Here is a 115,343-nt window from a genome sequence, read left to right on the forward strand (position 1 = left end):
GATGATTTAGATCCTTTACAAACGGAAAAGGTATGGAATCAATTAATTGCAAGACACGAAATGCTTCGGGCTGTAATAGATAAAGAAGGATACCAACAAGTGTTGGAAGAAGTACCTGAGTTTAAAGTAACTTATATAGACGCCAAGGGGAAAGAAGAAACAACTTGTACAGCTATATTGGAGGAAATTCGAACAGAAATGGGGCATCGTGTATATGAAACAAGTCAATGGCCACTATTTGATATTCAGGTAACTCGTACAAATAAGGTATCCGTATTTCATTTTTCAATAGAGTTTTTAATAGCAGATTGGGCTAGTATATGGATGTTACTGTCAGAATTTGAAAAGCTATACAATTATCCCAAGACAGTATTGCCAGAGATTCATTTAAGTTTTAGAGATTATTTAATAGGAGAAAGAGGACTGAGGGAAACTACTTCTTATGCAAAAGACAAGCAATATTGGATGCATAGAATTCAGGAAATTCCCGGAGCTCCTGATCTCCCAATGGCAAGAAACCATGTCCCTTCCGGGAAAGGGCATTTTACAAGGCGTTTTGTGAAACTTACTAAAGGAGAATGGAACGAGTTAAAATCATACTGTCAGCAATTAGGAGTTACCCCCACAACAGTTGTTATGACTGCATATGCAGCAGTAATCGAACGGTGGAGCAAGACAAAGGATTTTTGTCTGAACCTTACAGTGTTAAATCGCTTGCCATTGCATGAAGAAGTTAATGCTATTGTAGGAGATTTTACTTCTGTGAGTTTGTTGCAAATAAACTGGAAATCAGAAGAAACGTTTCTGGAAAGAATAAAAAAAATCAGCAACCAATTGTTTGATGATTTAGATCACAGGTTGTTTTCTGGAGTGGAGGTAATAAGAGAAATTACACGCCAGAGAGGAAGAGGAGAAGCATTAATGCCTTATGTGTTTACCAGTGCAATTGGATTAACCAATCCGGAAGAAGGAAATCAGATAAAAGGAAAATTGAGTGGTCATGGAATCAGTCAGACCCCACAGGTATTTATTGATTGTCAGGCAATGGATACGGTAGAAGGACTACATGTGAATTGGGATATTAGAGAAGGTGTTTTTCCAGAAGGAGTAATTGATGATATGTTTCATGCTTTTTCAGAGGTATTACGAAAGCTGGTGCATGACAAAAATTGCTGGGAAGCCAGAACAGTTGTTGCTTTACCCGAATGGCAAATCATAGAAAGAAATGCGATTAATGCTACAGAAAAAGATATAGCAGACAAAACACTGCATCATCAGTTGGTAGAAAGTATTAAAAACACACCAGAAGCGATTGCGGTTATTGATAATGGGCAAAAGATATCCTACGGCGAAATAGGAAAAAGAGCTACCGCATTAGCAAATAAGTTACTGGAGTTAGGGTGCAAACCTCAGGATCGTATAGCAATTTCCTTAGAAAAAGGCATGGAACAAATTATTTCAGCAATTGCGATACTTTCAGTAGGAGGGGTTTATGTGCCGATTGATGTTTTTCAACCAGTAGAAAGAAGAAACCATATGTTGCACCATGCAGAAATCCGTTTTGCAATTCTTCATGAAGAGAATTTAACAACCTGGAAAGATGTAGAAAATACAATTCCACTTATCCCTGTAGAAACAGTAGAATCTTCATCAGTAATTAATTTACAGGTTACTAATAATACCTCTTTACCAGCATATATAATTTACACATCCGGTTCTACCGGACTTCCCAAAGGAGTTGTTATAAGTCATAAAGCGGCTGTTAATACGATTACTGATATCAATAATCGTTTTGGGGTAACAAGCAGTGATACCGTATTAAGTCTGGCACAGCTTGGTTTTGATCTGTCTGTTTATGATATTTTCGGGTTGCTTTCAGTAGGAGGAACACTGGTGATCCCATCTAAAGAAAGACAAACAGACCCATCTCATTGGGCAACATTGATTCAGGAATATGAAGTTACTGTTTGGAATACAGTACCGGCAATTATGCAGATGCTGGTAACGTATTTAGAAGCAGAAAGGGATACGGTTTTATCAACTCTTCGGTTAGCGCTGTTATCTGGGGATTGGATACCACTTACATTACCAGATAGTATGAAAAATATCATTCCGGATATTGAGGTGATAAGTTTAGGAGGAGCTACCGAAGCCGCTATCTGGTCCATTCACCATGTATATCAGGGAATAGAAGAAGATTGGAGTAGTATTCCATATGGAAAACCTTTGGCGAATCAAGGATTCAGAGTGTTAGATGGTCATTTATCTGATTGTCCCGTTTGGAGTACAGGAGATCTTTACATTACAGGGGTAGGATTAGCAGATGAATATTTAAATGATAAAGAATTAACGGAAAATGCTTTTTTCTTTCATCCTGTAGATGGACAACGATTGTATAAGACAGGAGATTTAGGACGCTATACTCCAGGAGGAGAGATAGAGTTTTTAGGTAGAGAAGATCATCAAGTAAAGATAAGAGGTCATCGAATCGAACTTGGAGAAATAGAAGCTGCATTGGTGAAACATCATAATGTGAAAGAAGCAGGAGTTGTAGTTGCCGGAAGGAGGGAGAACCAATCTCTATTTGCAGTAGTTGTGATACAGAAACAAAAAGAAAATCAGGAAAAAGAACTCATTCAATATGTGAGAACCCAAATTCCTGAATATATGGTTCCAGCTCATATTCAGGTTGTAGAGGTACTTCCGGTAACAAAAAATGGAAAAATAAATAAAAAAGAGATCACTCGTTGGGCATCGGATTTTCATACTAATGCTTCTCTGATACATGATGATGATTCCATGAATGAATTAGAAAGTTCTTTGGCAATACAATGGAAAGATACATTAGGAATTTCCGCAATAGGAAAAAGACAAAGCTTTTATGATTTGGGAGCAGACTCATTGGTGATGGCACAGATGGCTGGGAAATTAAGAGACCAATTACGAGATGATGTAACGTATAATGAAATTCCTTATGATGCATTGCTAAGACAAATGCTGAACTTTCCTACAATTGAGTCTTTGGCACTTTTTATTGAAGAAAAAGGAGCAGGAAAGATAGATAAATCTTCTACGGATGAACAGGATATTACAGCAGGGAGTAATGGTGTATTAACATATTATGGAGATAGTACGAATGGACCTCTGAGAGTTATTTTTCATGCAGGTATCGGAACAATGAACTGCTTCCTGCCAATGTTAGAACAATTAAAAAAAGAAGATTACGGTCCTATAGTAGGGGTAACTGTAAAAGACACAGACTTGTATTGCGAGCACGATCCATATCAATTAATAGAATCAGTAGCAGAAGATTATGCAAATCGCCTGATAGAGACCGGACATAAAGAAATGCAGTTGATTGGATATTGTATGGGAGGACAATTCGCAATTGAGGTCGCTAGAAGATTATTAGAGCAGGAGATAGAGGTTGTCGATATGGTATTGATCGATAGTCATCCAGTATATGTGGATGTAAAAGATGACCTGGTAATAGAATCACTATTTGTCCCTAATCTGAATATTTCGATGGTACAGGCAGGATTCAGAGAGGTAAATCCGATGGATGTAGCCAGAGGATTTATACAAATTATCGAAGAAAATAAAGGCGTAATTCCAGATGGAGCTGCAAGACAATTGCATGGAGATGAAGGGCTTGTTAGCGTAAGTGAACTATTTACAGAATTGGAAAATTGTACCATGAGAGAGCGATTTACCAGCTATGTAGATACGATTGCTAGCATTACAGGAGAAAACATGGAAGTTGAGATGGCAGAAGGTTTATTCAAAGTATATAGACAGAGTTATCTTGCTTCTACGTTTACACCACTTCCATATATGGGAGATATCAGATTCCTTAATGCAGCAGGAAATTCAGGATTCTTGCCGGGAACAGATGAGAAGACAATTGCGTATTGGAGAGAAGCGTGTCTGGGAGAGATGACAGTTGAGGAAATAGGAGGCGATCACTTCTCATGTATAGAACCACCTCATTTGGATGATTTAGTGCCTAAAATCTCAGCACCGTTTCTAAACCAATAAACAAACCATACAAATGAATAATCAAAAACAAAAACAATTTATACTTACCGGAAAAATGTGGCCGGTTATGTGGAAACTCTCTTGGCCTGCAATAATTGCCATGGTTTTATATGGACTCAATGTGCTGTTAGATGCTATTTTTGTAGGAACCTTTGTCGGGGAAAAAGCCTTGGCAGGAGTTTCCATTGTATACCCTTTGTCGTCTTTTACGATGGGGATAGGATCTTTGATAGGAGTGGGAGCAGGCTCGTTATTAAGCATTGCTTTGGGAATGAATGATGAAGCAACACAGAAAAAACTATTAGGAAACCTAAACTCTTTGACATTGGTAGGTACTGCCATATATATGATTCCTGCATTTATTTTTGCAGAACCGCTAGTGAAGATGATGGGAGGGGAAGGGACTCCATTGGCATTTGGAGTTTCTTACTTCAAAATAACAGTAATAAGCTCGCTATTTTGGATATATGGGCTTGCTGCCAATATGGTTGTTCGAGCCGAAGGTAAAATGAAAACTGCAGCAGTAATGATGGCTGGAGGGTTGTTGATTAATACAGTATTTAACTATGTTTTCGTAGTAGTGATGGAATATGGAGTAGAAGGAGCAGCATGGGCATCAAATATCGGAATGTTGGTTTATGCTGTGCTGGGCTTCTTGTATTTCACAAGTAAAAAAACCTCTTTTCCGTCATTTCCAAGAACAATATATTGGGATCGTGCGATTATCAAGTCGATATTTTCTATGGGGGTTCCATCTTTAATTATGACAGTAATGACCATTGTACAGGCTATTGTTATTTTTAATGCCATTTCATCTTATGGGACAATCTTTGAATTAGCATTTTATGGTGCTGCCTTTAGAATATTAAACTTTTTAATGACTCCAATCTATGGATTAATGAGAGCTCTGCAACCCGTTATTGGGATTAATTATGGAGCTAAACAATTTCATCGTGTTATTAAGAGTTTTTGGATTTTTACCATTGCAGGAGTGTTGATTATACTTCCTTTCTGGCTGTTGATGATGGCAGTCCCTAAACTAGTATTAAGTACGATGTTGGAGCAAGGAAGTTTAACTAGTGAAAGCATTTTCAATTTTAGAATATTTATTTCTGTTCTCCCTCTACTACCGGTTGTTTTTATGGCAATGACATTCTTTCCGGCAATTGATAAAGGAAAACCTGCTGCTGTGATTGGATTGGTAAGACAATTGATATTTTATGTTCCAGTGATGCTTATTCTTCCTGCAATGTTTGGCACTCAATGGATTTATTTAGGATCAACTATAATCGATACAGTTATCATCGCATATACATTAACATTATTGTTGTTGGAATTCAGAAGATTAAGGGAGGATAAACAGGTCCCCCTAATGCAAGGAGCGAATGCATGACAGTAAATTATCTCAGTCTAAAGGTAAACAGATAGTGTCATTACATAAGAAATAATGTTAGTTGGAGTGAGTCCTAGAGCATTTACATCTTTATTATTGAAATAATTAATGTACCCCCCTTATCAATAATGTTAATTTATAGATAAGGGGGATCTTTTTTAAGCTTCGGTTTTGTTATTCAATAACGTTTGCTTGTAACAATGTTTGAAGAAGGTCGATATAATTTTTGCCTAACTGTTGGACAAAAAAATGATCTCCGGCGAATTCTTGGATGTCAAACTCTCCGGTGGTAACCTCTTTCCAGTGCACCATAATTTCTTTAGTTGCGTCTTTATCTTTATTGGCAGCGTGCGCTACAATAGAAGCAGTAATTTTTTGGTTTTTATAAGTAAAACTTTCATGAAGCCTTAAGTCTCCCCGTATCATTGGAAGTAAGAATTGGATCATTTCCTTATTTTCCAGTATTTCTTTAGGCGTTCCGTTTAATACTTTTAATTCCTCAATCAGCTTCTCATCATTGAGCCAACTATGCAAGGTGGAAGGATCAGGCATATGTGGGGCATGTCTTCCCGCAATAATAATCTTTTCAGGTGATAACTGATGATGATGTTCTAATTGATATGCCAGTTCGAATGCAATAGCTCCCCCCATACTATGACCAAAAAAGTAAAAAGGGATAGTAGGAGTAATAAAAGGAAGAATGATGGTAACCAGCTCCGGTATCAATATGGAAAAATCCTCAATAAGGGGATCCATAATTCTAGTACCTCTGCCAGGAAGTTCGATAGGAATAAAAGACACAGAAGTATCTGATAGTGCCCAATCTTTATAAGCGGTTGCGCTTCCTCCTGCATAATGAAAACAGAAGACATTGACAGAAGCAGTTTTCGTATCCGGGATTCCATAAGGGAACCATTTTGCTATATTTTTCACACGATTAAAGTTAGATGATTTGTTAATTACTTATCCATAAGGGAAAGTGTTTGATATTTGAAGTTTTCCCACTGTGTTGTTTGTATTAATTGTTGAAGCATTTGGTGGTAAACAGTGACCATTTCTTCGATCCAATCAGGATCAAAAACATGCTCTACAATATCCCAATTAATATGAATATGACCGTTTCTTTCGTATACTTGATGATCCATTGCTACTTGTGGAGTTTGGCTGATAGCATATACTTCTTTAAGTTCATTAGGGTAATAGGTTTGATTTTCAGTAGTATCACCAAATAGAAGACTGGTAAATACAATTGGCATGATTGCTTTTCCAGGAGTGTTTTTACTAAGCCTTCTTAATAAGTCTACACCGTTTTGCGTGCGATATTCTACCGCTTTCCACAGTTGATCTTGTACAGCAGCAACCTCTTCCAGAAAAGAAATATTTGTTTTCTTCTCATAAGAAATAAGAGTAATATTGGTAAAATCCCCAATAATTTTAGGAACTTCTTTATGAATAGGTAGCCGATTAAAAATAGTCAGATTTATGGTAAAGTCTTTATTAGTACTCCATTCGGATAATACTTTCATAAAGATGGTGCATACCACTGCGGAAGGAGTGAATCGGTATTCTTTTATTTTTTGTGAAAAGATGCGAGATTCTGTCGTATTAAGTACAATTTTCCATCGTTTAAATGAAGGTTGTTTAATAAGGTGATAAGGCGTTTTTAAAGGGAGCTCAGGAGCAGGAGGCAATTTCTTTAATTGAGTATTCCAAAATTCCGTGGCTTCTTTAATATTACTATGCTGCAATAACCATTCTTCTTCCTGAAGCAGGTAGTCTTTAAAACTAAATGCTGGTTTTTGAATTTGAACCCCATTATAAGTGGCAAATAACTCCTGAATAATCATCTCCGTACTGGAGGCATCCAATAACAAACAATCAAGACTAAAATGTAGTCGGGATCGTTGATCATTGATTTGGCTTATTTGCAGATGAAACATAGGCCAGCTTCCTAATTCGTATTTATGGTGAGACCATTGTTCCCGGATGGAAGTTAATTCTTCTTCTTGCGCAATAACAGATACCGGGATTTCAAAGTAAGGAGTTTGCTTCATTAGTTGCTGGCTGGCATCACTATATATTTTTGTGCGTAGCATCTCATGTCGTTTGATGACCTGATTCCATGATATTTCCAGTTTTTTAGGTTCCAGTTTGTTGCATTCTAGTTCGATATAATAGTGCGTGTTGATATTCCCTAATTCGAAATCAGAAGAACGTCCCAACATATATGCGAGTTGAACAGGTGTGAGTCGAAAAGGTTCATGTTTTTTTATGATACGGGACAGTTGTTTTTTCTCTGCAGTATCAGAAAGAAGAGCGATTAATGTGGTTTTATACCTTTTTAACTCTAAAAGTAGCTCTTTAGTGATGGTTCCTTGTGGAGCCTTATATTTTAATTGCTGTTCTTTCAGATATAAAGTTATTCCTTGATCATAACAGTTGGTCAATAACTTTTTAGCGGACTCTAAGGCGGTTGCATCTATGGAAGAAATAGAAGGAAGTGTTGCCTCATTTGAATTGATGCCACTTCCGATTAGAGAATTTAGATAATAGTGATCGATTGTAAGACCAAATGCATCAGACAAAGATTGTAGATTATAGGAATTTAGAGGAGTACTCCCTATTTGAAGAGAAGTACCACCAGCAGACAATACCTGACTAATGGATCCGCTCTCCATAAAGCAAAACTGTAATGACTTCTCCTTGTGTAGTGGATAAATAGCTTTGAGGTCGGCAATAAAATGAAGCAAAAATGAAGCATGAGGATGCTGCTTTTTGATTTCTGTGATGGTTTCTTCTGAAAGCGAGCTAATTTTTCGAAGAGAGGGATCTGTTATACGTAGATAATAATTCCCAGCCTCTATATGTTCAATACTATTTGGAAGTATGCTTAGGTATATTTGTATAGGATATGCCTCATCTTTAGCCTCAAACCCTATTTCACTAAGCACTGTTGTTTCTTTTTCTAGGTGTAGTTTTATAAAATGGATAAAATCCTCAAATGAAATGGTCTCTTTGGATGCCTCCATATCTTTTGACAGAGGAATAAAAGGGAGTTTAGAGTCAAGTAATAAAGGAATGTTTTTACCTGTATCCAGATCAGGGCGAAGTGTATTAGTTGTGTTTTTAAAAGACACAAAATCTTCATGCTCTTCAATGATAGGCATGGATTTTAAATGTTGTATTTGTTCTTTGGAGAATAGACTAAACTCGTAAGAAGTAATTCCCTCTTTTTGATTTTCATCAGGCGTAATAATGTGCTTATCTGCGTAGAAATCGATTAATTGGGCAATGGTTTCGTATCGAATCATATCACCTACAGAAGGACGCTCAGAAAAATGAGTTTCCAGTTCATTAGCTAATCGGATCATGTCTACAGAAGAAACTCCTAATGAACCAAAACTATCAGTAGGAGTTATAGATGATAAGTGTAGTACTTGTTTCGTTAGTTCCAAAACTGGATGTTGTGCAGAAATGACATCAGAAGAAGGTGTTAGAGATGTGGTAGTTTCCTGTTGGGAAGTATACTTTATTTTCAGTTGCTTCCGGTCTATTTTACCATTAGCTGTAATTGGGTATTCTGCTAGAGCAATAATCTTCTCAGGAATAAAATATCCAGGGAGGTGCTGCCGGAGTTTCTTCTTTAAAGAAGTTTCATCAAATGATGAAGGAGCTTTTTTCACAAAAGCAATTAACTTTTTATGTCCCATTTGATTTCCAATAGGGAGAATAAGTGGAGTTAAAGAAGCATCACATTTTTCGAAAGCAGCTTGTATTTCTCCAATTTCTACCCGATACCCGTTGATCTTTAATTGGGTATCCTTACGTCCCAGAAATTCGATTATATTTCCTTGTCGGTAACGACCGTAATCCCCAGTGTCATAGAGTCTGTGTTGCAGATTTTTTTCATAGAAGAAAGCAGCGGCTGTCAGCTCTTTTTCATTAAAATATTCTGTGGCTAATCCTTTTCCGGCGATATGAAGTTTCCCTTCTACCCACTCAGGACAAGGGCGGTTAAATTCATCTAAAATATAGAATGCCTGATTCGCCAAGGGATACCCATATGGAATTGACTTCCATTCAGGATTTAGTGTAGTAACATGGAAGTAATTAGACCAGATAGAAGCTTCAGTAGCTCCCCCCATACTGGTTAATTGAGCATTTGGTAGGGCAGATTTAATTTTTGGAATAAGAGCCAGGGGAATCCAGTCACCGGAATGGATGATTCTCGAAATATAAAGATCCTTTTTAACTGTAGGATTCTGCAAGATGTAATCCGTATAAATATCCATCAATGCAGGAACGGAATTCCATAGTGTTGGGAGGTATGTTTCTGAGAGGTGTTTCCAGCTTTTGGGATCTATGCGCTCTTCTTCGGTAGGAAGGATAAGAGTTCCTCCTGTATGAAGTAGTCCGAAAATATCATAGACAGATAGGTCAAAACTCAAAGAAGAAAGCCCGAGAACCCGATCGTCAGCGGTAATCCGCAATTTGTGATTGACATCTAATATCGTATTCATTGCTGCCTGATGTTGAATACAAACACCTTTAGGAGTTCCTGTAGAACCAGATGTGAAGATAATATATGCCAGAGTTTCAGGAGAGATTTCGACTGGTCTCCAAACTCCTCTTCTCAGATCAATATCTTTAGGGATAAACTGGGTTATTTTTTTAGAGGGAAATGACAGATAATTATCCGTAAAAATAAATTGAATATTGGCTTTTTTCAGAATGTTATAACTTCTGTTTACAGGTTGATCATAAGTAAAAGGAACATAAACTCCACCCGTTTGAAGAATTCCCAAAACAATGGCAATCTGATCAAAAGATTTTCTCATTTGGATAGCGATTTTATCCCCCTTTTTGATATCATTTTTCTGTAGAAGATCTGCTACCTGATTTGATCGTTTGCTTAGCTTTTGATAACTGTATTCTTTCGCATCGTGGATGATTGCTGTTTTGAGAGGACTCTCTTTTATCTGCTGCATTATTCCTTCATGTAACAGCATATTTCTTGTTGGGCGATTTGTTTTGTTAACCAGTGTATGTGCCTGTTGTTGTGAAGAGGTTCTCCCATCCAGAATTTCTTTATTCCAAAAATTGTTATCAGCAATAGCCTGCATGACTAATTCGGTATATTTTTCGAACATAGCATTGACCATATTCTCAGGGAATACGGCATCTAAAGTATCCCAGGATAGGGTAATACCTTCTTTTTCCTGATATACTTGATGATCAATCCATACTTGAGGAGTCGAAGAAACAGACCAGCTTAAGTGAGATAAGAAATCGTTGTTCTCAACAGGAGTATTTAGCTCATCTACTCCTAATGCACTTGTGAATACAAACGGATACATTCTGTCTTTCTGTTCTGATGTTTCATTTAGTGCTTTTACGAAATTAATAGCAGAGTACGTACTATGTTCCAAATCTGAGTGCATTTGTTCCTGAATACCTACTCCATTTAGACCAATAGCCTGTTGCTTTCTTTGTATTTCTATAAGGGCTAGTTCCGTAAAATCTCCGATAATTTGATTGATGTGAGGATGTATATTTTCTCGGTCAAATACAGTAAGCATAATAGCAAAGTGACTCCCTCCTCCCCATGCAGAAAGTACTTCTGAATACAGGGTGAGTAAAGCTGCCGATGGGGTTAGATTTTGTGCTGCAGCATTTTCTGTGAATTTTTGCCATGAATGTTGATCAATCCATTGTTGTCTCCGAATAAAAGTTCCATTTGCATGAGTTTTGGTGACATCCTTTATTGGAAGTTGAGGGGCAAACGGAAAACCCTTGGTGCGTTGTAACCAATATTGCTCCGCGTCGAGGTACTCCGTAGTTTGCTTTCGCTGCTCATGATATTCCAGATAATCTTTGTATGAGATTTGTAGAGGAGGAAGTTCTTCCCCTGTATATAACAAAGAAAGATCTTTCCAAAAGACAAATAAGCTTAGTGCATCTGCGATGAGGAAATCAATTAAAAAATGAATGCGATAGCCCTCACTTTTTAAAGAGGATATTCGAATGTCAAACATGGGAGCCCCCAGAGGGATTGACAATTCGGACATTTCAGAACGAATTTTCTCTAAGTGATTTTCTGACTGATTTTGTTGTTCTTGGGTATAAATCCTCAATGGAGTCTCGATGGTTGGCAGTATCTGCTGTTTCCCATCAGCATCAATACGACACCGAAGCATTTCGTGTCGGTTAATTAAGGATTCCAGGGCAGAAATAAATTGCGGGATATCCAATGTCTCCATATCAATTTCGAAGTAGGCGCTGCAACTGACACCTCCCCAATCTAATTCAGGGTTCCTTCCTGCCCAATACGCATATTGAATCTCATTGAGAGGAAAAGGAGCAAACTTTTTCTCTGGATATGCTATAAAGGAAGGAACGGTTCTTTTTCCAGAGATAGATCTTGAAGTATTGAGCTTTTTAAACAATAAGGAAGCCCATTGAGAGATGGTATTGTTTTTTAAAAAGAAAGAAGGTTTCAAAGCTATGTCAAATTCTTTTTTCCAACGGGTAACCAGACGGGCGACGACAATAGAGTTAATCCCAAAAAGCAATAAATTTTCCTGTTCATTTAATTCTTCGATATCGATTTTTAATTCTTTGGAAAGGATTGTTTTTATATAGGTAATAACGTCGGAAACTTCTTTAAAAGTAAGTGTAGAATTGACAATAGGTAATGTTGTCTCCGGTGATATCTCGTCAGAGGTACTGGCTTTCTCTTGAGCGGTCTTTAAATATTCAACAATGACAGGGAGTTGAGCTTTTGCCTCTTCACTTAGAGAAGAGGTATCGGCTGTAGAGAGTATAGAATCCCATTGATTTTTTGCAATAATATTTTGGAAGGAGGAAGGAAGGCTAAAATGTGTTTCCGTAAAGGTGTAATTAGGAATTCGAATGTTTTGGAAGGAAGAGAAGTCATAAAAAGATGACCAGTTGATGGTTGCTCCATGAACATATAGTTGGAAAAGAGCTTTCTCTATTTGATGTGTTGTCTTTTCATCTTTGTAGTTGCTGGCAATGGTTTCTACTGCTGTTTCTATAATTTCTTCAACCATTCCTATAAGGGCAGGAGCAGGACCGATTTCTACAAAGGTATAGTTATCTGTATCTTTAAGACGTTGAATTGTTTTACAAAATCTGACAGGAGATAATATATGATTGCTCCAATACTGAGCGGTCGCAAAAATATGAGGATCAGTAGTTGTATCGACTACTGTGGAATACATTGTTTTTAATGGGGGGCGGTAAGTAATCGTTGTAGCTAATTTTTCAAAATCAGCGATCATAGGTCTCATTAATGGAGAATGTGCTGCATGAGAAAGTGCTAAGATTTTAGAATCAATGCCTTCTTTTGTTAAAAATGCACAGAATTCATGTATCTCTTTTTCTTTTCCGGAGATAACGGTTTGATCGGGGGTATTTACTGCTGCGATATTTACATTGGGATACTTAGTCAGTTTTTCTGAAACTACTTTTTCATTTGCAAATACAGCCGCCATAGTTCCATTTTTAGGAAGCGCATACATTAATTCTCCTCGGGTAGTAATTAGCTTAATAGCATCTTCCAGACTAAATATTCCCGAGAGACATGCAGCAGCATATTCTCCGGTACTATGCCCTATACAAATATCAGGAGTGATTCCGTATTCCATCCACATACGAGCAAGGGAATACTCGACTACAAATAAAGCAACCTGTGTATAACGCATCTGATGAACTGTATTTCCTGAAGAAAAAATAATAGGAAGCAGCTCTTGTTGTGTATGCTTTTTATAGAAAGCATTACACTGATCCATGTATTTTCTGAAAATGGGATTTTCAGCATAAAACTCATGAAACATTTCAGGGTATTGCGATCCTCCTCCACTAAACAGGAATACAGTTTTTTTAGGAGTTTTTCCTCTAATAATTGAAGGATTGGATATGCCTTTTATTGCATCTGCAATAGTTGTTTTTAGCTCCTCAATGTTTTCAGCCCATAGGACAATTCTTTCCTGAAGATCCGCCCTTCCTTTATTTTGACTATAGCTTAGATGTTGAATCTGATCATCTGAGGTTTGATCCAAAAATGAAAGAAATGTTTCTAACTGTAAAAGGATGCCTTTTTGAGAAGGAGCACTAAATTTAAATGGCCATTGTTTTCCTTCGGGGATTGTTTGTTCTTTTGTCGATAAAACAGAAACCTTGGCAACAGGAGTATATTGTTCTATAACCGCATGAGCATTTGTCCCGCTTAAGCCAAAAGAACTAACAGCTGCTGTTCTTTTGTGTGTGGTTTCCCATGAAAGTGTAGTTGTTGGAATTTCGAATTTTTGACGAGACCAGTCAATGTGCGGAGTAGGAGTCTTAAAATGTAAATTCCCTGGAATTTTCCCATGCTCTATGGCGAGTATAGTCTTTATTAGCCCGGCAATACCTGCTGCTGCTTCTAAATGCCCCGTCATGGTTTTTAAAGCTCCAAGGTATACTGGAGTTGTTCTTTGATTAGGAATAATATGGTCCAATGCTGTAATCTCTATAGGATCCCCCAGTGCTGTTCCTGTTCCATGAGTTTCAATAAAATCGATATGTTGTGGATTGATATTGCTTCGTTTCCAGACCTCTTGTAAGAGCTGTTCCTGTGCAGGACCATAGGGAGCTGTTAAACCAGAACTAATACCGTCTTGGTTTACACCACTTCCCTTTATTAAGGCATGGATATGATCTCCATCTCTTTTGGCATCAGAAAGCCTTTTTAATATGACAATACCACACCCTTCTCCTCGGACAGTACCATTTGCAGAAGCGTCGAATGCTCTGCTTTGGCAATCAGGAGAAAGAACATTTAGAGAGCCCATTAAGCGCGTTGTATCTGGGGAGATCATCAAATTTACACCTCCCGCAATTGCCATATTACAGTCTTTTGCATAGAGTCCTTTACATGCCTGGTCAATAGCTACTAATGAAGAGGAACAAGCAGTATCAATAGTAATGGCAGGTCCCTGGAAACCAAAATAATAAGAAGTTCTTCCCGAAATAAAGGAAAAACCGGTTCCCATTACGTCATTGGGATCCGGGTTATGGAGGTCTTGCGTTCCTTGTATCTGTTGAATATGATCATAGACAGACGCTCCGGCATAGATTCCGGTTTTTGTACCTCGGAGCGAAGAGGGAGCATATCCCGAATTCTCTAATGCCTCCCAGCATACTTTTAGGAATAGTCGTTGGTGTGGGTCTGTCTTTTCTACTTCTTTTGGAGACATCCTGAATAATCGATGATCAAAATTATAAATGTCATTCGTCAAAAAACCACCTTTTTGTAAATAAGGATTCTTATTGAGAATTTCTTTATCGTATTGTTCCCATCTGTTTTCAGGAATTGTTGCTGTTAGATCTTTTTGTTTTAATAAGGCATCCCAAAAAGATTCAGGAGAAGTAACTCCTCCAGGGAATCGACACCCTATCCCTATAACTGCAATTGCTTCCTGTTCGAAGAAGGAAGCTTCTTCTTTTTCCTTTTTTAGGCGTTTGATTTCTGAAAGGGCTTTTTTTAAAATCGTATTCTTATCTGAGAGGGTGTTCATAATTAGTCGTTTAATTCTTTTTCTAGTAGTGAGAGTAGTTCTTGTTCAGAATAATGATCATAGTTTTCTTCCGGTGTCGTGATAGGAATATGATTTGTTACAGTTTGTTCTTTTAGTTGATATAGGTGTTGACTTAACAACGGAATCGTATTGTAATTGAATAAGGTCGTACTGGGGATAGGAATATCGAGTATGTTTTCCAGAGTGTCTTTTATCAGAAGGGACATCATTGAAGTAATCCCTAATTCTATAAAGGGAGTGTTATACTTTAAAGATTGTTCCGAAACTCCTAATTGTTTGGCAACAAGTGTTGTAATACATTGTTCTAATTGTGCCTGAGAGGTGATATCTGTAGCTGTGTATAGAGGAGATTGGCGGGTATAGGAATGTATAATCTTTTTCCATTCATTGTTAAGGTACATTGACTTGGCTTTACTTCGTTGTATCTTTCCACTGGTTGTTCTGGGGATATGCATGGGAGGAATGAAGAAAATACTTTCCAGGATAATACCGTGCGTACGTATAATTTCTTGTTTTATATGTTGTTCCCAGAGTTTGTAATCAGGAGTTCGAATACCAGATCTTGTGAGTTCCTGGAACAAAATCACTTTTTCCTGCCCTTCCTTGAGAATGGAGAAAGCAGCGGCACCATCGGTTCTTAGGTTTTCATTACATGAAAAAGCTGTTCGTTCTATGTCCTGAGGATAATAGTTTGCTCCTCTGATGATAATAAGGTCTTTGATTCTTCCTGTGACATAGAGGGTATTATCGGAATCTAAAAAACCCAGATCTCCTGTTTTGATATATGGGATTGTGGTTATCTCTCGAATAAAAGTAGTTGAGGTCACCTTAGGGTTATTCCAGTATCCCGTGGGTAATGAAGGTCCAGAAAAACAAATTTCTCCGATTTGCTGTGGAGGAGACAAGATACCAGTTTCCGGATCTCTTATTGTAATGGTATGATTGTCAATACAATACCCATTGCTAACGAGATAAGAGGAGAAATCTTCTTTTTTTAACGTACTTTCTTTTGTATCGTTTAGTATACCTTGATTGATTTTGGAAACCGTATTTTCCAGAAGGAGTTTTTTATCAACCTCCAACCATTTTACTGGTTGAGAAACCGTGTGAGATGAAACTACTAATGTTGCCTCTGCCAGACCATATCCGGGCGAAATAACGTGATCTTTTAATCCATATGACGCAGCGATTTCCTGAAACCGAACCATGGTAGATAGATGGATAGGTTCGGCTCCGCAAACAGCTCGTTCCAACGAGGCGAAAGAATAGTTTTTTCGACTTTTATCACTTAGTTTATCGGCGATTAATTCATAGGCAAAATTAGGGGCAGCAGTATGAGTTCCTTTGTATTTAGTAATAATTTCTACCCATAGAAGCGGGTGGCTCATAAAATCAGCTGGACTCATTAAGTAAACGGGGCACTGGCTGTATAAACCTTGTAAAATTCCAAGGATCAACCCCATATCGTGGTAGAAAGGAAGCCAACTGACCATTTTACTTTCTTTTGAGAAAGAGAACAATTTTTTTGTCTCTTTGAGATTGTTGATCAAAGCGTGTTGAGAAACCATTACTCCTTTCGGAGCTCCTGTAGAACCTGATGTGTACTGAAGAAAAGCAATAGTATCAGGGGAAGGAGAATCGTTTTTTTCGGTAAGGAAATCTTCTTTAATAGCTAGTACCGGAAGCGATGAAAGTATCGATGAAGGGGTTAAAGTTGTGGTAATAAAATCTTTTTGAGAAGGAGTTGTTATGATCGATACAGGGTTTGCATCAGAGGCGATTTTTTCCCATTTGAAGAGAGGTTTGTTTCTTCCAGGAATATTCAGTGGAATGGGAATTGCACCAATCCAGTTACAAGCTAAAAAAGAGATAATAAATGAGATACCTTGCGGAAATAATAAGAGACATCTATCTCCTTTATGGATTTTTTTGCTTTTTAAATAAGAAGCATATAATATCGTTTTGGTTAAAAGTGTCCCATATGTTATGCTGGTAATATTACCAGTTAGATCTATATAATTATAAGCGATCGTATCAGGGCTGTCTTCTGCTCTGTACTGTAAGATTTCAATGATGGATTTCATGAGTAGTATTATTTTGTTTTTGAAATGAAATGACCATGTAGCTTTTTAATAAAAAGTAGCATCAGGATAGCAGTCATTTTTGTGTGAAAAATTTATGCGATCATATCAATTACAGCGCTAATGATAGAAATCATATCATTAGCGCTGTCTCTATAGGTTGTTTTTTTATGCGTTATATCGCTTTGTCATAAAGAAGTGCAGGAATTTCCTGAACAGTTTCAATATCTTTTTTTATTTCTAATTGATCTTCTTTAGAAAGATTTACTAAAAATCGGCGGTATAAAGCTGTAAAGGGAACAGGAGTGTCTCGGAATTGTCGGATACTGTTTTTTACAACTAGAGTAAAAGTATCAGCGCCCATTTTTTTCATCATTTTATATAAAACAAGAGTTCCTTTGTTTTGTGCCAGGTACGGAGCCCCATCAGTATAGAGCAAAGGAATTTCTGTATTGGGATCATTTCCTCTTTCTTTGATATAAGCGTTGTATTTTTTTTCTAAAATACTATGGACTCCCTCTGCTCCATGTTTTTCCAAAACAATTTGTAAAGCCAGCGCTTCAGGAAGTGCTGTTTGTAGCATGTCAGCTCCTTGTACATTAGCAATGTGTATGTTTCTATATACCCATTGTCTGATGAGTTGTGAAGCTGTTAAAAAAGTAAGATAGGATTGTTCAGGGATTTCTTGTATATCAGCAATCCACCCTTCTTTTTCTGAAGTAGCGATTGTATTCGCATAACTATATTGTTTTTCCTGATAAAAAGGAATTTCTACCATTCGATTCTCTGAATATGGATAATTCCCAAGTTGAGTATTAATAAAATCTAATGTGTTGTCAATTGCCTCTTGATAATGAATAAGGTTATAATGATGTTTTTTGTGATGAAGGATTGAAACATCGACATCATGAGTGCGGAATTGAAGTTGCTCCTGCTCAGATGAACTGATATACCAAGCAAATGGAGTAGGTTCCGTAATTTCATACATATAATGGCTTCGCTGCTGATCATTCCATGTTTTTACCAGTTTTCCAGGAGCGACAGCAAATTGCGTTTTACTGGTGCTTAGCTGTATTTTACCAGTGAGCCATTTGGCATCTGGAGCAAAAACGTCCTGTTGCATAGCTATAGCATTCTCTATAGAAGGCATTCGGTTTTCTACTCTGGGGAGTTGATGTTCGATGCGTTCTCTGTTCTTTTTTAATTCACGATGCACATCGTATCCAATGGTAGGGATAATCTCCCTGATAGAAAAGAAAGAACCGTTAAACAACAATTCGGGTTGGGGATTTTCGCCCTTTTGAGTGAATCCACTGTATTCTTTTTGACTATATACGGATAGTACTCCACTTGCTGCCGTATCAATAGATAGTGGAATAGCGTACATTCGTAATTCCTCATCTTTTTTACTTATTTTGATAGGAGAATGATTCCATAATAGTTTTTTGATTGTTGTAAATGGAGCCATACTTAAATATACTGTATCAATTGAGTGATTACAATCATTGGTAAGCGTCAAGGCTGCTTTTGAAATGGCTTTTCTTTCTTCAGGATATAAAGCAATATCGAGTTCAGCATGTGTGATTTTGGGTTGTGGTTCAGATAAAATTCGTTTGTATTTTTTTTCATAAGAAGCAGCTTGTGAATTTAGAACTTCTTCTGGTTGAAAATTCCCTTTTTCATTAACCTCACTGACAATAAATGATTGTAAAGAAATAAAGGCAATCACCATAAGGAGCACAGCCCCTTTTCCATATATATTTAGTTGATTGGTTCGGAAAGTAATCTTTCTTTTGAAATCGAATGCTTTTCCTCTTCTCCAAAAATGAATTCCTAAGAGTACAAAAATAATGGCTAATGTAGCCCATAAAAGGAAGAACCAGTTTGAAGCTAGATTCCATATTCCATATCCACTAATTTCTGAAAAATCTTCTACCCCGGGCGTTAGGGTATAAGTATATCTGATTTCTTCAATGATATCGAATTCTACACTTATTAGATTAAATAGGTAATACCCTACTGTTAGTACATGTGTAGCAAATCGATTACCAGTAAGTCCTGCGATAAAAAAAGCGAAGGAAATATTGAGGACATAGGTGAGCCATCCCCATTTATATCCCAGAAGATCTTCTGCATATAACCAGAGATCAATATGTTCCCACCCTCCTTTGGCGACCTGAGCAAGAATACCACATAAAATGATGGTGACCGATAAGATAAAAGCAACTCCACACATAGCTAGATATTTGGAGAATTGGCTAACCCATACAGGAACGGGAAGCGCATCTGTAATTTGCCAAATATTGGAAGTTTTATCTTTAAAGAACAATTCTACCGACCAGATCATTAATAAAATCATTATGGCAGCTCCTGTGGTAATTCGGGTCAATGTCATAGAAGCTGTGGTAGGAAGCTGAGCCCCGAGATAGTAGGTTGGATTCCATACCAGGTTTTGTAAAAAGAACATAAGGGCAACCATGATCATTATGACTTTAAAATTTACCGGACGAATAACATTTTTAAACTCCAATACGGCAAGCCGAGATAGTTTTTTTATAAATTCTTTAGCAGAAAAGAAAAGTTGAACTTCTGGAACCCCTATATCACTACTGAAACTGGTGGTCTCTGTATCAGGAACTATATTTTTCTTTGCTTTAGGTGATAAGGCTTTGATAAAATATTTAAAACTGAATTTTTTATAAGAAATTATCAGTAGTAGAATAGCCCCTCCGGTCCAGATTGCTTTATGAATAAAATACATATAGGTTAAAGGGAGATAGGTAGTATTCTTGGCAGTGGCAGGTAGTGTGTCCAGTATTTCTGTAGTATATCCGTAGCCAAATGGATCCAATAATTGAAGAAATGTAGTATAGGGGGTATTGGGACGAATGGTTTCTGTAACCATAAAGAGAATTGCAACTACAAAAATGCCTAAGTATCCTGCAGCCATTTTTCTAAAAAAAACTAATGCTGCAAAGCAGGCAACTGTTAATAGAAAAAGGTTGGGAACCGTGAGTAGAAAAAAACCTTCGAGCATTTGCCCCCATGGAGTGGGACCAAATTTATCAGCAGAGCCAATTCCTGAATATGGGACTAATAACATCCCTACAAAAAGACCTGTTCCGAGGATGAGGTTGGTTGATAGAGCCGCCAGGAAACGTCCTAGAAAAAAAGATTTTTCGTTGATCGGCATAGTGTATAAAATACCGGCACTTTTATGCTGAATGTCTTTAAAGAGTACTCCACCAGTGACTATGGCTACAATAATGATCATAATCATACCGCCTCCGGCAAAATTCTTATAAAAGAGCGCAGCCCCATTCATCAACGTAGCTTCATTAGCATAATAAGTATATGCCCCCTGAGTAAACCAAATAGATTGAAAAATCATCAATAGAAAAAAGAACCATGAGATAGGTTTTTTCCATCTGGTTTTAGTTTCGAATTTTAAAATTTTAGCGATCATAAGGCAGGAGTGGGGATTGGTTCTTTCGTGTTGTTTTTCTTGTTTGATAGTGTTTGGAAATACACATCTTCCAATGTAGGCTCTTTAGCTGTAAATTGGCTGTCAGGAGGGTATGGAGAAATAACTGTGATAACCATTTTACCCAAATGTAATCGGGTAGAGATAACATTCATACTTTTTTCATAAGAAGCTAATTCTTCTTTGTTAATTTTTTTCTCCCAAACATGTCCGATTAATCTACTGGAAATTTCTTCCGGGTTTCCATGTAATAATACTTTTCCTTTTCCAATAATTGCCATCTGATTACAGAGGGTACTGACATCTTCTACAATATGTGTGGAGAGGATAACGACAATATGTTCTCCAATTTCTGACAAGAGGTTATAAAACCGATTGCGTTCCATAGGATCCAGACCAGCTGTAGGCTCGTCAACAATAATTAATTTTGGATCCCCTAATAATGCCTGAGCAATGCCGAAACGTTGTTTCATTCCTCCAGAGTATCCTCCTAGTTTTTTATTTCGTACATCCCATAAGTTGACCTTCTTTAATAAGCTTTCTACTTGCTGATTTCTTTGAGATACATTGGTGATTCCTTTCATGTCTGCTATATGAAGCAAGAGTTCATAAGCTGTTGAAGATGGGTATACTCCGAATTCCTGAGGTAGATATCCTAATACTTTTCTCAGTTCTTCAGGGTGTTCTTGAATATCAATATCATTAAAGCATATATGCCCTTGATCAGGGTTTTGAAGTGTTGCTATGGTTCGCATTAGCGTTGACTTTCCTGCTCCGTTTTGTCCCAAAAGACCAAACATGCCTTTGTCTATTTTTAAGGACACATTTTGTAAGGCTTGCACTCCGTTGGGGTATGTTTTGCTGAGGTTTTTTATTTCGAGTTGCATCTTGGTATGGTATTGTTCCTTCTTCGTCAGTGAAGGGAAGTTAAAAAGTGTGTTTTATAGATGTATGAATGCATTTGATTGCATACACTATTATGTTTTTTTTGTTTTTGATTAAGTATTCATTGAGAAAATTAAATGACGTTCATGATATAAGGTGTTATTGTTGTTTTTTTAATACGAGTGTTAAGGTGGTTACGGTAGCGGAGTATATTTTGATGCAACCCATCGAAATGAGAAGAGAAGCATATGTCAATTTATGGAGAATAGTGCGCACTCTAGGATGGTTTTTCAACATGGAAAAATCCAATGAAAAAAGCGAATTAGTACTTGTATACCCTTCGTTTTTTATAACACTTGACTCCCAATAACAAGAAAGGGGAATTGAAAACGTTAAACTGAAACAAGGATAAAAAGTCATAACAAACGCTTAAAAAAGTGTTATTTTTTATTTAGATCGATTTTAAATTGATAATATTGACTAACAAATTTAATTTGTTAATCAGCTTAGGAGTTACGCAAGACGTAATATTTTATACGCATAAAGGAATAATTATGGGACTGAAATTGCACTATAAAGATTTGGAGGAGATTACCTTTAACTCAGGTAATGTCAATTACTTAATAGATATTGCAGGCACAAAAGAGTATGATCATTCTTTTGAATATAGAGGAGTAAAAGGGTCTTTTAAAGAGATTGTTTTAGAGAATTTCAGGATTGGATATGGATGCAGTTATTTAGATAAAAAGACGACTTTATTATTTGATTTTGAAAATGAAACGGTAGAAATGCACTTTTCATTAAATGGAGATACAAAAACGAGTATGGATAGCATGCATCGGGATTTTTCATTCTGTAGTAATGAACACAATATATTTTACTGTAGTAATTCCAGAGGTTCCTTTCAGATGTGCTCTAAGCATTCACATATTTTTGAAGTCAATTTAAATCCTGATTTTTTTACAAAGTACCTTCCAAAAGACGAAATGTTTGATAGCTTTAAGGAGTTGATTAAAAATCATCAGGCAGGATTTATGAGCAATCATAACTATCCCATAACTCCAGAGATGCATTTTATCATTAGGGAGATTATAAAGTGTCAGTGGAAGGGACATTACAGAAAGCTGTTTCTGGAAGCAAAAGTATTAGAATTGTTAATGCTGCAAATGAAACAGATACAAGAGATGAGTGAGAGAGGAACAATTGTAACTGATCCGGTTGATATTGAACGAATGACTGTGGCAAAGGAAGTGATCACGAATCGATTAAGTGATCCCCTGACATTATCCGATCTGGCGAAACAGGTAGGAACCAATGAGTGTGCCTTGAAGAAAGGCTTTAAGAAAGTTTTTGGGACAACGGTTTTTGGTTATATTCAGGATGCCAAAATGAACAATGCCAAAAAATTACTATTAGAGCAAAAAATGTCTATTAACCAAGTGGCAGACATTACAGGATATAAAAACCCACAGCATTTTTCTACAGCTTTTAAAAAGAAGTTTGGAATTCCTCCAAGTTATTTAAAAGAAGGAAAATGTACTTCCAAAGTTTTCTAATTAATGTGGTTTATTCGTTAAGAATTCCGTCTAACGTAGTTTTAATTCCGTATACAGTAGATAAGGGCTAATTGCTTCCATATACATTTGCTTTTGTCTTTTATTTATTAATAAGCGTAAATAAGGGGGCTTTTAGAATATTTCTCGAATGAAACTTTTAGTCAATTTGCTAGTACTAGGAATAGTACTGTATTGTCAGAACATTTATACCCAATATCAGATTTCAGGAACGATAACCACTAGCTCTGGAGCTCCTGTATCAGATGCTTCTGTTTACATAAAAAACTCAAATAACGGTACGGTTTCCAATAGTCATGGAACATATGCTTTAGAATTACAATCTGATAAAGATATTGTACTCATAGTTTCGAATCTCGGTTTTGTAACTCAGGAAAAGAAGATTACTATAGAACAAGTTTCGACTGTGGTTGATTTTGCTTTGGAAGAAGATGTTGCTCACTTAAATGAAGTAACTATTGCAGGAAAGAGCAAAGCACAGTTATTGAGAGAGACGGTCTATAAACCAGAAGTTATTAATGTAGAGAGTTTACAGATAAAATCAACACCAGTAGCCGATATTATCGGACAGATATCAGGGGTCAAAGTTCGACAACAAGGAGGGTTGGGTAGTGAAGCCAATGTAATGATTAATGGAATATCTGGAAAAGGAATTCGTACGTTTATAGATGGTATTCCTGTGGATTATCTAGGTGACAGTTTCGAGTTGAGGAATATGTCTTCTGATATGATTAAGAGTATTGAAATTTATAAGAATGTTATTCCGGTTTCGTTTGGTTCTGATATTTTGGGAGGGGTGGTTAATATTGTTACCAAAAACAGATACCAGAACTATATAGAGGCATCCTATAGTTATGGTTCGTGGAATACACATTTAGGAAATATAAGTGTCAAAAGAAGATTAGGAAAAAAAGGAAATCAGTTTTTGCAGGCAGATGCGGTGATTAATCATTCCGATAATTCATATTGGATGGAAGAGATCGAAGTGCCGATAGATGAACTAAATAATACGGCAATAGGGAGAGCAAAACGGTTTCACGATACATATACCAGTACTTTTGGAAGGGTACAATATGGTACTGAAAATGTTTCCTGGGCAGATGATTTTAGAGTGGGGATTTCTGTGTCAGAGATTAATAAGGAATTCCAACATGGAATTAGTGCAATTACTCCCTGGGGAGGTGTGGAAAATACAAATACTTCATATAATGGATTGCTTTCCTGGAAGAAAAAAATATGGAAAGACAGACTTACCTCAGATGTTATTTTAGGAATTAATAAGGTCAAAGAACAATTTATCGATACTCTGGCGAGAACTTATTATTGGGATGGGAGCTATGTCCCTAAAAGTACCAGAGGAGAAAGTGGTCTCTATGTAAATGGGAGAACCCCTGAACTCGATAGGGACAATGTTTTTGCCCGCTTAGGAATGAACTACGAATTGCATGAAAACCATCAGGTAAATCTCACTTCGTTGATTTCATACGAAGAAGTGTCCGGAGAAGATAAGGCTGGAGCCGCTACATTTACTCAGGATATTTTTAAAACACCTCAGGAATTAACTAAAGTATTTACGGGGATTTCTCTGGAAAGTACTTTTTTGGATGGAAAAATCACGAATAATATTTCTGCAAAATATTATTATGGGAAAAGCTTTGCTGTTTCCCTAAAAGAAGATAATACTCTGGATCAATTCATAAAGAGCAAGCAAGAGACCCTAGGGTATGGGAATGTTTTAAAATATGAAATAACTCCTGCTTTTACAGGGTTTTTAGGATATGAATATGCGATTCGTATTCCCGATAGCGAAGAGATTTTTGGAGATGGGCTTATCATCGGACCTAATGCCAATCTGAAAATGGAACAAAGTCACAATGCGAATGCAGGAATCCAGTGGAAAGGGATGGAAGATAAAGTCCAATTATCAGTAAATGGATTTTTTAGAAAAACAGAGAATCAAATATTTCTGAATGCAATTAGCTCCGGGATTTCTGCATACCTTAATCTTTTTAATACCAAAACAATCGGGGTAGAAGGGACATTCACACTCTTTCCTATTAAGAATACATCTGTCTATGCGAATCTAACCTGGCAGAAAGTTACATTGAATGGGGTAGATGATTATGGAATAGTGGAAAGCAGACATATAGGGTCCAGAATCCCGAACACTCCTTATCTTTTTGGAAACCTTGGAGCAGATTATCAATTCCGTCATGCTTTTCAAAAAAATGATGCTTTCCATATAAGCTATCAAAACAATTTTGTAGAGGAATTCTTTTTGTCCTGGGAGAACGACGGACTAGATGAAACTAAAGCGATTATTCCCAGACAGTTTGTTCATAATGCTTCTATAGGGTATACATTTCCTGAAAAAAAATATAGCCTGAGTCTGGAATGCAGAAATGTATCAGATGAATTGGTCTATGACAATTATAAAGTTCAAAAACCAGGGAGAAGCTTTTATGTAAAATTTCGAGTTTTTCTCCAATAAAGAATCTAGTTAAACCAAAATAATAAGACATGAAAACAATAATAAAAAACATCCTGTTACTCGCATTGACAGGAATATTAATTAGCTCATGTAGCAGTGATGATGACAGCTCATCAGATACTCCGGTAGTGAAAGATGATCCGTATACACTCCTTACCAGAGTACAAACCGGAAGTTCGGTAAATTATAATTTTTATTTACAAAGTATATCGGATTTAGACAAAGAACTTTCTTTTACGAATGAAAAAGCCGTAGAGGCTATGGCAGGAGGAGCTGCTGGAGTGTATTTATTTGATAATAAATTGTACATCAATGAATATGCTACTTCAAAAAGTATAACGAAGTGGAGTAAGAATGATAAGGGAGTATATGTAAGTGACGGGGCTATTAGTACCAAAGAAATTGGTTTTGCAGGAAATCCTTATTTCCTGGATAAAAATACGGCTTTTGTAGGAGGATCATCGGCAAGTAAAATTTTGATCTTTAATCCGTCTACAATGACGAAAACAGGAGTTATTGATTTTAGTAATCATTCGAGATTAAATGAACTGACAGATTTTCCATCTGCAGGAGGTAAAGTTAATATTGAAACAGTTACTGAGATGGTAGTAAGAGATAATCACTTGTTTGTCGGGGTGTTTTTATTAAATGAAATGCAGGCATTTACACCTGCAAGTTTGTCTTCTGATATCCTGGTTATTGATCTTAATAAAGTAGATGTTGCGGGAACTGATAACTCGGCTGCAGTTGTTAAATGGATTAGTGACGACAGAGGTGTAGGAGTAGGTTCCTGGAATTCAGGATCTGGATCTTCTTTTATGACAGTTGACGAAAAAGGAGATATCTACCTATTAGCACATAATATGTGGGGAGGAGCTAGAGCATCTGGAGTTTCCAGTAAACCAGCTTGTGTTCTCCGAATCAAAAAAGGAAGCCTGGATTTTGACAAGGAATATTATTTTGATGTAGAAGCTGTTAGTAAAGGAGATGGGAATTCAGTGGTCAATATGGAATATGCTGGAAATGGAATCTTCTTTGCAACTTCAAATGACAATTCAGCAATTAATCCAGATGATCCATATTCTTTTTATCTCGATCCTATTGCACAATGGTACCAGTTTAATTTATATGATAAAACAGCAAAGCAGGTAAATGATACCTATACGAAAGGGGCTTGGGCAAGTAAAATATTATTTGACCAAAACAAGGCATATATTCCATATCAAAATAAAACAGAATCTTACTTTCTAGAGGTTGATATGACCTCTATGAAAAGTAACAAAAAATTCTCGACGGTAGGAGCTCCGATCCTGTTCAAATCGAACTAGGGCAGCAGGAGGTCAATTGTTGTCGTTTTGTTGAATGTTTATAATAAGGCAGGGCTGGTTTAGAAATAACCAGCCTTTTTTTATTCCTTCAGAGATTAATCAGATAAGGGCTGGATAAAAAAACCTTTCGTTTGTACTAAGTTGATCACATCATCTTCTGATAGATTTTCAGTCGCCTCAATCCGAAGTACATTATCGATATCTTCTATGTCAACAGACCAATTGATAATATCCGAATGCTTATTAAATGTAGGGCTAATCGATCTTACTTTTTTTCTGGACTTGATGTCGGTACAAAAAATTAATAGTTCCATAGTGATTAAATTTACTTCCTCAACAAGGAATGTTATTTCGAGAGATATCTCGTATTAAAATTTGTGTTAACAGGGGGTAAGCAATATCTAGTCTTGTTCCTGATTCGCGTTAGATTCATTAGAAGGTTCTTGTTCGGGCTGTAGTTTTCGTTCCACATATTGCCTGTAATATTCATCACCTTCTTCTTTCCAGAACTGATCATAATATTTCCATTTTGAGAAGTCTGTTTTCGAATCAGATTTGCACAAATCATCAGAATCTTTGGAAGAGCTTTTACTGCTTCCGCCACCGCAGCCTCCCAAGAGTATTTTTAATAGTATAAATAAACCAACTGCTTGCCAAAAAGTAAGTGTTGTCAAACCGAAAATATCAGGCATTAGCCAATTCCATAACCACATAATTACGAAGCCAAAAAGGATTGCCAAACCTGTAATGGCAATAGCTCCGAAGATGATGATTCCTGCAATCTCCAAAGGAGATTTTTTTCTGAATTTATGGGTGAAAAAATTTGTCATAATCTACGATTGTATTTTGTTAACTTCTTGTTCTATCTTTTTATATAATATCCCAATAGCTCTATGCCTTCGAGACATTAGTGTTCCTATTGAGATTCCTGTCTCAAATGAAATTTCTTTATAGGAATACCCTTCAAAATCTACTGCAATAATAATGTCTCTATATGCGGGCTTTAGTTGTTGTATGCATTTTTTTAATACAGATACCATCTGATCAGATGGATAATTGTCAGCTGATTGATACAACGCTCCGGCAAGTTTTAATATGTCCTGATCAGTATCAATAGCTTGTGTTTTTTTTGTCGTTCGCATTACATCGATGATCTTGTTTTTTATAGATCGGTATACAAAACCAGCAACGTTATTGATAGGAGCATATCGATCTGCTCCCGAAAAAAGTTTCAAAGCTACGTCCTGGATGATGTCTTCAGCATCGCGATTGGCGGTATTACTGATTTTAGCACCCACGTATCTTCTGAGAGATTCATACTCCTTTCCAAAGAACTCGCTAAGCTTTTTACTATTTTCTGATTCTAAACTCATTAAAACCTTTTATGAAGGGCTTTCAGTTAATAAGACGAGGCTTTTTTAGTTTATTGCATTTCTGATAATTATTTTTTAAAAATAAAATTAATTATAAAGACTTTCACTCTCTTAGATGGAGAGTGCTAAAGGGAACTTTTAAAAATAAAGAAAGAGGTTTTTTTCTGGGAGATATGTCGCAAGAAGGGATAATAGGATAAGAGTAAAACTCAGGGAAGAAGATCGGGACACTGTTACTTGGAAAAAGAAAACGGTGTATACAAAATATTTATGTATACACCGCTTCTAGTTGATGGTTGGCTTCGAAAAACGAGTTATCTATTAATTTGCATTGTGGATGTGGACATCTCTTTGTGGATAAGGAATACTAATTCCAGCAGCATCCAATGCAGTTTTACAGTCTTCTAATGTTTCAAAATAAACATCCCAATAATTTACTACATCCGCATAAGGTCTCACAACCAGATTGATTGCATTATCTCCTAGTTCACTAACGGCAACAGTAGGAGCAGGATCTTTTAATACTTTAGGAGAGTCTGTAAGTACTTTCATAATGACATCTTTTGCTTTTTTAATATCGTCATTATATCCGATTCCGATATTCAAATCTACACGGAGCTTTCCTTCTGATGTGTAGTTGATAATGTTTCCGTTTGATAATGTTCCATTAGGAATGATTGCTTCCTTATTTTCGGGAGTAAGTAGTTTTGTTGTAAAAATTTCAATTTCTTTTACAACTCCTGTAACTCCTTGCGCTTCGATAAGATCTCCAATTTTAAAAGGTTTGAAAACCATGATCAATACGCCTCCGGCGAAGTTTGCTAAGGACCCTTGTAGCGCCATTCCAATAGCTAAACCTGCAGCAGCTAGAATCGCGGCAAAAGAAGTGGTTTCAACTCCTACAGTTCCCAGTACAGCTAGAATAAGTACAATTTTAAGTACCCAACCCAATAGGTTTGTTAAGAACTTTTGTAAGCTTTCATCATAATTTCTTTTGGACATAACCATGGCAGTGGCACCAAGTATCCTTTTTATGATCCAGGACCCTATGATCCAAATGAATATGGCTCCTATAACTTTTGGACCGAAATTCATAATGAATTCTATTCCTTTATCTAACCATTTTTCAGCATCCATGTATTTTATTTTTTTAGGTATTAATGTGTTTTCTGGAGCCAAAATAAAGGAATCCGTAGCTAATAAATGATAAGAAAGGAAAATGATTTTGTTATAAAATCGATAAATGACATATGAGATCCTATAAAGTGCATAAAAAGGGATGTTAAAAAAAGCGCATTCTTTGGTGCTTTAGCTTTTGTTTTTTTAATTGTACTTTTAGCGCCACCTCAAAACTTTAAAGCATGTCAGATTTTTGGCTTTACCTAAAACTAGGTTTTTATCACGTACTTGATTGGAATGCTTATGACCATATTCTATTCCTTATTGTATTAACAGTTGCATATACATTTTCTAACTGGAAAAAAGTATTGTTATTAGTCACCCTTTTTACCTTGGGGCATACCATGTCGTTATTTCTTTCGGTGTATGGAGTGGTTCGAGTCAATGCTAGTCTCGTCGAATTTTTAATTCCAATAACTATATTTTTTGCCGCACTGTTTAATGTTTTTACGGCAAGTAATTCCAATAAATATGAGAAAGTAGGAGTTCTGTATGCAACTACAGTGTTTTTCGGTATTATTCACGGACTGGGGTTTTCTAATTATTTTAATGTGATTAGTAGTAATGTTAGTAGTAAGACATTACCGTTGATTGAATTTGCGCTAGGTGTGGAGTTAGCCCAGATAGTAGTTGTTTTTATAGTACTTTTATTGAGTTTTATAATCCAGACTGTTTTTAGATTTTCAAAGAGAGACTGGATTCTTGTGATATCTTCAATCGTAATAGGAATGGTGATTCCTATGATTATTTCCAATAAAATATGGTAATTTACAGTTTGTTAAGGTTGTATTTGACACATAGTCATAATATCTTCGTATTTTAATTATTAACCTTAGAGGAGAAAAGACGTATGTCAAATAATAAACAGCTCAAGTATGATAAGGCATATCTGAGAATTGCCAGAGAATGGGGGAAACTTTCTCATTGCTCCCGAAAAAAAGTAGGAGCAGTCATAGTAAAAGATCGTATGATTATATCTGATGGATTTAATGGGACACCTACAGGTTTTGAAAACCCTTGTGAAGATGAAGAAGGGTATACCAAATGGTATGTGTTGCATGCAGAAGCAAATGCAATTTTAAAAGTGGCTTCGTCTACACAATCATGCAAAGGAGCAACGCTGTATATTACTTTATCTCCTTGTAAAGAATGTAGTAAGCTGATCCACCAGGCAGGAATAGAACGGGTGGTGTATCAGTCGGACTATAAAGATAATTCAGGGTTGAAATTTTTGGAGAAAGCAGGAGTAGTTATAGAACAAATAAAAGAGTTAGAGGATTAAATGGGATATTCAAAAAAATATACGCCATTACTTATAGGGGTAGCTATGGGGGTTGGTGTTTTTCTTGGAAGTAAGTTGGATTTTAGAGCTTCCTCTTCCAGACTTTTTTCTTATAACCCTAAAAAAGAAAAACTAAACAGGCTTATTGATTACATTGACTATGAGTATGTAGATGAGATTAATACGGATAGTATTGTAGAAGTTACGGTTAATAGGATTCTGGAGAATTTGGATCCACATTCTGTCTATATCCCCTCAGAAGAATTAGAAGGAATTACTGAGAACATGCAAGGAGATTTTATAGGAATTGGAGTGAGTTATTATTCTTATAAAGATACTATTTCGGTAATCAATACGATTAAAGGTGGTCCCAGTGAAAAATCTGGGATAAAGGCAGGGGATCGTATATTAATGGCAGGACAAGATACCTTATATGGAGAGCGTTTGGTGCGAGATAAATTGGCAGATAAACTCAAAGGGGAGCTGAACAGTCAGGTACAGTTAAAGGTTTACAGAAGGGGAACAGGAATTTTTGATGTAGTGGTAAAAAGGGGAAGAGTTCCTATACAAAGTGTAGATGCTTTTTATATGGTTGATGAAAATGTGGGGTATATAAAAATTAACAGGTTCGCAGAAACTACTTATAAGGAATTTAAAGAAGCATTGAAGGAGCTTCAAAAAAATAATATGAAAGAGCTCATCCTGGATCTTAGAGATAATGGGGGAGGTTTTATTGCTCCTGCCCTGAAAATTGCTGATGAATTTCTGGTTGATGAGACCTTGATGATGTTTACAAAAAATAAAAAAGGAGCAATTGATAATAGTTATGCAACTGATGAAGGGGATTTTGAAACAGGAGGGATTTATATTTTGCTCAATGAAAATTCTGCTTCAGCCAGTGAGATTTTAGCAGGTGCTTTACAGGATAATGATCGAGGAGTTATCGTAGGGAGGAGGTCTTATGGCAAAGGACTAGTACAGCGAGAAATGGCATTGGGAGATGGAAGTGCCGTGCGATTGACCATATCAAGATATTATACTCCTACAGGAAGATCTATACAAAAACCATATAAAAACGGAAATGAAGCTTATTTCAAGGAATATATGGAACGGTATAAGAATGGGGAATTACAACATGCGGATAGTATCCAGGTAGCTGATTCTTTACGATTTAGGACACCAGGGGGGAAAATTGTATATGGAGGAGGAGGGATTATTCCTGATGTCTTTGTTAGTAAGGATACTACCAGAGTAGGAGAAACATTGGAGTATATGCTTCGGTCTGGATATATCGCTAGATATGTTTTTGAAGAGTTGGATAAAAAAAGAGCTTATTACAATAGTCTTTCGAAAGAAAATTTTACAAAAGAATTTGTCGTAGATAATTCATTTGTCGATCATTTCTTGTCGTACACCGAAAAAAAAGGAGTAGAATTGAACCTTGTAGGGTATAGAGACCAATTAAAGAAGTATCTTAGAGCTATAATAGCAGAACAGTTGTTTGATAAAAATGTATTTGAAGAGATCCTTAACCAGGATGATAAAATGATTAATAAGGTGTTGGAATTAAGTAAAAAAGAATAAAAACAAATAATAAAGTATGTCAGGATTCGAAGGTTATTTAGAAGTAGTAGCATTGTGTTCCCCTCTTTTATTCTTCGTGATGGCGGTTGCTTTTAGGTTGTTGGATAACAGTGCTTCTATCTTTTTAAAACACGATATCCTAGTAACCTCTTCTTATGTCTCCGGTGAAGTCATAAAAAAATGTATTGATGATACTGAGGATCAAAAACTAAAAAAAATGTTGGGGAAAGCACTTATGTTTAGAAGATTACATAATTTTTTTATGATTCTCGTATTAGTGTCAATTCCCCCGGTAGTTATAGCTTACTTTTTAGCTTTTTGATAGTTCTCTGCTTTATTTTGCTTTTTCTTGCACGGCTCTCGATATAAGAAGGATTACCATTAATAAGATAGCACAGGCAGAAGCTAAAATCCCGATAACAGCCGTTTTGCTATCCCCGGAAAAAAGATTGTCAAAATCAAGCATCGTTGTATTGTATATCAATAAACCAGCTGCCAGAGTGATAAGTAAATAGATAAAATATTTCATATGTTGTTATAATACTGTGGTTTTTATTGTTGACTGAAAATGGTTTTCATTTTCAAGAACTAAGTGTGTTTTATAAGAATAATCCTTTAATATTAGCAGCAAATAATTTCACAGCAATTGCTAGAAGGATAACACCAAATATTTTTCTGATAACGTTAATTCCCTGTTTACCCAGAAAACGTTCTATAATCCCTGAAGATTTTAGTACCACGTATACAAAAATGATATTGATCAGTATCGCGATTACAATATTAATAGGAAAAAACTCTGCGCGTAATGAAAGCAATGTCGTCATGGTTCCTGCTCCTGCGATTAACGGGAAAGCTAAGGGGACAACCGCAGCAGTTTCCGGTTCATCATCTTTGTATAGTTGTATTCCGAGGATCATTTCGATCGCTAAGAAAAAGATGATAAATGAACCAGCAACAGCAAAAGAATTGACATCAATACCTATGAGGGTTAAAATTTCTTTTCCCAGGAATAGGAAAACAATCATTAGTAAAGCAGCAACAATAGAAGCTTTTTCGCTTTGTATATGTCCTACTTTTTTACGTAAATCCAAGATAATCGGAATGCTTCCAATAATATCTATTACAGCAAATAATACCATGCTGGCGGTAATTATTTCTTTAAAATCAATTCTTGTGAATGCTGAAAATATTTCTCTTAGTTCCATATTCATGATATTACGTTTTAGTGAAACAAATATAGTAGAATCCTTTCGTGCCGATATGTAAATGTATAATAAAAAGAAAAATAAACTTTATTTTTTGATGCTTTTAGAAGTATCTTTGCCGCATGTTTCAGTTAGGAAAGACCATTGTTTCGGAGGATATTATCCAAAAAGACTTCGTTTGTAATCTATCAGCTTGTAAAGGGACTTGCTGTATAGATGGAGATGCAGGTGCTCCTTTAGAATCTACAGAAGTAGATCGTTTAAAAGAAGTGTACCCATTCGTGAAACCATACCTGAGAGAAGAAGCAATTAAAGCGATAGAGGTGCAGGGAACCCATATAGAAACGGAAGAAGGAGAGCTAGAAACTCCTCTGATTAATGGAGCAGATTGTGTATATGTTATTTTTGATGATAAAGGAATGGCATTATGTGCGATAGAAGAAGCTTATAATCGAGGAGATATTCAGTGGAAAAAGCCAATTTCATGCCATATGTATCCTGTTAGAGTTCAGGAATATACAGAATTTGCTGCAGTAAATTATCACAAATGGGAAATATGTGATGATGCCTGTACATTAGGGAAAGAACTTCAGGTTCCAGTCTATAAATTTGTAAAAGAGGCACTTATCAGGAAATTTGGTCAGGACTGGTATCAAGAACTGGAAAAAGTAGCGAAAAACTTTGAATAAAAACAGTATAACTCAACTATTTGTTTCTCTTTATTTTTATAACCAACTAATTTTCGATAAGAGAGTTTTCTGGTTATGTGCTATCAAGGCTGCTTCTCGTGTCTAAATCTGATGCGAAATATCAATGATTATAGGTTTTAATGCATTATATTTTTGTTGTGATGAACTTGTAAAAAAAACAATTGATGTTATAGTGTGTTTTTTTTGTAATCATTGCTGTTGATTTGGTAAGGATAAACACTTTTTTTTATGGCGTTTTGCTTTTTTATGAAAAAAAATGAGGTTTTTTTATCGATAAAAACCACTTTTTCAACACTACGGTTTACCCGTAATTTATGTTTTTTAAATAAATTGAAAAAACCACTAAAAAAGAGCGCTGAACTAGTGAAAAACATAAGGTTTTGAGTATTATGAATATAGCTATTTGTCTTAAGGGTTAAAAATTTAATATACTGATAAACAGTATATTGACTATGTGTCTTTTTGACTGTTTGTTTTTGTAAGAACTTCCCTCGTGTTGAAAACTTTGTTGAAAACGTTTATGGGTTTTTGCTGGATTTTTTCTCACAATTTTTGATCTTTGTTTTATCCTAATAGCAATAGAATTTTACAACAATTACAATTAAAAAAAGGTAGATGAGTGTCGTAGAGCCAATCTTACAAGAAAACAAAGATAGATTTGTTATTTTTCCGATACAGCACCATGATATATGGGAGTGGTATAAAAAATCAGAAGCAAGTTTCTGGACGGCAGAAGAAATTGATTTGCATCAGGATATTACGGATTGGACGACAAAGCTGACTGATGATGAGCGATATTTTATTAAGCATATTCTGGCTTTCTTTGCAGCTTCTGATGGAATTGTAAATGAAAATCTGGCAGAAAACTTTGTTAGTGAAGTGCAGTATACTGAAGCCAAGTTTTTTTATGGGTTTCAGATAATGATGGAAAATATTCACTCCGAAACATATTCATTGTTGATAGATACATATGTGAAGGATGAAAAAGAAAAAGATATACTCTTTAAAGCAATCGATAATTTCCCAGCTATTAGAAAAAAGGCGGATTGGGCATTAAACTGGATAGAGTCAGATTCTTTTGCAGAACGCTTAATAGCATTCGCAGCTGTTGAAGGGATTTTCTTCTCAGGGGCGTTTTGTTCTATATTCTGGCTTAAGAAACGAGGACTGATGCCAGGGTTAACGTTTTCTAATGAGTTAATATCGAGAGATGAAGGAGTGCATTGTGATTTTGCAGTGCATTTGCATAATAATCACTTGATCAATAAAGTGCCTAAGGAAAAAATAAGAGAAATACTTGTTGATGCTTTAGATATAGAAAGGGAATTTATTACAGAATCACTTCCGGTAAGTCTGATCGGAATGAATGGTAAACTGATGACACAGTATTTAGAGTTTGTAACTGATAGACTTTTGGTAGAATTAGGTTGCGAAAAAGAATACGGGGTGTCGAATCCATTTGATTTTATGGATATGATTTCTCTTCAGGGAAAAACCAACTTTTTTGAGAAGAGAGTTTCTGAATATCAAAAAGCAGGAGTTCTAAATAAAGAATCCGGAGAAGATAAAATTAGTTTTGATGCAGATTTTTAATAAAAATCACTTCGCATTAATATAAAGAATATTCATTCTGAGCTGATCCGACTAACTACTTCCGTTGAATAGGTTAGCTCAGTTTGATGTTATAGCAGTGTTTGTATAAACACAATTTTAAGGGTAAAAGTCAACGAAATAAAGAAAAAATAGTAGGATATTTTTTGATTTCATAAAAATCAAAAAGGACTTTGTATTGCTTTATGTAAAAACAGCTAATTGTAGTTGTTTGGAAATAAGGTCTTTACGGAGAAGGGTAAAATATAGTAGGATTTCTTCAGTAGGAAGAAGAATTAAAAAAGTAGCGTATGTATGTAGTAAAAAGAGATGGGAGAAAAGAGCCCATAATGTTTGATAAAATTACCGCAAGGGTAAGAAAACTTTGTTATAGTCTTAATCCGTTAGTGGATCCGGTTAAGGTGGCGATGAGAGTGATAGAGGGGTTGTATGATGGTGTTACCACTAGTGAATTGGATAATTTAGCTGCAGAAATAGCAGCAACCATGACCACAACACATCCGGATTATGCAAAATTAGCGGCTCGTATCTCTGTTTCTAACTTACATAAAAATACCAAAAAAACATTCTCGGATGTAGTGACAGATTTATATGAATATGTAAACCCGAGAACCGGAAAAGAAGCACCTTTAATTGCGGATGATGTATATGAGGTTATCATGGCAAATAAAGAAAAGCTTGACTCTACTATTATCTATAATAGAGATTTTGGGTATGATTATTTTGGTTTTAAAACCTTAGAGAGGTCATATCTGTTGAAAATTAATGGTAAAATAGCAGAAAGACCTCAACACATGTTGATGAGGGTTTCTATCGGAATTCATTTAGGAGACCTGGATGCGGCGATAGAAACTTATGAGTTGATGTCTAAGAAATATTTTACACACGCTACTCCTACATTGTTCAACGCAGGAACTCCTAAACCACAAATGTCATCGTGTTTTCTTTTGACGACAAAAGAAGATAGTATCGATGGAATATATGATACGCTAAAACAAACTGCTAAAATTTCTCAGTCAGCAGGAGGAATCGGACTATCTATTCATAATATCCGTGCTACAGGATCCTATATTTCGGGAACAAATGGAACTTCAAACGGGATTGTTCCGATGCTTCGGGTGTTTAATGATACTGCTAGATATGTAGACCAAGGAGGAGGAAAGAGAAAAGGATCTTTTGCGATTTATGTCGAACCATGGCATGCGGATATTTTTGACTTCCTGGATCTGAAAAAAAATCACGGAAAAGAAGAAATGAGGGCAAGAGACCTGTTCTATGCAATGTGGATTCCAGATTTGTTTATGAAACGAGTACAGGATGATGCAGAATGGACGCTGATGTGCCCTAATGAATGTCCAGGCTTATTCGATCTTCATAGCGAAGAATTTGAAAAACAATATTTGGCATACGAAGAACAGGGGAAAGGAAGAAGAACGATTAAGGCTAGAGAACTGTGGGAGAAAATACTGGAATCTCAGATTGAAACCGGAACACCATATATGTTGTATAAAGATGCAGCAAACCGCAAGTCCAATCAACAGAATCTGGGAACTATTCGCTCTTCTAATCTATGTACGGAAATTTTAGAATATACCAGCCCGGAAGAAATTGCAGTATGTAATCTCGCCTCTATCGCATTACCAATGTTTGTGAAAGATGGAGCATTTGATCATCAAGAATTATTTAGAATTACCAAGAGGGTTACTAAAAACCTGAATAGAGTAATTGATAGAAATTATTACCCGGTAAAAGAAGCTGAAAATTCGAATGTTCGCCATCGACCTATCGGATTGGGAGTTCAGGGATTGGCAGATGCCTTTATTAAGCTGAGATTACCATTTACCAGTGATGAGGCAAAGAAACTAAATCAGGAAATTTTTGAAACCTTATACTTTGCAGCTGTGACAGCCTCTATGGAAGAAGCTAAGGTTGACGGAGCATATCAGACCTATGAAGGATCACCAATCTCCAAAGGAGAATTTCAGCATAACCTATGGGGGATTAAAGATGAAGAGTTAAGTGGACGATGGAATTGGGAAGAATTGCGTAAGGAAGTATTGGAGCATGGAGTGAGAAATTCATTGTTAGTAGCGCCAATGCCAACAGCCTCTACGTCTCAGATTTTAGGAAACAATGAAGCCTTTGAGCCTTATACAAGTAATATTTATACAAGGCGGGTGCTCTCAGGAGAATTTATCGTAGTAAATAAACATTTATTAGAAGATTTAGTAGCATTGAACTTGTGGAATGATGACCTGAAAGATGCTATTATGAGAGCAAACGGATCTGTTCAGAATATAGATGTTATTCCGCAGGATATTAAAGAATTGTATAAGACTGTTTGGGAAATGAGTATGAAGGATATTATCGATATGTCCAGACATAGAGGGTACTTCATTGATCAGTCACAATCTTTGAATCTGTTTATGGAGGGAGCTACAATGGCTAAATTAACATCAATGCATTTCTATGCATGGAAGAGCGGATTAAAAACAGGAATGTATTACCTGCGAACAAAATCGGCAGTAGATGCAATTAAGTTTACCTTAAAAAGCAAGCCGAAAGAAGAGCCTACACAATCAGAAAAAGTAGCTGCAGCGGCTGCACAGGTATTAGAAAAAGAAACAGCTAAAAAGGAACAGCCAGCAGTGGTGCCAGAAGGAACAGCATTAACACCAGAAGAACTACGAGCTATTATAGAGCAGTCAAAAGCTGCAGAAGGAGATGATTGTTTAATGTGTGGATCCTAATATATTACGACAAATGTATTTTGTGAAGATTTCCTAATACGTTGGGAACCGATTTTTTAAATGACAAAAAGGGAAGTTATCGCTAGAAAACTTCCCTTTTTTGTATCTTCGAATTTTTGAAAAATTATGATGAAATGGGAACAACTCCTATCCTTAAAACGATATGGAGATACGAATAAACGACTTCGAAAAGATCAGGACGAAACCAGATTGGGGTTTGAAGTAGATTATGATAGAATTATTTTTTCTTCGGCTTTTAGAAGCTTGCAGGATAAGACACAGGTGATTCCATTATCAAAAACTAGTTTTGTGCATACGCGATTGACACATAGTTTGGAGGTGTCTGTTGTAGGGCGTTCATTGGGGCGAGTGGTAGGGAAAAAAATACTGGAAAAACATCCGTACTTGCAAGAAGAACACGGGTACCAGGTAAATGATTTCGGAGCGATAGTAGCTGTAGCCTCCTTGGCACATGATATTGGAAATCCACCCTTTGGACATTCGGGGGAAAAAGCAATTGGGGAGTATTTCAAAACAGGAGCAGGAAAGCAGTATAAATCTTCTTTGACACCAAAAGAATATCAGGACCTTATCGATTTTGAGGGAAATGCAAATGGATTTAAGATTGTTACAGAGTCCAGAGAAGGAGTAGAAGGAGGATTGCGACTTTCTTATGCGACCTTGGGAGCTTTTACAAAATATCCAAAAGAATCACTGCCTAAAAAACCAACCAAGGAGATTGCTCATAAAAAATTTGGATACTTTCAGAGTGAACGTTCTTTTTTCGAAGATGTCGCTGCAGAAGTGGGGCTGATAAAAAGAAAAATAGAAGATGAATATACCTATTGTAGGCATCCATTAGCGTTTCTGGTAGAAGCAGCAGATGATATTTGTTATACTATTATTGACTTTGAAGATGGGATTAATCTGGGGTTGATAGAAGAGGAGTATGCTTTAGAATATTTAATTAATTTGGTAAAAGGAGCGATTAATACCGCTAAGTACAATAGCCTTTCTTCCACAGCAGATCGCTTAAGTTATTTAAGAGCCTTAGCGATTAACACACTTATACAAGAGGCGGCAAGTGTTTTTATAGCGAATGAAGAAAAAATATTATCAGGGGAATTTCATCAGGCTTTGATAGAAAAAAGCAGGTATGAAGCTCAGATTGAAGATATATTGCAACTGAGCAGAGATAAAATATACCAAAGTCAGGAGGTGATCGAAAAAGAAATTGCAGGATATGAGATTCTGGCAACCCTTTTGGATCGATATTGTACTGCGGCAACTCATTATCATACCGGGGCGAGTTCTAATTATGATAAACTTATTCTAAAATCCGAAGAAGGGAATTTTGATTATAAGAATGAAAATTTATACACCCGTTTGATTAGTATTAGTAATTATGTGGCGAGTCTGACAGATGGAAATGCACTGTTGAAATATCAAAAAATAAGAGGACTTAAGGTGTAAAATATAGAGAAAACAGCCAATTAACATTGGCTGTTTTTTTTATCTGTATTATGAGGTGTAATGTAGCTTTCCTCTGATTGTTTTAGCAATTCCTTCAGTAGCAATCCCACAATATTGATGGAGTTCTTCTATAGTTCCGTGATGGATGAATTCGTCAGAGATCCCTAAAGAAGTAATATCAGGAGAATATGTTGATTGATTTGCCATGTCGAGAATACTACTGCCGAAACCGCCTTTAATAACTCCATCTTCTACCGTAATAATTGTTTTGTAAGTAGAGAAAATATGATCTAGAAGGGGTTGATCCAGGGGTTTGATAAAGCAGAAGTGGTAATGTGCGACTTCAGTAGGGGTACTGATCTGCTGGATAGCATTTGTTACATTTCTTCGGATTGTTCCGGTAGATAGAATGGCTATGCTTGTTCCGGTTGTCAGTTGTTTTGCTTTTCCGACAGTGATTTTTTTCATGGGTTTCCTCCATTCAATAATTTCCCCCCTGCCTCTGGGATATCGGATAGCTATAGGATGTGGTAGTCCTAATGAAGCAGTATATAGTAAATTTCGCAATTCGATTTCATCTCCTGGAGCAGCGATTAGTATGTTAGGGATACAATTGAGATAAGCAATGTCAAATACTCCATGATGTGTAGCACCGTCTGCTCCAACCAAACCAGCACGATCTACGCAAAAGACTACCGGCAGGTTTTGTAGGGCAACATCGTGAATAACTTGGTCGTAGGCTCGTTGCAGAAAAGTGGAATAAATTGTACAAAAAGGAATTAGTCCCTGTGTTGCCATTCCGGCAGCCAATGTTACGGCATGCTGTTCTGCAATTCCAACATCAATAGCCCGGTCTGGCATCTCCTCCATCATATATTTCAGAGAACTCCCCGTAGGCATAGCAGGAGTGATTCCGACAATTTTTTTATTCTTTCTGGCAAGGTCCACTAAAGTGTAGCCAAAAACATCCTGAAATTTAGGAGGTTGTTTCTTATTACTTTTAGGAATGAGATCTCCTGTTCTTGCATCAAATTTTCCAGGAGCATGGTAGGTAACCTGATTTTCTTCTGCTTGTTTTAATCCTTTGCCTTTTGTTGTTATAATATGCAATAGTTTGGGACCGTTAATAGATTTTAGCTGTTCCAGGGTTTCGCATAATTTAGGAAGGTCATGACCATCAACAGGACCAAAATAATCAAAGTTAAGTGCTTCTATAATATTATCTGTTCTGGGTTTGAACCCTACTTTTGCCTTGGTTAAATATTGTTTTAAGGCGCCTACGCTAGGGTCAATACCAATGGCATTGTCATTGAGAATAACCAGCATATTGGTATTTGTTACTCCAGCGTGATTAAGCCCTTCAAAAGCCATTCCACTGGCAATAGAGGCGTCTCCAATGACAGCAATATGTTGTTTTTGTAGATTTTCTTGTAGCCTTGATGCAATAGCCATTCCTAAAACCGCAGAAATAGAAGTAGAAGAATGACCGACACCAAAGGTATCATATATGCTTTCGCTCCTTTTTGGGAAACCGCTAATGCCATCGTACTGTCGGTTTGTGTGGAACACGTCTTTTCTGCCAGTCAGAATTTTATGAGGGTATGCCTGATGTCCTACATCCCAGACCAATAAGTCTTCAGGAGTATTAAAAATATAATGTAGCGCTATAGTGAGTTCTACAACTCCCAGACTAGCCCCTAAATGACCTTCTTTAGTAGCGACAATGTTAATGACAAAATCGCGTAACTCCTGTGCTAATAGAGGTAATTGTTCGAGAGTTAATTTCCTAAGGTCTTCGGGAGACTCAATATGCGAAAGTAAAGAATCTTTCACCAGATGATATTTTGATTAAACATAATAAACTATGCGGAGTTTATAAAAATAGTTGCTAGTACAAAAATATCATTTTTAAGATGTTTTCTTGTAATCTTTTGTAATAAGAGCTGACGAGAAGTTGCGGATTATATGAGAGCAGAGGAATATAGCTTATTATCGGCGGAAGATTTTTGTAGGAGACTTGTGATGAGAATGTTTTGTAGTGAAGTGTATCGTTGTTTGGCAAGCTGAATTTGTTTAGATTTACTCGATAATCGAGATGTGGATACTCTGGGAACTTATTTCGAATTAATGTCTGTTTCTTAATAGAAAGCCTTTCTGGATGAGGGAGACTGTTGTGAGTTTGTTAGGGTCGGCATTTTGAGGAACAACCATGGAGGGGAAACTCTCAGTTTTTTTAAAATAAAGAAGAAAAATATGTTAGACCCATTTGATGATGCACATTTTATGAGAAAAGCGTTGATGGAGGCTGAAGCAGCGTATGAAAAAGGAGAAATTCCGATAGGAGCGGTGGTGGTTGTAGCAGATAGGATTATTGCCAGGGCGCATAATCTTACCGAGTTATTGAATGATGTGACAGCCCATGCAGAAATGCAGGCAATTACAGCTGCAGCAAATTACCTGGGAGGAAAATACCTCAAAGAATGCACATTGTACGTAACGATAGAACCTTGTCAGATGTGCGCTGGAGCCCTTTATTGGAGTCAGATAGGAAGGATTGTTTACGGAGCTAGAGATCATCAGAGAGGATGTATTGAAATGGGAACAAAATTGCACCCAAAAACTACCATGGAAGGAGGCGTTATGGAAGAAGAATGTAGTGCTATTCTCAAGCGTTTCTTCATCGAGAAAAGGAACCTTAATTAATACCTCAAAGGATAGTCCTGAGAGCACCTTTTGTACAAACTTTTATTCTCAGGTAATTCCTGGACGTTAAAAACTCATATAGGAAGCATACATCATGAAAAATACAATTGCAGAAAGAATTCAGGATTTTTTAAAACAATTCCCTCCTTTCGAAAAATTTCAAAAAGAAGACTTGTTAGAAGTCGCAAAGCAAATTCGGGTGCTGTATGTAGAGAATAAAGAATATATCTTTCGGCAAGAAGAACCATGTCATGATGAGTTTTATATTGTTCGGGAAGGAGCTATAGGATTGTATAGAGGAGGTGCAGAAGATGCTAATCTGGTCGATGTGTGTGATGTGGGAGATATGTTTGGCTTGCGTATTATGATTATAAAGAAGAATTATCGCATGTCAGCAAGAGCAGATGAAGAATCCATTGTCTATGCAATTCCGGCGAAGGTCTTTGATCCTTTTATTCAAAAAAATACAGAGGTTAATCGTTTTTTGTTAGAGACGTTCGCGTCTCATGCCAGAAATTACTATACGGAGAATGAAGAAGGGCAAAAAGTAGATAATACGATATCATTAGAAGCAGCAAAGGACTTATCATCATTGCGAAGTGTTTCGTATCGCAAAAAGCCAGTGACCTGTTCCATAGACGATACAGTACAGGATATTGCTAGAAAAATGGCAAAGTACAGGGTGAGTTGTATTATTGCAGTTAGTAGTGAAATGTATCCGCTAGGGATGGTGACAGACCGGGACCTTCGGGTTAAAATTGCAACCGGAGAATTCCCAATTCATGCTTCTGTAGGGGAGATAATGACATCTCCTGTGGTTACATATGCCAAAAGCCTCACTATTGTAGAAGCGCAAATCGCATTGATCAAAAATGAAATAGGATATTTGTGTATTACCAAAGATGGTACGCGAAATAGTAAATTGATTGGTATTTTGACCGATCACGATTTGGTCGTTTCTTTTGGGAATAACCCATCGGTTTTAATAAAAGAGACAAAACGGGTAAAACAGATAAAACAGCTTCGATATATACGACAGCAAACAGAAAAATTGTTGGAGCAGTATTTAGAGCAGAATATTTCTACCATCCACATTCTGAATATTATTTCGGAGATTAACGATGCGGTGATTACACGTGTGATTGATCTTGCGATTCAAGAGATGTCAGTTCCTCCTCCGGTACAATTTGGTTTTTTGGTTCTGGGGAGTCAGGGGAGACGGGAGCAGTTGTTATTGACAGATCAGGATAATGCGATTGTTTTTGAAGATGTAGCGGAGAAAGATTATGAAGCAACCCAGCATTATTTTATGGTATTGGCTACAGAAATAACCAAAGGGTTGCATTCGGTAGGATTTGAATACTGCCCGGCAGAAATGATGGCGAGTAATCCTCGATGGTGTATGTCGCTATCCAAGTGGGAAGAGCAATTCGAAAGCTGGATGACCAAACCGAGTGAAGAAGGTACTTTGTTGTCGTCTATTTTTTTTGATTTTCATCACCTGTATGGTGATCCAACCCTGGCTGATCGATTATCAGATGTAGTATTTGAAGGGGTGAATAAAAGCAATCGCTTTTTGAGTTTATTAGGGGTTAGTGCCTTGGATAAACCTTCACCGCTTGGGTTTTTTAAACAATTTCTGGTGGAGCAGAACGGAGAACATAAAGATTCTTTTGATATCAAAACCAGAGCGATGATGGTTCTTATTGATGCCGCGAGAATATTAGGGCTGTATTACAATCTGAAAAATGTGAATAATACAATTCTCAGGTATGAGAAACTGGCAACTTTAGAACCTAATAACAAAGAACTTTTTGAGAGTTGTGGAAAGGCATTTCGGGTATTGATTAAGTTCAGAACCAAGCAAGGGTTGATTCATCAGGATTCAGGACGATTTATTCAGCTGAATCAACTAAGTAAAGCAGATAAACTGAGACTTAAAAGATGTTTTAAGCCAATACGGGATATTCAGGAATTGTTAAAGCATAGATTTCATTTAAATGCATATATGTGATTTGGTGTAAAATGAATTTGATATCTTTATAAGTAATGAGGCTTTGGCAGCAAAAAAATAAAAAAGAAGTTCCTGTTTTTTGGAAGGATTACGCACGGCTTTTTGATAAAAAAAGAAAGTATCAGCAAGTCGAAGAAGAGCGAATCATTGCGTTTGATACAGAGACCACTGGTTTTAATTACAAAGAAGATCGAATTTTGTCTATTGGAGCTGTTGCTGTAAAAGGAAAGGCGATTAATGTTTCGGATCAGTTAGAATTGTATTTAGAACAGGAAGTTTTTAAATCGGAAACAGTGGCTATTCATGAGATCAGGAAAAATCATAAATATGATAAAGTTTCCGAAAAGAAAGCATTGGAATTATTTTTAGACTATGTGCAGGATGCTGTTTTGATAGCGCATCATGCAGAGTTTGATAAGAAAATGATCAATGCTGCATTAAAGCGACATGAACTGGGGAAATTAAAAAATAAACTATTGGATACAAGTGTCTTGTTCCGTAAAACGAAGCATAAAATTTATACGATGCATGATCCGGAGAAGCATTATAGTTTGGATGAGTTGTGTATGGATCTGAAAATATCCAAAAGTGACAGGCATACCGCTTCAGGAGATGCGTTTATTACAGCCATAGCTTTTTTAAAAATACTTGGAAAGCTTAAAAAGAACGGGAAAGTATCAATGAAAGGACTCTTTCGAATAAAATAAGCAGAGCCATTAGATTCTTAGAGGTAAAAATGCTGTTGTAATATACGGTGATGTATTAGTGGTACTAAGGAAGGTGTAATTTCTTGCTTTTTATAAAGTCTTTATGGGAACAATCCATGCTTTATGAAAAAAAGAATCCTTTTTATAGTATTGCTATATGCTGTACAAGTGTGGTCTCAGGAACAACACCTGATTCAGGGAGTTGTTATGTCTAATCAACAGAAGCTATCAGGAGTTCATGTGCTGAACCTATCCAGACAAGAAGGAGGAATTACGGATGAATACGGACGATATCAGTTAATAGCAGCAGCAGGAGATACTCTTTCTTTTTCTGCGATACAATATGTAACTAAAAAGATAAAGATTACCCGTAAAGAACTAATGGAGGAACGTTTAGATGTTTTATTACGTGAAAATGTAAATGAATTAGATCCGGTATTATTGTCAGATCAAAAACTCAGTGGACAATTAGAAGAAGATGCAAAAAATATAAAGACATATGAACAGTATTTTCCTTTGTGGAATGCTGAAGAGGTGATTCGTGCTATGCCTGTAGTTAAGGATGATGCGCAATCTCCGGTAAAAAATCAGGTATTTAGTGATGGGACTGTAGCTACGCCTTTGAATTTTATAGCAATAGGAAAGCTGGTGGCAGGTTTTGTAAAGAAAAAGAAGAAGAAAAAGAAAAGACCAAAGAAGTTTATCCCTCTTTCAGCGATATATGATAAACAGTTTGTGATACATAAAATCGGAATACCTGAGGGGGAGTACGAATCATTTGTTTCGTATATTCATAGTCAGCCCGGAACTCAGGAAGTATTCAGACATCCCGATCAGCTGATTGTTTTGGAATATTGTATAAAGATGGCAGCACATTATCGCAAACAATAAAGCCCTGTAATAACAGAGCTTTATGATTTGAAACTGTAAATTATATTTTGTTAGCCGTGGAGTACTCTTACTCTGGCTGCAATAGTTCCTTTTTTTCCTTTTTCTTCGTCATACGCTACTTTGTCCCCTTCATTAAGAGCTTCTCCGTTAAGTCCAGATGCATGAACAAAGATGTCTTTTCCTGTTTCGTCGTTTGTAATGAATCCATAACCTTTTGACTCATTAAAAAATTTAACTGTTCCTTCCATTTTGTGTGATAATGATTTTAATATAGTCTTAAAGGTAGGCTTAATTATGGGAAGTGTTGTTATAAAAAAGTAAATATTTTTTAAAAAAATGTTTTTGTTGGTTCATCAAGCAAGATTTTAAAGCCTTGAAGAGAGATTCGAAATTAAGGTTTACGGTGCTAAATCTTATGAACTTGTTTTCAGGGATTTTGTCCAATAATTGAGTGTTGCGTGTTTTGGAATTTTCTTTGTTTCCTGTAAGGAGCGTTCTGAGGCGACTTACTTTTTTTCGTCCGAATTAAAATCTCTCATCTTTTTTAAATTCTCATCAGTAAGCATGTAATCTTTTACCTTTTTATCTTTCCATCGGTGGTAGATAAAAAGAGGCATAAGAAGAAAGGAAGCGATGAGAATACTAATGCCAATACATTTATCCCCTGTAGGGTGATTTCCTGTGTTTTTGAAGTAGTAACCTACGCCGATTCCGATAGTTACTGCGATGAATAAAAAACGAATTATATATTTCATAGGTCTGGTATTGCTGTTTTTCTATGCTTTTTTTATCGGGTAAAATTAATCAACTTTCTTCTATATACGGTAAGGAGTTTTGATTTAGAAATAAATCCATAATATTGGTCGTTTTTGAGAACAGGAAGATTCCAGGCTCCTGTATTTTGAAATTTTTTCATAACTGTTTTGGCAGCATCTTTTTCAAGTTGTATAACTTCTTCTGCTTGTCTCATTAACATTTCTACAGTGGTGGTTTTATAAAGCTTGGTATCAAACATGATCTCCCGGATATCATCTAGTAATACAATTCCTAAAAGAGCATTGTGTTCATCTACTACGGGAAAAATATTTCGGTTGGATTTAGCAACTGCTTTATGGAGTAGTTCTTCCAGTGTTTGATTGGGAAGTACGGAGATAAAATTCGTTTCTACAATGCTTTCTATATTTAGAAGGTTAAGAACTGTTTGATCTTTATTATGAGTAAGGAGTTCTCCTTTTTCGGCCAGTTCCCGGGTGTATATTGTATAATGAACACTACTTCTGGAAATGCTGAAAGAGATAGCAGCCGTGATCATTAGGGGAACGAAGAGTTCGTAGCTGGTAGTAATTTCTGCAATTAGGAAGATGGATGTTAATGGGGCATGTAGTACTCCTGCAATCAGACCAGCCATTCCTAGAAGGGTGAAGTTGGCTTCAGATACTTGTATTCCGATACCTAGATTATTAATCACTTTAGAAACCACATTGCCTAAGGCACTACCCATTACCATAGTTGGGATAAAGATACCTCCACAACCACCTGCAGCAAAAGTAGTGGTCATTGCGATTGCTTTGAAAATAGTGATCCCAAAAAGGAGTGCAATAGCCACCCAAATATTACTTTTGGGAATATCAAACGGAGTTTTTCCCAAGGCGGTAACATGATCTTCGTGCAATAAATTGTTGATAAACCCCAGACCTTCTCCATATAAGTTGGGAATAAAATATAGCATGATTCCAATGGCAATTCCTCCGATTAATAAGCGATGTAATTTGTTCGAAAACTGATTGAAAAATCGCATAATGCCGAAATACATTTTGGTGAAGTAAATAGAAGCAAAAGCGGTTCCTATACCTAACAAAATGTAAAAAGGAGTATCATAGATGCTGAAAGTTTCTAATACCTCAAATTTAAACAATACTTCATCCCCTAGAAAAAAGTAGGAAGTGATAATTGCAGAAACAGAGGCGAGAAGTAATGGTAGTAAGGAAACCAGTGTGAGATCCAGACTAAAGACCTCTACAGCAAAGACCAATCCAGCCAGAGGGGATTTAAACACAGCAGAAATAGCTCCGGCTGCAGCACACCCGATCAACAGAATTCTTGTTTTTCTATCCATGTGGAATAATGTACTGATGTTCGAACTGATAGCAGCTCCTGATCCGATAGCAGGTCCCAAAAGCCCAACAGAACCACCAAATCCAACAGTAATAGGAGCAAGAAGTAATGGGAAATATGATTCCATATGTTTCATAATACCATTTTTTTTGGATAAGGAAAAAAGAATAGAAGGGATTGCCGAAGTAATTTCTTTTCTGAACAAGTACTTTGTGAGAGTAAAGACGATAAAAAGACCGGCAACAGGAATAATAAAATAAAAGGAAGATTGCCAGGAGATAATATCACTTTCCAGAATGTCCTGTAGTAAGTGAGTACTGTTTTTTAGGAAAACAGCTCCTAATCCCGAAAGAAAACCAACAAGAATACTTAGTAATAGAATAAAATTTTTATTGGAGATATGTCGATATCTCCAGATAAGAAAACGATATAATATGTTCTTTTTTGATGATCCCATATGATAACTGCTACCAGAACAATATACAATTCGTATTGGTATAAAAAGGAAATATATAAAGATAGCAGCCTTCGGGGAGATCTGCTAATCGATATGAAAAAAAATCCCGCCGGATAAGGCGGGATCGTTTTTTATAGATCTAATTTGATGTTTAGTTCTTTTAGTTGCTCGCTGTCCACATTGGCAGGAGCGTCGATCATTACATCTCTTCCGCTATTGTTTTTGGGGAAGGCGATAAAGTCGCGAATGGTTTCTTGTCCACCCAGAATTGAAACCAGTCGGTCAAATCCGAAAGCAATTCCTCCGTGAGGAGGAGCTCCATATTGGAAAGCATCCATTAGGAAACCAAATTGTGCTTTAGCTTCTTCAGGAGTAAACCCTAAATGGTCAAACATTAACGCTTGTGTTTCCTTATCGTGGATACGAATAGATCCACCTCCGATTTCGTTTCCGTTCAGAACCAAATCGTATGCATTAGCTCTTACTTTTCCGGGATTCGTATCTAGTAAAGGAATATCGTCCGGTTTTGGAGAGGTAAACGGGTGGTGCATTGCGTGATATCTCTCTGTTTCTTCATCCCACTCCAGTAATGGGAAATCGACTACCCATAAGGGGGCAAATTCTTCAGGATTTCTAAGCTGTAATCTTTCTGCTAGTTCCATACGAAGTGCACTTAATTGCGAACGCACTTTATTAGCCTCTCCTGATAGTACACAGATCAGATCTCCAGGAACTGCTCCTGTTTTTTCTGCCCATTTTTTTAAGTCTTCTTGATCGTAGAATTTATCTACAGAAGATTTAAAACTACCATCTTCATTATATTTTACATATACCATGCCCTGGGCGCCTATCTGCGGTCTTTTTACCCAGTCAATGAGTTTGTCAATTTCCTTTCGGGTATATGAAGCCCCACCGGGAACTGCAATAGCTACTACTAAATCAGCCTCATTAAATACTTTGAAATCTTTGTGTTGTGCAATAGCATTTAGTTCTCCGAATTTCATCCCGAAACGGATATCAGGTTTGTCATTTCCATAGGTCTTCATTGCTTCATCATAGGTCATTCTTGGAAATTCTGTGATGTTCACTCCTTTGATTTCTTTGAGAAGGTGTTTGGTTAGCCCCTCGAAAATAGAAAGAATATCTTCCTGTTCTACAAAAGCCATTTCACAGTCAATCTGTGTAAATTCCGGTTGTCTGTCAGCTCGCAGATCTTCGTCTCTAAAACATTTTACAATCTGAAAATATTTATCCATCCCTCCGACCATCAATAACTGTTTGAAAGTTTGAGGAGATTGAGGAAGTGCGTAAAATTGCCCCTCATTCATTCGAGATGGAACGACAAAATCTCGTGCCCCTTCGGGAGTAGATTTGATAAGGTAAGGAGTTTCTACTTCAATAAAACCTTCTTGAGATAGGTAGTTTCTTACCTTCATACCTACCTGATGACGAAACAGTAGGTTGTTTTTTACCGGATTTCTGCGAATATCCAGATACCTGTATTTCATTCGGATGTCTTCTCCTCCGTCTGTAGTATCTTCAATTGTAAAAGGAGGAACCAGTGCTTCATTAAGAACGGTTAACTCTTTTACTAAAATCTCTATGGCTCCAGTAGGAATGGCGTCGTTTTTAGATTCCCGCTCAATAACATTCCCTTTTACCTGAATAACAAATTCACGTCCCAGCTTTTTCGCTTTTTCAGTAACGTCCTTGGGAGTTCTTTCCTCATCAAATATCAATTGTGTAATACCATACCGATCTCGAAGATCGACCCATATCATAAATCCTTTATCACGTATTTTTTGAACCCACCCGGCAAGAGTGACTTCTGTATTGATATCTGAAGAGCGTAGTTCGCCGCAAGAATGACTTCTGTACATAGTTACTTAGTATTAAAGCTGCAAAAATAAGAAGATTTACCCGATAATCGAGAGTTGAATGCCCTTAGACTTGTCTCGAAATTAAAAATCATTTCCAATGGATCACCTCATGTATTTGTGACGAGGTGGTTTAGTAGTAAAAATAGAGTTTCTGAATAGTGAGTATAAAGTGTTTTTTTAGAAGAAATTTTGGGAATTTTAGACAAGTTAAATTTTTATCTTTTTAATCTTTTTAATGGTGTTGTGTTAATTTTTAACACAAAAAACTAACAAATGTTAGGTGTGGTGGGTAATTTTTTAATAATAATTTAATAGATTTAACATGAAAATTTAAAATAGGTTATTATGAAAAAACAAACAAACCGTAGCAAGGGGGCTTTGCTATTGCTATTTTTTCTGCCTGTGTTAATGTTTGCGCAGGAAACCATCACAGGAAAAGTAGTCAATGTAGATGCAGGTGTAGGGGCCTCATTTATGAATGTAGTGGAAGATGGAACCAATAATGGAACCGCTACAGATATTGATGGTAATTTTAGTCTTAAAGTAGCAAAACTACCCGTAAAATTAAGAGTATTTGCATTAGGGTTTTCTACAAAATTTGTGAATGTAACTACTGCTGGACCGATCACTATTCAGGTGACGGAGTCTTCCGAATCTTTAGATGAGGTAGTTGTTACCGGGTTAGCATCTTCGGTAAAACGAAGTAATCTGGCCAATGCAGTTTCCACGGTTACCTCCGAGGAACTTGTAGGAAATACAGGGCAGACAACCGTAGACGGAGCTTTATATGGGAAAGTAACGGGGGTTAATATTACATCATCTTCTGGAGCACCAGGAGGAGGATTTGCATTGCGTTTACGGGGGATATCTTCTATTAATGGAAACAATCAGCCATTGGTTATTGTTGATGGAGTGTATGTGAATAATGTGGAGATACCTTCGGGCTTGAGATTTGCTTCTGGAGGAAACAGAGGAAATGAAGAAAATGCAGCAAATAGATTAGCGGATTTAGATCCGAATGATATTGAAAATATAGAGGTTTTAAAAGGATCTTCTGCAGCAGCGATATATGGGCAAAGAGGAAATGCCGGAGTTGTGATCATTACCACAAAACGAGGTAAAGGAGGAAGGACAAAAATTAGCTTTAGTCAGGATAGTGGGTTTAACGTAATTCAGAATAAATTAGGGTTAAGACCTTGGACAGCCCAGACAGTTGAAGATGTTTTTGGGGCAGAAGAAAGAGCTAAATATGATGCTACCATTGCAGCTAATGGAAAACTGTTTGATTATGAAGATGAGATTTATGGAAATACTGGGTTTATATCAGATACGAGGATTAGTGCTACCGGAGGAAATGAAAAAACAAAGTTTTATGTAGGAGGATCCTACAGAGACGAAGAAGGAATTATACAAAATACAGGATTTGATCGTCTTTCGCTGCGAGCAAATATCGATCATAGAATTTCGGATGTATTTGATTTTACCTCTACTACCAATTATGTAAGAAGTGGTTCTAGTCGTAGTTTTACCGGAAATGAAAACGAAGGAGGATTGAGTTATGGGTATACCTTGGCATTTACCAGACCTTGGAACAACTTATTTCCGGATGCAAATGGGAATTACCCTAATAACCCTAACTATTCAGGAAACCCCATCTTTGTAAGAGATCAGGCAAAGAATGAAGATAGTAACAACAGAATTATCCAGGGATTTAAATTAAATACTAAATTGTTTACCAATGATATTCACCGGGTGCGTTTTATCGTAAACGGAGGGGTAGATTATTTGGCGAATGAAACCTATGTATATGTACCAGAGACCCATCAAGCACAAATAGGAGGACAAGGGGGATTTATTGCACAGGGGAAAAACAACTTTACACAGTTTAACTCTCAGGCTATTGGAGTATGGGATGTACAGGCGATTCCCGATGCATTAGATATAACGACACAATTAGGGGTTACCTATTTAAAACAAGAAGGAAATTTGGTTAATAGCAGAGGGTCACAATTAACAGCCGGGCAGACCAATGTAGATCAATCAGTGAATCAGGTGATTGATCAGTTTCTTTCAGAGGAAGAAGATTTTGGGTATTTTACTCAGGTAGAAGGAAATTATAAAGATCAGTTTATTGCTACTTTGGGGTATCGATTGGACAAGTCATCCAGAAATGGAGATCCTAATAAGCTTTACGGGTTTCCAAAAGCTTCGTTAGCAGTCAATTTAACCAACTTCGATTTTTGGAGTCTGGATGCTATTAATCAGTTAAAGTTTAGAGCAGCTTATGGAGAGACGGGAAATCCTGCAGCATTTGGAGCTACGTTTACAAGTCTAGGAGCTTCTAATACAGGAGGTAATGGAGGAGTTGTTGTTGCGGGCTTAAAAGGAGATCCGAATGTAGAGCCGGAAACCGCAACGGAATTTGAGGTAGGGTTCGATATGGGAATATTACAAAACCTAACTCTTGAAGCTACCTACTATAATAAGACGGTTAGAGATTTGATCTTATCAAGGGCGCTACCTGCATCTGCTGGATTTACCAGAGAAACAACCAACCTGGCAGACCTGAGAAACTATGGGTTGGAATTGGCCCTTCGAGGGGATGTTTTTGATCAGGAAAACTTTCGATGGAACACCGGAGTTCAGTTTTACTTAAACCGATCTGAGGTAACCAGATTAGACGTTCCTGCTTTTGCTCAAAATGGAGCCGGTTTCGGTACAGGATTAGGGACTTTTTATATAGAAGAAGGAAAACCAGTAACACAGCTAGTGGGTAGTATAGATGGAGAATTACAACAAGTAGGGAATGTAGAACCTGATTTTCAGATGTCTTTCAATAACCAGTTTACTTTGTTTAAGCAATTAGATCTGTCGTTCCTATTGCAGTGGAAACAAGGAGGAGATAACCTAAACTTGTCTAGATTTCTTACTGATTTAGGGCAAACCAGTCCTGATTTAGATACTCCTGAAGGACAGGCGCGATTGGCTTCTGCAGCAAATGCTTTGCGTTTTGTAGAAGATGCCAGCTATGTGCGATTAAGAGAAGCGGCAATATATTACAGATTCCCGTCACAACAGGTTAAAAGCTGGTTTGGAGAAGTGGTAAGTGATATTAAACTAGGATTGTCTGGAAGAAACTTATTTACAATTACGGACTATAGTAGTTACGATCCTGAAGTTTCTGTAAATGGTGGAGCAGGTTTATCTAGTGGAATTGAGGTAACGCCATTCCCTAGTTCAAAACAGTATTACTTACACCTAAATGTTAATTTTTAATAGTAAGCGTGATGAAATATATTTTAAAAAATACAATAAAATACATAGCAGTAGGAGCTTTTGCTATGACAGTCACCTCATGTACTATTGATGAGGTGGTAGATCCTAATGGACCTAGTGTAGAAGGAGTGTTGAGTAATGCATCTAAAACACAGCTAAATGAAATTGCCGTAGGAGTGGAGTCAAGTTCCAGAAACGGAATGGGAGTTGAAGTAACCGCAAGTGGAACTATGGCAAGAGAGTTTTATGTGTTTGATGCAGATCCCAGAAATACAGGAGATTTATTAGGTAAAAATGGAATAAGTCTGGATAATAACTCTTTTTACAGTACTTCTCAGTGGACTGGAAGTTACAATTGTATTAAAAATGCAAACTTGCTGATCGATGCTATTGCCAATACCACAGCAGTAAATGATCAGGAAAAAGCAGGATATCTAGGATTTGCCAAGACGATGATTGCGTATGAATTAATTCAGTTGATAAAGTCTTATGGAAAGGCAAGAGTAGATGTTTCCGACCCCAATAACCTGGGAGCGATACTGGAAGAAGCTGCGGTTCTTACAGAAGTAAGATCGTTGCTTGATGAGGCAAAAACAAATTTGGAAGGAGCAGGAGATGCTTTTGAATTTTCGTTAAGTCATAGTTATAATACACCAGAAAAGTTTATCGAGTTTAACCGTGCAATAGCTGCTATTGCAGCAGTATATTCCGGAGATGGGAATGCTGCTCTGACAGCACTAAATGATTCCTTTTTTAATTTGAGTGGAGATCTTAAGGAAGGACCAAGATTTAATTTTGGTCTTGGAGGGGGAGATCGTGCTAATCCGGTATTCAAAGTACCATCAGAATCGGCAGAAAAACCTAATAACGGGGACCAGATTATTGTACATGATAGTTGGATTACCGAAGCAGAAGCAGGAGATACGAGAGTAACCGAAAAAACGGCCGTACGACCAGATCCAACAACACAGGATGATCTTAGTGGAACCCATGAAACCAGATTGTATGCATCTAATGTGGCACCAATTGATATCGTAAGAAATGAAGAATTGATATTGGTTTATGCAGAAGCAAATATTTTAGCCAATGATCTGGGAGAAGCAGAAACAGCTCTTAATGTAATTAGAAATGCGGCTGGACTTCCTGATTATAGTGGAGCACAGACAGCAGATGCCTTAACAACAGAAATGCTGAATCAGCGTAGGTATTCATTGTGGTGTGAGAATCACAGAATGTATGACCTGAGACGTTATAACTTGTCTGACACGTTACCTATTGATAGAACAGGAGATCAGGTATTTAATGTGTTTCCGGTACCATTATCAGAAAATAACTAAGAAATTAATTGGAGTATTGATAAAAAAAGCGCCACATTTTGTGGCGCTTTCCTTTTGTAAATATCTAGGGCTTAGCGATAAGGATATTTCTAAAATTGTTCTAGTAAAAAATTGATTAGATCTGTAGTAGTGACAATCCCTACCAGTTTGCCATGATCAATTACCGGCAATGCGTGAAACTCTCTCATTGATAAAATCTCGGCAACCTCCTTGATCGTAGTTGTAGAACTAACGCTAACCAGGTTTTTTGCCATAACCTGCTCAATTGTAAACATTTCATATACTACAGTGTCTACTTCATTGGTTTCTACATTAACGGCATCTGCGAAACTGATACGCAACAAATCTGTATAACTTAGCATTCCTATAATAGCATCTCCGCTCACCACGGGAATATGACGTATGTTATGTTCCTTAAAGAGCTTCTCAGCCGTTTCTAAACCATGGGTGTGATTAAGGGTGATGACATCAGTAGTCATAATCTTGGATATTGGTGTTCTTTTTTTCATGCTCATTACTTTTAATTTCTATTCTAAAAGTACTATCGGATTCTTAGATTAAGTATGATAAATGTCAGCTTTGATGGGTTCTATAAAATTTTTTTTGATCAGCGGAGGGAATGAAGATCAAATTACCGATGAAGAACTACTACAACAGTTTAAAGAAGTACAGCTGCTAGATAAAGAAGACAAGCATCTGATTAAAACTTTTATTGATGCCTTTCTGACAAAACGTAAAGTGCAAAAACTGGCGCAATAAAAAAACCAGCTATATCTCTATAACTGGTCTTTATATTTATCTGCTTACTCATATGAAAGTCCGAGTCGCAGACTCGAACTAGCGCATACAATAACCCAGCGGGGGTGGCTTTTTAATGGTCTTTAATTGTAAAATTATTTGTTCAAGATTTTCCTTCCACTAAAATACATTAAGTATATTCCTAAAAAACCTAGTATAGATAAAGATATTGCACTATACCAAAGTAATAAATGATTTAGTGGTCCATCTGTAATGGACAGCCACATCATACCAATTGATACAATAGCGAGTAAGTATTGAGCTGTTTTTTGTTTTTTTAGCATAAATAGACCCAATAACCCCAATAAACATAGCCCCCATTTAATAAAAGTAGTTCTATTACTTTCATAAAAAGCTTCTGTTATATCAGAGTATTCGGGATTCATTCTCTCTATAAAAAAATGTACAATATCAATAAATAAAAAGACAATTATAATGATATTTATGAGCCTAGTTTTGTTCATCTTCCTTTTCTTTTTGGTTTTTCTGATATTCATTTACTCTTTTTACAGCTGCATCATATTCTTTTCTATCTGTAAATTTTCGATAAGCAAATGTTCCATCTTTCGTTTTAATAGAAATTATATACTCTGTAGACGTTTCTCCATCTTCTGTTTTTTCATAACTGAACCCTAAAAATGTATTTCCTCCAGCTTCTACACTTAAAGTCTCCGTAAAATCAGTTACTCCTTCTCTTTTAGGATTATATGTGTTAGGGTCATCACTAAAATTTAAACCTAATCCCCAATATCTATCTCGCATATCGTCTTCACCATAAACAGATCTTAAATAATTACCAAATCTAACTGCCGAATCCTCTCTAGCTTTTCTATCTGTAATTCTACGACCTAAATCGTGATCATATGCGTGGTTTATTTCGTGCCCTGCAACATAAGTACTACCTGGTGCTCCTCCATCAATACTAAACCTCCAAACAGATGAAGGATAATAAATAGTTCTTGCTCTTCCTATTTCTCCTTTACCATCATAAGCTGAATTCGATGACCAAAATACACTTCGCATTGTATAATTTTGAGAAGACCCAATCAATCTATCTAATCTTTCTTGCCCTTTATTGGTGGCTGCAATTTGAGCTAACTTCCTTAAGGCGTCACTAGTATTGTTTCCTATAATTATTCTCTCTCCATCAGGGTCAACATATAATATAGGATTGTTGGCTGTATAATTATATGGAGTAAAGTCTCTATACTTATCAGCTAAAGGATCAATGTTCATCCATCTACCTAAAGAAGCCTCATAATTTCTCGCACCATAATCTATCCAGTTAAGACCTAATTCGTTCTGTTCTTCTTTACCATTGTATCCGTAAGGATGTTCCCTACCAGTAATCGTATTATTGTACCCTTGATGTTCAAGTCCAAAAGGATAGTAATGTTTTTCCTGTTTAATTTCAGAAGTTGAGATACTCCCATTGTTATTGGTATCTGCATAGGATAATCTGATATTTCCTAAATGATCTTTGTACTGGTATACATAAGTATATCCATTTGTATCAGGTTCTACATAGCCCTCAGGATGGTTAAAGAATTTCAGGCTACCATTTTTATAGACGAAGTTACCTGCATAATCTGTCGTTGTTAAAGAACTTCCCTCTGTTACCGTCTTTCTTAGTTTGGTACCAGTGGCATCGTAAATATAATTAATATTTCCTCTTCCTGCCAGCATTATCTGTTTAGGTAAGTTTAAGTAATTATATTGAATCTCTGTAATTCCTTTATTGCCATCTCTGGTCATATTCCCATTGGCGTCATAGGTATAGTCATCCTCTGTATTGGTCCCATCTGTAAACCCAAAAGTTTTATTTCCGCTATCCGTTACCTTTAGTAATTTGTTTCCTTCATTATAGGAATACACTAATTTATCCATTGCTCCAAAGGCAGTGGCAGTAGCATTGGTATGCCCGTTTCTGGTAAGGGTCTGGATATTCCCATTTTTATCATAGGTGACCCCTAAGAGGTTATAACTTCCTATATTGGCATATCCGGCAGTGATCCGGTTTAAATCATCATACTGATAGGAATAAGAGCGTTTGGTGTTGTCACTGGCAGTTTTCCAGAGCGTCTCGCTGATATTTCCATTGTATAACTCATCAGCTTTGGAAGCATTTTCGGTCACCCTGTTATAGTTAATCCCAAAGGCAAACAGATCTGATCCCAGATTGTTGACATCATTGATCCCGGTAAGCCACCCCCGTACATTATAGCTGTAATCTACCGTTTGTAATTCGTTCCCTACCTTTTTAGCGATGAGTTGCCCTAACTCATCATAGGTATTACTGGCAATGGTTTCTGTATATGTTCCAATGCTTTGTTGTTGGGTAAGCAAACGTCCCATATGATCATAGGTAAAGACATCCGTTGTTACAATGGGTGTATTATTCCCTTTGGTATGTGTAGTTTTCAAGCGCAGTACCTTGCCTGTAAAATCCAATTCATACTCCATAATATCAGTGGTATTCAGATATGGGTTTACCGTTTTGACATAGATAGGTCTGGCTTTATCATCATAGTACGTAATGGTGGTAATCCAGGCGTCTGTATCCAGTACTTTTACCTTACTGGCTGTGGCTAAGGATTTTGTTTTTGTCGTACTCTCTACTCCATAAGCCGTTACTAAGTGGGTATTAGTGAATCCCTGATAAGTGTCGTAATACTGAATGGTCAACAGTTCCAGTCCAGTGGTAGGAAAATTGTCATTGGAATAATAGTTTTCCTGATTGATACTGACATGGGATGTTTTTCGCTCGTAGTTTTGCGTTGCTGTTTTATCTTTAAAGAGCGTACGTAACTGTGTTACTGTCTGACCCTGTGGGGCAGTATAGCTACCTGTATACGCTACTCGCCCCAGTGCATCGTATTTGGTAAACAACCATCTATTCGCCGCTCTGAGCAAACTGTCCTGTGTCAGTACCGGTCGGTCCAAATTGTCATAGACAATATACTCCCATCCTTTTCCGGGAATTTTCTTTGTAATCAGCCGGTTGCGATAATCGTAGGTATATTGATAACACAGTTCTGCAAGCTCTGTAGCAGACACCCCGTCACTAACAACTACCTTGGGAGGTAGTACAAAACTTAAATTACCAAATCTATCATATACATAATAAGTATCATGCGCTTCTGATGCAGTATAGGTTCTTTTTAGAACCATCTGTCCCTGTTTGTTTTTATATTCTCTGGAGGTATGGTTATCTCCATCAGCTCTAGTCCAGTTTTCATCTTTGATAATGGTAACCAGCAGTTGATTGGGAGCATAGTTTCCATTTTTACGAAGTACTGGTTTTTCAGTATCCCCAGCTGTAAATGTAACTTCAAACAGCGGAATATTTGCCTGATTTGTTGTCCAGTCAGTTTTGATGGTATGATCAGCTGCCATGGCACTGATTTCACTGTTAGCTTTCCAGGCTGTTCCCGGAGCCGCCTGTTTGATCACCCGGTTTAAAGGAGAGGGTTCAAAAACACTTTCTGAATAGGCATTGACACTAGTATCTGTAAAATCCTGCGGGTAGTTACTTTTATAATATGCATCAATATCTGTAGCCACATTCACCGTTTTATAGGCTCCGGTAGCAGTAGTGGATACAAAGGGTAAATACTGTTTGCTCTGTCTTCCATAGCCGTCATAAGTGATATGTGTTACAATATCCTTATGATTGGGAGATTGCCCGATCCCGATTTGCTGAATCGGACGCCCTAAACCATCAAAATACTGTACCTGTTCTTGTATGTTCTTTATATCCAGAACATCTGGTAAAGTAGTATATGGTTTCTGTGGTGTTCGCACCCAAACATAATTCTGATCACTAAGTGGATAAAAGGTAGGAAGAATAATTTTAGCAGAAAATGATGTTCCTGCTTGTATCCAAGTAGTTGGTTTCAGAACAATAGCTTGAGAAGCTTGAAGGTTTCTTTCTGCCTCTGGAGTACTACTGTTAATCGTTTTATTGTGTATCGTTACTGTTGGTGGTATTTCCTGAGCTGTTATATGGATTGCTATTAGCAGTAGCCATAATAGGATATTATTTTTCATAGAGTATTAATCCTTTTTTTACTGTTGTCCCTTATAATGATATTGATTCTCTGATAGAATATTCCCTTCTTGATCCTTAGTCTGTTTTAACCTGTTAAAAACATCATACTCATAATAGATTGTGTATCCTCGAGGATCTGTCATGCTCGTTACCCCTATAAGCGGATCATAAGTATAGGAAGTGACCTGCGCATTAGGTAATACGGTTCTTAAGGTCTGTAAAGATAGTCTAAGTGCTCCTTCTTTTCCGATAGTTCCAATGGTGCGATCAGAATCTTCATTCGATGCGGTCTTAATAGCTGTAACATAATTCTGTATGTCATTATAGGTGGTGTTCTCTATTTTAGCAACTGGGTATTGATTATTATATCCCCAGATATAAACAATATGAGTCCCGTCTTTTTTTGAAATCTCAATCGGGTTTCCATGAGTATCATATTGATGATATATGATACGATCTGATAGAGGATTCGTTGTAGTGATGACTCCTTTGGAGGCTTGTACACTTTTTAGGAAATAAGTATTGGAATTACTACCTTGCTTATATAAATTTCTCTGCGTGTGTAGTAAGGTATTACCAATATAAGTTTCCGTTTGAATTGGGGTTCCAATACAATGTAATTGTTCCAGTTTCTGATAGATGTTTTTATCAGTGGTACTCAGGTCAGAGAGTTCATTACGGACATTAGGGTAATACGTTTTTGTGGTAGCTGTTTGATTAAGGCTATTCTTTACAATATAATCAGTAAGAAAGTAATTCGGATGATTATATCTAAATGTTTTTTCTGTAACGACAGGATTTACTCCATTTGTATCATAAATTGTCTCTTTACTTGAGGTTAGTAGTTTTTTGCCTATGGAATGAAAACCTGCTGCATAATAATACATAAAACTATTCGATGCAGTTATACTCTCTCCACTGGAACACGCTGCAGCTGAAAAAGGAGGAGAGACCGCATTGGCTACTCTTAAATAATTTATTTTGTTGTCATATGGAATTTCATAAGTGTTTTCAATTGAATGGACAATTTTAGAGCCTTGATATGTGTACTTGCTTTTTAGCTGCCCACCAGCCCATGATTTAAGATAGAAATAATCTTTGTTATTTTGATCGAATTTAGAAAACCAAGAAAGAATTATTGGATTAACAGAGCTAGGGTCATCCATTTTCATAAAAGGTTTTAGAGTTTCATATTTTACAATAGGAGTCGAATCGTATATGTATTCTATCTTACCATTTTTCTGACCGTTGTTGTTTGTTTGAAATTCAGTAACTTTAGTATATTCTACAGGATTACTATTCGCATTAGATATCTCATATAAAGGAGAAGAGGAAACGCTTAGTACTTGACTCGTCTTTATATTCTGAAATAAGTTACCTTCGCTTCCTTGATAGCTAACATTTAAGTTTAAATTATACTTCTTGAAGTATTTATTCTCTAACGGAACTTTTAGTCTCCCTGGTGTATATAAATAATGTTTACTAGTCATAGGAGTATTATTAGATTCCGAAGAAAAGTTCTTTATAGACTTGATTCGTAATCCTCCCACATCTTCTAGCCATTTTGTGTGGTCAATAGATGTCTCATCCCATGATATTCGTATATATGATGTGGGGCATTCAGAGGCTCCAACACTTCCTTCTCCATATTCTCTAAGGTAAATTTCATATGTTCCTTTTTTTAAGTATATTCTTTCTGCCTTTTCTAGCCCCTTTGGTCCCTCACTCTGAGGGGGTCTTTTATAAGTTTTGAGAATAGTTCCTAATGAGTTTTTAATTGTAATAATTGCTGCTCCATCGGCTCTTATAGGAGGAGACATTGAAACACGAATGGAAACAAATCCATCTTCAGGAATAGAAAGAAAATTTGTTGATTCATGTTCTGTACAGTAGGAAGCCCCTTTCCCTGTAACACTATAAGATTTATCCTTAGTTGTAACTATTTTTTTTGATTCATGTTCTATTTTATTGGCTTCATAATCAAATAGAGTATACCCTCCTGTTGGGTAAGTTATTTTTTCTAATATAGCGGCTTTCATTGCTTCTTCATTAGAAGATCTGTTTGCTTCACCAACTTCATAAAAGTTTGTTTCATCTGTAATTCCAGTATAAATATCAACTACTTGCTTTTCTACATAACTATTTTCTGGATTTTTATTAGCATACCCCCATTTATCTTGTTTATAAGAAGTCCTGGGGGGCATTTTAGTTGAATTATAGTCAAAGAAATAGTTTTTAGATATAGAACTATCATTACTATTAGTTAAGCTTAATCCTGTAAGTTTTAGAGATTTCCAAGCCCCAATAGGTTCGTAGGAATGAGGACTTGTTGGGTATCTACCTTCTCCTCTTTCAAAATATTGATATTTAAATTTAGAGAAGAGTATTTCTTTGTTATTGCTATTTAGAACCTTTATATTATTGAGTTTTAATGACTGTATATCTTCTCTGTCAAGGGTGGTATTAAAAATTACTTTTCCATTTGTAAAAGATATTTCCGAAATTATCTTCTCTTCTATTTTATTCCTGTCACTATAATTAATAACTTCATAGGGAGAACCAGTATATTGACCAGGGATCCAAGAATAGTTCATGGTTTGCCATCCGCACACTGCAGCTTTCATTGCTGCATTTCCTTCTAAGGTTCTTACCTGAACAGTGGAGCCAGAGACTTCATAACCTTTGTCTAATAGGTTTTCTTTGTACTTGAAATTAATAGTGTCTTTTTTATTTTTAGAAACAATTTCAGTTAAAAACCAAGAAGTAATAGCATTTTTAACTGGACCACAGTCATTACATTCTCTAGGAATGATGGTTGTTCTTTCATATGCACTATTATTATTAAGATCAACACCAAACCTGTACACAGTACCATCTTCGGTAGTAATGATAAAATAAGGCTCAAAATTATAAAACCTTCTTTCTATTTTAATAGGATTTAATGATTGATCATGTATCTGACCGTTAAGGATCGTGAAATTACCAATAATTCCATTAAAGTTATAAGTGTAAATATCTGGAGAACTATCTTCTCTTTTATAGAATATATCTCCTAATGTGTTAAAATTAGTTTTGTTGAATTCTAAGTTTAAGTATTCTCCATCTGGGATAGTTTTTACTGCTTTTTCATCAGGGATTCCTTTTACATGTCTAACAATAGCTCCACCAGCATTAAGAGACCAGCCAAGACCTACCATAGAAGCTAAATCGTTAACACGTATTCCAGATGCATGATAACTGATATTAATGGGTAGTGACAAATCTCCTTGTTTAATTGTATATATAGGAATTGATATATTAGGAATACCCGTATTTAAATTTACAGGAAATACGCCGTATTTTCCTAAGTTAGAAGCGTTTGGAGAGTTGTTGATGTATGACGGAAATTCTTGTCCAAAAAATTGGACAGTTGTAATACAGAAAAAGATTATTAATATATGAAACTGTTTCATAAATTTTTAATATGAATATTGAGAGATTTTATTTGATATTTCTTTTTAATTTTTAACCGTTTGTTCATTATAATATAAACTGTTCTATTGTTTCTTTCTTTGATAAAGTGCTGTTTTTTTACAAAGGATTTTGGAGTCAAAAGTAAATAATGGATATATAATGAATTGAAATTTTGAGATTTTTTTCCGTAGTTTCAGTAAAAGGTTTAATGATTTTTAAAAAAACAGATGTTTTTTAGATTCTGGTAGATAAGAAATCTTGTAAAAAAGTTACTATAAAGAGGAGGTTTTTACACTGCTTTTAAAGAACGAATCTTTTTATAAATTGTGTTTTTTTGGTTTGTTTCTTTCTTGTTGTAAGCAATTTTAACGTTTGTAAACTCAACTTTTTTTTTCAAAAAAGCCTGACATTATTAGGGAGAGGGATATAGCTTTTTTAATTTTTTTTCTAGAATAAAACCTACCTTTTGTCACGAACTATTATTTCGTTTTGTGTAGGAGACAACGCATTCATTTTTAGTTTATACATGTAGACAGGATGAGCCTTCTTTGTTTGCAGTAGTATTTGTCATAAATAGTTGCTGCTACAGGGATCAAATGAGGATTCATGAGATACTATTTTATGAATCAAAAAGCAAGATGCGTTCTAAATCTGCTCTTAAACTCATAAATATTTGTTAAACAATTCGGTTTTTTAGCCAGGGTTTTTTCTAAAAAAGAAAGAGAAATATAGAAAGTGTTGGAAATAAGGAAACTATCTCAATGCAAGTACTATGAGGCAATATGCTGAAAATGAATTTTAATTTTAGAAGCTGTTTCAAGAAGTTAACCCCCTAGGATCGAGTTAAAAAGGGAAAGAGTTCCGACTCTAATACATTGCTAATGTGAAGAAAGTACGTTATTTTTATACGGTAAATACGTTCATTGCTTTTGCAATCCAAATTCATACAATCAAATGGCTACACTTACTACTACAAAGATCGCTATTGCAGGTCGGCCCATTACCTCTTATAAAGAACTAAGGATTCATCAAACATTAGGAGCACATCATCAGGTAATACTTTCATGTCGAGCAGATGTTTTGGAACAATTTTCAGATGAACTCATAGGAGTAAGTAAAGATTTTCTGGGAGAGGTGATTACGATCAGTGTTGTCTCACAACAGAACTTTAGCGAATATAAAGAGTTACTCTTTAAAGGGGTGATTACCAAAGTGCAGGCAATTAAAAGGCCACATGTATCGGGGAACCTAATAGAGATTGTAGCAATGAGTAGTTCAATACTGGCAGAAGATGGAGCACATACTACTTCTTATTTAGATTTGGGAGTGGCAGAAATTCTCGATGTTACGTATCGAGGATATGATACCGGGAAATTAGAAACTTCATTTCGTCCCAGAACATCTGATACGATTCATTATAGTGTGCAGAAAGGAGAAAGTAATTTTGCTTATACTGCCCGGTTAGCAGCTACAACTAATAATTGGTTTTATTACGATGGAGTGAAGCTTGTATTTGGTCTCCCGTCTGAGGAAGAAACGAACCTTGTTTATGGACAAGGGTTATCGCATTTTGCGATTAGTTTAGAGCCTTTACCGAATTCGTTTAATTGTCATACATACGATTATCTGACAGGTGAATACTATCAAAAAAATACCAAGGATGTCAGTACACCTCCATCAGGGTATCATTCGCTTACTACAAATAAAGCGCATCAGTTATATGCAAAGACCGGAAATCAATACCTTCATCCATATACGGACTCACAATTACAACATCGATTCGAAAGACAGGTGGAAAATCATGCACATGCTATTGCTGCCAGGCAGGTAATTGCCAGTGGAGTAAGTGATAATCCAGGAGTGCAATTGGGAACCATTATCAATGTGTCGGGCTATGGTCGTTTTCGGATTATTAGTGTGACTCATGGAAATATTGAAGGGGGAGAATATAAAAATAATTTTGAAGCTATTGCTTCAGATATAGATGTTTATCCGTTGATGAATATGTTTCATACGCCTGTTAGTACTATTGAAATGGGAGAGATTATTGATAATGTAGACCCTGAAGGGTTGAGTCGTGTAAAAGTTCGTTTTCCATTTCAGGAAGAAGGAGGAACTACAACACCATGGATTCCGGTTGTGACTCCTTATGCAGGGGCAGATAAGGGGTTTCATTTTATCCCGGAAATTGGAGAAACGGTTGTTTGTCATTTCGAAAATAATCATGCAGAACGCCCCTATGTAACAGGAAGTATTTATCATGGGCAAGCACAACCAGTTAGTTATCAGAGTGATGCTAATAACATTAAAGCAATCAAAACCAGAAGTGGACACTCTATAGAGCTCAACGATACGCAAGGAGGAGAAATGATTACTATTACGGATAAAAACAGCAATATCATTCGTATTGATACTGCTACGAATAATATTGAAATAGCAGCTTTGGAAAATATGACATTGACAGCTAAGAATATTGCAATCAGGGCAGAAGAAAATATCAATATGGTAGCTGGAAAAGACTTTGCTAATAGTGTAGCCGAAAACTACAATGTAATGACCAAAAACAGCACCTTTATTGTAGAGGAAACAGCTATTACAGATTCTAAAAAGCAAGAAAATGTATCGGATGAGATTGTATTAAGTAGCAATAAAGAAAATCTGACGTTGGCTTCTGGAAAAACAGTAGATGTACAGAGTAAGGAAAAAGTAAAACTGTTTTAAGTCCTTTGCATATTGTATGGATACCCTAGAGAATAATTGCAACAACACATTGGTAGATAATAGTGTAAACCTGCATCCAGAAGGATTTGAAGGAACATATGGGTGTATGTTTACTTTTGACGAAAAAGAAGCTAAAAATCACCTTCGATATAAGATGAAGGTGAAACACACCGGTCGCTTAGAGGGGTATTTTAATACCTATACACTTAATAGAGATAAAAAAACATATATCAATGATAGTGAACCAGATTCTTTTATAGATAAACTGGCGATGGAAGTGAGCAGTGTTTTATATCCGTTACAAATAAAAACTCTACAGGACGGGACTTTTCTCAGTGTTGTAAATTTTGAAGAAATTAAAGAACGCTGGTATAAGAAGAAAGCAGAAATACAAGAAAAATACAAAGGAGCAGTAGTTGAAAAATATATCCAACTGACAAGTAATAGTCTGTATAGTCAAGAGGTATTGAATGAAAAAATGGCAAAAGACTGGTTTGTCAATTTATACTTTAGTTCCTTGTATAAATGGTATTCTGATGATTGCTATGTTTTTGAGCACATACAATATCCTATTGCAGGAACAACTACTGCGGTTAATTACAATGTTACTAAAAAAATAGGAACAGAAGATATGACTCAGGCAGTGGGTTTGATGATTGAGATTAAAGGAGAAATTGAAGAAGAGCGCTGTATACTGGATATAGAACAAGGATTAGATTTTTCATATAATAAATTAATAAACCCTCAGGAAAAAGAACTAAAAGGAAATGTCAATATCACTTATTTACTCAATAAACAAACAGGAGTTATAGAAGGGTGTGAAGGGGTTTTCTCTACAGAGTTTACACCTCCCAAAAAAACAACTGTACAGTTGTTTTTACTGGAGAAAAATGAAATGTCTTACGGTCAGGATCAGGAACAGGGTAAGGAAAATAAAAAGAACTTTTGGTCTACATTGTTTAAACGATAATAATTAGTGATATGAGCCAGAAATATGCAGTAGTACAAGGAGCTATATGTGAGTGTCAATTTGGAGATTTTCCGGATAAGTTAAAGATTCTTTCTCATCAAAAATATTATGCGAATGATGCAGAAGGATCAGAAAAATTAATAGCTACATCTATGGAGCTGGGCGGGAGTACCTTTGAAAAAAACACCTTCGGACAATGCAAGTTACAACCCACAGGAAGTAGTTTTAAACCATGTCAGATTGTCGTCACTCAATGGGATGGTTTTTATGAAAATGTAGAACTAAGTAATGGAGGGAAAACGCTATTGGAAGATAGTAAAGCTATTTGCCCTATTGCAGGAAGCCCTTGTATTAGTATTCTTCATCATGGGCAAAGCATGGAAGTGAGTGCTTCTAGTACGGACAATACAAATCCGGATACCCATAATCAAATGAACCCATTAACTGATGTGAATGCGTTAGGGAATCAGTCATCAAATGTTAAAGAAATTATTGTTAGTTAAAAACTAGTGTATGTCTACAGGAATAGAAAAAGTTGTGGTGGTCAATAGTTCAGGGACTGTTAGATATGTAAAAAATCTGGTAGTAAAGGCCAATGAGGTGACAGAGGTAAAGGCACATTACTATCCGGATACTCCGGAAACTCTCAAAGGGTTTGCAAAATGGATTGTAAAGCCAAAGGAAGAAGCCCCTTTTACTAAGGATGATCATGAAGGTCTTATTGGAGATGTTAGAACACTTAGGATCTTACCTAAATATTGTGGTCCCAGACAGTTTATCGTAGAAGCTTTTATGGAGGCTCCTACAAATCGACCTGCTTCACAACTCATTATTAATGGAGTAGCGACACAAAAAATTATTAAAAGCCAGTGGTCTAAAAAAAATGGAGGGAAATCCATAGGGGATACGCCTATAAAATATGGAGATGATATTTGGTTGCATCTGGAAACAGAAGGGCTCAATGGAGCAACACTGGATATTGACGTATATAATGATCAATGGGGTACAGACGGTAAAGTGCTTACCATTTCCAATGCAAAATGTGTACATGGAGAAGTAAACTTACGTGTTAAAAATACCTATAGCTGGCGTTCTGGTACTGGAGCCTTTAGAACCAATGGAGAGAAGTTTTATATAAAAGCTCGTCTCAAAGGAAAAAAAGAAACCATTAAGGATCAGAACGGAAAAGAGGATCATGGGAAGTTTCTTGTGATTGATAATAAGATTGTCACCAGAAAAGTAGAGAAAGCGGAAAGCACAAGACCGGCAATTATAGGAGAAACAGAAGTAAACGTAGAACGGTATGAGTTATGCCGTTTTGAGAAAATTGTCATTACAGACGACAAAAAGGAAGTACCAGTATTTGATGAAAAAAAACTACAGCTAACAGATAAAAAAAAGGCAGAATTTCAGGTGTCGGAAACTATTCATTTTGATTTTGATAAGTCTGCCATACGTGCAGATGCAAAAGAGGTTCTGGATGGTATTGCCAGCCTGTTGTTGGATAACCCATTTGTTCCCTCAGAATTAGGAGCACATTGTGATATAAGAGGAGATCATGACTATAATGATCAACTATCTAATAAACGGGCAGCAGCGGCTGTAAAGTATTTAATAAATAAGGGAGTTTCCAGAAAGACAATAACTAGTCAGGGATATGGAAAACGAAAGCTATTGATTAAAGGAGAGGATATCTCAGAAGCAGAGCATCAATTAAACAGACGGGTGACTATTAAGTTTAAAATTTTTAGTAATGATGCGCAGTCTATAGTTTTTGATACGATAGCTCCTGATAAATCTATCAAAAAAGAAATTTCTGTTACTGTAGATGGATATATTACTGATCAGTGTTTGCGAAAAGGGACACAGAGACATAAAGCTTCTGAAGTAAAAGTATTAGAGCTAACACCTCAGGGAAAAAAAGGACCGTATACATATGATGGAACATCTGATATAAAACATAAGGTATATTCAAATATTTCTGTTTCAGTATTAAAGGTTGATGCTTTAAGATATATCTGGCCACATAAAACAACTACAAATAATTTTGAGTACTATATCAATAGCTGCCGGTACTATTCTAATAAAGAAAAACCTACTGTTATTGTTAAAGCCTATCCGGACATTAAATGGGACTTTCATTTTTTCTTGAAATTAAGTAACCCATTAGCGGTTAAATGGCAAGGGCTAGATGCTCCCGGAGTTGCAAGGATGCGAAAAGTTAACGGAAAAATAGCAGCACAAAATAAATGGAAACAGACAGAAGCTGCTATAGGAGTAGTTTTAAAAGCCAGTTGGAACAAAAAAGATGATACGAATTATAAGGATGATTTTGAAGTAACATCGAAGTATGAAGATAAATTTAAATGGATTTATAACGTCTTTAGTTCGTTGAGAGAGCTGTCAAAAGGGATCACGAAAACAACAAAAGGAAAAGCAACAAAAGCATTAGGAAGTAAAGCTCCTTTTTCAGTAGAGATGGTTCCTCCTAACTTTTGTTTGGGAGCAGAGTGGCAATTAGCTAGGGGAGAAGTAAATCAAAAATCTATAAAAGAGATAGGTACGGAGTATAAAATATATCTAAAATCAGACCCGCTAATAGGAGTTAAGTTAATTATAGATTTATTAGGAGGTGCAATTACAGCTGCGTCATATGCTACTACGGGTAATCCTGTGGCAGGAGATATTGTTCTGGCTATTCGGGAGTGGGCAGAAAAAGGATATGAAACAGAGAAAGTACAAGTTAATTTTAGAATCTGGTTTGATTTGATCATATCTGGGACAATTCATGGAGGAGTAGACTTCCAGAGTAATACAGCTTCTGATAAAAACAGTGCCAGCGCTAATTTAGAGACAAAACTTGGGGTAGAATTGACTGCGGGAGTAGAACTAACAGCAAAAGTTGTTATTGTTAAAGTTGGATCTGCACATGTTAAAGGGCATGCCAGTGCAGGAGTTAAATTAGGAATTACCTCAGGGCATCATATTAAATATGATACGTATAAGGGGCTTTATTATAAGCCTAGTTTAAAAATAGATCCGTGTATTGCTCAAGTCGTTGTCTATATAGAAGTAGGTCTATCATATAAAGTGGTTAGTGCAGACTGGAAACCAATAAATATAAATGAAAAAAGGAAATTCTGGGATGAGTTTGATATTATCAAAAATTTAGAAGATATTTCTAAAAGAAAAGCAGAAATCCAATTAATAAAACCTTGATAAATGAAATTATCTAACCTACTCATTTTTTTAGTTTGTAGTCTTATGACCTCTTGTTCTTCACAATCTATATTTGATTTCTCAAAAATAAAGATGCCATTAGATGCATCCGAGGTACTGAAGCCGGATTTTCAGGTTAAAAAAAGTAAACTGAAATTAGACAAACTATCCAGGTATACCTCTGAAGACAAAAACATGTTTGTCTTTGATAAAATTACTTTTTTAAAAAGTTTTTCAGATGAATATCAAAGTTCGACATCTGTTGAGTTTTTTATAGATGATAATTTAGGTCAGGTTTTAGGAGCTCACCTAAAAACATTTGATGATAAAAATGGAAGAGAATTATATAAAAGAATACAGGAATTATTTGGAGCTCCAAACTACTATAATAAAAATGAAGATTTTTTTAATGGTGCCTGGGAAGTAGATAACACATTGTTTCTATTAAAGCAGAATTATACTACAAAAATAGGAGGGATACAGACGATGAGTAGTAATCTGATAGTTTTAAGATATGAAAAAGAAGAGCTGATTAATCATTTTTTATTCGAAGGATTTAGTAAGTATTTGGATTATATACATGCCCGTAAAGAAGTAAAGGAACAAAAGAAATATACATATTTGGATTTTGTTAAAAACCAAGAGGATGATTTTTTTGGAAAAAATAAATATCAAGAAGAGTTAGAAAATAATTTACCCTTATAAAGAAATTGTGAAAAAACCATATTATATTTTAAAATTTAGTGCTGTTCAATGTCGTTTTGAAATTAAGGTAAATGATCGGTTGATCTTACAAATGAATGTGGATAATGGACAAGTCACATCTCAGGTTCCCATTAATCATGCAATTGCTGAATCAGGTACTTCAGAAATAACCGTTTCTGTAATTCCAGTGATTGGTAGTGCACAATTTTCTAAGGAAACATCTTTTAATTATGACTGTCTTTTATTTGATGTGTCTAATGGGTTTCAACTTCAGGAAACTTATGAAGGGTATAAGAGTCCGAAAATTACGGATGCACAACCTTTGAGTACATTTGCATCAACTCAGACATTAAATGTAAATGTTAGTTATAAGCTTAATACGCTTTGGGAAGAAGGAAAAAAATTAGATGATATAGAGCATATAGAAGAGAAAATAAGAGCTGCTTATCTGGAAATTGGTGATATTATATTAGATAAGAAGTATGATGTTTTTAAACAAAAGCTATCCCATCGAGAGCAAAATATAGCAACTTCTATGTATTTATCTGCAGTTGATTCTAGAGCCAGATTAAATGGTTTGATTCATGATTTTGAAAATGGATTTGATATCTTAGATTTAGCAGAGGATGCTATCATTGTTTATTCTGCCAATAAAAAAATAGCTTCTTTACGAAGGCTTACGGGAGAACCTGCATTGTGTTTTAAAAAAGAAAAACCCATGGAACAACTGATGCTCGATATCGAATTTTATTGGTCTGAAGAGAATCAAAAATTTGAAATCATTTAAGAAGCATGCTTTTTCCTATTTACATCTTTTAGGGAACAGTTTGTTCTTCGTGATCTAAATTTAAACTTGATAAGGCAAAAGTCAAGCAATTTATAATTTTGATCGATCGTAAAACACAGACTAAAGAGTGAAATTTGAAGCCTTTATTAACTACAGAAATATTGTGAAGTCTGTTTAAGTCTTTTTTTTACAACAATGCTCCTTAGTTCATTTTTTTTATTTTCCCAGGAATCTATCGATATCTCAAAATTATTTCAAAAAAAGGATCGGATATACTTTTAAAGCGTGCATCTTTGTTTCTAAAATAGAAACGAAAGAAGTTTCATACTAATATGATTATATATTAGTATGAAGGAACTATATTTTCTTTATTTGGTATTCCTGTAAAAGATATTGATTTTATTTTGTTTCAAGGAAGCGAAGATAACATAGAATATGTAGAATTACGTCTTGAACCTTCTTAGAAAAATGAAGCTGTTATTATTAGAAGAGATTCAAAAGTGTTTAGGAAAAGAATGTAAAAACAGATAAGGAGTACGGGAAATCTAATGAGTATTTATTTGCGGTTGAGAAGAGGATATTTATTTGAGTGTAATCCTCCAGAAGTAGTTGTAGAAAGTCTGATAGCTGCCTGCATGAATACTAAAATAGAACAGTTAAAAAACGATATCAAACAATGAAATAATTTTATGGAAGAGATTTCTAACATCTTATTTCAGGAAATAAACTGGATAGAAACATTTTTTTTGACATTGTTTTGTTTGTTTATGGGAATCTTTTATGCCGTTATTTTTTCCAGTTTTTTTAATGTAAATAAACCCAAATGGTTATTTTTTGTTGTGCTCCCTGGGGTATTGATATTGACAAAAATACTAGTTGCTAAGGCTGTTTTTTTTGTGTTTATCAGTTACTTTTTGGGAATTTTCATTAGCTTTTTGCTAGGCGTATTGTACAAGACAATTCGATCATATGCCAAAAAGAAAAACAAGAAAAAAGCCGTTGGCTCAGCTATGCTACAACTAGTGGTCGTTATAGCAGGCCTTTTCTTAGGGGCTTATTTGCTGCAAGGATATATTGTCCTTTTGGTGGTGCTATTTTTTATAATCAGATCTTTGTTGGTTCGTACGACTAAAAAGAATTTCCTGAGGCTACAGCTCGATTTGCCTACTTCTAAAATAAGATCTATGGCTATGGGGTTAGTAGAGATAGAAGGAAGTACTTCGATGTTGGAGCCCGTGATTTCCCGAATCGGAAAAAAAGAATGTATTGGATATCGATATACCGTAGAGAAAATATCAAAAGATAGCGAAGGCAGAAATCAATATTCAATCATAAAAGAGGAAACGGTTTGCAATAACTTTTTACTTTCTGATGACACAGGCTCCGTTGAGGTACATGCAAAGGGGATTGAGTTTGTATGGATAAAAAAGGATGATTCATATAGCAATGGCACTAAAAGGTATACACAATATTTACTAAAGGAAGATGATCAGGTATTGCTAATAGGAGGTGCAAATTCAAAAAATAATCCCCCTTTTATAGGACATGAACCGATAAAAGATGTCTTTGCATTAGGATGTATAAATGCTGTATCTAGGTGGAATAGGTATCAACCATTATTACATTCGGGAATTACTTTTTTAATCTTGTTTTTTATTTTTACTGCTTTTGTGCTTTTAGCAGATGTGATTGTTTCAAAGAATATGATGTATATTGACTATAAAAGCATGTGGGATAACATACCATTGATAAACGATTTATAATTATGGAAAAAACAATAGGGGTACTCATTATTTTGGTTGTAGGACTTTTTATTATTGTAGGTCTTATCAGGCTGTACAATAGATTGGTAATGCTTAAGTTTAACGTAGATAAATCTTTTGCAAATATCGATGTACTCCTACAACAAAGAGCAGATGAAATTCCTAACTTAATTACTACAGTCAAAGAGTATATGGGGTATGAAAGAAGTATCTTGACTGAACTAACAACATTAAGAACCCAATTTGTAGCAGCTGAGGCTCAAAATGAACGTGTCAAACTCTCCAATACCATGTCTCCGTTTATTGGGAAAATATTAGCGATAGCAGAGAACTATCCGGAATTAAAGTCCGGCGCTAATTTTTTAAACCTACAAAACCGTATTTCTGAACTGGAAGATGCTATTTCAGACAGGAGAGAGTTTTTTAATGAAAGTGTCAATATGTACAACATTGGAATTAATGAATTTCCTAATGTGCTATTGGGAAAATTGCTTGGGTATCAGGAAAAATCATTGCTAACAATATCGGAAGAAGAAAAAGAGTATCATGGAGTTGTCTTTTGATTTTTTGCCATTTATTGATTTGGTAATAGAGAATCCAATGTATATGGTACTATGGGCAGCCTTTGGAGTTCCTGTTGTTATGCTTTTAGCAATAGTATTGTTTAAATGGGTTTCTCGCTTTTCTTTTACCAAGAAATTTTACATGATTATTTATGGTAGTCTATTCCTGGTTTGGATCATAGGTTTTGCCATGATGATATTGCTGTTCTTTTTAGAAGTATCAGCAGAGAAGTTATATGTAATCTGGTGGGGATTGTTTTTTATGATTGTAATCTTTTCATTAGTAAATGTTAATGCTCTAATTCGCTTTTTTGATGAGATTGTCAAAGATGCTAGGTAGAAGCCCTGTTGTTGGGATATTACAAAAGAGATTTTGATTTACTCAATAATCTTTCTGGGTGTATCCCGAAATTAAAATTCACTTCGAGCTTTTTTATTAAACACTTGTATTGGAATCAGTATAATATAAAAACAGACAGATTATAGTATCTGCCTGTTTTAATGGGAATTGCTTGTGTTTTAGATTGCTTTCTCCTATTAAAAAAGAGCAACCGATATATAAATATTGTTATGATGGAGATCAGAGTCAGGTCTGGATAAGTTTCTGGAGATATTTTTAGAGGTATATATACGGTACCCCATTTTTACTCTTCCGGTTCCGAGACCTCCTCCATAGAAGTAATTTGTGGTAGAATTCTTTACTTCCTCTAATGCGTCCGACGTGGTGTCGAGATGAAAGTTGGCAGAAACTCCTCCTTCAAAAAAGAGTTCGAAAGTAGAGCTCAGATAAATATGAAATCTGGGAGCTAATGCAAAAGAAAGACTTTGATAGTCCAATGTATAATCCGTATTCACTGCAATAGGGTCTGTAGCTGTCGAGCTGAAAGTGGTATAGGTTCCTTCCAGGAAAAAACTTAAGTCTACCTTAGAGAATGGAATAAATGTCTCTATAAAAAGCCCATATCGTGCCGAATTGGTTATTTCATATAGCAACTCCATAGAGGTGTCGTTATGAGAAGGATGACTAAACTCATTAAAATCAATCCCTGCTACAACCCCTATTTTGGTCTGACTGATTTTTCGTTTAAAAATGTAATCAATTTTTGCTCCCTTGCATTGATTGTACTCTTTGAAATAACGCAATAAACTTCTAAGTGTGTAGGTAACCATTTCCGTTTCCTGATTTCCACAATTGATATATTTCTTCAGTTGTTCTCTGAATTTAGTATTCTCATTATGAATAATTTTCTCTCCTACTTTCTTGCTCTCATCTGGAGTATAGTAAACTTTATAAACTAATAATTCTGGGTAGAAGGTTTTTCCGTTAGTGTAGAAAAAACGATGTACTCCGTTTTTAGAATACTGAAATAAAGAGGCCTTACTTTGTAGAATTTGTCTCAGGTATATTTTTCTTATTTTTACATTAGGGTCTTTGGATTTTGTCGCCCGCCCGAGATTGTCTCCTGCAAGGTCAAACTCCAGAATATATCTTTTGAATACAAAATCCTGTCCTACTCCGAACTCTCTAATGTCTTCTATATCTCCGGTTTTAGTACTTGATGAGATATTTTTTTTCCATTCAAAGGAGGTAGGGGTATTCTTCCAAGGGAGTTTTTTGATCAGACACTTTGTTTTATTCCCATCGTTGTCTATAAAATACCCTGCTTCGTATAAGCTTTGTGCCGAGATAGTAACAGAAAAAAAGAAAGTTACTATGCATAATGTCAGTAGTTTCATTCAGTGAATTATGAGTTTGCGTTATGCGCAAATATAGCTTTTTTGTTAAAAAAAGAGAAGAAGTAAGGAAACTCTGTCGATTTATTATGGGGTTGTTTATCTTTTTGATTCTTAGTTTTTTAAATAAAAACATAGAATAGAAAGAGATTGAGATAAGAATGTTTTCTATAAATAAAGGACAATTCCCAGCTGTTAGAAGGTAAGGTGATCCCTACCTAACAGCTTCTTTTTTCCTTCTTTTCCAATCTCTGTAAAGCCCTGCGAATAGGCCAATACTTCCTATGATAAGACATCCTCCAAGCCAGAAAAATGGCTGGGGGCTATCAGTCCAGATACGATTGACACAAGTAAATGCAAAGAGCGCAATTCCTGTCAGTGTCCAACTGATATCTTTTTCTAACCGAATACTGTGATCTAATACAGGAGGACGATTGATGATAAGTTGTAATTCATTCCAGTCCCAAATGATAAGAAAAATATTGGCTAATAACATGCTTCCTGTTATGACTGGAGTATATGCAAAATAATAAGACAGGGTAATCATAAACACATTCAGGATGATAGGAAAATTGATAACCGCGCCTAATTTAGCATACCGCTGCGTCATTAATAATGCTCCGGCAATGAGTTGCCCTAGTCCTATAAACTTCCAGTACAATCCGGATTGATATAGGGTTTCAAAAAAATGCCAGGCGGTATTGATGGCATTTTCAGCCCCACTCTCTGAAGTAAAACGTTTTCCTTTTATTTTAACCAAACTCGCAAAGACAAAAGCCCCTCCAATTAAATAGCGGGTATATATAATGGCAATTTGAATCCAGCTTCTTTTTTTTAATGATTCCATATGCTTGGTATTTCGTAATGATAAGACCTGCTTTTTTCTTTAGGACGAAGGACCAGCTTATTTGTTACGGATTCTATTTATGCGAGAGGAAATTTACTTGTGATCAAAAAAAATGTTTCTATTCAGTTGTTTCCTGTGAGGGATTCATTATGTGTTTATGCGATTTGGGATTTTCTATTCGGGTGATAACACCATTGGCCAGAAAAGTGTGATTTTTTTTCAACCGAACTATGGTATAGGTAATTTCGGGAGTAACAACAGGGAGGATGCGATTTATTTGTAATGGTCCTTCTTCTGTAAGTAATGAGCTGCCTTCAGTCAGCGGAACGACTTTAGAAAGATGGTATTCTTGTTGTGTTTTTAAGGGGGTGTAGGAAGACCAGGTATTCGAAACAGATAAAAAAGGATGATCACTGGTACAGCGAATACGTTTTTGATTAGAAAAAACAATATCAATAAGATGTTCATGAGTAGCTGTAGCAATTTCTAAGACTTCTGATGCTTCATATTGCTGAGTTTCCATATTGTAAGAACGAATACAATCTCCGGTTTTCAAGGATTCTATAGTTTTGACAGTGGCATCTTCCATGGTGATAAGGGTTCCTCCAGAAAGACAGTGTACATCTAAACCGTCAAAAAAGAGCTCTGAAATAACGGTGTCTTCATATTTCAAACCTTTGTAAACAGAAAGAATTTCAAATCGAATACTCCAGTCACCTTTTTCTTTTAGTTTTTCAAAATCAGAGCGGTCTGCATGACCTAATGGGGCAGGCAGGGTAAAGGACTGTAAAGCATACACGTCTTTTAAATGCAGTAGAGCATAAGGTACTTGGTTGACGTACATTTTTAAAGATTTGACCCGACTGTTATTTTTCCAGGCTTTTTTGCTTTTTACATATCCATTGGCAATTCGTATGGTCGTAACTCTGGGGTGTTCGGCTTTGAAGCGTACATCGATGTATTCTCCAATTCCATCTCCGTCAACTCCTTCTACCCAAGCAGTTTGGTAACTGAAATCGGTTAGGTTTTGGGTAGCATAGGTGATCTTGGAAGAAGCTTTTAATGCAGAAGAAGTTTGTACCTCATAGGCTCCTGCACCACAATACCAACTACATCCATCTCCTTCGGTTGCCCACATACTACTATAGGTTTCATCGTATTTTTCGAACAGGGATTGCTCTGCCACTGATAGGTTATCCCAGTTTTTAGTACCTTTTTCAATAGCATCGAGTAAAACTTCTCTTTGTTTCCATTTTTGTTGTACTTCAGTTCCAAAATCAAATGGCATATCCACAGTTGCATGCAGTTCGGGGAGTTGTCCATAGATAAGTGTGTGACAGCATAGGACAAGAAGAGAAAGATAGGTTTTCATAGGTGTTATTTTCGATTGATTTTTTGTTTATCTCATTTTTATTTTAAAAGGTTCTTCTAAATATCAAAAATAAAAATGAAAGAAAGAGGGAGAACTGTTGATCTTTTTTTCGTAAGATCTGTCTTTTATTCGTAGAGTATCTCTACGATATCTCAAATTATTTCGACGATAATATTTAGATAGGGCGACCGAATATTTTACTTACTGAAGTGGATTTTAAATATGCATAGATAGGTCCTGAACTAACTCTCGTTTCCTGGTATAAAGTATAGTGTATTTGCACTAAAGTGATTATCAATTCGGAGTCTATATGCGTAGACAATTTTAGGCTGTAATTGTAAAGTCAGGATTATAGATCAGACCAATTATATTACCCCAGGGATCTATGACAGTAGCAGTCATTAATTCCCCACCGACATTAAATGGAGCTTCTTGGCTGGTCGCTCCTAATTGGAGGAAATTCTCATAGCTTTGTTGAATGTGGTTGACCCCCCAGTACGATATAACATTAGCTGTTTTTGGGGAAGCATCGATCTCCTCTGGTTGTAACCCTAGTTCATACCCTCCTATATTAAATCCAACATAATAAGGTTCATCAAAATAAGGAGAAACTCCAAATGCTTCAGTGTACCACATTTTTGCTTTGTTGAGGTCATTAACTTTATAAATAGTTGTTCTTAATCCGAGAATGGCTGTTTGATTCATAGGTGGTATCATTGCTATTGAATATAGTTGTTTAGAACGAATTTCATATTTGGGTTATAAGAGGTATAGTGTAATTAGCACATATTACGAATGTACTAAAAGAAGTTGAAATCGATACGAGTCAGGAAGATGTTTCAGAAGAAGTGGTTGAGAAACTGACAGACAGATGTGATGGAAGAAAACTACTGTATAATATTTCGTATCTGATAAAAGAAGCGTTCTATCAGGCGTAAATCTTCTGTGACAATGGCAGCAGTTCCTTTCATTTCCGGTTTAAAAAGAATGTGATTTCCGTAGGTGGTTTTTAGCTCTTTTGGCAAGGAGACTTCGATATGATAATGTCCGTCTTCATCAGGGATCTGAGAAATAGCATGTACTTTCCCATTTAATTCTCCGAATTCATCAGCGGGATAATTCGTAAGCTGTATGAGTACTTTTTGTCCATTTTGAATTTTTCCAGAGTTGGCAGGAGGAGCTTTTACCTTGCCGATATAGGAAGTGTTGATTTCAGGAATGATACTACATACTACATCTCCTGTGTGTATGGTCTGATGTGTATTCCAGGAAGAAGGAAAAGAAACGGTACCAGTAATAGAAGATTGCAGTGCATATTGTTTTTCCCAATCAGTGATTGCTTTTTTCAGGTACAAAAATGATTGGATGGCTTTTTTACGGATTGTATGATCGCTTTGTGTTTTTTTTATAGCAGTATCTTCCAGATTTTTTTCGGCAGTACCGATAAACTCTCTCAATTGGGAAATGGAGGTTTGTATACTTTGATAGGCGCGTTCTGCTTGTAATAAATCAATTTCTTTTTGTTCTTTTTCTTTGGCAGAAATCACTCCTTTATTGAATAAGGTTCTGCTCCGCTGAATATCCTTTTTTTTGAAATTGAGTTCTCGTTTGTTGAGTTCTTTTTGGGATAGTACGATTTGTAACCGACCTTTGGCTTCTAGAAGAGACATGCTGTTTGCGGTTTTTTCTACAGCAAAAGGAGTGAGTTTTTTATGGAGTATATAGTCAGAATAATCATTCTCAAACTGTGAATAACTCGTCATAATGTCTCCTAAAAGCATAGGGGGAAGTTTGTCCAGAGGAAATGAAAAATCCTGACGATACATATCAATAGTGTCAACAACACTTTTGAGGAGCAATACATCTTTATAGGAAGCGCTGTTTTCAACAACTGCCAGTAGCTGATGTTTACGAACATGATCCCCTTCATGTGCTAAGAGTACATCGAACTGACCACTGGATCTGGCATAGATTTTTTCTGGGGGGAAGGAAGTAGTGATTGTTACTTCTGTATTGATTATATCCGGGTATTTAATAAGCCAGGAAATACCTAAGATCATAAGAAGAAGAATGAGTAATAAGGTATTTCCCCAAAGAATCATCCAATTGGGGACATGGGTTAATATTTCCTGAACTTCTTCGCTTCGAATTTCTCTATGTTGATTTCTCTGTGGCATAACTACTGATAAAAAGAAGAGGGAAAAAATTCCCTCTTCTAAAAAAGTGGATTAATAATTTGGTAAAAGATTGAGGGAACAAACTCAACCTTTTTTAATGAATAAAGGCTTTAATTTCCTTCATTATATACACATACTCCATCATATCCCACAGGAGTATTCATCGTCGTGTCGGAAGTACAAATGAGACCTCCTGAACACCATCCGCTTTTGCAAGGACACCCAAAAGGAATCGTCCCTTCTGCGCCATCACACATCCCGGGAGTGGTAAAATTGAATCCTCCTGTAATGGATTTTTGGGCAGTTTTGCTTAGTGCTTTTCCTAAAGTTATTATTGATTTTTTCATGATTAAAATGATAAGTAATTATGAATTCCTTGAACCTTTAGAGACACTCAAGGCTTGTGTCTTTTACGTGTCTAGTAATCAAACTATGTGTTATGAGATGATAGAATCTCAAAAAGGATTGTTTTACGACGTTTATGGATTAAAAAATTAATCACATAATACTAATCTTGGTTTTGTTTTCTTTTTACAAATACATTCCAAAGAACCAGGGTCTTCGTCACAAGCATCAGAAAACGCCATGCTTCCTCCTTTAATTTTCTTTTGATCAGTATAGTGTAATACTTTTCCTAGGGCTAAAATGTTTTTTTTCATGTTTTTCATGTTTTTAAATTAATAAATGAGTGTACTCGATGATCGAGTTGTTAATGTTTCGAAGTCTTTCCTCGAAATTAAAATTCATATTTTATAATGTCTGGTGCAATCGCACTGAAATGGTTTACTATCTTATGAGGATTGTTAAAGATGTTTTCATAAGTGATAAAATAGTTGTGATTTAATTATTAATATTAATCGAAAATAACTCTGGGTTTTCCATCTCCCTCTGTTGGAGCATTAGCCCAGCTGGCAGTACTGCAACTATTACAACACCAGTGATCTTCAGCGCTATGTAGCAGTCCTTTTGCTTCTTCCATGCTGAGTCCAACTCGTCTTAATCCAGAATTTGCACTATAGTATTGGCATGTTCCTCCACCATTGATGTGCTGTTGTTCCATTTTATTTAGTATTCTACCAAGGTTTGCTAAGGATGTTTTCATAAGTAAAAAAATGTAATTGTATTCCCTGAACTATATAAGACACTCAAGGAGTGTATCTGTTGTTTTATTTCCCTAGATTTAATTGATTTTTGACCAGGTGATAATAATTTCCTTTTTGTGAGATAAGTTCATCATGTGTTCCTTTTTCGATGATTTTTCCTTTGTCTAAAACCACAATTTGATGGGCATTTTTAACGGTGCTTAATCGATGCGCGATGACGACTGCCGTTTTGTTTGCAAAAAAGGTGTGTAGTTTCTCCATGATGACTTTTTCATTGTTTGCATCCAGTGCAGAAGTAGCTTCGTCAAAAAATAAAAACCGAGGATTTTTATAGACAGATCGGGCAATTAACAGTCGCTGTTTTTGACCAGTACTCAATCCATTTCCTTCAGTACCGATTTTGGTATTATAGCCTAAAGGAAGGGTGTCAATATATTCTCCTATATTGGCGACATCGATGGCGTGGGCTAATTTTTCTTTGTCGACATAATCTTCTCCTACAGCAATGTTTTTGGCAATGGTGTCATTAAAGATGTAACCCTCCTGCATCACGACCCCGCAGTGGTTTCTCCAGGCTTTTTGAGAAATGTTCTTGGTATTGAAATTCTGAATGGTGATTTCTCCTGCCTCTACTTGATAAAAACCAAGAAGCAGTTTCATCAAGGTAGTTTTTCCACTTCCGCTAACGCCTACAATTGCCGTCGTTTTATTTGCAGGAATTTCCAGAGAAAGATCTTTGAGAACAGGTTCTAACCCCCCTGTATATCGAAAAGAGATATTATGAAGATTGATGGGAGCATGTTCAGGAATATGTGCGATTTTTTCATCTTCAGGTTTTTCTTCATCTTCCATATGATGAATTTCTCCTAACCGATCCAATGAAATCTGTGCATCCTGAATGTCTCTCATGAAACCGATAAGTTGTGTAATCGGACCATTTAATTGTCCGACGATATAACTGATTGCCATCATCATTCCCAAGGTAATTTCCCCATCGATTACTAACTTGGCAGAGAGAATGGTAATCAACATGTTTTTTAACTCATTAATAAAATTGGAACCGACACTTTGTGCTTGTTCCAACGCCAGACTTTTGGTAGCTACCCTGAATAAATTTGCCTGTACATACTCCCAATTCCAGCGCATACGTCTTTCCGCATTGTGAAGTTTGATCTCTTGCATTCCATTGATTAATTCAATGACTTTACTCTGCTCATCACTCACCTGAGAAAAACGTTTGTAATCCAGCTCTTTTCGCTTTTTGAAAAAGAAGAGAACCCAGCCAAAATAACTTATGCTACCCAATAAGAAAACACTCAGAATTTGCAGACTGTAATACCCTAATACAAACCCGAAAATTAGCAGATTAAAAAAAGAAAATAGTACAGTTAATGAGGAGGTAGTGAGGATTCGTTCGATACGTTTATGATCATTAATTCGCTGTAATAAATCGCCTGTCATCCTTACATCAAAATAGGAAATGGGGAGTTTCATTAACTTAATGAAGAAATCAGAAATTAACGAGATATTAATTCGGGTGCTGAGGTGTAAAAGAATCCAGCTTCGAATGATTTCTAGAGAAGCTTTTCCAATAAAAAGAAACAGTTGAGCGAATAGAATGAGATAGATAAAGTTGATATCCTGATTTTTTATTCCCACATCCACTACGTTTTGAGTGAGAAAGGGAAGAATTAATTGTAATAAGCTTCCTGCGAGTAAGCCAATTATTAATTGAAGAACGAACTTTTTGTATTTATATACGTATTTGAATATAAAGGAAAAGCCAAACTTCTCATCCTTGTCAAAAGTAGATTGATAGAACTTCGGGGTCGGTTCTATTAATAAGGCAATTCCTTCTTCTGTATGTGTATCTGCATTGTTTCCTATCCAATGTTGAATGAATTCTTTTTGTGTAAAACGAAGAAGCCCATGGGCGGGATCTGAGATATAAACAGTGCCTTTTTTTATTTTGTAAAGTACTACATAATGATTCTTATTCCAATGTATAATACAGGGAAAAGGTGCTTGCTGTAGTTTTTTGAAAGAAAGTTGGATTCCCAGTGATTTTAAACCAATTGATTCAACAGCTTCACTAAGACCTAATAAACTGCTTCCTTCTCGGGTGGTCTCGCTCAATGTTCTTAGCTGTTGAGTATTAATAACCTTACCATAATGCTTGGCGATGATTTTGATACAGGTAGGACCGCAATCTTTGGCTTCTGTCTGTTTATAATTAGGAAATGTTTTCAAAAAGTAAGGGTTAATATAAATAGTACTAAATTATTCTAGTAAGCAGTTGTTTTGGTAGTTAGTACCGTGGCAAATACATGTTTTTTTAGCTAAGGATGTATATGACTATCTGATTAAGAAATTAAGAAAACACTACTGAGAAAACTATAATTTCCTCAGTAGTTTTGGTAATCAGATGTTTATTTAGGGTTTATGCTCTTACACAAGCAAAATTTCCTACGCAAACATATCCACCAGGACAAGGACTATTGTCATTACAGAAATCTGGGTGATCTCCTCCTGTAACTTGTTTTTGTTCTACTTTACTTAATGTTCTTCCGATGTTCATTATTGATTTTTTCATAATTTGTTTTTGAAAAAAGTATTTTTATGGTGAACCTTTAAAGACACTCACCAGTATGTGTCTATTCTTCGCGAAAGAATATGGTTACACAAAGCCCATTTATGGGCTTTGTTGTTATTGTCATGAATCTACAGCAGCGTCCGCTAATTCTTCTATAAAAAACAGCAGGTCTGTCCGTTGGTATTGCTTTGGATAAGCTTTCCCGTTTAGCAAAAGATGTGGAGTGAAATTGATGTTGTGTTTGATACACCAGGAATAAGCGGCTTCAAGGACGGCACGATAGGCTTTTTCGTTACTGCATTCTCCCCATTTTTTTAACCATTGTGCTGCTTTTCCATTTTCATAAATGTCAGTCATTGCTTCTAAGCAGCTAATGGTTCCTTCTTCTTTATAGAGTTCTAATAAACGGGTTGTTACTTTTATTGGATTTTGATCTGGGGAAGTAGTATTAATGTTAAATCGGATAATAATTTTTACATGTGCTCCGTATTGTTTTAAGATATCGTGTATCTGAGTATGTACAGATTTGCAATGCCCGCAAAATGGGTTTGTAATCACAACAATTTCTAGGGAAGCCTTAGGGTTTCCAAAAATAATTTCTTTCTGATCTGGTAATTGGGTGTTAATTTGAGGAGACTGTTGTAACATCGTCTCAAATAAGGTGATATTCCTCTTGAATTTTGTGTTGCTAATATTTGTCTTGCGCAATTCATGAAGTTCGAAGAGTAAGGGCTTTATATAGTACCATGCGGTAAATGTAAATAGTATGATAATTGTATATACTGCTATATTATGGATGTTCCATGAATGAGAGAAAGGGGGATTGATGATTGCTAATATCCCCTGACACCAAAGGACACCAACCAGACTCAAACACAATAAACACCATTTCTTAACAACGAAGTATTGATAATAGATAGAATAGCATGTTATCGGGATAGCTAATAAGCTAAGGAGGTAAGAAAGGGAAGGAGTTTTGAATTGTATGGCTGTTGCTATCGTAAGGCTACAAAAATAAAGGAGACTGATATCACTTAATTTATATCCATTGATAAGGGTCGCTCCTTTGGAGCTTAGGACTGCATCACAGTCTTTTTTATTGTTGTTAGAAGAGCAGAATACTTCTCCTATAGTGGTATGAATCCCTAGTTCCTGTTTTACAATAGTTATGCTAATAAAAAGCCCGATTATAGCTAGGATTAAATAAGAGAAATGAATAAAAGAAAATGGAGGGGAAATTATGAGATATACACTGAGAATACAGACAAAACTGATAAGCAGTGTAGGGAATAAAAAGGTAGATTTGGGTTTGGTAACCTGGTTTTCAGGCTTTTCTACAGCAACTAAAATTCCTGTGAATTTTTTTAGAAACTCATTATGGGAAAGCACTTGCTTTTTTTGATGATTGAGATGAATGTGTTGTTGTTTTTTTTCTGCGAATACTAGTTGAGGTCCTTGTTTATCCTGTATTTGAGCAATAAAATAGTTTGGTAGCTGTAATAACGTTTCTATATCTGTAGGGACTTCTGCGGCAATATTCTCTATATTAAAATGAGATAGTACTCCTGTTATAGCATGTAAACTAGGATAAGAAGGATGGCTCTGAATCTGAAAAGTCAGCTCTTTTTTATCAAATGGGATCTTATTTTTCTTGAGCAAGCTTACTACCAGAGCAATGAGTGAAGTTTCCAATGTATTGTGTTTTTATCTGCTGTTTTGTATAAATGGATTGAAGGAGTGTATTAGGAGTTTTTTTAAGAACATCAACCTAATACACCTCCAATCACCTCCCTAATTTTATGAAACGAATGACCTTATTACTTAAGATTATTATCAAAATTTGGGAATGAAAGCGTTACCAAATTTTTAATAATCTTTTTATCAGAGAGGTTTATAAAACTATTTAGAAAGTGTCTTTTAAAAAAGAAAGTGTTGTGCTTATTCATAAATAAACATGTTTTTAGTTGTGGTTATTATGTTGTTTTTTAGTTGGTTATGTGTTTTTAAGAGTGAGGAGGAATGATCTTGCTTTTTTATAAATAAGGAAGTAGGAATTTATTAATGATCAGTTTTTTGAGGAAAAAAGAAGTTGTTTTTTTATAGTTCATACATCTTGTATTGTTGTTCATGACTTAAATATGTAGGTTGCTGTCATTGCCTGTTTCCTTGATGGGATTTCTTATACAAATTTGTAGTGTAAGCAAGAGAGAATCATTTGATCAGGCAGCTGCTGATTCTTGTTGGTTACTGAAGATCATATAGCGTATATCAAATTATAAATCGACAGGAGATTTTTCCGTGAAATTTGAAATTAAGAAATGGATATGATTGATCATTATAAAAGTAGAATCTTTAAAAAAGAATGTGTATGTCAAAAGTAAAGAAAAGTGATTTGCAGGAATATGTAGAAGATCAGGGAGGGTCTTTAGTAAAACTAACCAATGGAAATTACAATATTCGTAAAGGAGATAAATCGATCAATATAGGGAAACCGGATAGTAGCAACAAATGGGCGGAAGCGCAATTGCGAAGAGCTTGGGGGGATGCTACTGGAATCCCAAAGCCAGATTGGCTATAATGCTTGTGTTGTTGTGCGAAGAGGAGGTCCTGATACATCCTCTTCGTTTTTCCATTGAACTTTAACAGCGTTGATAAGATCAGATCTCAAACGTATATTAGGGATAACTATAAATCCGTTTTTTTGATAAAAAGTGATGGGAGAACGATATGGACTACCATCCTGTTTTTTGTCCTCATCATGATCAATAGCCCACCCGTTTAACTCCAACCTGTTGTTTTGGGCTAATTGTAGTAATTTACGACCATATCCCTTCCCATGAAGAGAGGTGTCAATAATCATGACAAACCATCTTTTTTCCTCTCGAATGAAATCAGTATACCATCCTTTTATTCGATCCTTATCGATAAGTAACCTGTATATAGGGTCAATAAGGGAATTGAGATATGTATCAAAATCAGACATATCAGCATAGGCTAATTGCTTAGGGTATTCTTTGTTCCATAACTGATAAATTTCTTTTTTATGTATCGAATGAAGGCTGGATGTTTCTTGAATTTTAATCATATTTAGAAAAAAGAATAGTTAAACGATTCTATAAAAATAATGTTTCGGCTACATAATAACTCAAAGTCTCAGAATCAATTAACATTTTTGTTGAACTAACAACAAAATCCCTAGAAGACACTTTTGTTTGAGCTCCAGAATAATAAAGCCAAAATAATTTGCTGTCAGGTTAATAGCGTATTTCTTCTTTGCTATAGCACTTAAATTCATGACTGTAATTTTACTCAAAAAAATAACCGTATTGGTACTTCATTAGCTTATGTTTAGAAAATAAAAAGGTTTCGAATTCTTAAATTTTAATAATATCGGACATCGGTTTTATAAGTCCTACCTAGTTTTGGCTATAACTAATTACATATCGGTCTATTTGTAAATTGATGTTTTCGAGGACCTCGCTTCGATCGTTTTTCATGCAACCGATAAGTTTTTTATTTGTCAATGAAATGTAACTTTTAAAAACGTAGATTAATATGAATACACGTCATAGGATTAAAAATTTAAAAAGATGTTTTTTAATCGTATCAGCGATTTTGTTTACAGCTTGTCAATCTGATGATGATCGACCTCAGCCTGAACCAGAAAAACCTATAAATGGCTTTTGGTTAGCCGAAGATAAAGGATATGTTATAAAGATTACGGACACAACAAAAGTGTTATATGGTATAAACTCTATTGGATGTACTGTTATAGAAAAGAATTTTGTGCCAGAAGAATCTTGGGGGATACCACTAAATTTAGCTAGTCCAGACAAATTGATAGGAGTTGCAGCACTTAGTGCATCTGATATTGAGTTTAAGAGGTTGTCAACTCAAAATGAATTTTGCCTCCCTGATCGGCTTGCTAATACCAAAGATCCAAAGATTAATTTTGATCATTTTTGGACTATTTTTAATGACTATTATGCTTTTTTTGAAACAAGAAATGTGAACTGGTCGCAATACAAGAACCTAAGAGAACAAGTGACCTCAGAAAATTTTTATAATATTCTAGAAGAATTAGTTTTTCTATTAAAGGATGGACATGTAGGGATTGATGTTGAAGCTAATAATATTGATATTAATGCAGGCTCTCCTGATTTGATTTCTAGATTAAACTCCAGTTTAAGTGGAGATTTAATTATCCAATCCGAAGAAGTTTATAACGCACTTTATAATCAGAAATTACAAACTATAGCTACAAAGTACTTAAATAATGAGCTTAAAACTGATGAAAAAGGAAAGATAGTATGGGGGATGATTGGTAATGATATTGCATATATTAATATTTTGGGGATGGAAGGATATAGCACTGACGCAAAAAGTGAAATGGATGTGTTGAATTCAGTATTAAACAAAATGATGAGTGACCTTAAAGATGCAGCTGTTTCAAAATTAATAATTGATGTTCGTTTTAATGGGGGAGGATATGATATGGCTTCTGTGAATATAGCTTCTCGATTTTTAGATCATGAACGACTGGCATTTTCTAAAAAAGCAAAATTAGGAGACAGTTTTACAAAAAGTGCATCAGTATCGATGGCACCCAAAGGTGATTTTCAGTTTACAGAGGATATAGTGTTATTAACAAGTCCTTTGACAGCCAGTGCAGCAGAGGTTTTTACACTTTGTATGAAAGATTTACCCTATGTAACCTTAGTTGGTGATAATACAAATGGAGTTTTTTCAGACATTTTAGTCCACAGGTTACCAAATGGAGCCTCAGTAGCATTATCTAACGAAGTGTATAGTGATGCTAATGGAAAGGTTTATGAAGCAATTGGTGTTGGTCCAGATGAGGAGAATAGAATTCCATTATTCTCGAACGATGATTTCACTAATGAAAAAGATAGTGCGATAGAACGAGCAATCTCATTGTTAAAAAACTAGAGGATTTCCGATATTAGATAAAAAAACCTCCTGCTAAATTTTTAGCAGGAGGTTTTGTATATGAATAAGCTCCTTCTTTTATGAAGTTACAGCGGGAACTGCCGCTACTTTCTTTTTACCAAATCGTACTTTGATACGATTGACAATAAAGAATAATGAAGGAACAATAATCAGTGTTAAGAAAGTGGCAATAATTAATCCATAGATTACGGCCCATGCCAGAGGTCCCCAGAAAATAACATTGTCTCCTCCTAAGTATATCTTAGGATTAAATTCATTAAACAAGGAGAAGAAATCGATGTTAAATCCAATTGCCAGAGGGATTAGACCTAATACGGTAGTAATTGCCGTAAGTAATACAGGACGTAGACGAGCTTTTCCTCCTTTGACAATAAGTTTCAATACTTCTTCATTAGGAAGTACTTCGTCTTCTTTGAGGTTGAGCTCCACTTTTTTACGATCGATCAGTAATTGGGTATAATCAAGCAATACAACTCCATTATTAACTACAATTCCTGCCAGTGATATGATTCCCATCATGGTCATCATAATAACGAAAGAGGCTCCGGTAATTAGAATTCCTCCGAATACTCCAATAAAACTAAGGAAAATCGCAATCATAATAATAGTAGGCTTGGAAATAGAACTAAACTGGAATACTAATAAAAGCATAATCAATCCTAATCCTGCAAAAAAGGCTCCCATCAGGAAAGACATTTGTTTGTTCTGTTCTTCAATTTGACCGGTGTAGTCGATTTTCACTCCTTTAGGAAGCGTCGTGAAATTCGCCATTTCATTCTGAATTTGAGAAACAATAGCTCCTGCATCTGTATATCCGGGTTGTAGTCCGGAATATACGGTTACTACTCGTTTCGCATCTTTGTGTTTGATCGCACTAAAAGAAGAGGTATTACGCTGAGAGGCTACCGCAGAAACCGGCACTTCTATAATTCTTCCCGAATTTGGATCTCTAAAAGTAACTGATTGATTAAACAGAGCACTAGTGTTATATCTATTCTCTTTATTAAAACGAACGTAGATATCGTAGTCTTCTCCGTCTTTTTTATATACTCCTGCTTTTTCTCCAAAGATAGAGCGTCTTAACTGATTTCCTACTTGTCCGGCTGCAACTTGTAATTCTCCGGCTTTTTCACGATTAACCACTACCTGCATTGCCGGCTTTCCTTTGTTTACATCGATCTTTAATTCTTCAATTCCAGGGATATTTTTAGTATTGATGAAGTTACGCATTTCTTCTGCGACGTTAACTAATTCATTATAGTCAGGTCCTTCGATCTCTATATTGATCGGATATCCAACAGGAGGACCTACTGGATCTTTTTCTACAGAGATAGCGACTCCCGGATATATTCCTTTTAAGGCATCTTGTACTTTTTGACGAAGCGCTTCTGAATCTTTCCCATTTCTATACTTGTACTCTCTCATGGTAGCAGTAATCTTACCTTTATGAGGCATTTCGGCATTACTTCCTCCGTCTGTTTGTGGATTACCGGCCCCTTCTCCTACTTGAGATACAGCAGATTCCACCAGGAAATTATAATCAGCTCCTTCTATGTATTCTTTGTTGTTAAGAACAGCATATACCCGTTGTTCAATTTCTTTGGTGATTCGGTTTGTTTTTTCGATATCGGTTCCTTGCGGATATTCGATATATACCATGATTTGATTCGGTTTGTTATCCGGGAAAAATTCAACTTTTGTTCGTTGGCTACCAATGGATGCACCAAACATGGCAAATACAATAAATAGAAGTGCAAATGTACCGACGACAAAAGCATACGCTCTCCACCCTTTTAAGGCGAATGTAAGAAAACGTTGGTAGAGGTTTTCGACCCAAACCAGTGTTTTTCGTTGGAAAACATTGGCCATTTTTTTAAGGAAATACTTATATACCCAAAACATAATGGCGGTAAATATCATTAAGGTACCCAGAGCGCGAACATCTCCTCCTATGAACAGGATAAGAGTTCCTGTTCCAACAAGAATGATACTTAATCGAATAAGTTGTTTCGTGGAAAGTACTTTTTCTCCAATTTCCATAAACTGTGATACCAGCATAGAGTTGATAAAGATTGCAACAAATAATGAAGAGCCTAATACTACGGAGAGGGTAATAGGAAAATAGATCATAAATTGTCCCATTACACCAGGCCACATTCCCAGAGGAACAAAAGCAGCAACAGTAGTTGCGGTAGAAATAATAATTGGAAAAGCAATCTCTCCAATTCCTTTTTTAGCAGCTTCAATTCTGGACATCCCTTCTTCTTCCATTAGGCGATATACATTTTCTACTACTACGATACCGTTGTCTACCAGCATTCCCAGTCCCATAATAAGTGCAAAGAGAATCATAGTGTTCATTGTGTATCCTAAGGCTGATAAAATCATAAAGGACATAAACATAGACATTGGGATAGCAAACCCTACAAAGAGTGCATTTCTAAATCCTAAGAAAAACATTAATACTCCAACGACCAGAATGATTCCGAATATGATATTGTTTACCAAATCGTTTACCTGATTAATTGTTTTGGCAGATTGATCATTGGCTACTGTGATATTCAGATCGTTAGGGAAAACATCTTCTTTAGCGGTGCTCAGTATTTTGGTGATTTTTTCCACAGCTTCTACCATGTTTTTTCCAGAACGTTTTTTGACATCAAGCATTACTACGCTTTCTCCGAATTCTCTGGCATAGGTAGTCTTTTCTTCTTCCTTAAAAGATACCTGAGCAATGTCCCGTAGGTATACCGCACCATTATTGGACTTCACTACGAAGTTATCCAGATCATCCGGATTGACAATTTCTCCTAAAATTCGGATGGTTCTACGTTGACCACTGCTGATCATATTTCCTGCCGACATGGTTAGGTTACCATTTCTGATCGTATTGATAACATCATCAAAACTTACTTGCGCAGCCATCATTTTGTAGATGTCAACGGCGACTTCTACTTCTTTTTCCTGTGCACCTCTAATGTCAACTTTTTTAATTTCCGGGAGATCTTCAATTTCATCCTCTAAATATTCAGCATATTCTTTGAGTTTTTCTACCGGGTAATCTCCCGTAATATTTATGTTCATTATAGGGGTTTCCTCAGATATACTGAGATCGAAGACATTTGGTTCTACTTTAGCTCCGTTAAAAGTAGGCCAATCTTCATTGGCTTTTTCCGAATCTACTTCGTCTTTTACCTTTTGCTTGGCCTCAGGAACGCTAATATCTTCGTCAAATTCTACAGTAATGATCGCATAGTCTTCCTGAGAGGTAGATAAAATCTCTACGACATTACTTACGTTTTTTAGTTTGTCTTCCAGCGGGTCGACAATTAATCGTTCTATATCTTCAGAGGTGTTTCCCGGATAAGGAACACTGATATATATTTTGGTCTCATTAATTTCGGGAAAGTTTTCTCTGGGCATCCCGAAGTAGGCTGAAAGCCCCAGGACAAGAAAAATTCCCATCATCACATAGATGGTTGTTTTATTGTCTATTGCCCAGGACGATAACCCAAATTCTTTATCTACTTTTTTTTGATTGTTTTGCATAGGGCCTTAGTTTATTATTTTTACTTCCTGACCGTTCTTAACACTTCTTGCTCCTTCCTTTATAATAGAATTTCCAGCAGTGATTCCTTCAAGGATTTCGATGTAATCTCCTTCTGTTTTTCCTGTTTTAATGATTACCTTTTGAGCAATGGCAATGTTCTCTGCATTTTTTTCAGAGGTAACATAGGTGTACTGATCTCCATCTGCATTTTCCGAAATAATGCTTTGCGGAATTAGGATTGCTTTCGGATTCGTATAATCATTAATTTTTACTTTGGCAGTAAGGTTTGGTTTGATTAATCCATCTTTATTAGGTACTTCTACTTCTATCGAGAAGGATCTGTTACTCGGGTTAATATAGTTTCCTACTTGTCGTATCTTAGTATTGATTGTCTGTCCGGTTACCGGGAAGTATACCTGTACATCTTTTCCCTTGGTGATATTGGTGATATGAGACTCAGGTACTTCTGTTTCGATATACATGTTTTTTAGATTTACAATACGTAGTACAGCAGTTTGTCCAGGAACGGCAACACTTCCCTGTTCTGTAATCACATCGTCTACAATCCCAGAAAAAGGCGCATTAATCGTAGTTTTGGCTAACATTCTCTTGATTTGATTTACAGCATTTTGTTGTGATTCATAAGTAGCTTTGGCTTGCAGATACTGTATTTCCGAACCAATTTTCTGATCCCATAATCTTTTTTGACGATCATAGGTAGTTTTTGCTAATTGCGATTGCACTTCTGCTTGGGCTAATTGCTGTCCTAACCCTCCGTCATCAATTCTGGCCAGTACCTGACCTTTGCTTACCCATTGTCCTTCTTTAACATAAATACGTGTCAATGTACCAGAAGTTTCGGGATACAGTACAATGTTTTGCTTGGTTTCTACATGACCTTGTAACTCCAGGTAATGATTAAACAAAGTGTCTTTTGCAGTTATGGTGGTAACCAATGGTACTTTTTTAGAGGTATCTAGTTTGGAAATTGCCTCATCTAGTTTTTTTAATTTTTCATTGATTGCTAATTGCTCAGCGGTAATTTCTTTTCTCTTCTCTCGGATAGCATCGAGATTACCTCCTTCTATGACGGAATCAATTGATTTATTTCCTTTTTGTCCACAAGAAAGAATCAGTAAGAATACAGTTGATAATGTTAATATCTTTTTCATGTGTTGTATGTTATTGGTTAGGGATGTTTAATATGATTTCTAATGCAGCTCTTTTATTAATAATATCTAACATGGCTTGTAGTACTTCTTGCTGGGAAGAGTATAGCTGCAATTGTGCTTGCCTGAATTCAAAGCTGGTTGCCAGTCCTTCAGAATATTTAATTTGATTTTTCTTTTCGATCCTTTCTGCCAGAGTTAGGTTCTTTTTTGATGTTTCGTAATTTTCGATAGCAAATTGATAATCACTTTTTGCCCGGTTGAGTTCCAGGTTAATTTTTTGCTGAGTTTCGAGAAACTCTGTGTTGGCTTGATCTAGAGCAATTCGCGCCTGCTGGGTCTTAGCACTTCTTCCTAATGAACTAAAAATAGGAATGTTAATTCCTACTCCCAGAATGGAGGACTGAAACCACCTGGTATCACTGTCAAAAAATACAAATTCATTATCGTAGGCAATGGTCCCGTAGTTAACAAAAGCATTAATAGAAGGTAAGGCTCTACTCTTTTCTAACTTTAGCTCCAGGTGTCTTTGCTCCGTAAATGTATAAGCGATTTTATAATCTATATTGTTTTCTATGTTGAATGCCTGTTTTGTGAAATTGATATCGATATTCTGCATTACTAGACTTTCTAAATCGTCAGTTAGCGTAACATTAGAATTGATATCTATTCCCAGAGATAAATTGAGCATTTCCAAAGCGATTTTAGCCAGACGATCTGCATTACTTAACTGATTTGTGATCTGAGCCAAGGTAATTTGTAATTGCTCAACATCTTCTTCTTCTGCCAGACCATTTTCAAAAATTTTCAAGGTTTCATGAAGGTTTTTTTCAAGCGCTTCTTTATTGTTTTTTAGTATTAACACACTTTCGTTAGCTAATAAAACACTGCCATACGCATTTATAACTCCTTTTCTGATTTCTAGTTTTGCTTTTTCTTCCAGATTGTGCGTGTAATTTAGAAATGTTTTAGCAGCCTGAAGACCTACTAGATATGAACCATCAAAGATTAATTGAGATAAGGTGGCTGTTAATCCTAATTGTTGTTCTGTACCAAATACTACAGGAACAAAGGTTCCGGGTTCCCCACCTACTACTTCCCCGGGTAGTAAGCTTACGGGTTGTTTTAACCGATTTTGATAATCTACATTTGCATTGATCTGTGGCAGACCGGTTGCCGTTGTTTCCCATTTCTTTTTTATCGCTTTCGCAACCTCTCTTCTGGCATTGATAGACTGATAGTTGTTTTCCAAAGCATATTCTATAGCTTCATCCAAGGTAAAAGAGTATGAAGATCCGGTGGTTGATGGCTGTGCTGATAGCATCAGTGTAAATAACCAACCGAAACCTAATAACCATAGAGTGTTTTTCATTTTTGTTGATCTTTTATGAGATTGTTTAATATTTCTAATCCTTTTTTAGAGGCGATCCCTCTGATGTGGTATTCCAAATAATTTTCCATTAATTCAGGAATGCTAAATATTTCCGTAGGAAACATATGCTGATCCTTAATTCCAATAACACAAGTGAAGTATAGCCTGGATATTATTTCAGGGTCGATATTACTTCTGTATACCCCTTTTTCTATCCCTCTTGTAATATTCTCAGCTACACAATCCTTTGTGACATCGAATTGTTTTGATTTTAATTGCGTATATAGTTTAGGGTAATATTTCTGTAATTGATATTGTGGGGAGGTCTTTTCATTTTTTAGATGTTGCATGATAAAACTTTTGATATGATATAACTCTTCAATCGGTTCGTGATTTTCTTCTATAATCGAGTCTATACCAGCGCAAATCTGATCAAAAATATAGCTAGTGGTAGCTTCTACTAATTTTGTTTTGTTGGGAAAATGGGCGTAAATGGTTTTTTTAGAAATTCCCATTTCTGATGCCAGATCATCCATGGTAACACTTTTAAAACCAAAATTCAGAAACAATTCTTTTGCTACTTCTATAATTTTTTCTTTCATCCGTATTGTTAATGTTATAAGGGGGGTAGCAGGAGTATTAGTTAAAGATTTTCATTGTTTTTTAGTGGTTGATATTTTTTATGTGTATTCACTCAGTAATAAGTATCGTAATGCTGTATGGAAGTTTACGCTCTCTTTTGAGTAATTCAATACAGTTGCAAATGTAGGTGAGGAAACTTTAAAAACATAAAAAGTTTCCTAAGTTTTACATTTTTTTAACATCAGCTAATTTTGATATCGGATAGGAGTCTTGAAAATTACAAAAAGAAAGAAGCTGTGTTTTTTTTGAAAAGTTTAATTTACTTTAGCGCAAAAATTATAGACAGTGCATACTATTTCTGAATATCAAGAATATTTTCTAGCCTATTTAACAAAGAATCAAATAAACAAAGAGCCTAAAAGTCTTTATGAACCAATATCTTATATTCTGAATCTTGGAGGGAAGCGATTACGACCTGTATTAGTATTGATGACGGCAGAAATGTTTGGAGGATCTTACAAAGAAGCATTAGACGCAGCCCTGGCTATAGAAGTATTTCATAATTTTTCATTAGTGCATGATGACATTATGGATGATGCTCCGCTGAGAAGAGGAAAAGAAACTGTACATGAAAAATGGGATGTGAATACAGGGATTCTATCAGGAGATGCTATGTTGATCAATGCATATCAGTTATTTGAAAACTATGAGGGAGAGACCTTTAAGGCATTGGCGAAGTTATTTACTAAGACAGCTATCGAAGTATGTGAAGGGCAACAGTACGATGTAGATTTTGAGACAAGAGATGATGTAACGATTCCGGAATATATCAAAATGATAGAATATAAAACAGCGGTGTTGGTTGGAGCTGCGATGCAAATGGGGGCTGTAGTAGTGGGAGCTTCTCCAGAGCAGCAATATGCTGTCTATGATTTTGGAAGATTGTTAGGGTTGGCTTTTCAGTTGCAGGATGACTTTTTGGATGCCTTTGGAGATCCGAAGACATTTGGAAAACAGCTGGGAGGGGATATTATAGAGAATAAAAAAACCTTTTTGTATCTCAAGGCAATAGAGCATGCTACCGCTGATGAGAAGAAACAATTGGAAGGATTGTTCTCGTTACATCCACAAGACGCAACAGAAAAGGTGGCAATGGTAAAAAACCTTTTCGAAAGTACAGGAGCAAAAGAAAGGACAAGAGAAGAAATAAAGAAGTATACAGAGAAGGCTTTTCGCGTACTTGATGAGTTGGATCTGTCAGAAGAAGGAAAGGTTATGTTACGAGCTTTTGGAGAAAATTTAATGAATAGAAATGTCTGAAAACGCTCACTTAATTGCAATTACTGATGTCTTTTCCGAAGCAGAAAAGCTACAGTTGTTTGCAAAATTAGTTACGCAATGTCAAAAAGATATTTTTAGAGCAGGAATTGACTATGAGATTCCTGAACAGCTGAATCCAGAACAATTCTTTGGGGTGATTAAGGAATTGTTGCGGGATTTAATGAATTATGATTTTTCTTCCTTCTTGAACTTATTATACGCAGTAGATGTATCCGAGAAAAAGATTAAAGCCTTTTCCTCGATTGTAGTAGATGATATAGCAGTGTATGCTTCCTTTTTATTAATAGAAAGAGAGTGGCAAAAAATACGAGGAATGTATTACCTGAATAGGTAAATTTATCTATTTTGTTTGATAGCTACAGATCCAAAATCTTTATCCGTAGTTATAATGTATTTTTTTCCAGATTTTACATTCATTACTTTCCATTCATATCCAGAAGGTGTTTCTTTTATTTCTGATCTGGCGATTGAATTCATCGGACTTCCCGAGTATTGCTCTGTTATTTGATTTACTTTTTGATCAAACTTTTTGAGAGGGTTTACTTCTGTGTCTGGAGCCTGGGTAGTATTTTCTGTTGTTGCAGCTGTAGTAGTTGCAGTTTTTTTACTTGTACACGAAATTAATAATGTTGTACATATACATGGAATAAGAAATAATCGTTTCATCTTTATTGCCGAATTTATTTTTATACAAATTACGGTTTAACAGTTTTATTTGTAAGGTTTTGTTATAAATTCAATATGAAATTACCGACAAAATAATCTTTTCCCCGATAAATGGTCAATTAAAGATGTGTAGAGGTTAAAAATAGACATTGACAAAAGGAATAAAGGCGGTGCTGTAGATACTTTTATCTTCATTGTATAATACATCATATCGCATGCCGATACTAAGTCCATTTATTCGATATCCGGCACCTAAGAATAAAGCAGGATACCAATAGTCTTCTTTTATATTTCCTCCGTCCAGTTCTAATTCTTTACTTACTCCGGTATATTCAAATTCTGAAGAAATCTGAAGTTCTTTTAAAGGGTAAAAAAGCGAAATCAGGCTAATACCATAATTAGTTGCTTTAAAATTTCGTGCATTTGTATAACCAAAATTAATTCCGGTTCCCAGACTAACATACGGATTTACATCATATACAGCAGAGGGAGCTATGATAGCACTAAACGAATCATTCGGAAAATCAATTCCAATTTGCCCTCCGAAGCGTACTTTAGACCAAAAAGATTTTTCTTGAGCGTAATTTTTATGAAAAGACAGTGTTATTGTTAAAATCAGCGTTAGGATTGAGATTTTTTTGAGAGTAATCATATTCATTGTTAAATTTCTAAAAAATTACTAGATAAATATAAATAATTCAATACTCAATATAGTGTAATTGTTGTACTTTTGTCATGTTTTCTATAAAAAAGAAGAGTTGAATAGTTACATATGGATAAATATTCATTTTTAAATGCGGCTCATACCGCATTTTTTGCAGATTTGTATGATCAGTATATACAAAGCCCCGATAGCGTAGAGCCAAGTTGGCGTAGTTTTTTTCAGGGATTCGATTTTGGGCTAGAAAGTGCTAATGGCTCAGGAGAAACCATTTTCGTAGAAAAGGATTCGGGTGAGACCGTTGCCGTTCCCGAAAGTGTACAAAAAGAATTTCAGGTAGTACGATTAATAGATGGCTATAGAACGAGAGGGCATTTATTTACCAAAACAAACCCCGTAAGAGACAGGAGAAAGTATACACCTACTTTATCGCTAGAGAATTTTGGACTCAGCCATAGTGATCTTAATACTGTATTTAATGCAGGAGAGATCATCGGGATCGGTCCCAATACCTTAAGCAACATTATTGTTCATTTAGAGAATATATATTGTGACTCTGTAGGAATAGAGTACATGTATATTCGTAATCCTAAAGAAAGAGAATGGATTCAGGATCGGGTGAACTTTAATACCAACAGGACAAAGTTTTCTGTAGATCAGAAAAAAAGAATCCTTAAGAAATTGAATGAAGCTGTTTCTTTTGAAACATTTTTACATACGAAATACGTAGGACAAAAGCGATTTTCATTAGAAGGAGGAGAATCTTTGATTCCGGCACTGGATGCCTTGGTAGAAAAAGCTGCCGATTACGGTGTCAAAGAATTTGTGATGGGAATGGCGCACAGAGGTCGCCTGAATACATTGACTAATATTTTCGGAAAACGTGCTAAAGATATCTTTAGTGAGTTTGATGGAAAAGATTATGAGGAAGATATCTTTGATGGGGATGTAAAATACCATTTGGGATGGACAGTAAAGCGAAAAAGTACCTCCGGAAAAGCAATTAATATGAATATTGCTCCGAATCCTTCTCACTTAGAGACAGTTGGTGCAGTAGTAGAGGGGATAACAAGAGCAAAACAAGATAAACATTATAGTGATAATATCTCACAGGTGCTCCCTATTGTAGTACATGGAGATGCTGCTATTGCAGGGCAGGGACTGGTTTATGAGATTGTGCAGATGGCGCAATTAGATGGATATAAAACTGGAGGGACCATCCATGTGGTGGTTAATAATCAAATAGGATTTACGACAAACTACTTGGATGCAAGATCGTCTACCTATTGTACAGATGTTGCCAAAATAACATTGTCTCCGGTAATGCATGTCAATGCAGATGATGCAGAAGCAGTAGTACATGCGATGAATTTTGCGTTAGATTTTAGGATGACTTTTGGAAGAGACGTCTTTATCGATCTTCTGGGGTATCGAAAATATGGACATAATGAAGGAGATGAACCTCGTTTTACACAACCCAAACTGTATAAAGCCATTGCAAAGCATAAAAACCCTAGAGATATTTATGCAGAAAAGCTAATCAAAGAGGGGGTGATTGAAGGAGATCACGTGAAACAACTGGAAAAAGAATATAAAGCTTCTCTGGAAGAAGAATTAGAAGATTCTAGAAAGCAGGAGAAAACGATTATTACTCCATTTATGCAAGATGAATGGGCTGGTTTTGATAGAGTTCAGGAAGATAGAATGATGGAAGTAGTAGATACTTCTTTTTCAAAAGAAGGTCTTACCGAAATTGCAGAAGTTATAACTAGATTACCAGAGGATAAAAAGTTCTTGAGAAAGATAGAGCGTTTGATTAAGCAGCGACATGATATGTTCTTTGAAAAAGATCAATTAGATTGGGCAATGGGAGAACTGTTAGCTTATGGGTCTTTATTGAAAGAAGGATATGATGTTCGTATGTCAGGGCAAGATGTGGAAAGAGGAACGTTCTCTCATAGGCACGCTGTTGTAAAAGTGGAAGATAGTGAAGAAGAGGTGTTGTTGTTAAATCACCTCAAAGGGGATCAGGGAGATTTCTATATTTATAATTCATTATTATCAGAGTATGGAGTGTTGGGATTTGACTATGGATATGCAATGGCAAGTCCTAAGACACTAGCGATCTGGGAAGCGCAATTTGGGGACTTTAGTAATGGAGCGCAAATCATGATTGATCAATATATCTCTTCTGCAGAAGATAAATGGAAGATGCAGAATGGACTGGTCATGTTATTGCCTCATGGATACGAAGGGCAAGGAGCAGAGCATTCATCAGCACGTATGGAACGCTACCTGCAACTATGTGCCAAGGATAATATGTTTGTGGCAGATGTAACCACTCCTGCAAATATGTTCCATTTATTACGTAGGCAAATGAAAGCTGGATATCGTAAGCCATTGGTGGTTTTTACTCCTAAAAGTTTATTGAGACATCCTAAGGTAGTATCATCTGTAGATGAATTTGCTAATGGAGCTTTTCAGCCATTGATTGATGATGCAGATGCAAAAGCAGATAAAGTAACTACATTAGTCTTCTGTACAGGTAAGTTTTATTATGACCTGTTAGAAAGAAAAGAAGAACAGGGTAGAGAAGATGTTGCGCTGGTTAGAATAGAACAATTATTCCCCCTTCCAACACAGGAAATGGATGCTGTATTAGATAAGTACCAGGCAGAAGATGTTGTTTGGGCTCAGGAAGAACCTAGAAATATGGGTGCATTAGGTCATATTTTACTGGATTACGATAAAGCAAAAAGTTTTAGATTTGCAAGTCGACGTCCATATGGAGCTCCGGCAGCAGGAAGTGCTACCCGATCTAAAAGGAGACATGGGGAAGTTATTGATTTTGTTTTTGATAAAACGAAAGATAATCAGAAGCGAAAAAAGAAATAGTTAATAAAAACAAACACATTTCTGTAAAATAAAATAAGGAAACATATTTGCAGGAATACTTTAAAGGATAAATTCAGAATTATGGCTTTAGAAATGAAAGTCCCTTCACCGGGAGAGTCCATTACAGAGGTTGAAATCGCTCAATGGCTTGTAGAAGACGGTGATTATGTTGAAAAAGACCAGGCAATTGCTGAGGTTGATAGTGACAAGGCAACATTGGAATTGCCAGCAGAAGCAAGTGGAATTATTACTTTGAAAGCAGAAGAGGGTGACGCTGTTGCAGTTGGTCAGGTAGTATGTCTGATCGATACGGATGCAGCAAAACCTGAAGGGACGACAACCGCTGCCGTACAAGAAGAAACCCCTAAAAAGGAAGAGAAAAAGCAGGAAGCCCCTGCTAAACCAGCTGCTACATACGCTACAGGAACTGCTTCTCCTGCAGCAAAGAAAGTGTTGGCAGAAAAAGGAATTGATGCCTCTCAGGTAGCAGGTACCGGTAGAGATGGTAGAGTGACCAAAGCAGATGCAGTAAATGCAAAACCTTCTATGGGGACTCCTGGAACCGGAGCTCGTGGAGAAGAACGTAAAAAGCTATCAATGCTTCGTCGTAAAGTAGCACAACGTTTGGTTTCTGTAAAGAATGAAACGGCTATGTTGACTACATTTAATGAAGTGGATATGCAGCCTATTTTTGATCTGAGAAAAGAATATAAAGAAGCTTTTAAAGCAAAGCATGGAGTGAGTTTAGGATTTATGTCTTTCTTTACTCTAGCATGTGTAAGAGCGCTTAAAATGTATCCTGCTGTAAATGCAATGATCGATGGAGATTATATGGTGTCATATGATTTTCAGGATATCAGTATCGCTGTATCTGGACCAAAAGGACTGATGGTTCCTGTAATTAGAAATGCAGAAAATCTTAGTTTTAGAGGAGTAGAATCTGAGGTGAAAAGACTGGCTTTGAGAGCTAGAGATGGACAGATTACAGTTGATGAGATGACAGGAGGAACATTTACTATTACCAATGGAGGAGTTTTTGGAAGTATGCTTTCTACTCCTATTATTAACCCCCCTCAAAGTGCTATTTTGGGAATGCATAATATTGTAGAAAGACCTATCGTTCGTGATGGTCAGATTGTTGTAGCACCTATTATGTATGTGGCACTGTCGTATGATCATAGAATCATTGACGGAAAAGAGTCTGTTGGATTCTTGGTCGCTGTAAAAGAAGCGTTGGAAAACCCGGTAGAATTATTAATGGACAATGCTGTTACCAAGGCATTGGAATTGTAATTAGGGAGAAGATATATACAATTAAAAAAACCTTGATCTAGCAGATCAAGGTTTTTTTGTCTAAAAACTTAAAAAACCATTTCGCGATATGGAAGAATGGTTTGGTAGCCTTTTTCTTTAAAATAATTCATGTCATCAGATGTTCCTGTCACTAAGATAAAATCTCCACCCCAACCTCCGAGGCTTTTAATACTGCCTTTGTAATCGTGAAATAGCTGTTCTTTTACGGTAGGAGTTTTGATTAAACTGGAGATTGTCTGTTCGTGTGAATCGATTAACTCCTGAAAATGTGGAAGAGTATTACAGGTTTCAAAATTAGCTGTAATTGTATTTATTTTTTCTTTAAACTTAGTGATTTCTGTAATTGATAAAGAACGATAATGTCTTATAGAATCTTTGCTGTTTTGTTTTTGATTTAGGTGAACAAAAAATAAAGATTCTTGGAATTCAGGGTTAAAAACAGCACTTGTTATAACAGGTTTGTTATTGTTTCTGTTAAAGAAAATAGGAATATCATGTTGTGCGCAGGCAATATCATACCCGCTACCTCCAAAACTCTGATACAATAAATCAAAAGCATTAATTCCTGCCCATTGGGCAATGTTGTTAATTAATGTGGAGGAGGAACCAAGTCCCCAGTTTCTTTCGAACTCCAGATGTGTTGTTACTGTATATCCTTGTGCAGTCGATAAAAATAGAGGGTTTAATTGATTGGCAGTTTGTAAAATGCTAAGTAACGTTTTTTGTTCGTTAGAGCTGATTTTTTCTTTATCGATAGAAGCAATGCCCGTTTCTGTAAGTTCAAAAACCGTTTCAAACCATATATTGTCTGAAGAATCAAAGCTTTTCCAGTTAATAAAGCTGTTCTCTGTATTGATTACAGTCATTGATTGTCCTTTTTTGGTGGGGATAGCTAGTGCGGTTGCATTATCTAATACCAGGTATTCTCCAGTGAGTAAAAGTTTTCCGTGACTGTAAAATGACTGTGTCAATTGTGTGTTTTTTAGGTTTGAGGATTGCGTATTTTTTGTAATTGAGCAACTACTTCGCTATGTGTAACTGTATTTGTAGAAAAATAGGAAGCAAGAAGCTCTTTTTCCTTAGTTGAAGCATCAAACTGATTAAGAATATTCATAAGATGCATTTTCATATGTCCTTGTTGAATTCCGGTGGTGATCAGGGAGTTGATAGCAGCAAAATTTTGTGCCAATCCGGCAACAGCTGTAATTTGCATTAATTCCGAAGCATTTGGGTTCCCTAGTAGCTGCATCGCTAATTTTACTAAAGGGTGAAGAGAAGTAAGTCCTCCTACAGTTCCTAAAGCTAAAGGAATTTCTATGCTAAATAAAAAGGTGTTTTCTGTGACAGATGCACTTGTCAGGCTGGTGTATCTTCCGTTTCGCGCTGCATAAGCATGAGCTCCTGCTTCAATAGCTCTAAAGTCATTACCTGTTGCCAAAACCACAGCATCAATCCCGTTCATAATTCCTTTGTTATGAGTTACGGCTCTGTAAGGTTCTATTTGGGCTATTTTTACTGCCTGAACAAATTTATGTGCATACTGTTCAGAAGAAAGTTCTTTTGTTTTAGGAAGTTCCTCTATAGAGCATGAAACACTTGCGCGAACAATACATTCTGGTACATAGTTGGAGAGAATACTCATGATGATCTCTATGTTCTTTTCTTTTTCAGAAAACACAGGGAATTGTAAAGCTTCTTTTTGAAGAGTACTGGCTAATTGCTCCAGACAAGAGTTTATGAAATTAGCTCCCATGGCATCAACTGTTTCGAATGTGCAATGTAGCTGATAGTAATGATCAATCTCTGCTGTTTTGTCTCGAAGTTCTATACAAGTTATTCCACCACCTCTTTTTTGCATGTTTTTAGTGATGTGTTCTGTAGAAGCTAGCAGTCGCTCTTTGATTTGCTCGAAAAATGAGGTGAGTTTCTCAGTTTCTCCAAAGAAGTTAAAGTGTACCTGACCTACTTTAGAAACCGATAAGACTTCTGCTGTGAATCCTCCTCTGTTCTGCCAGAACTTGGCAGCTTTACTTGCAGCGGCAACAACGGAACTCTCCTCTATGGTCATAGGGATGGTATAATGTTTGTTGTTGATCGTGAAATTAGGGGCTACCGAAAATGGGAGGTAGTAATTAGATATAGTGTTCTCAGTGAACTCATCGTGTAACTGTTGTAATTTTTCGTCAGAATTCCAATATCTTTTGATAATAGAGATAGCATCAGTGTTATTATTGAAATGATGCTGTGCCAGCCATTGAATTTTATCAGATTTAGAAAGCTTGGAAAAGCCAGAAACTATTGGTGCCATTTTTTGTTTTGTAATAAAGCGTCAAAGATAGCATTCTGTTTTGTGTTTTTTAGAGGAAGCGATGATAAAGCGTAGGATATGCTAAAAATTACTTACTAAGAAAAGGTATAATGGGGATCGTTTTCTAATAATATGTTAAAAATAGAGGGTGTAATACCCGCTTTTTTGTTGGAATTTCCGTCAATTGTTGTATTTTTCACAGATTTTTTAATTTTTGATACTAATAAATTTAAATACATAATATGAAATTGAAACGATTACTATTTTGTGTGACTTTATTTATAGGAGTTTTTTCCTATGCACAACAAAAAGTTTTTACGTTAGAAGAGATATGGAGAGGTGCTTTTAGAACAGAAGGGTTGCAGTCATTGTATTCCATGAAGAACGGAAAACAATATTCTGTTCTAGAGATGGACAGATCAAATCGAACTACTTCTATAGAAATATATGATTATGCAACAGGGAAGAAAGCAATGACATTATTGAACTCTGCAGCGATTAAAAATCTTCAAGCTTTTCAGGGATATTCTTTTAGTTCAGATGAGAAACAAATTCTGCTTTCGAGTGAAGTGGCTCAGATTTTTCGCCATTCCAGAAGAGGAATCTATCATGTGTACAATACGGAAACCAAAGCGCTGACAAAAGTAAGTGATAAAAAAATACAGGAGCCGACTTTCTCTCCAAATGGAGAAAAAATAGCATATGTCTTTGATAACAATATTTATGTTTTTGATATAGCTTCTCAAAAGACAGTACAATTAACAAACGACGGGAAAAAGAATGAAATTATAAATGGAGTGACAGATTGGGTATATGAAGAAGAGTTTGCTTTTGTACGTGCCTTTGATTGGAGTGCAGATAGTAAGAAAGTTGCTTACATTCGTTTTGATGAAAAAGAGGTGCCTGAGTTTTCTATGGATGTATACGGGAGTCAATTATATCAAAGGCAGGAAGTATTTAAGTACCCAAAAGCCGGAGAGAAAAATGCAAAGGTATCGCTGTTCATTTATAATTTAGAGAAACAGCAATCAGCCCCGATTAAATTAGGCACTTATAAAGACTTCTATATTCCAAGAATAAAATGGTCTGCAAATCCAGATGTTTTGAGTGTTCAGGTAATGAACAGACACCAAAACAATCTGGATTTAATTTTTGTAAATGCTTCTGATAACACATCTCGTGTAGTTTTGAATGAAAAAGATGAAGCCTATATCGATATAACTGATAATCTTACTTTCTTGGACGATAATAGCTTTATCTGGACCAGTGAAAAAGATGGATATAATCATATTTATCACTATAATGATAAAGGAGGATTGATTAATCAGGTTACTGCTGGGAACTGGGAGGTAACAGCCTATTACGGATACGATAATAAAAACAAAACGATATTCTATCAGAGTGTAGAGAACGGAAGTATCAATAGAGATATTTATTCAGTAAAATTAAACGGGAAATCTAAAAAACGCTTGAGTAGTAAAGAAGGAACAAATCGTGCAGATTTTAGTGCTGACTTCACCTATTTTATCAATTCTTTTTCGAGTAGTACGACACCTCCTGAGTATAGCTTAATAGCCTCCTCTAGTGGAAAAGTCGTTCGAGCGCTAAAAAATAATAAAAGATTGACAGAAGAATTAGCTACATATGATTTTAGACCAAAAGAATTTTCTACGCTAAGTGTTAATGGAGAATCTCTTAATATGTGGATGATTAAGCCTAGAGATTTTGATCCGGCAAAACAATATCCATTATTAATGTATCAATACTCAGGACCAGGATCTCAATCAGTAGCTAATAGGTGGTATGGAGCCAATGACTATTGGTATATGATGTTAGCACAACAGGGATATATTGTGGTTTGCGTTGATGGAAGAGGAACAGGTTTTAAAGGAGCGAAATTTAAAAAAGTGACACAGAATGACCTGGGGAATTTAGAAGTGCAGGATCAGATTGCAGCAGCAAAGCAGTTGGGCGCATTGGATTATATAGATGCTAAAAGAATAGGTATTTGGGGATGGAGTTATGGAGGGTTTATGTCTAGTAACTGTTTGTTCAAAGGAGCAGATACCTTCGCAATGGCAATTGCTGTTGCTCCGGTGACTAATTGGAGATTCTATGATACGATTTATACCGAAAGATATTTGACAACACCACAAGAGAATGCCGCAGGATATGATAAAAATTCACCAGTTAATTATGTAGATGGATTAAAAGGGAAATATCTATTGGTACATGGAACAGCAGATGATAATGTACATGTACAAAATGCAATGGTGTTGATCGAAGCCTTAGTGCAGGCGAATAAAGATTTCGAATGGGCAATTTACCCAGATAAGAATCACGGTATTTACGGAGGAAATACAAGACTACATTTATATAACAAAATGACTAATTTTATTAAAAAGAACCTATAATAAATAAACATAATGGCAGATACAGTTAAAGCAGCTCATCAAAAAGAGCTATTTGGGCATCCGGTAGGATTGTTCGTACTATTCTTTACGGAAATGTGGGAACGATTCTCTTACTATGGAATGAGAGGACTTCTAGTGTTGTACATTGCAACTTCGGCTACGGCGAATGATCCGGGACTGGGTTGGACGACAAAAGATGCACTGTGGTTGTATGGGTGGTATACCATGTTAGTATACGTGATGTCTATTCCAGGTGGAATTATAGCAGATAAATGGCTGGGGCAGAAAAAAACGGTGATGCTGGGAGGATTGTTGTTGTGTTTAGGACATGGGGTATTAGCGATTCCGACAAGTACCGCTTTCTTTGGAGGACTGGCTTTGGTAATTCTTGGTGTAGGGTGCTTGAAACCCAATATTTCTACGATGGTAGGAGGATTGTATAAAGAAGGAGATATTCGAAGAGATAAAGGATTTACGCTTTTTTATATAGGGATTAACCTTGGAGCCTTTTTAGCCGGGATTATTGTAGGAATTGTAGCGGCAAAATACGGTTGGCACTGGGGATTCGGTTTAGCAGGAATCGGAATGGTTCTGGGACAAATCGTATACATGTGGGGACAGAAATATTTAGTAGGAGTAGGTGATTTTATTGGAGCAAAAGAATCTGTAAATAAAGAAGCAGCAAAAAAACCATTGACCAAAATAGAAAAAGATCGGGTAATTGTATTATTGATTTCTTTCTTGATTGTAATTGTTTTTTGGGGAGCATTTGAGCAGGCAGGAGGATTGATGAACCTGTATACAGATGTAAAAGTAAATAGAGTTACCGGATTTGGAGGACCAGAATGGTTACAAGAAATACCAGCAGCTGTATTCCAATCGCTAAATGCAGGATATATTATCATTTTTGGAACTGTAATAGCCGGATTTTGGGTATGGTGGCGTAAAAAAGGAAAAGAGTCATCTTCCCTATTTAAAATGGCAATCGGAACAATCATTATGGGACTAGGTTTTGTATTTATGATGTTTGCTTCTAAAGAAGCTGCTGCAGAGAATTTTGGGAAAGCTGCAATGTTTTGGATTTTTATGGCTTATTTATTCCACACTATTGGAGAGCTATGCGCTTCGCCGGTAGCCTTATCATTTATAACTAAGTTAGCTCCTGTGAAATACGCTTCAATTATGATGGGAATATATTTTGCATGTACCGGGTTTGGAAATAAACTGGCAGGAGCAATTGGGGAATCTTCTCAATTAGAACCATATGAAGGAAAGATGATCGCAAATAAAGAAGTTGTGTATTCTTTTGTAAATAAAGCCGAGTATACCAAAGAAGTAGATGGTAAAGAAATTACTGAAAAAGATTATGCGATTAATCGTGATAAAAACTTTGAAATAAGAGCAGCATTATACCCACAGGGTGATAAAGTAGAATTTGCGGATTATGAGAAAGGAACCTCTTTAAATTCGTTGTTTGTTCTGGGTAACTCAGAAGGACATAATACGAGTTCTCAGCTATTAGCGTACTTAAAAGAAAATAATGTAACAAAAGAAAACCCATATCACGCTAAGTTGTTATTCGAAAAAGATGAAGAAAAGGCTAAAATAGAAGCGAATAAAGGGGATGGAAAAGATTATAGCGTTTCATTTAAAATAGAAGAAGAACAAAATGCGTTAGAGTATAACATATTTACGATAATTACCGTATTTACAGTTGCTTTTGGATTGTTATTGATAGTATTCCTGAAAAAACTAAAGGTATTGACGCATGGGGCAGAAGATAATGAGAGAGATTTGAGAAACGAAGAAGCGGAAGGATTCGAATTAGCTGATAACTAAAATTAAAGAAAACAATGAACTCGAATATTACAGATACGAATGACTTTTTCAAGGATAAAGTTTTAGGTCACCCGGCAGGACTGTTTGTGCTGTTTTTTACAGAAATGTGGGAGCGTTTTTCCTTTTATGGAATGCGAGCTCTTTTAGTATTGTTTTTTACAGCATCATTATTTGATGAAGGTTGGGGATGGCCTAGAGAACATGCTTCGGCATTGTTTGGCTCATATGTTGGGCTGGTTTATCTTTCTACAATGCTAGGGGGGTATTTTGCAGATAAGATAATAGGATTTCGTTGGGCAGTTGTCGTTGGAGCACTCTTGATGACCTTAGGGCATGGAGCAATGGCAGTAGAAACCCCATTTTTTATATATATGGGATTAGGACTACTGGTATTTGGGAATGGTTTTTTTAAACCAAATATGACTTCAATTATTTCTGAAATGTATAAGAACCATCAAGAGAAAAAAGATGGAGCGTATACGATTTTTTATATGGGAGTGAATGCAGGAGCATTTTTTGGTATTTTACTTTGCGGATATCTGGGAGAAAAAATCGGATGGAGTTACGGGTTTGGATTAGCAGGAATCTTTATGCTTTTTGGACTTATTCAATTTTGGCTGGCGCAGAATATTTTTGGAGATATCGGATTAAAACCAAAGAAGGAAGAACAAACAAAAGCATCAACATCAGAAGAAGATAATGATAAACGGGTGCCTTTCTCAAAAGGACAATTAGTGCTTATTACAATTTGTAGTGCTCTGGGAATCTTATGGATTTTGAATGATCCGGCAGCTAAGATATCAGAAGGAGCTTTTAATATTTTTGATTTTCAAATGTTAGGGCTGGAAGGAAACAACTTTGTGATTCTAACTGCGCTTGTTTTGTTTTTAGGGCTGTTAATATATAGGTTGACAAAGTATTCTCAGTTGACAAAAGAAAAGCTAATAGCAGTTACTTTTTTTGCATTTCTTACCATTTTCTTTTGGGCAATTTTCGAACAATCACCGAATACGCTGACGGTTTTCGCTAAAGATTATACAGATAGAGTACTAGAAGGAACTTCAGCATATATTTTCAAAGTGATAAACACGCTTATAGCCATAGTGCCTTTAGGGATAATTACCTGGGTATTGTGGTTGTTGTTTAAACAAACCTTTGCGAAATATAAATGGTCGAATATTATTTTGGCTACTAGTTTTGTAATTGTCTGGGGAGTTACTATCTGGATGATCTCTAATGAATTTAAAGCATCTTCCTATAACGTTACTTATAGCAATGTTAACGGGAAAACAGAAGAGGTAAAAATAATTTCTTCAGAAGCATATAAAGAAAATGATGTTATAAAAATAAAGGATATCCAAAGTCTCTCTATTTATGACCAGAAAGAGGCATCTAATGGAAATAATAAAATAGAGAATGGATACCTGATTGATGGGAAAGGAAATCAAGTAGGAGAATGCCTTGCAGCTAAAGTTGTAGGATTCTCTAAAGAACCAAAACCAGGTGCTTTTGGAACAACAGTTAATAATGTAGATGTGGTTATTACTAATAGCCTAGGAGAATCTGTTTCTAAAAAAGTTAAGATTTCTTCTGAAGAGAAGGGTGAATTAAATGTGGGAGACGAGATATTGGTCAAAATTGCGCATTCGATTAAATATGACCTAAACCAAACTTCGCAAACAACCGCTACCATTTCATCTGTCAATAGTGCGGTAGAAATTCCAGCTAGTTGGTTTTCGATATTGAATTCATTGTTTATAATTGCTTTTGCACCTTTGTTTTCTAAGTGGTGGGAAAGCAAATACAATCCGTCTGCCAATATGAAGTATGGTATAGGAATGTTCTTATTAGCGATAGGGATGGCTTGTGTAGCTTTTGGAGCTAATGGAATTGAACCAGGAGCAAAAACAGCTTCAGTGAGTATAATTTGGTTGATTTTGGTGTATCTGTTCCATACTATGGGAGAATTATGTATTTCCCCTGTTGGTCTTTCGTATGTAAGTAAGCTTGTACCTGCCAGAATGATTGCTTTTATGTTTGGGGTTTGGTACTTAGCTGTTGCTATTGGAATGAAAGGAGCGGGTAAATTCGGAGAGAATATTGATAAGATTGCAGATACCGAAGGAATTAGCTATTTCTTTTGGATGTTGACTATTGTGTCTGTTGTTGTGGGAGCAATTTCTATTCTTTTTGAACCGATTATTAAAAAATTAATGCACGGAGTAAGATAAAAAATATGTGTTTTTTAAGCCCAAAAATGAATACATATTATAAGGAATGATTTTTGTTCCGACTAAACTAAAAAAACTACTTATGAAAAACCTACTATTTATTTTTGGTATTTTGATTTCCGGGATAGTTTCATCTCAGGAAATTAATTGGATGACAATGAATGAGGCCTTAGCGGCGCAAAAAAAACATCCAAAGAAAATTTTTATGGATGTATACACTGATTGGTGTGGTCCTTGTAAATTGTTGGATAAAAATACATTTCATAATGAAGATGTGGTGAATTATGTAAATAAGAATTATTATGCAGTGAAATTTAATGCAGAAGGTACGGAGGAGATACATTATAATGATTTTACGTATACAAACCCAAATCACAATCCAGACAGGAAAGGGAGAAATAGTCAGCATTTCTTTGCAAATGCGTTAAAGATTAATGCGTATCCAAGTATTGTGTTTTTTGACGAAAATGGAAAAGTAATCGCTCCCGTAGCTGGGTATAAGACGCCTCAGCAATTAGAATTATTCTTAAAGATGATTCATAAAGATGATTTTAAAAAATTGACAACAGAAGAGGCATGGAAAGCATATGAGGCTTCTTTTGTCAGTACCTTCAAGAATTAGTAGGCAGATAATAATAACATCAAAAAACTCTCTATAGAAATATAGAGAGTTTTTTTATTTCTTTTTTTAAGTTAGTTAGTGTGTGAGATAAGTAATCAGATTACGAATTTTCTTGGTTTTTAGAGTCTTTCGTTTCTTCTTCTAGTTTGTGTTTTCGGATAGTTTCCAATGCCCACTTGTAATTATCATGGTTTTCTAAAGTAAACCCATGCTTTTTCTTATAAGCAAGCATGATTTTGTGTAATTTTTCTTCTGTCATTTTTCTAATGATTTAAAATAAATGTGTAATAAATTTAATAAATATATAAAAAAATTGACTAAAAATAAAAAATGAAGATTCTTATATATAGATGTTTATATTTGGTGTGGTTAGTTTAATTGTTTGTTTTATAGATGTACAGCATGTATGAGAAATGGATAGAGAAAGGTGGCTTTTTTTAGTGGGTGTGTAAAATTGTTAATGATATTGGCAATAGTATATAATAATTTTTATCAAAAGGGAATTAGCGCTCTAAAATGAAGGCTCCTTTAGTATTCGTATTATAGAATGGAACTTGTTTTTTAATACAAGTGTTTTGCCACAACTGTACCATGCTTCTATAATTAGATCCATCAGCAACAATGAGTTTGGGGGCTAAGGTTTGGATAACTCGTTCTAAATTGATTTTAGGGGAGTTTGTCAATAAAAGTACATCAGGAATAGTTTTTTTAGTGGTGTATATCATACTACTATCTATAACCATGATGAGTTGATCATCGTATTGGTATATATTTTTTAATTGTTCGAAGGTTGTTTGATGGATATTATATTGGGTTTTATAAGAGGAATATAGTTGCTTTTGTATAGCAGAGGTTATAGGATTACTGCTGTATATTGCTAGTTTATTACCATTGTGTATACCAATAACGCTGTTTTTTATCGTATGGTAAATTATTAGCCTGTTCGTATTTAATCGTATACGCTGTTCCAGGTTAAAATTACAGATCAGGACAATAAGGCTTGAGAAAAAGAACATATAAGAGGTCTTTTTGTTTTTATAGGTGATTCGGAATAGAGTAAAAATGGTAAGTAGGGTCAGAATTACAGAAATTCCTGAAAAAGGAATTGAGGATATCATCGCAAAATCATGAGAGGAAATCCATGAAATAATACCGTTCATTCCATCGAGTAATACACCTAATAAAGCCGCGATGCTATCGGGAAGTAAATTTATAGATACCAGTATAATTGCAATAAAACCAATAAGAAGAGTGCTTCCAAGAAATGGTATTACCAATAAGTTGGTAAGTAGGAATAAGAGAGGGAACTCGTGGAAATAAAATAATGATATTGGCAGTATACCTATTTGAGCAGCAATAGGGACAGTAATAAGATCTCTTAGTTTTCTGTAAAAGATACCATTGATTTGGAGAAGAGAATCAAGCCTGGGTTTAATCAATACAATTGAAAGCACAGCAGCATAACTTAATTGAAATCCCACATCATAGATAAACATAGGGTGATAACAAAGAATCACAAATATGGAAATAATTATAGCATTATATATACTTGCTTTAGTCGCTAGTGTAGTGCCCAGAGCGATAAATGAAAACATGACAGTGGCTCTGAGAATAGAGGGAGATACACCAGTTAGAATGGCAAAAAACCAGAGAAAAATAATAGTAAGGCTGACAGAAATATACTTTCCTTTTTTACCAAACCGATGTATTGGTGTTAAAAGGTTTTGGAGTAATAACAAAAGAATTCCAATATGTAATCCGGATAAAGCAAGAATGTGTAGTGCGCCGGCTCTTCTGTAATCAGTAAGCAAGGATGTAGCTATGTTTTGTTTTTGCCCTAAGAATAGTGCCTTGATAAGTGAAAGCTGTGTAGGGGAGAAATGATGTACTTCTAATTTTTTTATTAGATGCTCCCTGAGATGGTAAGTGTAGTTATGAATAAGATTGAATTTTTCTTTACTTTTAATTAATTGGGGATAAGATGCTGAGATTTGATGATAGATGTATTTGTTTTGTAAATAGATGCTATAATCAAACTGCGATGGGTTTTTAGCAAAAGGAATGTCGGAAAATGAAGTGTAAACAATGTAAGAAGTTCCGGGGATAAGAACAGGGTTTTCTTTGGTTCGGATTATTTTTAATAATAGATGTCCAGATGCGCTTTTACCGTCTACAGAACGAATGTTGACAATATATCGATGGTAGTAGTTGGATGATCTTAATTGTTCCCGTACGTAGAAGTATATTTCATGTTTTTGCGAACTAAGGTCTGGGATTATGTTCGAATAGTGATGGTTGTAATTTGTTGGTTTGTGAATGTTGCTGAGGGCTATACCAAAAAAAGAAAAAGATATAATTGTCCAGCAATAAAAAAGAGATCCTTTTTTTAGAGATCTCTTAGTGTATATTTTAATACAGTATAAAATGCCAATGCAAATGGCGACTAGTAATAAGGATAATTTGAGAGATATAAGAATATATTCACTAATTAAAATCCCTGTTATGGTTGAGAGTGTAATAACCAGAAAAGGGATATTAATAAGTTTCATCATAAAATTCTTCGGGCTCCGACAAAGCAGCTATTCCAATAGCGCTCATTCAGGCTGGATATTGTTACTCCTTTGGAAACTGATGCATGGATAAATTGAATGTTTTTTCCACTGGCAACAACTAATCCCACATGATTAATGACTTTTTTGTTTTTATTCGTTCTGAAGAAAAGAAGATCTCCCGGACTAATTCGTTTTAAGGAAACAGGTTTTCCTTTGGATGCCATGCTTCTTGAGGTTCTGGGAAGGGGTACATTTTCTTTTTTAAAAGAGGTGTATATTAAACCAGAACAATCCATTCCTCTTCTGGTAGTTCCTCCGTACTTGTATTTAGTGCCATTAAAAGTTTTTGCATATGAAATAATACTTTTAATTTTCTTATTGCTCTTTTTGTGAACCGAGGTTTTCTTAGCAGAATCAAAACTTTTAGAACGCTTGGAACTTCCACAAGAAGAAAAGAAAAGTGAGGTTGCTATAAGTAGGAAAATTATTTTTTTCATATTACTCATTACTTAGGGATGGTCTTTTAATTAAAATAGGGCATGCCGTAGCAAATTAAACCATTATGAGCGATTTTCAA

At 35.9% G+C, this 115,343-nt stretch carries 83 protein-coding genes (1 of these 83 cut by a window edge); 40 read left to right on the plus strand and 43 right to left on the minus strand.

All coding sequences use genetic code 11. The features are described 5' to 3' along the window. Together ACFSTE_RS06960 and ACFSTE_RS06965 are read left to right on the plus strand one after the other, a co-directional pair. On the plus strand, positions 1–4,038 hold the 3' portion of the coding sequence (locus tag ACFSTE_RS06960; protein WP_378257425.1) for an amino acid adenylation domain-containing protein. Its footprint begins 327 nt before the window's first position; the window shows 4,038 of its 4,365 coding nt (coding positions 328–4,365); the start codon falls outside the window, past its left edge; it ends in the stop codon at positions 4,036–4,038. 13 nt (positions 4,039–4,051) lie between these two features. Next, positions 4,052–5,431 carry an MATE family efflux transporter gene (locus ACFSTE_RS06965; protein ID WP_378257423.1) on the plus strand — a complete coding sequence of 460 codons (1,380 nt, stop codon included), beginning with the start codon at positions 4,052–4,054 and terminating at the stop codon, positions 5,429–5,431. A gap of 174 nt (positions 5,432–5,605) precedes the next feature. On the opposite strand, the gene ACFSTE_RS06970 is transcribed toward ACFSTE_RS06965, so the two are convergent. The 5 genes from ACFSTE_RS06970 to ACFSTE_RS06990 all read right to left on the minus strand — a co-directional run bounded on the left by ACFSTE_RS06970 (position 5,606) and on the right by ACFSTE_RS06990 (position 21,485). Then, entirely contained in the window at positions 5,606–6,364 is a 759-nt protein-coding gene (locus ACFSTE_RS06970; protein WP_378257421.1) for a thioesterase II family protein, read from the minus strand. 26 nt (positions 6,365–6,390) lie between these two features. Then, on the minus strand, positions 6,391–15,012 hold the full coding sequence (locus tag ACFSTE_RS06975; protein WP_378257419.1) for an amino acid adenylation domain-containing protein: 8,622 nt from the start codon (positions 15,010–15,012) through the stop codon (positions 6,391–6,393). 2 nt (positions 15,013–15,014) lie between these two features. Next, complete coding sequence (locus tag ACFSTE_RS06980; RefSeq protein ID WP_378257417.1) at positions 15,015–17,117, minus strand: AMP-binding protein; 2,103 nt, start codon at positions 17,115–17,117, stop codon at positions 15,015–15,017. Positions 17,118–17,289: 172 nt separating this feature from the next. Then, entirely contained in the window at positions 17,290–20,580 is a 3,291-nt protein-coding gene (locus ACFSTE_RS06985; RefSeq protein ID WP_378257415.1) for an ABC transporter permease, read from the minus strand. Next, on the minus strand, positions 20,577–21,485 hold the full coding sequence (locus ACFSTE_RS06990; RefSeq protein WP_176028492.1) for an ABC transporter ATP-binding protein: 909 nt from the start codon (positions 21,483–21,485) through the stop codon (positions 20,577–20,579). Before ACFSTE_RS06990 ends, ACFSTE_RS06985 begins: the two co-directional genes overlap by 4 nt. Positions 21,486–22,037: 552 nt before the next feature. Between ACFSTE_RS06990 and ACFSTE_RS06995 the strand changes: the two genes are divergently transcribed. From ACFSTE_RS06995 to ACFSTE_RS07005, 3 genes are all read left to right on the plus strand, one after another. After that, positions 22,038–23,039, plus strand: a complete 1,002-nt coding sequence (locus ACFSTE_RS06995; protein ID WP_378257411.1) for a helix-turn-helix transcriptional regulator — start codon at positions 22,038–22,040, stop codon at positions 23,037–23,039. 148 nt (positions 23,040–23,187) lie between these two features. After that, on the plus strand, positions 23,188–25,548 hold the full coding sequence (locus ACFSTE_RS07000; RefSeq protein ID WP_378257409.1) for a TonB-dependent receptor: 2,361 nt from the start codon (positions 23,188–23,190) through the stop codon (positions 25,546–25,548). A gap of 29 nt (positions 25,549–25,577) precedes the next feature. After that, the gene (locus ACFSTE_RS07005; RefSeq protein WP_176028495.1) at positions 25,578–26,876 is read left to right on the plus strand and encodes a hypothetical protein; all 1,299 of its coding nucleotides are present in this window, start codon (positions 25,578–25,580) and stop codon (positions 26,874–26,876) included. A 95-nt stretch (positions 26,877–26,971) separates the two neighbouring features. Here the strand turns inward: ACFSTE_RS07005 and ACFSTE_RS07010 are convergent, their stop codons facing one another. The 4 genes from ACFSTE_RS07010 to ACFSTE_RS07025 form a co-directional block, all read right to left on the minus strand. Next, the gene (locus tag ACFSTE_RS07010; RefSeq protein WP_176028496.1) at positions 26,972–27,190 is read right to left on the minus strand and encodes a hypothetical protein; all 219 of its coding nucleotides are present in this window, start codon (positions 27,188–27,190) and stop codon (positions 26,972–26,974) included. A gap of 87 nt (positions 27,191–27,277) precedes the next feature. After that, the gene (locus ACFSTE_RS07015; protein WP_378257407.1) at positions 27,278–27,706 is read right to left on the minus strand and encodes a hypothetical protein; all 429 of its coding nucleotides are present in this window, start codon (positions 27,704–27,706) and stop codon (positions 27,278–27,280) included. A gap of 3 nt (positions 27,707–27,709) precedes the next feature. Continuing rightward, a complete protein-coding gene (locus ACFSTE_RS07020; protein ID WP_176028498.1) occupies positions 27,710–28,249 on the minus strand; it encodes an RNA polymerase sigma factor in 540 nt (179 codons plus the stop codon). A 321-nt stretch (positions 28,250–28,570) separates the two neighbouring features. After that, positions 28,571–29,386, minus strand: coding sequence for a mechanosensitive ion channel family protein (locus ACFSTE_RS07025; protein ID WP_378257405.1), 816 nt, complete (start codon positions 29,384–29,386; stop codon positions 28,571–28,573). Positions 29,387–29,610: 224 nt separating this feature from the next. On the opposite strand from ACFSTE_RS07025, the gene ACFSTE_RS07030 reads away from it, so the two are divergent. From ACFSTE_RS07030 to ACFSTE_RS07045, 4 genes are all read left to right on the plus strand, one after another. Then, entirely contained in the window at positions 29,611–30,195 is a 585-nt protein-coding gene (locus ACFSTE_RS07030; protein WP_176028500.1) for a HupE/UreJ family protein, read from the plus strand. Between the two features lie 83 nt (positions 30,196–30,278). Then, positions 30,279–30,710 (plus strand): deoxycytidylate deaminase, encoded by a 432-nt coding sequence (locus ACFSTE_RS07035; RefSeq protein WP_176028501.1) that lies wholly within the window; start codon positions 30,279–30,281, stop codon positions 30,708–30,710. Next, complete coding sequence (locus tag ACFSTE_RS07040) at positions 30,711–32,294, plus strand: S41 family peptidase (RefSeq protein WP_176028502.1); 1,584 nt, start codon at positions 30,711–30,713, stop codon at positions 32,292–32,294. A 16-nt stretch (positions 32,295–32,310) separates the two neighbouring features. Continuing rightward, entirely contained in the window at positions 32,311–32,616 is a 306-nt protein-coding gene (locus tag ACFSTE_RS07045) for a hypothetical protein (RefSeq protein ID WP_176028503.1), read from the plus strand. Between the two features lie 12 nt (positions 32,617–32,628). On the opposite strand, the gene ACFSTE_RS07050 is transcribed toward ACFSTE_RS07045, so the two are convergent. Next, complete coding sequence (locus ACFSTE_RS07050) at positions 32,629–32,823, minus strand: hypothetical protein (protein ID WP_176028504.1); 195 nt, start codon at positions 32,821–32,823, stop codon at positions 32,629–32,631. Positions 32,824–32,893: 70 nt separating this feature from the next. Beyond that, positions 32,894–33,505 (minus strand): MarC family protein, encoded by a 612-nt coding sequence (locus ACFSTE_RS07055; RefSeq protein ID WP_378257402.1) that lies wholly within the window; start codon positions 33,503–33,505, stop codon positions 32,894–32,896. A 116-nt stretch (positions 33,506–33,621) separates the two neighbouring features. On the opposite strand from ACFSTE_RS07055, the gene ACFSTE_RS07060 reads away from it, so the two are divergent. From ACFSTE_RS07060 to ACFSTE_RS07075, 4 genes are all read left to right on the plus strand, one after another. Further along, complete coding sequence (locus ACFSTE_RS07060; RefSeq protein ID WP_176028505.1) at positions 33,622–34,188, plus strand: DUF3109 family protein; 567 nt, start codon at positions 33,622–33,624, stop codon at positions 34,186–34,188. 636 nt (positions 34,189–34,824) lie between these two features. After that, positions 34,825–35,802: a ribonucleotide-diphosphate reductase subunit beta gene (locus ACFSTE_RS07065; protein WP_176028506.1), complete on the plus strand. Its 978-nt coding sequence runs from the start codon at positions 34,825–34,827 to the stop codon at positions 35,800–35,802. A 308-nt stretch (positions 35,803–36,110) separates the two neighbouring features. Then, entirely contained in the window at positions 36,111–38,570 is a 2,460-nt protein-coding gene (locus tag ACFSTE_RS07070; protein WP_176028507.1) for a ribonucleoside-diphosphate reductase subunit alpha, read from the plus strand. A gap of 129 nt (positions 38,571–38,699) precedes the next feature. Further along, positions 38,700–40,043: a deoxyguanosinetriphosphate triphosphohydrolase gene (locus tag ACFSTE_RS07075; protein WP_176031070.1), complete on the plus strand. Its 1,344-nt coding sequence runs from the start codon at positions 38,700–38,702 to the stop codon at positions 40,041–40,043. Between the two features lie 48 nt (positions 40,044–40,091). Here ACFSTE_RS07075 and ACFSTE_RS07080 read toward each other — a convergent pair whose 3' ends face one another. Next, positions 40,092–41,876, minus strand: coding sequence for a 1-deoxy-D-xylulose-5-phosphate synthase (locus ACFSTE_RS07080; protein WP_378257399.1), 1,785 nt, complete (start codon positions 41,874–41,876; stop codon positions 40,092–40,094). A 420-nt stretch (positions 41,877–42,296) separates the two neighbouring features. Here ACFSTE_RS07080 and ACFSTE_RS07085 point away from each other — a divergent pair, with 420 nt between their 5' ends. From ACFSTE_RS07085 to ACFSTE_RS07100, 4 genes are all read left to right on the plus strand, one after another. Further along, a complete protein-coding gene (locus ACFSTE_RS07085) occupies positions 42,297–42,746 on the plus strand; it encodes a nucleoside deaminase (RefSeq protein WP_176028509.1) in 450 nt (149 codons plus the stop codon). A 94-nt stretch (positions 42,747–42,840) separates the two neighbouring features. Next, on the plus strand, positions 42,841–44,760 hold the full coding sequence (locus ACFSTE_RS07090) for a DUF294 nucleotidyltransferase-like domain-containing protein (protein ID WP_176028510.1): 1,920 nt from the start codon (positions 42,841–42,843) through the stop codon (positions 44,758–44,760). Between the two features lie 35 nt (positions 44,761–44,795). After that, entirely contained in the window at positions 44,796–45,467 is a 672-nt protein-coding gene (locus ACFSTE_RS07095; RefSeq protein ID WP_176028511.1) for a 3'-5' exonuclease, read from the plus strand. Positions 45,468–45,590: 123 nt separating this feature from the next. Further along, a complete protein-coding gene (locus tag ACFSTE_RS07100; protein ID WP_176028512.1) occupies positions 45,591–46,358 on the plus strand; it encodes a carboxypeptidase-like regulatory domain-containing protein in 768 nt (255 codons plus the stop codon). Positions 46,359–46,408: 50 nt separating this feature from the next. On the opposite strand, the gene ACFSTE_RS07105 is transcribed toward ACFSTE_RS07100, so the two are convergent. From ACFSTE_RS07105 to aspS, 4 genes are all read right to left on the minus strand, one after another. Further along, positions 46,409–46,606, minus strand: coding sequence for a cold-shock protein (locus ACFSTE_RS07105; RefSeq protein ID WP_176028513.1), 198 nt, complete (start codon positions 46,604–46,606; stop codon positions 46,409–46,411). Positions 46,607–46,864: 258 nt separating this feature from the next. Next, on the minus strand, positions 46,865–47,113 hold the full coding sequence (locus tag ACFSTE_RS07110) for a hypothetical protein (protein WP_176028514.1): 249 nt from the start codon (positions 47,111–47,113) through the stop codon (positions 46,865–46,867). A 32-nt stretch (positions 47,114–47,145) separates the two neighbouring features. After that, entirely contained in the window at positions 47,146–48,930 is a 1,785-nt protein-coding gene (locus tag ACFSTE_RS07115; RefSeq protein WP_176028515.1) for a chloride channel protein, read from the minus strand. A gap of 131 nt (positions 48,931–49,061) precedes the next feature. After that, positions 49,062–50,810 carry an aspartate--tRNA ligase gene (gene aspS, locus ACFSTE_RS07120; RefSeq protein ID WP_176028516.1) on the minus strand — a complete coding sequence of 583 codons (1,749 nt, stop codon included), beginning with the start codon at positions 50,808–50,810 and terminating at the stop codon, positions 49,062–49,064. Between the two features lie 345 nt (positions 50,811–51,155). On the opposite strand from aspS, the gene ACFSTE_RS07125 reads away from it, so the two are divergent. Further along, on the plus strand, positions 51,156–54,086 hold the full coding sequence (locus tag ACFSTE_RS07125) for a SusC/RagA family TonB-linked outer membrane protein (protein WP_378257394.1): 2,931 nt from the start codon (positions 51,156–51,158) through the stop codon (positions 54,084–54,086). Positions 54,087–54,097: 11 nt separating this feature from the next. Then, a complete protein-coding gene (locus ACFSTE_RS07130) occupies positions 54,098–55,423 on the plus strand; it encodes a RagB/SusD family nutrient uptake outer membrane protein (protein WP_378257392.1) in 1,326 nt (441 codons plus the stop codon). 89 nt (positions 55,424–55,512) lie between these two features. Here ACFSTE_RS07130 and ACFSTE_RS07135 read toward each other — a convergent pair whose 3' ends face one another. Next, positions 55,513–55,932 (minus strand): CBS domain-containing protein, encoded by a 420-nt coding sequence (locus tag ACFSTE_RS07135; protein WP_176028519.1) that lies wholly within the window; start codon positions 55,930–55,932, stop codon positions 55,513–55,515. Positions 55,933–56,005: 73 nt separating this feature from the next. Between ACFSTE_RS07135 and ACFSTE_RS07140 the strand changes: the two genes are divergently transcribed. Then, positions 56,006–56,182 (plus strand): hypothetical protein, encoded by a 177-nt coding sequence (locus tag ACFSTE_RS07140; protein WP_176028520.1) that lies wholly within the window; start codon positions 56,006–56,008, stop codon positions 56,180–56,182. A 134-nt stretch (positions 56,183–56,316) separates the two neighbouring features. Here ACFSTE_RS07140 and ACFSTE_RS07145 read toward each other — a convergent pair whose 3' ends face one another. From ACFSTE_RS07145 to ACFSTE_RS07155, 3 genes are read right to left on the minus strand one after another with little or no spacing between them, the layout of a single operon-like run. Beyond that, a complete protein-coding gene (locus ACFSTE_RS07145; protein WP_378257376.1) occupies positions 56,317–56,685 on the minus strand; it encodes a hypothetical protein in 369 nt (122 codons plus the stop codon). Next, the gene (locus tag ACFSTE_RS07150; RefSeq protein WP_378257374.1) at positions 56,672–60,271 is read right to left on the minus strand and encodes a DUF6443 domain-containing protein; all 3,600 of its coding nucleotides are present in this window, start codon (positions 60,269–60,271) and stop codon (positions 56,672–56,674) included. The genes ACFSTE_RS07145 and ACFSTE_RS07150 overlap by 14 nt, the downstream gene beginning before the upstream one ends. An 18-nt stretch (positions 60,272–60,289) precedes the next feature. Then, a complete protein-coding gene (locus ACFSTE_RS07155) occupies positions 60,290–63,724 on the minus strand; it encodes a hypothetical protein (RefSeq protein WP_378257372.1) in 3,435 nt (1,144 codons plus the stop codon). Positions 63,725–64,679: 955 nt separating this feature from the next. Here ACFSTE_RS07155 and ACFSTE_RS07160 point away from each other — a divergent pair. The 10 genes from ACFSTE_RS07160 (at position 64,680) to ACFSTE_RS07205 (ending at position 74,793) form a co-directional block, all read left to right on the plus strand. Beyond that, the gene (locus tag ACFSTE_RS07160) at positions 64,680–66,446 is read left to right on the plus strand and encodes a type VI secretion system Vgr family protein (RefSeq protein ID WP_378257370.1); all 1,767 of its coding nucleotides are present in this window, start codon (positions 64,680–64,682) and stop codon (positions 66,444–66,446) included. Between the two features lie 16 nt (positions 66,447–66,462). Continuing rightward, positions 66,463–67,416, plus strand: a complete 954-nt coding sequence (locus ACFSTE_RS07165) for a hypothetical protein (protein WP_378257368.1) — start codon at positions 66,463–66,465, stop codon at positions 67,414–67,416. An 11-nt stretch (positions 67,417–67,427) separates the two neighbouring features. Further along, entirely contained in the window at positions 67,428–67,919 is a 492-nt protein-coding gene (locus tag ACFSTE_RS07170; RefSeq protein WP_176028527.1) for a DUF4280 domain-containing protein, read from the plus strand. A gap of 10 nt (positions 67,920–67,929) precedes the next feature. Beyond that, the gene (locus ACFSTE_RS07175; protein WP_176028528.1) at positions 67,930–70,635 is read left to right on the plus strand and encodes an OmpA family protein; all 2,706 of its coding nucleotides are present in this window, start codon (positions 67,930–67,932) and stop codon (positions 70,633–70,635) included. A gap of 3 nt (positions 70,636–70,638) precedes the next feature. Then, positions 70,639–71,340 carry a hypothetical protein gene (locus tag ACFSTE_RS07180; protein ID WP_176028529.1) on the plus strand — a complete coding sequence of 234 codons (702 nt, stop codon included), beginning with the start codon at positions 70,639–70,641 and terminating at the stop codon, positions 71,338–71,340. 7 nt (positions 71,341–71,347) lie between these two features. Continuing rightward, entirely contained in the window at positions 71,348–72,127 is a 780-nt protein-coding gene (locus tag ACFSTE_RS07185) for a hypothetical protein (RefSeq protein ID WP_378257366.1), read from the plus strand. A 548-nt stretch (positions 72,128–72,675) separates the two neighbouring features. Beyond that, entirely contained in the window at positions 72,676–72,807 is a 132-nt protein-coding gene (locus tag ACFSTE_RS07190; protein ID WP_378257364.1) for a hypothetical protein, read from the plus strand. Positions 72,808–72,816: 9 nt separating this feature from the next. Beyond that, entirely contained in the window at positions 72,817–73,890 is a 1,074-nt protein-coding gene (locus tag ACFSTE_RS07195) for a hypothetical protein (RefSeq protein ID WP_378257362.1), read from the plus strand. Positions 73,891–73,892: 2 nt separating this feature from the next. Then, positions 73,893–74,453, plus strand: coding sequence for a LemA family protein (locus ACFSTE_RS07200; RefSeq protein WP_378257360.1), 561 nt, complete (start codon positions 73,893–73,895; stop codon positions 74,451–74,453). Beyond that, on the plus strand, positions 74,437–74,793 hold the full coding sequence (locus ACFSTE_RS07205) for a hypothetical protein (protein ID WP_378257358.1): 357 nt from the start codon (positions 74,437–74,439) through the stop codon (positions 74,791–74,793). The genes ACFSTE_RS07200 and ACFSTE_RS07205 overlap by 17 nt, the downstream gene beginning before the upstream one ends. Positions 74,794–74,990: 197 nt before the next feature. Here the strand turns inward: ACFSTE_RS07205 and ACFSTE_RS07210 are convergent, their stop codons facing one another. From ACFSTE_RS07210 to ACFSTE_RS07260, 11 genes are all read right to left on the minus strand, one after another. Next, complete coding sequence (locus ACFSTE_RS07210; RefSeq protein WP_176028534.1) at positions 74,991–76,190, minus strand: hypothetical protein; 1,200 nt, start codon at positions 76,188–76,190, stop codon at positions 74,991–74,993. Between the two features lie 211 nt (positions 76,191–76,401). Beyond that, positions 76,402–77,034, minus strand: coding sequence for a hypothetical protein (locus tag ACFSTE_RS07215; protein ID WP_176028535.1), 633 nt, complete (start codon positions 77,032–77,034; stop codon positions 76,402–76,404). A gap of 118 nt (positions 77,035–77,152) precedes the next feature. Continuing rightward, positions 77,153–78,406, minus strand: coding sequence for a Hint domain-containing protein (locus ACFSTE_RS07220; RefSeq protein WP_378257356.1), 1,254 nt, complete (start codon positions 78,404–78,406; stop codon positions 77,153–77,155). Positions 78,407–78,730: 324 nt separating this feature from the next. Continuing rightward, positions 78,731–79,111: a VOC family protein gene (locus ACFSTE_RS07225; protein WP_378298049.1), complete on the minus strand. Its 381-nt coding sequence runs from the start codon at positions 79,109–79,111 to the stop codon at positions 78,731–78,733. Between the two features lie 182 nt (positions 79,112–79,293). Further along, a complete protein-coding gene (locus ACFSTE_RS07230; RefSeq protein WP_378257350.1) occupies positions 79,294–80,583 on the minus strand; it encodes an HlyD family efflux transporter periplasmic adaptor subunit in 1,290 nt (429 codons plus the stop codon). 110 nt (positions 80,584–80,693) lie between these two features. Continuing rightward, a complete protein-coding gene (locus ACFSTE_RS07235) occupies positions 80,694–80,930 on the minus strand; it encodes a hypothetical protein (RefSeq protein WP_378257348.1) in 237 nt (78 codons plus the stop codon). A gap of 147 nt (positions 80,931–81,077) precedes the next feature. Then, positions 81,078–81,242 carry a hypothetical protein gene (locus tag ACFSTE_RS07240; protein WP_378257346.1) on the minus strand — a complete coding sequence of 55 codons (165 nt, stop codon included), beginning with the start codon at positions 81,240–81,242 and terminating at the stop codon, positions 81,078–81,080. A 194-nt stretch (positions 81,243–81,436) separates the two neighbouring features. Then, positions 81,437–81,685 (minus strand): hypothetical protein, encoded by a 249-nt coding sequence (locus ACFSTE_RS07245; RefSeq protein WP_378257344.1) that lies wholly within the window; start codon positions 81,683–81,685, stop codon positions 81,437–81,439. A gap of 64 nt (positions 81,686–81,749) precedes the next feature. Continuing rightward, positions 81,750–83,936, minus strand: coding sequence for a peptidase domain-containing ABC transporter (locus tag ACFSTE_RS07250; protein WP_176028542.1), 2,187 nt, complete (start codon positions 83,934–83,936; stop codon positions 81,750–81,752). A gap of 190 nt (positions 83,937–84,126) precedes the next feature. After that, entirely contained in the window at positions 84,127–84,279 is a 153-nt protein-coding gene (locus ACFSTE_RS07255) for a hypothetical protein (RefSeq protein ID WP_378257342.1), read from the minus strand. A 120-nt stretch (positions 84,280–84,399) separates the two neighbouring features. Then, positions 84,400–85,971, minus strand: coding sequence for a vitamin K epoxide reductase family protein (locus tag ACFSTE_RS07260; protein WP_378257340.1), 1,572 nt, complete (start codon positions 85,969–85,971; stop codon positions 84,400–84,402). A 676-nt stretch (positions 85,972–86,647) separates the two neighbouring features. Here ACFSTE_RS07260 and ACFSTE_RS07265 point away from each other — a divergent pair. After that, complete coding sequence (locus ACFSTE_RS07265; RefSeq protein ID WP_176028546.1) at positions 86,648–86,857, plus strand: hypothetical protein; 210 nt, start codon at positions 86,648–86,650, stop codon at positions 86,855–86,857. Here the strand turns inward: ACFSTE_RS07265 and ACFSTE_RS07270 are convergent. After that, a complete protein-coding gene (locus ACFSTE_RS07270) occupies positions 86,852–87,364 on the minus strand; it encodes a GNAT family N-acetyltransferase (protein WP_176028547.1) in 513 nt (170 codons plus the stop codon). The two genes, ACFSTE_RS07265 and ACFSTE_RS07270, sit on opposite strands and share 6 nt — an antisense overlap. A gap of 470 nt (positions 87,365–87,834) precedes the next feature. Between ACFSTE_RS07270 and ACFSTE_RS07275 the strand changes: the two genes are divergently transcribed. After that, complete coding sequence (locus tag ACFSTE_RS07275) at positions 87,835–89,229, plus strand: S41 family peptidase (RefSeq protein ID WP_378257336.1); 1,395 nt, start codon at positions 87,835–87,837, stop codon at positions 89,227–89,229. A 78-nt stretch (positions 89,230–89,307) separates the two neighbouring features. Here ACFSTE_RS07275 and ACFSTE_RS07280 read toward each other — a convergent pair whose 3' ends face one another. Genes ACFSTE_RS07280 through ACFSTE_RS07295 form a run of 4 tightly spaced genes read right to left on the minus strand, consistent with a single transcriptional unit; the run spans position 89,308 to position 95,943 of the window. After that, positions 89,308–92,799 carry an efflux RND transporter permease subunit gene (locus ACFSTE_RS07280; protein WP_378257334.1) on the minus strand — a complete coding sequence of 1,164 codons (3,492 nt, stop codon included), beginning with the start codon at positions 92,797–92,799 and terminating at the stop codon, positions 89,308–89,310. 6 nt (positions 92,800–92,805) lie between these two features. Then, the gene (locus ACFSTE_RS07285; RefSeq protein WP_176028550.1) at positions 92,806–93,972 is read right to left on the minus strand and encodes an efflux RND transporter periplasmic adaptor subunit; all 1,167 of its coding nucleotides are present in this window, start codon (positions 93,970–93,972) and stop codon (positions 92,806–92,808) included. Positions 93,973–93,982: 10 nt separating this feature from the next. Next, positions 93,983–95,341: a TolC family protein gene (locus tag ACFSTE_RS07290; RefSeq protein WP_176028551.1), complete on the minus strand. Its 1,359-nt coding sequence runs from the start codon at positions 95,339–95,341 to the stop codon at positions 93,983–93,985. Then, a complete protein-coding gene (locus tag ACFSTE_RS07295) occupies positions 95,338–95,943 on the minus strand; it encodes a TetR/AcrR family transcriptional regulator (protein WP_176028552.1) in 606 nt (201 codons plus the stop codon). Before ACFSTE_RS07295 ends, ACFSTE_RS07290 begins: the two co-directional genes overlap by 4 nt. 325 nt (positions 95,944–96,268) lie before the next feature. Between ACFSTE_RS07295 and ACFSTE_RS07300 the strand changes: the two genes are divergently transcribed. Both ACFSTE_RS07300 and ACFSTE_RS07305 read left to right on the plus strand, forming a co-directional pair. Beyond that, positions 96,269–97,243, plus strand: a complete 975-nt coding sequence (locus ACFSTE_RS07300; protein ID WP_378257331.1) for a polyprenyl synthetase family protein — start codon at positions 96,269–96,271, stop codon at positions 97,241–97,243. Then, entirely contained in the window at positions 97,236–97,598 is a 363-nt protein-coding gene (locus ACFSTE_RS07305; RefSeq protein WP_378257329.1) for a hypothetical protein, read from the plus strand. Before ACFSTE_RS07300 ends, ACFSTE_RS07305 begins: the two co-directional genes overlap by 8 nt. A gap of 2 nt (positions 97,599–97,600) precedes the next feature. Here the strand turns inward: ACFSTE_RS07305 and ACFSTE_RS07310 are convergent, their stop codons facing one another. Together ACFSTE_RS07310 and ACFSTE_RS07315 are read right to left on the minus strand one after the other, a co-directional pair. Further along, entirely contained in the window at positions 97,601–97,930 is a 330-nt protein-coding gene (locus tag ACFSTE_RS07310; RefSeq protein ID WP_378257327.1) for a hypothetical protein, read from the minus strand. A gap of 136 nt (positions 97,931–98,066) precedes the next feature. Then, complete coding sequence (locus tag ACFSTE_RS07315) at positions 98,067–98,588, minus strand: hypothetical protein (RefSeq protein WP_254884120.1); 522 nt, start codon at positions 98,586–98,588, stop codon at positions 98,067–98,069. Between the two features lie 114 nt (positions 98,589–98,702). Here ACFSTE_RS07315 and ACFSTE_RS07320 point away from each other — a divergent pair, with 114 nt between their 5' ends. After that, positions 98,703–101,486 carry a 2-oxoglutarate dehydrogenase E1 component gene (locus ACFSTE_RS07320; protein ID WP_176028556.1) on the plus strand — a complete coding sequence of 928 codons (2,784 nt, stop codon included), beginning with the start codon at positions 98,703–98,705 and terminating at the stop codon, positions 101,484–101,486. Positions 101,487–101,567: 81 nt separating this feature from the next. Next, complete coding sequence (gene odhB / locus ACFSTE_RS07325) at positions 101,568–102,779, plus strand: 2-oxoglutarate dehydrogenase complex dihydrolipoyllysine-residue succinyltransferase (protein WP_176028557.1); 1,212 nt, start codon at positions 101,568–101,570, stop codon at positions 102,777–102,779. A 68-nt stretch (positions 102,780–102,847) separates the two neighbouring features. Here odhB and ACFSTE_RS07330 read toward each other — a convergent pair whose 3' ends face one another. Then, positions 102,848–103,771, minus strand: coding sequence for a GYDIA family GHMP kinase (locus ACFSTE_RS07330; protein ID WP_378257324.1), 924 nt, complete (start codon positions 103,769–103,771; stop codon positions 102,848–102,850). A gap of 11 nt (positions 103,772–103,782) precedes the next feature. Further along, positions 103,783–105,108, minus strand: a complete 1,326-nt coding sequence (locus ACFSTE_RS07335) for a hydroxymethylglutaryl-CoA reductase, degradative (RefSeq protein ID WP_176028559.1) — start codon at positions 105,106–105,108, stop codon at positions 103,783–103,785. Between the two features lie 242 nt (positions 105,109–105,350). Here ACFSTE_RS07335 and ACFSTE_RS07340 point away from each other — a divergent pair, with 242 nt between their 5' ends. From ACFSTE_RS07340 to ACFSTE_RS07355, 4 genes are all read left to right on the plus strand, one after another. Further along, complete coding sequence (locus tag ACFSTE_RS07340) at positions 105,351–107,522, plus strand: S9 family peptidase (RefSeq protein ID WP_378257322.1); 2,172 nt, start codon at positions 105,351–105,353, stop codon at positions 107,520–107,522. Between the two features lie 12 nt (positions 107,523–107,534). Beyond that, on the plus strand, positions 107,535–109,361 hold the full coding sequence (locus tag ACFSTE_RS07345; protein WP_176028561.1) for a peptide MFS transporter: 1,827 nt from the start codon (positions 107,535–107,537) through the stop codon (positions 109,359–109,361). A gap of 14 nt (positions 109,362–109,375) precedes the next feature. After that, positions 109,376–111,592, plus strand: coding sequence for a peptide MFS transporter (locus ACFSTE_RS07350; RefSeq protein WP_378257320.1), 2,217 nt, complete (start codon positions 109,376–109,378; stop codon positions 111,590–111,592). Between the two features lie 82 nt (positions 111,593–111,674). After that, a complete protein-coding gene (locus ACFSTE_RS07355) occupies positions 111,675–112,214 on the plus strand; it encodes a thioredoxin family protein (RefSeq protein WP_176028563.1) in 540 nt (179 codons plus the stop codon). Positions 112,215–112,314: 100 nt separating this feature from the next. Here ACFSTE_RS07355 and ACFSTE_RS07360 read toward each other — a convergent pair whose 3' ends face one another. The 3 genes from ACFSTE_RS07360 to ACFSTE_RS07370 form a co-directional block, all read right to left on the minus strand. Continuing rightward, positions 112,315–112,473 carry a hypothetical protein gene (locus ACFSTE_RS07360; protein ID WP_176028564.1) on the minus strand — a complete coding sequence of 53 codons (159 nt, stop codon included), beginning with the start codon at positions 112,471–112,473 and terminating at the stop codon, positions 112,315–112,317. A gap of 244 nt (positions 112,474–112,717) precedes the next feature. Beyond that, entirely contained in the window at positions 112,718–114,766 is a 2,049-nt protein-coding gene (locus ACFSTE_RS07365) for a ComEC/Rec2 family competence protein (RefSeq protein ID WP_378257317.1), read from the minus strand. Further along, on the minus strand, positions 114,763–115,263 hold the full coding sequence (locus ACFSTE_RS07370) for a C40 family peptidase (protein ID WP_378257315.1): 501 nt from the start codon (positions 115,261–115,263) through the stop codon (positions 114,763–114,765). Before ACFSTE_RS07370 ends, ACFSTE_RS07365 begins: the two co-directional genes overlap by 4 nt. Positions 115,264–115,343 lie beyond the last annotated feature (80 nt).

Origin of the sequence: Aquimarina hainanensis, assembly GCF_042684685.1 — a bacterium.
Lineage (GTDB): Bacteria > Bacteroidota > Bacteroidia > Flavobacteriales > Flavobacteriaceae > Aquimarina > Aquimarina hainanensis.

Bases quoted from the DNA above. Each gene is read 5' to 3' on its own strand.
- ACFSTE_RS06965 (WP_378257423.1), top strand. From the start codon at position 4,052: ATGAATAATCAAAAACAAAAACAATTTATACTTACCGGAAAAATGTGG.
- ACFSTE_RS06975 (WP_378257419.1), bottom strand. From the start codon at position 15,012: ATGAACACCCTCTCAGATAAGAATACGATTTTAAAAAAAGCCCTTTCA.
- ACFSTE_RS06980 (WP_378257417.1), bottom strand. From the start codon at position 17,117: ATGAAATCCATCATTGAAATCTTACAGTACAGAGCAGAAGACAGCCCT.
- ACFSTE_RS06985 (WP_378257415.1), bottom strand. From the start codon at position 20,580: ATGATCGCTAAAATTTTAAAATTCGAAACTAAAACCAGATGGAAAAAA.
- ACFSTE_RS06990 (WP_176028492.1), bottom strand. From the start codon at position 21,485: ATGCAACTCGAAATAAAAAACCTCAGCAAAACATACCCCAACGGAGTG.
- ACFSTE_RS06995 (WP_378257411.1), top strand. From the start codon at position 22,038: ATGGGACTGAAATTGCACTATAAAGATTTGGAGGAGATTACCTTTAAC.
- ACFSTE_RS07000 (WP_378257409.1), top strand. From the start codon at position 23,188: ATGAAACTTTTAGTCAATTTGCTAGTACTAGGAATAGTACTGTATTGT.
- ACFSTE_RS07005 (WP_176028495.1), top strand. From the start codon at position 25,578: ATGAAAACAATAATAAAAAACATCCTGTTACTCGCATTGACAGGAATA.
- ACFSTE_RS07010 (WP_176028496.1), bottom strand. From the start codon at position 27,190: ATGGAACTATTAATTTTTTGTACCGACATCAAGTCCAGAAAAAAAGTA.
- ACFSTE_RS07015 (WP_378257407.1), bottom strand. From the start codon at position 27,706: ATGACAAATTTTTTCACCCATAAATTCAGAAAAAAATCTCCTTTGGAG.
- ACFSTE_RS07020 (WP_176028498.1), bottom strand. From the start codon at position 28,249: ATGAGTTTAGAATCAGAAAATAGTAAAAAGCTTAGCGAGTTCTTTGGA.
- ACFSTE_RS07025 (WP_378257405.1), bottom strand. From the start codon at position 29,386: ATGGATGCTGAAAAATGGTTAGATAAAGGAATAGAATTCATTATGAAT.
- ACFSTE_RS07030 (WP_176028500.1), top strand. From the start codon at position 29,611: ATGTCAGATTTTTGGCTTTACCTAAAACTAGGTTTTTATCACGTACTT.
- ACFSTE_RS07035 (WP_176028501.1), top strand. From the start codon at position 30,279: ATGTCAAATAATAAACAGCTCAAGTATGATAAGGCATATCTGAGAATT.
- ACFSTE_RS07040 (WP_176028502.1), top strand. From the start codon at position 30,711: ATGGGATATTCAAAAAAATATACGCCATTACTTATAGGGGTAGCTATG.
- ACFSTE_RS07045 (WP_176028503.1), top strand. From the start codon at position 32,311: ATGTCAGGATTCGAAGGTTATTTAGAAGTAGTAGCATTGTGTTCCCCT.
- ACFSTE_RS07050 (WP_176028504.1), bottom strand. From the start codon at position 32,823: ATGAAATATTTTATCTATTTACTTATCACTCTGGCAGCTGGTTTATTG.
- ACFSTE_RS07055 (WP_378257402.1), bottom strand. From the start codon at position 33,505: ATGAATATGGAACTAAGAGAAATATTTTCAGCATTCACAAGAATTGAT.
- ACFSTE_RS07060 (WP_176028505.1), top strand. From the start codon at position 33,622: ATGTTTCAGTTAGGAAAGACCATTGTTTCGGAGGATATTATCCAAAAA.
- ACFSTE_RS07065 (WP_176028506.1), top strand. From the start codon at position 34,825: ATGAGTGTCGTAGAGCCAATCTTACAAGAAAACAAAGATAGATTTGTT.
- ACFSTE_RS07070 (WP_176028507.1), top strand. From the start codon at position 36,111: ATGTATGTAGTAAAAAGAGATGGGAGAAAAGAGCCCATAATGTTTGAT.
- ACFSTE_RS07075 (WP_176031070.1), top strand. From the start codon at position 38,700: ATGAAATGGGAACAACTCCTATCCTTAAAACGATATGGAGATACGAAT.
- ACFSTE_RS07085 (WP_176028509.1), top strand. From the start codon at position 42,297: ATGTTAGACCCATTTGATGATGCACATTTTATGAGAAAAGCGTTGATG.
- ACFSTE_RS07090 (WP_176028510.1), top strand. From the start codon at position 42,841: ATGAAAAATACAATTGCAGAAAGAATTCAGGATTTTTTAAAACAATTC.
- ACFSTE_RS07095 (WP_176028511.1), top strand. From the start codon at position 44,796: ATGAGGCTTTGGCAGCAAAAAAATAAAAAAGAAGTTCCTGTTTTTTGG.
- ACFSTE_RS07100 (WP_176028512.1), top strand. From the start codon at position 45,591: ATGAAAAAAAGAATCCTTTTTATAGTATTGCTATATGCTGTACAAGTG.
- ACFSTE_RS07105 (WP_176028513.1), bottom strand. From the start codon at position 46,606: ATGGAAGGAACAGTTAAATTTTTTAATGAGTCAAAAGGTTATGGATTC.
- ACFSTE_RS07110 (WP_176028514.1), bottom strand. From the start codon at position 47,113: ATGAAATATATAATTCGTTTTTTATTCATCGCAGTAACTATCGGAATC.
- ACFSTE_RS07115 (WP_176028515.1), bottom strand. From the start codon at position 48,930: ATGGGATCATCAAAAAAGAACATATTATATCGTTTTCTTATCTGGAGA.
- aspS (WP_176028516.1), bottom strand. From the start codon at position 50,810: ATGTACAGAAGTCATTCTTGCGGCGAACTACGCTCTTCAGATATCAAT.
- ACFSTE_RS07125 (WP_378257394.1), top strand. From the start codon at position 51,156: ATGAAAAAACAAACAAACCGTAGCAAGGGGGCTTTGCTATTGCTATTT.
- ACFSTE_RS07130 (WP_378257392.1), top strand. From the start codon at position 54,098: ATGAAATATATTTTAAAAAATACAATAAAATACATAGCAGTAGGAGCT.
- ACFSTE_RS07135 (WP_176028519.1), bottom strand. From the start codon at position 55,932: ATGAAAAAAAGAACACCAATATCCAAGATTATGACTACTGATGTCATC.
- ACFSTE_RS07140 (WP_176028520.1), top strand. From the start codon at position 56,006: ATGGGTTCTATAAAATTTTTTTTGATCAGCGGAGGGAATGAAGATCAA.
- ACFSTE_RS07145 (WP_378257376.1), bottom strand. From the start codon at position 56,685: ATGAACAAAACTAGGCTCATAAATATCATTATAATTGTCTTTTTATTT.
- ACFSTE_RS07150 (WP_378257374.1), bottom strand. From the start codon at position 60,271: ATGAAAAATAATATCCTATTATGGCTACTGCTAATAGCAATCCATATA.
- ACFSTE_RS07155 (WP_378257372.1), bottom strand. From the start codon at position 63,724: ATGAAACAGTTTCATATATTAATAATCTTTTTCTGTATTACAACTGTC.
- ACFSTE_RS07160 (WP_378257370.1), top strand. From the start codon at position 64,680: ATGGCTACACTTACTACTACAAAGATCGCTATTGCAGGTCGGCCCATT.
- ACFSTE_RS07165 (WP_378257368.1), top strand. From the start codon at position 66,463: ATGGATACCCTAGAGAATAATTGCAACAACACATTGGTAGATAATAGT.
- ACFSTE_RS07170 (WP_176028527.1), top strand. From the start codon at position 67,428: ATGAGCCAGAAATATGCAGTAGTACAAGGAGCTATATGTGAGTGTCAA.
- ACFSTE_RS07175 (WP_176028528.1), top strand. From the start codon at position 67,930: ATGTCTACAGGAATAGAAAAAGTTGTGGTGGTCAATAGTTCAGGGACT.
- ACFSTE_RS07180 (WP_176028529.1), top strand. From the start codon at position 70,639: ATGAAATTATCTAACCTACTCATTTTTTTAGTTTGTAGTCTTATGACC.
- ACFSTE_RS07190 (WP_378257364.1), top strand. From the start codon at position 72,676: ATGAGTATTTATTTGCGGTTGAGAAGAGGATATTTATTTGAGTGTAAT.
- ACFSTE_RS07195 (WP_378257362.1), top strand. From the start codon at position 72,817: ATGGAAGAGATTTCTAACATCTTATTTCAGGAAATAAACTGGATAGAA.
- ACFSTE_RS07200 (WP_378257360.1), top strand. From the start codon at position 73,893: ATGGAAAAAACAATAGGGGTACTCATTATTTTGGTTGTAGGACTTTTT.
- ACFSTE_RS07205 (WP_378257358.1), top strand. From the start codon at position 74,437: ATGGAGTTGTCTTTTGATTTTTTGCCATTTATTGATTTGGTAATAGAG.
- ACFSTE_RS07210 (WP_176028534.1), bottom strand. From the start codon at position 76,190: ATGAAACTACTGACATTATGCATAGTAACTTTCTTTTTTTCTGTTACT.
- ACFSTE_RS07215 (WP_176028535.1), bottom strand. From the start codon at position 77,034: ATGGAATCATTAAAAAAAAGAAGCTGGATTCAAATTGCCATTATATAT.
- ACFSTE_RS07220 (WP_378257356.1), bottom strand. From the start codon at position 78,406: ATGAAAACCTATCTTTCTCTTCTTGTCCTATGCTGTCACACACTTATC.
- ACFSTE_RS07225 (WP_378298049.1), bottom strand. From the start codon at position 79,111: ATGAATCAAACAGCCATTCTCGGATTAAGAACAACTATTTATAAAGTT.
- ACFSTE_RS07230 (WP_378257350.1), bottom strand. From the start codon at position 80,583: ATGCCACAGAGAAATCAACATAGAGAAATTCGAAGCGAAGAAGTTCAG.
- ACFSTE_RS07235 (WP_378257348.1), bottom strand. From the start codon at position 80,930: ATGAAAAAATCAATAATAACTTTAGGAAAAGCACTAAGCAAAACTGCC.
- ACFSTE_RS07240 (WP_378257346.1), bottom strand. From the start codon at position 81,242: ATGAAAAAAAACATTTTAGCCCTAGGAAAAGTATTACACTATACTGAT.
- ACFSTE_RS07245 (WP_378257344.1), bottom strand. From the start codon at position 81,685: ATGAAAACATCCTTAGCAAACCTTGGTAGAATACTAAATAAAATGGAA.
- ACFSTE_RS07255 (WP_378257342.1), bottom strand. From the start codon at position 84,279: ATGAAAAAATCAATAATGAACATCGGAAGAACATTAAGTAAAGTAGAA.
- ACFSTE_RS07265 (WP_176028546.1), top strand. From the start codon at position 86,648: ATGTCAAAAGTAAAGAAAAGTGATTTGCAGGAATATGTAGAAGATCAG.
- ACFSTE_RS07270 (WP_176028547.1), bottom strand. From the start codon at position 87,364: ATGATTAAAATTCAAGAAACATCCAGCCTTCATTCGATACATAAAAAA.
- ACFSTE_RS07275 (WP_378257336.1), top strand. From the start codon at position 87,835: ATGAATACACGTCATAGGATTAAAAATTTAAAAAGATGTTTTTTAATC.
- ACFSTE_RS07280 (WP_378257334.1), bottom strand. From the start codon at position 92,799: ATGCAAAACAATCAAAAAAAAGTAGATAAAGAATTTGGGTTATCGTCC.
- ACFSTE_RS07285 (WP_176028550.1), bottom strand. From the start codon at position 93,972: ATGAAAAAGATATTAACATTATCAACTGTATTCTTACTGATTCTTTCT.
- ACFSTE_RS07290 (WP_176028551.1), bottom strand. From the start codon at position 95,341: ATGAAAAACACTCTATGGTTATTAGGTTTCGGTTGGTTATTTACACTG.
- ACFSTE_RS07295 (WP_176028552.1), bottom strand. From the start codon at position 95,943: ATGAAAGAAAAAATTATAGAAGTAGCAAAAGAATTGTTTCTGAATTTT.
- ACFSTE_RS07305 (WP_378257329.1), top strand. From the start codon at position 97,236: ATGTCTGAAAACGCTCACTTAATTGCAATTACTGATGTCTTTTCCGAA.
- ACFSTE_RS07310 (WP_378257327.1), bottom strand. From the start codon at position 97,930: ATGAAACGATTATTTCTTATTCCATGTATATGTACAACATTATTAATT.
- ACFSTE_RS07315 (WP_254884120.1), bottom strand. From the start codon at position 98,588: ATGAATATGATTACTCTCAAAAAAATCTCAATCCTAACGCTGATTTTA.
- ACFSTE_RS07320 (WP_176028556.1), top strand. From the start codon at position 98,703: ATGGATAAATATTCATTTTTAAATGCGGCTCATACCGCATTTTTTGCA.
- odhB (WP_176028557.1), top strand. From the start codon at position 101,568: ATGGCTTTAGAAATGAAAGTCCCTTCACCGGGAGAGTCCATTACAGAG.
- ACFSTE_RS07335 (WP_176028559.1), bottom strand. From the start codon at position 105,108: ATGGCACCAATAGTTTCTGGCTTTTCCAAGCTTTCTAAATCTGATAAA.
- ACFSTE_RS07340 (WP_378257322.1), top strand. From the start codon at position 105,351: ATGAAATTGAAACGATTACTATTTTGTGTGACTTTATTTATAGGAGTT.
- ACFSTE_RS07345 (WP_176028561.1), top strand. From the start codon at position 107,535: ATGGCAGATACAGTTAAAGCAGCTCATCAAAAAGAGCTATTTGGGCAT.
- ACFSTE_RS07350 (WP_378257320.1), top strand. From the start codon at position 109,376: ATGAACTCGAATATTACAGATACGAATGACTTTTTCAAGGATAAAGTT.
- ACFSTE_RS07355 (WP_176028563.1), top strand. From the start codon at position 111,675: ATGAAAAACCTACTATTTATTTTTGGTATTTTGATTTCCGGGATAGTT.
- ACFSTE_RS07360 (WP_176028564.1), bottom strand. From the start codon at position 112,473: ATGACAGAAGAAAAATTACACAAAATCATGCTTGCTTATAAGAAAAAG.
- ACFSTE_RS07365 (WP_378257317.1), bottom strand. From the start codon at position 114,766: ATGATGAAACTTATTAATATCCCTTTTCTGGTTATTACACTCTCAACC.
- ACFSTE_RS07370 (WP_378257315.1), bottom strand. From the start codon at position 115,263: ATGAAAAAAATAATTTTCCTACTTATAGCAACCTCACTTTTCTTTTCT.